The following is a 115343-nucleotide window of genomic DNA, read 5'->3' as shown; positions in this document are numbered from 1 at the left end:
TACATCATCAAGAGCATCCCTGATTCAGAAAAATATGAACTCATCGTCGGGGTAGGGGGCACGAAGGTTTCCACCCAGTCAGATGAAGGCGATCTGTCTGATCATGCGAAAATGATGATGAAGATGGCCACTTCCGTTAAGGGTTCCTGAGATCTGATCATTACGATCGGATCTTTTTTTGTGGGGATATTTATCTGGACAAATGATACATGTGTCTTTACACTAGTAAAAGACTAATGGTTGAAAGGGGAACCAGTATGAAGGAATGGCTTGCTCGGAAAGGGGTTAAGCCCTCAGCGAGGGTTTATTTTATAGATGCTTTGAGCTACATGGCTCTTGGATTATTCAGCTCCCTCATCATCGGCCTGATCATGAAGACGATCGGGGAGCAGGCAGGGTTTCTGCCTGAAGGATTGCAGCATTTTTTGATCGAGATGGGAGGGTTAGCCTCTTCCATGATGGGGCCCGCCATCGGTGCAGCCATCGCCTACGGGCTCGGGGCACCGCCACTCGTGCTCTTCTCGGCTGTCGTCACGGGGGCAGCCGGTGCGGCACTCGGTGGACCGGCCGGTGCGTATGTGGCGGCGGTCCTGTCTGTGGAAGTCGGTAAGTTGATCAGTAAAAGCACAAAGCTCGATATCATCGTCACTCCGTTCACCACCATTCTCACAGGGTTTGCGGCCGCTTCCTTCATCGGACCCGGTATTTCGACATTCATGACCATGTTCGGCGGATGGATAAGCTGGGCGACAGAGCAACGGCCGATCCTCATGGGGATCCTTGTGGCCATGCTCATGGGTCTCGCCTTGACGGCACCGATCTCAAGTGCGGCCATCGCCCTCATGCTCGATCTGAACGGAGTGGCTGCAGGTGCAGCAACAATCGGCTGTGCCGCCCAGATGGTCGGGTTCGCTGTCATAAGCTATAGGGAGAACCGCTTTGGAGGTCTGCTCGCTCAAGGGATCGGAACTTCGATGCTGCAGGTGCCGAATATCATACGCAATCCCCTCATCCTCCTGCCTCCGACACTGGCAGGCATGATTCTTGCCCCGATCGGGACGACGATCTGGGTGATGGAGAATAATGGGGCGGGAGCCGGTATGGGGACTAGCGGATTGGTCGGTCAGATCATGACGTTCCAGACCATGGGATTCAGCTCGGGTGTGCTGATCCAGGTCCTCGTATTGCATATCATTGGACCTGCCATCATCAGCCTGTTACTATCTGAATATATGCGTAAACTAGGGTGGATCAAACCCGATCAATTAACGCTGGATATTGGAGGTAAGTAACATGCGAAAACTGGCATCAGAAGAAGAATTTCATGAGTTGAAGGCGAACGGGAAGCATGTATTCATGTTCTCTGCAGATTGGTGTCCGGACTGCCGGATCATCGAGCCGATCCTGCCTGAAATCGAGAGCGAGTACGAAGAATTCACGTTCATTTATGTGGACCGCGACCAGTTCATCGATATCTGCATCGAACATGATATCTTTGGTATCCCGAGCTTCCTCGCTTTCGGTGACGGTAAGGAACTGGGACGTTTCGTCAGCAAGGACCGTAAAACCAAAGAAGAGATCGAGAATTTCATGAATCAGCTTGGCTAAGAGGATCGAAGAGGCTGAGACAAATATGTTTTAGTCATAGTAAAACCCGAATCATTTGCCTACGATATACCAAATGATTCGGGTTTTAAATTTGTTTAATGAACATTCAAATTTCATCGTTCCCAGCGGTTGATCGGAGTGCAAGACAAAGACTCCTGCGGGAAGAGTAGCTGATGTGAGACCCCGCAGGCGTGCCGAGGAGGCTCACGGGCTACCCGCGGAAAGCGAAGTCTTGCACGGAGATCATGATCGGTATTAAGATCCTATACTGATCGTGTTCGGCACTAAAGGGGGCCTTTTTTAGTTTTGTCCCATCCTCTTTTTTTCTGTCCGGTTACACTGAAAGAATCCGACAGTTCCTTGGCGTAAGGATGGATGGCTTAGGCATTTCGTGATTTTCTTTTGAAATTCGGCGCTTTTCATGTAAAATAGCAGAAGCGAGATCGCATGTGGAAGGAGGTTGAACCATGGATACAAAAAAATTGAAAAAACAACTTCAGGAACGTCTGCAGTCACCTGACCGCCTGATTACATATGACCGTGAAAAAGAAACACTCCGCATCGAGCGGAAAGACACAAAGAAGGGGATGACGGTTGCACTTCCCCCCATTGTTTCCAAGTGGAAGGAAAACAACAAGACGATCATCGATGAAGTGGTCTACTATGTAGAGGAAGCATTGAATGCCATGGGCGAAGAAAAGGCAAACAAACATGAACAAAACATCTTCCCTGTCATCCGGTCCACTTCTTTTGCAACGGAATCTCCTGATGACATCCCGCTCGTTACCGATGAACATACAGCCGAGACAAGGATCTATTACGCACTCGATTCTGGAAGTACCTATCGCTTGATCGACGAACGGATGATGAAATCGGAAGGGTGGACACGTGAACAGCTTAAGGAAATCGCCCTCTTCAATGTGAGACGTCTTCCGACTGCCATGAAAAAGGATGAAGTGGCCGGAAATACATTCTATTTCCTCAATCAAAATGATGGTTACGACGCGAGCCGGATCCTGAACGAATCCTTTTTGCGTGAAATGAAGGAAACAGTCTCAGGGGAGATGACGGTATCGGTTCCCCACCAGGATGTGTTGATCATCGGGGATATGCGCAATGAAACCGGCTATGACGTCCTTGCCCAAATGACCATGAGCTTCTTCACCAACGGGAATGTTCCCATCACGGCACTATCCTTCGTGTACGATGAAGGTGAGCTAGAGCCGATTTTCATCCTGGCTAAAAATCGTAAAAAAGAAAGGGAGTAGCATACATGAACGTATTTTATAATCTGGAGGGCATCGGTGATACCCTCATCATCACAATGGACCCGACATTCGAAGGAACCGTCGGTCATGAAAGAAAAGGCGATGCAGCACGTCTGTTCAATGAAGAAACGCATGAAACAGTCGGTTACAATCTGTTCAACGCTTCCACTTACTTAACCCTTGAGGCAAAAGGTCAAGTGGAGATGGATGACGAGAAGCTGAAGAGCATCAACGATGCCATCGCCAAAAACGGCTTTGAAGATGTTCTGAAAGGGGACTTCACCCCTAAGTTCGTCGTCGGGTATGTAGCAGAAAAAGAAAAGCATCCCAATGCAGACAAGCTCAATATCTGCAAGGTGGAAATCGGTGACGAAACGCTTCAAATCGTCTGCGGTGCACCGAATGTCGATCAAGGACAAAAAGTAGTGGTAGCCAAAGTCGGTGCCGTCATGCCGAGCGGAATGGTCATCAAAGACGCAGAGCTGCGCGGCGTGCCTTCATCAGGCATGATCTGCTCTGCCAAAGAACTCGACCTGCCGGATGCTCCACAAGAAAAAGGAATCCTCGTCCTCGACGATCAATACGAAGTAGGACAAGCGTTCAAAGGATAATGGAATGTTGACCCGGGCCTTTTATGGTCCGGGTTTTTGTTTGATTGATGAATCTTTTCCTCTGTCCAGCTCCGGCGGGTTGAGGCTCGAGGCTCGAGGCTCGAGGTCATAAGTCAAAGACTCCAAAAAGGCACAGAACGCCTTTCCGAGATCTTCGCCTTATGCTTGTCGCCTCAGGGCGAGCCCCCTCCGTTTTTCTATCTGTCTAGCTCCGGCGGGTTGCCCCTCGAGGTCATAAGTCAAGCCACCCAAAAAGGCCAAGAACGCCTTTCCGGGTGGCTCGCCTTACTTGTCGGGTCAGCCCAACCCGCCTTCGCTTTTCTTCATGTCCAGCTCCGGGGGCTTGAGGCTCGAGGTCATAAGTCAAAGGTCTCAAAAAGGCACAGAACGCCTTTCCGAGATCTTCGCCTTATGCTTGTCGCCTCAGGGCGAGCCCCCTCCGCTTTTCTTTCATGTCTAGCTCCGACGGGTTGCCCCTCGAGGTCATAAGTCAAGCCACCCAAAAAGGCCAAGAACGCCTTTCCGGGTGGCTCGCCTTATGCTTGTCGGGTCAGCCCAACCCGCCTCCGCTTTTCTTCATGTCCAGCTCCGGGGGCTTGAGGCTCGAGGTCATAAGTCAAAGGTCTCAAAAAGGCACAGAACGCCTTTCCGAGATCTTCGCCTTATGCTTGTCGCCTCAGGGCGAGCCCCCTCCGCTTTTCTTGTTACATTCTATTTACATGGATGTTGGTTTCGACACATTTTTCTAACAATGTTCATTTTGTGGTGAAATGTCTCGAATTTTTCCGTTGAACTGATAGAATAATAGTAAGTATGAAGGAAAGAGTGATTGACGTGAGTTGGATTAAGAAGATTATCGGGAAATTTTCTGATGTTGATGATAGTTATGAAGAATATGTGGAAGATGAAGTGCAGCGCCCTGTCGGAAAGCAGGCTGGAAGTCCGGCGGCCCCTTATCAGCGCGATGTCGAAGCACGGATGACCTATCAATATCCGAAGGGGAATTTCCGTTTTCCTTTGATCGGTGATGGGGAAGGTGGCAGCCGGGAAAGACGGACCCGGGATCGTGATAAGAAAGAAGTCACGGAAAAGCAGCCCGAACGCCCTAAGCGTGAGAAAGAACGGGTGGAACGTCCCCGCAAGGAGGTACAGCCCAAACCTGTACACCAATCAACGTCCGCACCGTCTAAAACGGTCACTTCAAAAGTACAGAAAGGGAAGGGGACCAGACCGTTCAAGCCGACGGAAATCCCTTCACCCATCTATGGATTCAGGGAGCGGCCGATCAAAAAGCAGGAAGTTGAGTACGAACTGGGCAATTTTTTACATAGTCATCCTCCGGCATCGGTCAATGTGCCGGATGTGAGGGAGGAGCCCCTGCCCGTCCCGCCTGTCCATCATGATGTACCGGAGGTCGAAGCCCGAAAGGAAGAAGCGGTGGACTTTGAATTACATGAATCCAAGAGCCCTTCAGATGAATATGATGTGGCGCCGATTACCGAAACTGTGACAGAAGAAAGGTCAGAAGAGCTGGCATCCCTAGTCGCTGACGAAGAGGTTTTCGATGCGGCAGGAACATTGGACATGACGGATGCCCCCGCACCTATCGGGGTTGTTGAGGAAAGGGAAGACGCCTGGTTTGAAGATCAAGCGGAATCAGCTCTTTCCGATGAGTATGTAGAACACGTCACCCCGGTTGTGAACACGGAAGAAAATAATGCCCCTTTGCATGCAGGATCCCGAGAGGATAGGTCTGAAGCTATTTCAGAACATGATGCAGAAGCAGAGAGCGCCATGCCTGTAGAGGAGTTCCAGGAAGAACGGAAGCAGAAGAAACGGACGCATCTGCCGTTCAATGTCCTCATGCTGAATCAGGATAAGCGGAGCATGTCCGAGCGCCGGCAACAGCCGGCTCCTTCTCCCAACGTGAGGGTTCAACGTCCACAGGTGGATGAACCTGTGGAGGAGCAACCTGAACGTCAACATGAAATGGAACAGACCGTCGTCCAAGGGGAGGAAGCCGTAAAAAGCTATAGTGAGCTCAGCTCTTCCACCAAGACGTTGAATGAGTACGAGTTTCCGAGTCTGGAATACCTGAATCCCCCCGTATCCAAAACCATGAGTGAAGAGTGGTTGGACACCCAAAGTGCACTCCTCGATGAGACCCTTCTGAATTTCAATGTAAGGGCGAGAGTCGTGAATGTGACTCAGGGGCCGTCGGTCACCCGCTTTGAAGTGCAGCCTGAACCAGGAGTGAAAGTGAATAAAATCACCAACCTTTCTGATGATATCAAGCTGAGCCTCGCTGCCAAGGATATCAGGATCGAAGCGCCCATCCCTGGTAAGCATACGATCGGCATCGAGGTGCCGAATCGGGACAGCCGTCCAGTATGCATCAGTGAAGTCATTGCGAGCCCTGCTTTCCAAGAAGCGGACTCTCCGCTTACAGCTGCACTCGGTCTTGATATTTCCGGTCAGCCCATCGTGACGGATCTCAGCAAGATGCCACACGGACTGATTGCCGGGGCCACCGGTTCAGGTAAGAGCGTGTGCATCAACTCGATCCTCGTCAGTCTTTTGTACAAATCATCGCCTGATGAGTTGAAGATGATGCTGATCGATCCCAAGATGGTGGAACTCGCTCCTTATAACCGGATTCCCCATCTTGTCAGCCCTGTCATCACCGATGTGAAGGCTGCAACCGCCGCCTTGAAGTGGGCCGTCGAAGAGATGGAGCGCCGCTACGAGCTCTTCGCCCATACCGGAGTAAGGGACATCAAGCGATTCAATGAGCTTGCCACAAAGAACAAGCAGTATAGTGATAAGCTTCCTTACCTTGTGATCGTCATCGACGAGCTTGCCGACCTGATGATGATGTCGCCTGCAGATGTGGAAGAGGCCATCTGTCGCATCGCCCAAAAAGCTAGGGCGTGCGGGATCCATCTCATCATTGCGACCCAGAGGCCTTCAGTCGATGTCATTACCGGTCTGATCAAAGCCAACGTACCGACCAGGGTCGCCTTCTCCGTCTCATCTGCCGTCGATTCACGAACCATCATTGATGGAAGCGGAGCAGAACGACTGCTGGGGCGCGGAGATATGCTGTTCTTGGAAAATGGGTCTTCCAAGCCCGTCCGGCTGCAAGGGACCTTCGTCTCCGATGACGAAATCGATGACATTATCTCCCACGTGAGGGACCAGCGTGCACCCCATTATCTTTTCGAACAGGATGAACTCCTGAAAAAGGCACAGGTCACGGAAGAAGAAGATGAATTATTCCTTGAAGCATGTGAATTTGTCGTCGATCAGGGGGGAGCCTCGGCATCCTCTCTTCAGAGGCGTTTCCGTATCGGCTATAACCGTGCAGCGAGATTGATGGAAATGATGGAGAATAATGGTATCATCTCTGAAGCAAGGGGAAGCAAGCCGAGGGATGTGCTGATCTCCGAGACAGAGCTGGAGACGCTCGTCTGAGTGGAAGCATAAGGTAATATGTGGTATCCTGTTGGTGACTTGATTGGAATGTGTCACTGACAGGATCCTCTTTATTTTCCTGGCAGTTTCAGATGATCCCCGCGGGGGTACTATACCAAAGGGTTTCACCAGACGGGGAGAACAACGAGTGGATAGGTGAGCAGAATGGACGCAGAGAGAGGTTTACTGGATTTGACGGAATACCGTCACCGTAAACAAATGATAGCAGAGGAACAGACCCGTGCGGTTTATGAGTCCGCCAAGGAGTTCTGTCGGCACGAACCAAATATCCGGGAAATCGTCAGGGCGAAGATGATCTTTACCAAGCGATTTGCCCCGGTGGAAACAGACAGCCTTACTGAAGACGTATTTTCAGAATGGCTTTTATTTGATTACAAGACGATCAAGGGGACCACACTGTTCTTTCAGTTTCTCCAGACCCAGGCCCTTTCGCCTTCACAGAAGACCTTGGGGGCTGTGATGATGACCCTGCCGTGGGAGCCTGTATCGGTTGAACATGAGAGCGATGACGCCCTCTGCATACCGTTATTGGGCGATCACCGTGAGTGTTCCCGATTGAGGGGTAAGACCAGTTTGAAGAAGGACAGGATCTATTTTGTGAGGAAAGTCCCTCTGGTCACCCATGAGTGGATACTAGGTCCCGTCTTTGAAGCGGGATCGCCTGATATTGTGGATACGATGAAGACGCGATACGGTCAAAGGTATCAAGAAAATGGTGGTTTATGGAGGGCATTCCTGAAAGAAGAAGCGCCGGAATTCATTCTAACTGACTGAAAATTTCCTTCTTCATGGTCACAGTTTTTAAAAGGTGGTATAATGTTTCAAGTTGACAGTGTTCACCATTGGTCCTTAATGGCAAAAAAATCATGATTTCATATAATGTTTTTAAGATAGACGATTGTTGGAGGTTCTATTATGACGATATATCATTTCGTAGGAATCAAAGGTTCGGGCATGAGCGCATTAGCCCAGATCCTTCATGATATGGATTATCAGGTCCAGGGTTCCGATGTAGAAAAATACTTTTTCACCCAAAAAGCGTTGGATGATGCAAACATCAAAATCCTTCCTTTCCAAAAGGAAAACATCGGCGGAGATATGCATGTGATCGCCGGAAATGCATTCCCCGACACACATGAGGAAATCGTGGCAGCCAAAGAACTTGGCCTGCCTGTGACGCGTTACCATAAATTCCTCGGTGACTTCATGCAGGAATTCACAAGCGTAGCCGTCACGGGAGCACACGGGAAGACATCCACGACAGGTCTCCTCGCACACGTGATCAGAGGGGCGAAGCCGACTTCCTACCTGATCGGTGATGGAACGGGTAAAGGGGAAGTGGATGCGAACTACTTCGTATTCGAAGCATGTGAATACCGACGTCATTTCCTTTCATACTACCCTGACTATGCCATCATGACGAATATCGACTTCGATCATCCTGATTACTTCGCCAATATCGATGATGTATTTTCTGCATTCCAGGAAATGGCCATGCAGGTTAAGAAAGGGATCATAGCATGTGGGGATGATGAACAGCTTCAAAAGATCCAGGCAAGGGTTCCCGTCGTATTTTACGGATTTGCCGAGGAGAATGACTTCCAGGCACGCAATGTAGCCCATGATGAGAACGGTACATCATTCGATGTGTTCGTACGCAATGAATTCTATGCGTCATTCAAGATCCCGACTTACGGAGATCATAACATCCTGAACGCCCTGTCTGTCATTGCCCTTTGTCATTACGAGGAGCTTGATACAGCGATCGTACAGGAAAGACTTCAAACATTCGAAGGCGTCAAACGCCGTTTCTCTGAGAAGAAGGTAGGCGGACAGATCCTTGTGGATGATTATGCCCACCATCCGACCGAAATCACAGCCACCCTTGATTCGGCCCGCCAAAAGTATCCGAACAAGGACATTGTCGCTGTCTTCCAGCCGCATACGTTCACAAGGACGCAGACATTCCTTTCAGAGTTCGCTGAAAGCCTTCAGCTTGCCGATAAAGTGTATCTGTGCGAAATCTTCGGCTCTGCCAGGGAAAATCACGGGAAGCTTTCCATCCATGATCTTGAAACCAAAATCGATGGATGTGAAATCATCGATGAGCGTGATACAACCGCTCTTCTTCATCATGAAGACAGCGTGTTGATCTTCATGGGCGCAGGGGACATCCAGAAATTCCAGCAGTCCTATGAATCCGTTCTGAACGAACAGGTGGCAGAATAATTCTGCATACATTAAAAAGCCATCCGCGAATAATCGCGGATGGCTTTTCCTATGCTCATTTCAGGTTTTCGGGATTCAATCCTTCAAGTTCGGGGATGACGAACCGTCCATCTTTCCTGATAAGGACATCATCGAAGTAGATCTCCCCGCCGCCATATTCAGGGCGCTGGATCATGACCATATCCCAATGGATATTGGAATGGTTGCCATTATAAGCATCTTCATAGCATTCACCAGGGGTGAAATGGAAGCTGCCGTCGATCTTCTCGTCAAACAGGATGTCCTGCATCGGATGCTGGATGAACGGATTGACACCGATGGCGAATTCACCTACATAGCGTGCTCCTTCATCCGTATCGAAGATCTTGTTGATCCGGTCCGAATCATTCGCTTCCGCTTCTACGATCTTCCCATCCTTGAACGTAAGCTTGACGTTTTCGAATGTAAAGCCGTTATAAGGCGACGGCGTGTTGTAGGAAATCACACCGTTGACCGAGTCCTTCACCGGAGCGCTATATACTTCCCCGTCAGGTATATTCAACCGGCCGGCGCATTTGACCGCTGGTATATCCTTGATGGAAAACGTCAGGTCCGTGCCTTCCCCTGTCAGGCGCACGCGATCCGTCCTGTTCATGAGATCGGCAAGGCTGTCCATGGCCTCATCCATCTTGCTGTAATCGAGGTTGCATACATCAAAGTAGAAGTCTTCGAATGCCTCGGTGCTCATTTTGGCTAGCTGTGCCATGGATGAAGTCGGATAGCGGAGCACAACCCATTTTTTCTTCGGTACTCGGATCTCCCTGTGGACCTTTTTGCCGATCGTGTTGCCATGGATCCTCATCTTATCGTCCGGCACATCGGATTGCTCGTTGATGTTATCTCCAGAGCGCAAACCGATGTAGGCGTCCATCTGGTCCATCTTCCGTGCTTCAAAGTCGGCCATCATCTCATATTGTTCTTCTTGTGCACCCATGAGGAGGGAGCGGTCGACAGCTGCGTCCTTGAGGGTGACGAACGGGTACCCGCCTGCTTCATATGCTTCCTTTACAAGGGCGGTGACGAGTTCGCGCTGCAGTCCGAAGTTCTCGATCAGCACTTTTTCGCCGGGTTGGAGTTGGACGGAGTAATTGATCAGGTTCTTTGCCAATTTTTGAATTCGTGGATCTTTCATTGTGTTTCCCCCTAGTTATGTATTCCATTCTATTTTACCCTAAATACTTCAACCATGCGTCATCTGCCGTTTTGAATATACAGATATTTTTTTGAAAGTAAAAAGAGGAATTATGAGAGAAAAGGAAGAAATACTAGTATAATGTTTAATGAATTCATATGAGGGTAAAGAATTTCTATACATGGAGGTGTAGCAGATGGAAATCATTCTTTATCTTAGTGTCGCAGTTATCGCGGTGGCATTCTTCGTCCTCGTGATCAGCCTCATGAAGACATTGAAGTCCCTCGGGACGACGCTCGACAGCGTTTCGACGACCCTGAACGGCCTGGAAGGGCAGCTGCAGGGAATCACGAAAGAGTCTACTGAATTGCTACATAAAACGAATCTTCTTGCAGAGGACATCCAAAAGAAATCCGAAGACTTGAATACGGTCGTTTATGCAGTGAGGGATGTCGGACATTCGATCCAGAACCTGAATACGTCTGTGAAGAAGGTCAGCACAAACATCTCGTCTGAACTCGAACGTAATCAAGGCAGGATTTCCCAGGTGGTTCAGTGGGGCAATACGCTGATGGAACTTCGGGGCAAGTGGAAAGAACGGAAGGCTGTTGAACAACCTCCCGTACCTGCAACCGATGACATCGGCGCAAGGGAAAAAATGATAAAAAGAGCCAGATCTTATAATTGAGAGGGGAATGAACATTATGACACAGCAGTACAATCAGCAAAATCCAAATCAAACCAATGACAGCAACATCAACTCAAAAGATTTCATCATCGGCACGTTGATCGGCGGTATCGTCGGGGCTGCAACCGCTCTTCTGCTCGCTCCAAAATCCGGTAAAGATCTTCGCAGCGATATCAACGAACAGGCAGGCAACTGGAAAGAAAAGACTAGCCAGTGGAAAGACACGGCCGTTGAAAAAAGCAATGAATTGGCTGCAGCTGCCAAAGAGAAATCTTCTTCTTTGACAAAGACGGTTCAAGAGCAGTCCAACCAAGTAGTCGGTAAAATCAAATCATACCGTTCCGGAAGTGCTGAAGGTGAGGAAGAAGTACCTGCAGAAACGGGCGATGTGAATCAAAAGCTTGAAGAAACGAAAAAAGCCTTTGATGAAACAGAAAAAACATACAACAACTGATTTCGCTAACGCGTGATCATTGATTGAAGGAACGGTGAAGTGATATGATGACTTCACCGTTTTTATTATGCTGAAAGGAAGTTGGATAATGAAAAAAATTGAAACCGTACAAGAATTCGAAAACCTCGCAGAGAGTCAGCCCCGCTTTTTCTTCATGAAGCATAGCCTGACATGTCCGATCAGCGGCAATGCGTTCAATGAGTACCAGTCGTTTTTAAACAAACACGGGGAAGAAGAGGGCTACTACCTCGCTGTTCAGGAATCAAAGGAACTATCCAATCATATCGCGGAGAAGTTCGGTATCAAGCATGAGTCTCCTCAGGCTTTCCTTTTCATCGACGGGAAACCGGGATGGAATGCTTCCCACTGGAACATTACAGAAACAGAACTTGATAAACTATAATCTGCATCCACAAAAAAGCCTGAGAGGGCTTTTTTGTTTTCCCCCTGACTGACGAGCTTGTGCCAGGGTTTACTTTCTTGTCGAAAGGGAAAGGGTTTATATAACGATAATTCAAGGAGGAACACAATCCAATGAATTCAACGAGAACCCGTTCGAGAAGTGGAAAGTTGATGAAAGGCATCATGCTCGGCGCTGCAGTAGGCGGAGCCATTGCCATGCTTGACTCTGGCACCCGACGGAGGGTGGCGACGAAGACGACGTCATGGAAGGATTCCACCATGGGCATGGTGGATCGTGTCCGGGAGGATCCTTCCGGGGTGATGAATGATTGGCAGGGACGTTTGAAATCGGCTTCTGCTGTCCTGAAGGATGCCATCAATGATGCACAATCCCTCTACGAAAGAGTCAGTGATGACATTATTGAACCAGTGAAGGAGCAGTCTTCGGAGCTCATCGCATCGACCAAGGACGCCGCTGAGGACCTCCAGGAAATCGGCATGAAGGTGAAGGAAGCAGGGGAAGAAATCAAGGAGGATGAAGGGGCTCCAACGGCCTCTTCTGATCAAGAATCGATTCATCCTGTTGATCGTCCAAGCCCCGTTCCTGGTAAAATCGGTTCATAACGGAATATACTACATGAAGATCAAAACGCCGCGAACCCCTGTAATGGGGTTCGCGGCGTTTTATTTGGCCGTATTTATTATCTGACTTTAATCTCAGGCCAGACGATCTCTAGAAGGTCGCCGTCCCGGATTTCGTCGAAGAAGGTTGTTTCCAGTTTGTTTCTCAAGAGGAGGAAGCTCCCCCTGGTGTTTGTCGGCATGTCGATTTCCACGAAATTAAACACGTCCTGGAAAATGAATGGTGATTCTTCCGACTCTTGGACCGTAAGCTCATCCCCTGAGAATACCAGGTCTTCCCCGGATAACTCAGCCCCGTTCCTTTTGACGGTGGTGAAGACTTTTTCAAGTGTTACATCTTCCCCGTTGAAGGAGATGGTAATCGACTTCGTAAGCAGCATCTTCTTTTTGTTCAGGAGGAGTCCGAGGGTCGGTTGTGCTGGAGCCTCGAAAGTGAGGCGATCCAGATGGTGGACCATGGCAGTCGGTTTCACTTCCTGTCCGTTACGTAACATCTTCCCGTTAAAAGCGGGGAAATACGTCTCTTTTCCGTTCAAGGAGAGATGGAAAGGCCTCAAGGAGGAAATCCAATCATGGTAGCCGAGCTGTGACAGGGCGTCAGCGATCGTTTCGATAAAGGTGATGTCGACGATGTCCCCATCTTTCAGCACGGTCTCTTTCCCGGAAGGAACTCCGTTTAGCATGATACCCGGTTCCAGGATGAGTTCCCGTTCCTGTAGATAGACCCGCTTCCCAGAACCCTCATCCATGAGTTCCCCTATGGTCACGACGGGTTCGTCGCCATCCCTTCCCTTTTCGACGAGGAGACGGTCCTGATTCCCGACCCCCTCGTCAAACGAACAGGCCTGATCGTTTTTGAACAGGGAAGGGGGTTCCCCGGGACTTCCAGGTAGGGATAGTGTCTGACCGTTGACCGTGACGGAAATGGCCTTGCCTGGCTTGCCGTGCAGTTCCTGGACTTTGACGCCGGCAGAGAGGATGCAGTCTCCCACCGTCAGATTCTTTACTTCGAACATCCGAACGGCATGCCCGTTCACATCCACCGTCACATATTGAACGGGAGTCTCTCTTGCGGCGATGGCAATACCGATCGGCGTGACCAGTTCTGGACCTTTCAACATATGACCTTGAAGCTTCACACGCTGGATCGCTTCCACTCCCCTGACCGCTGCACGGTTCTCAGGCAGGCCGAGGACAGAGGCAAGCTTGGTGGGAAGACCCGGTGTCAGACTGCCACCGCCGACGAGCATCACGGCCTGCGGTGCCTTCATGTTGTTCAAACGGAGGATTTCGTCCGAGATTTCTTTTGCCAGGCGCTCAATGGATGCTCCGATTCGACGGAGTACCTCATCGGAAGGAATGACGGTTTCAAACCCCAGGATATCCGTCACTTCGATGGAAGGAGAATCATGGAGCTGCCGCTTCGCTTTTTCCGCAAGGGGGAAGTCGAGGAGCAGTTCCCTGCTGAGTGCTTCCGTGATTTCATCCCCGGCTGTCGGCACCATCCCATACGCTGTGACCGTTCCGTGGTTCGTCAGGGCGACATCCGACGTACCGGCCCCCACATCGACGAGGGCGACATTCAACCTTCGCATGGACTGGGGGATCAAAACGTTGATGGCAGCGATCGGTTCAAGGGTGAGGGCTTCCAATTCAAGTCCGGACCGTTGAAGTGCAGCAAGCAGTGAATCCACGACGACCCGCGGAAGGAAGGTGGCAATGATCTCCACGCTCGCTTCATCGCCCTGTTGGTCGATGAGGCTCCCGATCTCTTCTCCGTCCAGGCGGTAGTAGAGCACGGAGTACCCCACGCAATAATAGTGATGACCTGCATCATCGCCGGCAGCTTTCGCCTGCGCCTCTTGGACAGCACCGAATTCAAGATGGAGCACATCGTCTTTCTTTAGGAGCGGCTTGCCTTTGATGGAAGAGGTGATGGAGGCCGTTTCGGTTCTCAGGGCCCTTCCGGCAGCCGCGACGCATACTTTCCTCAGAGGGCCGTGTGCATCTTCGAGACGGCTCTTGATCGATGTAATGACGGCAGCTACTGCAGGTACATCGTGGATCTGTCCGTCCAGCATGGCCCGTTCCCGGTGCTCCTCTATTAAAATATCACTCACCTGAAAATGGTCATCCATTTCTTCCATGATGATGCCCACCACTGAGCGTGTACCGATGTCCAATGCAAAGATTTTTTGATTTTTTTTCACCATTCATTCACCTGCTTTAGCCCAGTCTCATAGTATACTTAAATACTTTAACGCTTAAAAGCGTTTAATCAAAAAAGAATTTCTTCGTGACATTTGAGATATGTTCTATTATAATAAGTTTCAACATCAAAAATGTATCATACTTCCTTAAAACTATAACAGGTTTTACGTATGAACAGGAAAAAAGAAAGGGTGCTGTATTGTGAGTAATCAAGAGCTCGATCAATTAAGGAATCAAGTCGACGAACTGAATCTGAAACTACTGGACATCATCAATGAGCGGGCCAAGCTCGTTCAAGAAATCGGGCGTGTCAAGGAGACACAAGGAGTATACCGCTATGATCCTGTTCGTGAACGGGGAATGTTGAACCTAATCAAAGAAAACAATGACGGTCCGTTGAAAGACTCGACTGTTGAACATATTTTCAAGGAAATATTCAAAGCAGGATTAGAACTGCAGAAGGATGACCATTCGAAGGCCCTTCTTGTTTCCCGTAAAAAGAAACCGGAAGATACCATCGTGAATATCAACGGAGAAGCCATCGGGGATGGAAATCCTCACTTCGTATTCGGTCCATGTGCCGTGGAATCTTACGAGCAGGTGGCAGAGGTGGCGAAAGCCGTCAAAGCAAAAGGCCTGAAGCTTCTCCGCGGGGGAGCATTCAAACCGCGTACGTCCCCTTATGACTTCCAGGGACTTGGAATGGAAGGCTTGAAGATTTTGAAGAGGGTTGCCGATGAGTACGGCTTGGCGGTCATCAGTGAAATCGTCAATCCGGCTGATATCGAGCAGGCTGTCGAATACATCGACGTCATCCAGATCGGTGCCCGCAATATGCAGAACTTCGAACTTCTGAAAGCAGCCGGGGCTGTTAAGAAGCCGGTCCTATTGAAACGCGGTCTTTCGGCAACGATCGAAGAATTCATCAATGCGGCTGAGTACATCATTTCACAAGGAAATGGAGACATCATCCTATGTGAGCGTGGAATCAGGACGTACGAGAAAGCAACCCGTAACACCCTTGATATCTCCGCGGTGCCGATCCTGAAGCAGGAAACGCATCTTCCGGTATTCGTAGACGTGACCCACTCTACAGGACGCAGGGATCTCCTTCTCCCGACAGCAAAGGCGGCCCTTGCCATCGGTGCAGACGGTGTCATGGCAGAAGTGCATCCTGACCCGGCGGTCGCCCTGTCCGATTCTGCCCAGCAGATGGATCTCGATCAATTCGATACATTCTACAATGAGGTATTCAAAGGAAGAACAATCACAGTATAATCAAGGAAGAAATGGACGGATCCTCCTTTTGAGGGTCCGTTTCTTCCGTTTTCATGGAATTTTTTTCACGAATTGATGCAGAGTCATTGCAGGAATAAATATACTATCGTATGATTATGTACGTGATTGCAGATAAATATACTGTATACACTAATCGAACTTATGAGTGGATGCTAACTTGTGCATAATGTAACAAAGTCCTGTAATCGCTCTCCAGGTTTATTTGGTGTAAAATAAGGTAAATGGTTATGAGTAAAGGAGCGTGTTTGCAATGAACGTGACAATATATGACGTAGCAAGAGAAGCAAATGTATCAATGGCCACGGTTTCACGTGTGGTCAACGGAAATCCCAACGTAAAGCCTGCAACAAGGAAGAAGGTACTTGAGGTCATCGATCGACTCGGCTACCGTCCGAATGCGGTTGCACGTGGTCTTGCGAGCAAGAAGACGACGACTGTCGGAGTCATCATCCCTGATATCTCCAACATCTTCTACGCGGAGCTTGCCCGTGGGATCGAAGACATCGCCACCATGTACAAGTACAACATCATCTTGAGCAACTCTGATCAGAATGCAGAGAAGGAGCTTCATCTCCTCAATACGATGCTCGGGAAACAAGTGGACGGCATCCTGTTCCTCGGTGGACATATATCCGAAGAACATGTACAGGAATTCGAGCGTTCACCAGTGCCGATCGTCCTTGCTGGAGCGGTTGAAGAGACAAATAAAGTCCCTTCCGTCAACATCGACTACAAAGCGGCGACTTACGATGCCGTGAAGGATCTCCTCGATAAGGGACATGAACGCATCGGATTCGTAAGCGGTCCGTTCCATGACACGATCAATATGAAGTTCAAGCTTGAAGGATACCGTGAAGCCCTTGCGCAAGCAGGAATCGAATACAATGATGAATTGGTCATCGAAGGGGAATACACGTATGATTCAGGACTTGAAGCATGGCAGAAGTTCTCTGAGCTATCGGACAAGCCGACTGCCGTCTTCGTAGGGAATGATGAAACGGCCCTCGGTGTCGTACACGGCGCGCAGGATGCCGGTGTTTCCATTCCGGATGAAGTGGAAATCATCTCGTTCGATAATACACGACTTGCCCTCATGGTACGTCCGCAGCTCACGTCCGTCGTGCAGCCGCTTTATGATATCGGTGCCGTGGCCATGAGACTCTTGACGAAGTACATGAACAAGGAAACGGTCGATGAAGCAGCCGTTGTGCTTCCTCATCGCATCGAATACCGTAATTCAACCAAATAATGCTGTAAACTGGTTAGATAGGTCTGGAAGGCTGATCCTGCCTTCCGTCCTCTTTTGACCGGAAGGCAGGATTTTATTTTTTTTGCAGGGAGAGTCATGATGAAGAAGCTTGATATGCTTACACCTTTAGGCGTCGTCTTGGGGATTGTATTCGTCGGTGTCGCCATCCTTACCAATGCAGGTCCCGATAGTTTTGCATCCTTTATCAATATTCCATCCATCCTGGTGGTCATCGGCGGCTTGATCGGAGCCATGCTGGTCAGCTTTTCCTTCAGTGAATTGAAGCAGCTGGGAAGAGTGATGGGAGAGTCGTTCAAGGTACAGGAACATGATACACAAGACTTGATTTCCACATTTGTGTCCCTTTCAGACAAGGCGAGGAGGGAAGGGCTTCTTTCCTTGGAAACAGAGGTCGAGGAAATCAAGGATCCGTTCATCAGGAAGGGAGTTCTTCTTGCTGTGGATGGAATCGAATCGGATGTCATCACAGATATCCTGAATACTGAGATCATTGCCCTTGAAGAGCGTCATCGCAAGAATAAGAGACTGCTAGATAAAGCAGGGGAGTATGCTCCTGCATGGGGGATGATCGGAACTCTGATCGGACTTGTCCTTATGCTCCAGAACCTCAGCGACCCGTCATCCCTCGGACCCAATATGGCCGTTGCCCTGCTGACGACCCTGTATGGGACGCTGTTGGCCAACCTGGTCTTCATCCCCATGGCATCGAAGCTTGCCATGAAGACTGAAAAGGAAGTGTTCATGAAGCAGATCGTCATCGAGGCCGTGATGGGTCTCCAATCAGGGCAAAACCCGAGGGTCCTTGAAGAGAAGCTGACGGTCTTCCTATCAGGAGAAGAATTGACTACATATCGATTGAAGGAACGTGATTCCGTTGATGAGGCGTAGGAGTAAGGAAGAAGAATCCCCCCGGACTCCTGCCTGGATGGTCACATTTTCGGATATGGTCACCCTGATCCTCGTATTTTTCATCCTGCTTTTCTCCATGTCGCAGATCGATAAGGGAAAGTTCGAATCCATCGTCGATTCATTTCAGGGTGCGTCCATCATTCCGGATGGAAGTACAAGTGATCTAGATGTGGTCCTGAAAAATGTGAAGGCCTATCTGAAGGAACATGATATGGAAGATGCCATCAAGGCTGAACGGACGGACAGGGGTGTCGTCCTCGTTCTTCAAGAGCAGGCCCTTTTTGAAACAGGGGATGCCGAAGTCCTTGACTCTGCCTTTCCTTTCCTCGATATGGTCGCAGGGCTTCTTGAAGAACTGCCGAACAAGGTGGACGTGGAAGGACATACTGATAATCGCCCCATCTCCACCTATCGCTATCCATCGAACTGGGAACTTTCAACCGCCAGGGCCAGCAGTGTCATCCGGTACCTGGTGAACGAAAATGGACTGGATCCTGAGCGGTTCATCGCCATCGGCTACGGAGATACCATGCCTGTGGAACCGAATGATTCCGATGCCCATATGCAGAAGAACCGCAGGGTGGAGATCATCGTGACCGATCCTGCCTACAAAGAAAACTAAAAAAAGAGTGACGTCCATTTTCATGAACGTCACTCTTTTTTATATTGTCACCTAATCGATTATGTGATAAAGTTAGATAGATATGCGCTGTTAATTAATTTAGGTATTATTTATCCTTATTATAATTATACAGTGCAAACACGATTCGTGTCAACCCTTATCTAAACGATTCCGAGGAGTGAATGCTATGAATGCCGAGTACAGAAAAGAGCAACGCCGTGTCGATCATGTGCTGGAGGAGATAAACGGTGAAATTGAAAAATTGAAAGAAGAAACCTCCAGGCGTAAACAGGAAGTGATTCACACGCGCAAACATTTCTGGGATGAAGTCAAGGTGAATACGGACAGCTTCGATGACTACCTGGAGACGATCATCGGTCTTCGTCAGGAGGCTCAGGCCTTGTCCTCCAGTCAGAGCAGCCATAGGCACGCTTCCAAGCGACTAGCCACTCTTGAAAGAATGAAAAGAATTCCATACTTCGGACGGATCGATTTCACAGAGGACGGAAATGAATCAGAGGAAAAGGTCTATATCGGCGTCTCGTCCCTCACCGACGAAACCGGTGAGAATTTCCTGATCTATGATTGGAGGGCGCCGATCTCAAGCGTCTATTATGATGATCAGCCTGGGCCAGCCTCTTATGATACACCCGGTGGGGTCATCAAGGGAGAATTGAACGGGAAGTGGCAGTACCTCATCCGTGAGGGAGTACTTGAATCCCTTTTCGACACCAGTCTCACCATCGGGGATGAGATCCTTCAGCAGGTGTTGGGAAGAGGAAAAGATCAAAAGATGCACAGCATCGTAGCGACGATCCAACAGGATCAAAACCGGATCATCCGGCATGACCAGGGCAGGCTCCTCATCGTCCACGGGGCAGCCGGTAGCGGGAAGACGTCGGCCGCCCTTCAGCGGATCGCTTATCTTCTCTACAAGTACAGGGATCGCATCGATGCGGATCAGATCGTCCTCTTCTCCCCGAACTCCCTGTTCAGCCGGTACGTCTCCAATGTCCTGCCGGAGCTTGGGGAGGAAAACATGCATCAGGTCACCTTCCAGGAATACCTGGATCACCGGCTCGGTGATTCTTTTGCTGTGGAGGATGCGTATGATCAGCTTGAGTTCGTCCTTGGCGGTCAAGGTGAACCCTTTTATGCTGAGAGGCTTTCTGCCATCGGTCATAAGGCTTCTGAAGCCTTTATCCAGTCGGTCCTTGCATATCGGAGCACATTGGATACAGACGGTATGACGTTCAAGGATATCATCTTCAGGGGTGAACCGGTGGTGACGGCAGGGGAAATCCGCGACCGGTTTTATCAAACAGCCCTGGATCTCAAGTTTTCGAATCGACTGGAAGCCTTGCAGGACTGGATCATGAAGAAGCTGAAGGAGGTAACGCGCCGGGAGAGAAGGAAGCCATGGGTGCAGGATGCCATGGAGCTGCTGAGTGAACAGGCCTATCACAATGCGCGGACACATCTTGCACTGAGGAAGGGATATGAACGTGAAGCGGTGGGGGACTACGAAGTAGAGCCTGTTCAGCTGGCACGATTGATCGTTCAACAGAAAATGAAGCCGGTGCGCAACGTTGTCAGGGAATTTGGATTCATTGACTTTGTGGCCATTTACAAAGGTCTTTTTGACACCCTCGATCAGACCCATTGGAAAGGCATCCGCGCATTAACGGCAAAAGCCATCGATGACGGGCACCTGTACCATGAAGATGCCACCCCATTCCTCTTCTTGAAAGAATTGATCTTGGGCTTCCAGATCAATAGCTCCGTCAGGCATCTTGTCATTGATGAGGCCCAGGATTATTCACCGTTCCAATTCGAGTTCTTGAAGCGCATGTTCCCCGCTGCCAGGATGACGGTCCTCGGTGACTTCAATCAGGCCATCTTCTCCCACGCCAGCGGGCAAGCGGATTTCCGCATGCTGACAGGGTTGTATGGTGAAGGGGAGACAGATACCATAAGCCTCAAGAGGAGCTACCGGTCGACGAAGCCCATCATAGAATTTACCCGGACGCTCATTCCTGATGGTGATGATATCATCCCATTTGATAGAAGCGGAGAAACACCATCACTTGAATGGGTGTCAGACCGGGCAGGACTGCATCTCGCCGTCCGCTCAAAAGTCGAACATTACCGTGATGCGGGCCATGAGAGCATCGCCATCATCTGCAAAACGGCGAGAGAGAGCGCCGAGGCATTCAGTGCCCTTTCCGACTTTGGTGATGTCACCCTCCTCACGAAAGGGACGCTCGAACATGATCAAGGTATCGTGATCGTACCAGCGTACCTTTCCAAAGGCATCGAGTTCGACGCCGTCATCATCTATGATGCATCAGAGGACTGTTACGGGACAGAAGATGTGCGCAGGCTCTTTTACACTGCCTGTACACGCGCCATGCATGAACTGCAGGTCTACACACTAGGAGAACCGAGCCCCTTTATGAAAAAGGCCATGACAGAGGGGCTGATCAGGACCGGGGATAGTGTACGATAATGAAAAAAACCGATTCCTTTTTAGGGGGATCGGTTTTTTTGTTGTTCCTTCTGTCTTTTTTACAACATAAAGCTTCACGACATTGTGAAAGAAAAAACGCAAAGGTCAATCTGCTGCGTGCATGTCTTCAGCCAGTTTCATGACCCGCTCCTTTTCCGAGCTGCTGACGGATCGGGTAGAGGGCCTTATCCACATTCTGCTTATTCTTCTCTGTGATCTCTGCCTTCCTTGGAATGGGTGTGTAAATTCCCGGCGGATCCATCCAGTCCCTTGGCAGCGTGATACCGGATTTCGTTTTCCAGCGATCATACCAAGCGGAAGGAAGGGTGCCTCCGACGGTCCTGCCCGTCATTTCAAGCCAGATGAACGACCAGGCCCTAGGCACCACCCGCCATATGTCGTATCCCCCGCCGCCTACAGCAATCCATCTGCCCTCACAGTATGTGTGGGCCAGTTCGTGTGCAATACGGGGGATTTCACGGTACGTCTTCATGGTGGTGGAAAGATGGGTGAGGGGATCATAATAATGGGCATCCGCTCCATTCTGGGTCAGTATCACATCCGGTTTGAAGAACTCGGCCACCTCCCGGATCGAGGATTCATAGGCATCCAGGAATGACTCATCCTCGGTGAACGCATCCAGGGGGATGTTGAAGGAATATCCATAGCCCTTCCCGTGCCCCCGCTCATTCACATTACCGGTCCCCGGGAACAGGTAGCGTCCCGTTTCATGCAGGGAAAGGGTGCAGACATCGGGATCATCATAAAAGGACCACTGAACCCCGTCTCCATGGTGGGCATCTGTATCCACATAGAGGACCCTTGCTTTGTACTTTTCCTGAAGGTATCGTATGGCGACGGAGCTGTCATTGTAAATGCAGAAGCCTGAAGCCTTTCCCTTGAACCCGTGGTGAAGGCCTCCGCCAAGGTGGAGGGCGTGCTTGGCCTTGCCGCTCATCACCTGATCGACCGCTTCCAGGGCACCGCCCACCAGGAAGGAGCTGGCCTCGTGCATGCCCGGGAAGATCGGCGTATCCTCGGTGCCGATTCCGTAGCTCTCTGCCTGCTCTGGGGGAAGCTCCCCTTTTCCAGCTTTCTTGATGGCTTGAATATAAGCCGCATCATGGTTCAATTGGAGCTCTTCCTCTGTGGCTGCCCGTGGCTTGACGATTTCATCCTCTTCGATCGCGCCGGATTCCCTGAGTAGATCCAGGGTGAGGGTCAAGCGCATCTGGTTGAATGGATGGTTATCGGAGAAGCGGTAGCCGAGGAGGTCATCGGAGTAAATGAAGACGGAATCCTTCATGACGGCATTCCCGGCATGTTCGGCCATAACACGCTATATCCTTCCGATTTGATCTCCTCAATAACGCGGGTGGGATTCATCGTCTGGACGCGGAAGACAAGGACCTTCTGCTTTTCATCCTGTTTATCGGGATACACAAGGACACTCAGGATGTTCGCATTATGCTTGCGGATGATCCCGGCCACTTCGTAAAGGATGCCTGCCCTGTGGGGTACCTTTACTTCGATCTGGGATCCCGGCTGATTGGCACCGGTCAACTGAGTGAGGGTATACAGCAGATCGGTTTCCGTGATGATCCCCACCAGCTTATCGGCCTTCAGGATCGGCAGGCAGCTGATACGATGTTCATAAAAGAGCGCGGCCACTTCCTCGACGAAGTCCAAGGGATGCCCGGTGATGACCTGCTTCTGCATAATCTGCCTGACAGGGTTTTTCAACGTGGAATCAGCAGATTGTTCATTGAGGATCGACGGTGCCGCGTCTTTGACGTCCCTGTCGCTGATGATCCCCAGTATCTTCATTTCATCATCCACAATCGGGATATGCTTGATTTTCTTCTCCCTCATGAGTCTGATGGCGGTTTCGATTGAGTCATCCGGTCTGAGCGTTTCTACGTTTGATTTCATGATCTCTTCAATGATCATGGTCGCTTCCCCCTTTGGCTAGTACATAAAACGATTCATGAATCGGAGCTGATCGAACTGTTGGATGGAGTCGGGGTCCACGCGCTCCCCGATACGCGCCATGAGGCAGTTCGCAGGATGGGAGCTGATCTCCGGATCATCCGTCGCGAAGTATTCCAATCCTCCGGCGTTCATCATCTTCTCCATCACTTTCCGGTATTCCCACACATTGAGACCCGTCCCCTTCAGATCCCAATGCCAATAATATTCAGTTGTGATGATGATGAAATCCTCCATATGGTCATCCATCATGGATACGTTCAGAAGGGTTTTGCCGATCGAAGCCCCCCGGAACTTCGGGATCACTTCAATGGCACCAAGCTCGATGAGATTTTTCATTTTCCCCTGTGACCAGCGCTCGAGGGGGTCAGGGTAGAGATATGTAACATAGCCCACCACCTGATTCTCATCCCGTGCGATGATGATCCTTCCTTCCGGGAGCTGGGCGATTTCGATCAAGGCTTTATGCTGCTGGGGAGCAGGCCTGAATGCGGTCAGGTCTTCATGGAAATCGAGTTTGGCCAGCTCTTCGGACGAGATGGGTCCCTCGACGACGATCCTGCCTTTGGTTGTCTTAAGTTCTGTTGCATTATAGGTCATTTTAAATTCCATGTGGCCACCACCTATTGATTTTCCTCAGTATCAGTATACATGAAAGAGATAGCGCTTTCATGACTTTTCTATCATTCTATCTCCAATCGTTATTCTGGAATATTTTAAGAACCTTGCCAGATCAACGTTTGCTATCATCTCTCCTTCATTCTTCTCTATTCTCATTTTTTAAAAAATTGAGAATATATTATATTTATACTATAATGGAAATGTCATTTCATTCACAAGGGGGATATCTCGATGAAAGTGGAAGCGCTACCAGTAACGAAGGGGGATTATAATCTCGCAGATTATGATCAAGCATATGAATCATTTGATTGGAAAGAGGTAGAGAAAGAATTTTCATGGTCAGAAACCGGCCGGGTCAATTTGGCTCATGAAGCCATCGACCGTCATGCGGATACCCACCGTAAAAATAAGGTGGCCCTGTACTACCGGGATCCTGAGCGGAATGAAAAATATACGTTTGCCGATATGAAAAAGCTGTCCAACCAGGCAGCGAATGTACTGAAGAACTTCGGGGATGTAGAAAAAGGGGACCGGGTGTTCATCTTCATGCCACGGTCACCTGAACTATATTTCAGCATCCTGGGCGCCATCAAGCTCGGTGCCATTGTCGGTCCATTATTCGAAGCCTTCATGGAAGGGGCGGTCAGGGATCGTCTCGAGGACAGCGGAGCCAAGGTGCTCGTCACGACCCCGGAACTCCTCGAAAGGGTGCCGGTGGATGAACTTCCTGAACTGAAGCACGTATTCCTCATCGGGGATGGGGTCAAGGAAGATGATGTGCACATCGACTTCATGGCGAAGTTCAAGGAAGCCTCCAAGAAGCTCTCCGTCGAGTGGGTGGACAGGGAAGACGGATTGATCCTTCACTATACGTCGGGTTCAACGGGGAAACCGAAAGGTGTGCTTCATGTCCATAATGCCATGCTCCAGCACTATCAAACTTCGAAATGGGTCCTCGACCTTCAGGAGGAAGATGTGTACTGGTGCACGGCTGATCCAGGCTGGGTGACAGGGACATCGTACGGAATCTTCGGTCCGTGGCTTGCCGGTGCCTCGAATGTCATCGTCGGTGGCCGATTCAAACCCGAGCACTGGTACAAAACGATTGAAGACTACGGTGTCACCGTATGGTACAGCGCCCCAACTGCATTCCGCATGCTCATGGGGGCGGGGGATGAGATCGTGAAGCAATTCGATCTTGGTTCCCTCCGTCACATCCTGAGCGTCGGGGAACCCCTCAATCCGGAAGTGGTCCGATGGGGGATGAAGGTGTTCAACCTACGCATCCATGATACGTGGTGGATGACGGAAACGGGCGGTCAGCTCATCTGCAACTACCCGAGCATCGAAGTCAAGCCGGGTTCCATGGGCAAGCCGTTCCCTGGTGTGAAAGCTGCGATCGTCGATGATCAGGGGAACGAACTGCCTCCGAACCGGATGGGGAATCTTGCCATCAAAAAAGGCTGGCCGTCCATGATGCGTCAGATCTGGAATAACCCGCAGAAATATGATTCCTACTTCATGCCGGGTGACTGGTACGTATCGGGAGACTCCGCCTACATGGATGAAGAAGGATACTTCTGGTTCCAGGGCCGTGTCGATGATGTGATCATGACGTCGGGTGAGCGCGTCGGTCCGTTCGAAGTGGAGAGCAAACTCGTAGAGCATCCGGCAGTGGCGGAAGCCGGGGTGATCGGTAAGCCCGATCCGGTCCGCGGGGAAATCATCAAGGCGTTCATCGCCCTCCGCGACGGGTATGAGATCAGTGATGAGCTGAAGGAAGAAATCCGCACCTTCGTCAAAAAGGGACTCGCAGCCCACGCAGCACCCCGTGAAATCGAGTTCCGGGATAAGCTTCCGAAGACCAGGAGCGGTAAGATCATGAGGCGCGTCCTGAAAGCATGGGAGCTTGATCTCCCAACTGGTGACCTCAGTACGATGGAAGATTGATAGCGAAGAAAGGCCCCCTCATCTCGGATGAGGGGGCCTTTCTTTATTCGTCTGCCGGCTTATCGGGTTCGGCAGGGGGATCTGGTTTTTCTTCAGCCGGCGGATCAGTGGAGTCATCTGATTGACCATCATCCGTCTCTGACTCTTCCGGCTTTTTCGGTTCATCCGGTTTGTCCGGCTTTTTCTCTTCCGGTTTAGCGTTCGTCGGTTTTGCCTTCGGCTTCGAACTGCCGATTTGGACCGTGTTGGATGGCTTGGATTCTTTTCCTGCCACATCGACGGCCACGACATAGTAAGAACCATTCCCTACGCCTGCTGATTGACTGCCACCGGACTTGACGCTTGCCACCTTTTTACCTGAGGAACTGTAAACCCGGTAGCCGACCACATCACTGCTTCCGGACGATGTCCAGGAAACGGAGCTGCCGCCTGCGGAGGCTTTCACTCCTCCAGGGGCCTGTCCATCATCCGACAGTTTATTCTCGGCAACGAGGACGTTCTTGAAGCGGGCGTCTCCGTCCGGGATGAGCTTGCTGGCATCCCCCGGTACCTTGCCGAAGATCCTCTTGACGAAGTCCGGATTCAGGATGACCCCCTGATCGGCGAACTCGTCCGGCGTTTCCGGTAAGGCCATATACTTCTTGCCACCTGCAACGACGTACTTGCTCATGACGAGGCTATCATCGGTCTTGGTCGGCACGTATTTGGCATTGAACAGATCGGTCTTCACAAGGCCTGCTTTGCTACAGGCTTCTGAAGGAAGCATGCCCGAGATCGAACAGTACGAACGTTTTACGATCCCGTCCGGTTCCTTGAACGATTCGTCAGGATCGATCAGCTTCGGATCAAGGTCCCGAGTGTCATTCAGCAGATGGGCCCAGAGGCGGATCGTACGTTGTCCATAATGGCCATAGATGGCATCGGAATCAGGTGTCTTCAGTGGAGAAGGCTGATCATATCCAAACCAGGTGCCGAATGTGATGCTCGGATTGGATGCAACGAACCATGAATCATGGTAATCCTGACTTGTGCCCGATTTTCCTGCCCAGTCGGAGGAGAAATTCAGGAACTGCTTGGCATATCTTCCTGTCCCAAGGCTGTAATCCAATGTATCCCTCATCATATCCAAGGTCAGATAGGCGGTCTGAGGGCTGAAGACGTCGACCGGCTTCGATTTATGCTCATAAACCGTTTCACCATTGGAATCCTCGATTTTCTCGATCATATAAGCATCAACAAACTTTCCGCCGTTTGCGAAGGTGGTATAGGCATTCACGTTTTCTTCCACCGTCACTCCCTGGGAAGCTGCACCCAAGGTAAGGGCAAGGTTGTTATCCCGCTTGGTTAGGGAGTCGAAGCCCATTTTCATCAGGAATTGATTGAACGGATCTCGGTCATAAATATTGATGTAATTCCGTGCAGCCGAGATATTCAAGGATTCGGCAAGGGCGTAGCGTGCCGGGTACAGCCCCTTCTCATTGAAGGAGTAATTCTTCGGTGACCAGGCTGCTCCGCTCCCGCTTGCCGCGGAGAATTCCACATCAGGAATCGGTGTTCCTGGCGAAATCGTCCCATATTCAAGGGCCGGTGCGTAAGAGAGGAGAGGTTTCATCGTCGAACCGTTGGAACGAAGGGATTGGGTGGCATGGTTGGTCTGCTCAAGCTTGAAGTCCCTACCTCCCACGAAGCTGATGATCCGTCCGCTCTTATTCTCGATCATGATGGCACCGACCTGGACGGGTTCTTCCACGGTTTCTTCTTTTCCTGTCTCTTCATTGGTCACGGTTTTCGTTTTGGTGACCCCGTACATATTGTATTCGTCTTTCGTTTTTTGCATCTGATCGTATATCTTTTTGTTGATCGTCGAATGGATCTTGTATCCACCGGAGCGGATCTTACGGTCAGCCTGGATTTTGTATTCCTTCGTCAGCTTATCGCTATTTTCCAAGTCTTCTTTCGAATAGCCGTCCTGTTCGGCAAGGACCTCCGTCAGGATATCGATGGAGCGGCTTTCAAGTTCAGCCATGAGCCAAGGATACTTTTCCTGAGGCGTTTTCTTTTTCTTGATGAAATCTTTCTTTAGATCATAAGCGACCGCTTCATCATATTGTTTCTTCGTAATGTATCCTTCGCGATGCATCCGGAACAGAACGGTGTTTTTCCGCTTCAATCCAGCTTCCAGGTCTTCCTTCAGCTCACCCCGATTGGTATAGGGCGTGTAGGTGAAAGGTGCTTGTGGAAGCCCTGCGATGAAGGCGGCTTGCGGAAGGGAAAGATCTTTTGCTTTCACACCGAAGATCCCCTCGGCGGCAGTCTCGACGCCGGCAATATTCTGACCGGATGAATTCCGGCCAAGAGTGGCCATATTGAGGTAGGCCTCCAGGATCTCTTTTTTGTCAAAGAACCGCTCCAGTCTCATGGCAAGGAGGATTTCTTTTGCCTTCCGTTCGAAGGATACTTCATTCGTAAGGATCTGGTTTTTGATGAGCTGCTGGGTGAGTGTGCTTCCGCCTGATTGAGTGGAGGAATTGGTGAATTCCTGCATCACGGCCCGCACGATCGCTTTCGGTACTACTCCGTCATGCTCTTCAAAGTACTCATCCTCCGTTGCGATGACCGCATGCTGTAGATCCACCGATACATCCTTCAGCTTCACTTCTTCCCGCTCGAGGTCGGTACGGAGCTTTCCGAGATATACCTCATCGGCAAAGTAGAGCTGGGAGGTTTCTTCATAGTTATAGATATCATCTTTCATTTCTTCATAGGGGCGCAGAGGCTCGTCTTTGACTAGGGAGGCAAAGTAGCCGGCCCCGACTCCCCCGGCGAAGGCAAAGCCGAGGACGGCTGTGACCATGATGATCAGTAGCAGGTTCCACAGCACGCCATATGTAATCCGGGTCCGTTTTTGAAATCTCGGACTCCTGAATGGTCTCAGTACAGGATCTATTTTATCGAGAAATAATTTCCATTTTTCGTTCATTTATTCATCCCCTCCAGAACATTCCCATTATAGCATAATAGGGTGAATGCGGTCGGAAAAAGTGGAAAAAAGTCTGACGGCTGGAGGGGCAGTCGTTGACTATTCTCGCGGAATATGATAAAAACCATATAGAGTGATTGAAATGTGATACGCAATGATGGGAATAAGTAGTTTGTGTACTCCGTAACGTCCAGAGAGCCGATGGGTGGTGAAAATCGGCACGGCACGCAGACGAATTACCTCCCGGAGCTTTTGTTGTGAACCCAAGTAGCAGCAAACGGTAAGAGCCGTTATTTCAAAAGAGTGAAGGACAGCTTAGTCCTTAATTTGGGTGGTACCGCGCGAACAGCGTCCCTGCATATTTGTGCAGGGGCTTTTTTTATGCGCTAAACGATAAGGAGGAATGGAAAAATGGAATTATTGAAGGATTTGGACTGGAGGGGCATCACGTACCAGCAGACGGATGCCGAAGGACTGGAGAAACAATTGGAGAAGGAAAGCATTTCGATCTACTGCGGGATCGATCCGACGGCAGACAGCATGCATATCGGTCATCTTCTGCCGTTCCTGACGCTGCGCCGCTTCCAGAATGCTGGGCATCGCCCCCTTGTGCTTGTCGGTGGAGCCACGGGTCTCATCGGGGATCCGAGCGGAAAAAGCGAAGAACGCAAGCTGCAGACCGTTGAAGCAATTCAGGAAAATGTTGCATGCATCAAGGTGCAGCTTGAAAGCATCTTCGACTTCCAAGGTGAAAATGGAGCCGTGATGGTGAATAACTATGATTGGATCGGATCCATGGATGTGGTGACCTTCCTTCGAGACTTCGGAAAGAATGTCGGTGTCAACTACATGCTTGCCAAAGACACGATCTCATCCCGTCTTGAGTCCGGGATTTCATTCACGGAATTCACCTACACGATTCTTCAGGCGATGGACTTCAATCACCTGTATGATCACTACAACTGCAAGCTTCAAATCGGAGGAAGCGACCAGTGGGGGAATATCACAACCGGTCTTGAAATGATCCGCAAAACGCATGATGAGGATACGAAGGCATTCGGATTCACCATCCCCCTTGTTACAAAAGCGGACGGAACGAAATTCGGGAAAACCGAAAGCGGTGCGATCTGGCTCGATCCGAAAAAGACATCACCGTACGAGTTCTACCAGTTCTGGATCAACACGGCGGATGCCGATGTGGTGAAATACCTGAAGTACTTCACCTTCCTCTCTCATGAGGAGATTGATGCGCTTGCTCAATCCGTTGAAACAGAGCCTCATCTGCGTAAAGCTCAAAAAGCCCTCGGTGAAGAAATGACCAAGATGATTCACGGTGAAGAGGCCCTGGACCAGGCGATCCGGATCTCAGCGGCATTGTTCAGCGGCGACATCAAATCCCTATCTGCGGCTGAAATCCTTGAAGGCTTCAAGGACGTCCCGACGGTGGAAGCGTCAGCTTCTGAGGAGCTCGGTCTTGTCGACCTCCTCGTCGATGCGAAGATCTCCCCATCGAAACGCCAAGCGCGTGAAGATGTCGGCAATGGTGCGATCTACATCAACGGTGAACGCACGACGGATCTTCAGCACGTCATGGGGGCAGAGGATAAAATCGAAAACAAATTCACCATCATCCGGAGAGGGAAGAAGAAATACTTCCGTATCCAGTATGTGTGAATGAACGAAAGGTAATGTGAAAAAGGACTTCCCGGGATGGGAAGTCCTTTTTGCGTCAGCGGACATTACGACAGCCACGCCGCGACCGTATCGCTATATTCAACGATTGCCAGTGCAGCGGCCAATGAGACGGACGAGCCGATCATCCAGATGGCCGTGCGTTTCTTCTGGCGTGGATTGAGCTTTTTGTCGTTCATGACAGAGCACAACACCGTCGAAAGCAAAATCAACGCTACACAAATCCATAGAGTCATTGCATCACCTCCAATATGGACGAGTCATAACCATCAATAGAAAATGATGGTTTAAACTGGAATAACCTCATTTTATTCTAGCACACACGCCAATCGAGCGGAGGGGAAAAGGAGTGAACGCATCGATTGTTCTGTTGTGAATCCGAAGCATGGGACCGTATCGCTACACTTCGATGATCTGTTTCCTCCAGTTGAAAAGTTTCTTAGAAGGTACCCTTTCTTGCAGGCAGAACCTATATATAAGATAGGAGATCAGGTGGATGGGGGATGCAAGAATGCAGTCATGACGATCGGTGGAGACGCGCGGAAAAGATGTCAGAGGAGGATTTATTTTCTTCCTTGCAGATCTCCGCACTGTAGTTTGTTGGAACACCTTGTGAAATGGATGTGAAAGACTTATGAAATGGATGTGAAAGAGAGGTGGAATGAAGATGGAAACATAAAGAAGAATTTAAAGAACTTAAAGATTGTGAAGAAGGAAAAGATGATGATATGTGCGCGAGGCTCAGGGCTGCAGAGATGGTGGACATGGAGGCGTTGAAGAACCGTAAGTGGATCATGAGCTGTCAGCCATGGTGGAAGAAGAGGGATCCGGTAGTGGGGATGCATAGGGTAGCGGAAGCGTGCTGGAAGAGGTGATTATTTGCATAGCATTACACTGTGGATTCTCCTCCGATGACGTTTTCCGAACAGAAAAAAACCCCTGAAACGTTGAGAACAACATTCCAAGGGTTTTTGCTTGCTCATTAACGAGAGTAGAACTCAACGATAAGAGCTTCATTGATTTCAGCTGGTAGTTCAGAACGCTCAGGAACGCGTGTGAATGTACCTTCAAGCTTGTCAGCATCGAAAGTAAGGAATTCAGGAACAAAGCTGTTCACTTCCATCGCTTCTTTGATGATGTCAAGGTTGCGTGATTTTTCGCGAACTGAGATGACTTGTCCTGGTAGTACGCGGAAAGATGGGATATCTACGCGTGAACCATTCACTGTTACGTGACCGTGGTTGACAAGCTGACGAGCTTGACGACGAGTACGTGCAAGACCAAGACGGTATACAACGTTATCAAGACGGCACTCAAGTAGCGCCATGAAGTTTTCACCGTGCTTACCTTGTAGTTTGCCAGCTTGATCGAACAAGTTGCGGAATTGACGCTCAGTTACTCCGTACATGTGACGAAGTTTTTGTTTCTCTTGAAGTTGAAGACCATACTCAGAGATTTTTTTACGTTGGTTAGGACCATGTTGTCCTGGAGCGTAAGGACGCTTTTCTAGTTCTTTACCCGTTCCGCTTAGAGAGATTCCAAGACGACGGGAGAGTTTCCAGCTTGGGCCAGTATATCGAGCCATGAATGACTCCTCCTTTATTGTTTTTATTTTGTTGTAAAATAAAAACACCTGTGAACAGCCAATATGTGCATTTTGTTTTCATGTACCTTCGCCCTAGCAGCAGCGGGTTACGAGATACACCTCGTGGTAAGAGGAACAAAATACGGTCATAAGGGACTTCACTGAAGCTGCATTATTTTACACAAAGAATATTATATGATGTGGAGTGTCAGAAGTCAAGGAGGGATTTGGACCTATCCAAAAACCCATCATACCTGAAGATCAATCTAGTCCATAAGTCACTTACTATGCTATAATGACGTTTATAGAAAAGTCCGAACGTCGTCCACAAAGGGGGAGATGGTAAAGCATCTCCCGATCGGGCCCCTTCGTTTCGGAGGGGTCAACGGGTATTGTTTTCTGATTTTTTAGTTATCTGATATCGGGAAGTGAGTAAGGCGTTGGATTATCGGTCCATAATCCGCCATTTCCGCTCCCGGCTGTTGCTGTAGCGTTACAAGACAAACCTTTGGTGTGGGTGAGGGAAAAAATGACTGACAACGAAGTACTATTAACGTATAAATCGAATCTTTTTGACTTGATCTATGACGGGGAACCATCCACTTATATAGAAGGATGGCTAGGGATCATGAGAGAGTCATGGAACGCAGAGCGGGTACATCTGTATATCCATTCGGATGATTCCTATCTATTATATGGTTCCGGGGAGGCAGGGGACGTGCCCCTCTCCATCATGGGGGAGGAAATCCGGTATAGGAATCCTTTTTCGATCAGCTATGAAGGGCCCCATGATGGAATCCGCGATGGGCTCGCTTTCGCTGATCATCAGGGAGGCGTCTCCCTTTTGCTTTTTTGGAGTGGTGGAATAAAAGTGGACCATGCGCTTCTGAAGCAGATATGGGAGGTGAGCAATCGCTTCCTATTGCATACGAGTGCAATTCAGACGGTGCATGAAGATGAACGCAGGTACAGGGAGTTGTTCAACGTGACGGAGATTTTCCATTCCACCAGGGATGTGAGGAAGCTCCTTGCTGTGACGATGGATACCCTGAAGCGCGTTTTCCCCCAGGACGTGTTCATGCTGCTCCTGGCGAATGACCCCGTTGGGAATGAAGCCCATTCGATCCGACACTTTGATTTGGACAAAGCGAATGAAGCCTCCATGCATGTGTTTGTCAGCGGTGAGATGAAATGCTTGGGAGAGCATGTCCTCTATGCACCCCTCAAAGGGACACAAGGGATTTACGGGGTCCTGGAAGTGAAGCTCAATCCTACGTCGCCGCTGACCGATCATAAAATGGAATTTGTGAAGCTCTTGGCCTATACGGCGGGAAGTGCCCTTGAAAATGCAAAACTTTACGAACAATCAAGAAAAGTCATTTCAGATCTTCAGCTGATCAATGAAACCTCCCATCAGTTGAACTTGAACCTGAGAATGACGGACACCCTCCAGTTTTTAAGGAAGCAGGTGCAGAAATCATTCCAGACGGAAGATATCGGATTTGTCCTGTTTGAAGACGGAGCTGTTATGATCGCGGAGGAGAGCTCGGATCTGTTCGGTCTTCCATCTGGGAAGCGGTATGTGGATTTTGTCCACGAGAGAATGCAAGAGAACAGGGAAGCCATCTTCATCGGTGAGATGAGCGAACAAGTGGGTGATGGAGAAGCCTTTTCTTCCCTGATGGCCGTTCCCATGATGCATGATGGAAACCTCCTGGGGTTCTGCCTTGTCCTTCACCGTGATACGTATCGTTTCTCGTTCGACATGTATAGGCTGTTTCAATCCTTCATCCATCATTCCACCCTTGCCATCACGAATGCAAGGCTTCGGGAGAAATTGGAGGAGCTGGTCATCACTGATCAGATGACCAATTTATACGCAAGGGCCTATCTCGGAGAAAAGATGGATGCTTCCATGGAACAGGATGATCACGGCACCCTTCTTCTTGTCGATATCGATGATTTCAAATCGGTCAATGACCGGTTCGGTCACCAGGTCGGTGATGAAGTGCTCGTCCAGGTGGCGGATCTGATGAAGGAAGTGGTGGGTGAAAGTGGCTATGTTGCCCGGTGGGGCGGCGAAGAACTGGCCGTCTATCTCCCTTCTGTCGAGCAATCAATCGGCGCTTTGATCGGAAGGGCCCTCGTTGAAGGAATTTCGGAAAAGACTTCTCCCCGGGTAACCCTTTCGTGCGGAGTGGCCTCGTGGCACCGCAAACGCTCTGCGGTCACGGTGGAAAAGCTTGTGAAGCGGGCGGATGAAGCACTCTATATCGCCAAGAATAATGGGAAGAATCAAGTGGTCCTTGAAGATCGAACCACATATGCATGAAAGCCCGCCGGAATTCCGGCGGGCTTTTTCGTATGATGGGTGCATCTCCCTGACTGAGCGTACACGTGGAGGTGGTGGCTAACGATTGAGGGGAAAGAAGAGTACTATCTCTTACTTTAGCACATTAGTGTAAACGCTTTCTTTTCAACGCCATTTCGCATATTCTAGAAGTATAAGCAGAGGAGGGATAGGGAGAAATGAAAGAACGTAAACGATTTGAGACCAGGGTCATTCATGAGGGCTATTCTTCGGTGGAGCATTCGGACAGTCTTGCTCCACCGCTTTATCAGACATCCACCTATACATTTCAAACGGCAAAGCAAGGGGAAAGGCGCTTTGCAGGGGAAGAGGATGGATATATATATTCAAGACTCGGGAATCCGACGGTGTCGATCCTTGAAGAGCGGATGGCTTCTTTGGAGGGCGGTGAAGCGGCGCTTGCATTCGGCTCGGGAATGGCGGCGGTTTCAGCTGTGCTGTTTTCATTGACGAAGGCAGGCGACCATATCGTATGCTCGCAAGGGGTGTACGGATGCACGTTTGGACTGTTGGAGCTGATGGAAGAGAAATTTGGGATAAGCCATGATTTTTCTCCCATGGACACAGAGGAGGAAATCCGCTCGAAGCTTACGGACCGGACGACTTGTATCTATGTAGAGACGCCGATCAACCCGACGATGCAGCTGATCGATCTGGAGCTTGTTTCTTCGATTGCAAAGGAAAAAGGAATTCCTGTAGTAGTGGATAATACCTTTTGCTCGCCTTACCTTCAACGTCCACTTGAATTTGGCTGCGATCTGGTCATCCACAGTGCCACCAAGTATATCGGTGGGCATGGAGATGTGATAGCGGGGATCGTCGTAGGGGATCAGGAACGGATGTCAACAATCCGCATGACCACCCAAAAGGATATCGGCGGCATCATCTCGCCCTTTGATGCGTGGCTTTTGCTGCGGGGATTGAAGACCTTGGCCGTGAGGATGGACCGCCACTGTGAGAGTGCGTCAAAAGTGGCGGAGCAGCTTAAGCATCATCCATTGGTGGAGACGGTCATCTTCCCGGGGCAGGTGGAGCATCCACAGCATCACATCATGACCAAGCAGATGAAAAAGCCGGGTGGGATGATTTCGTTTACCATCAAGGGAGGCAAGGAAGACGCTCAGAGGCTCATGGATGAGCTGAAGATGATCAAGATTGCCGTCAGCCTCGGTGATGCCGAAACCCTCATCCAGCATCCGGCCACGATGACCCATGCGGTGGTACCGGAAGAGATGCGTGAGAAGATGGGGATCTCCGAAACGCTCCTCCGACTTTCAGTAGGGCTGGAAGCTTTTGAAGATATCTGGGAGGATCTTGAGAACGCACTGAATCAGATAGGATAAGAAAAAGGAGGGCAGCCGGATCGGCTCCCTCCTTTTTCTATCTTATTAAACGTGAAGCACGAGCTCTTCCACAAAGCGTTCAAGATGACGTTGATCTTCTTCGTCGAATCGGGCTTTTTCAGGGCTGTCGATATCGAGGACGCCGATCAGCTTGTCATCCTTTACGATCGGTACGACGATTTCTGATTGTGAAGCGGCATCGCAGGCGATATGTCCGGGAAAGGCATGGACATCTTCGACAAGCATCGTTTTCCGTTCCGATGCGGCGGTGCCACAAACGCCTTTGCCGAGCGGGATACGCACACATGCAGGCAGTCCCTGGAATGGGCCGAGGACGAGTTCATTGCTTTCTTCTTCGTAGAGATAGAAGCCTACCCAATTGGTGCGGTCGAGAAATTGATTCAAAAGCGCAGAAGCGTTGCTGAGGTTCGCAATGACATTCGGCTCTCCTTCAAGCAGAGCGCTCAGCTGTTTGGTGACGAGTGTGTACCCTTTATCTTTTGAATCCTCATATTTTTCTACTTTAAACAACACAAACTCCCCCTATTCTACACAAATTGATCCGTCCGCACCCCATTTCCCCTTCACTCGATGGATTATGTCGATAAGTAAAAGGAGGGAATCGGCCGCGATGGACGAATACATGTTGTAACGCTGAAGGTCCCTATACGGGATCCTCACGAACGTATTGAATCAGTTTTAGCATATTTCCAAGAAATCTTCAATCCATTCCGTTCTCTACCGGCCAATCAAACGAAACGAGGGATTCGAATGAAGAAGCTTATAAGTACAAAAGATGCGATTTTTGCTGCTGCTGTTTCATTATTCAATGACCATGGATTCGATGGGACGTCTGTCAGGGATATCGCCGGCAAGGCCGATGTCAACCCTGCGACGATCTCCTATTATTTTAAAGGGAAGCAGGGGCTTCTCGAAGCATGCTTCACGCATTTCTTTGAACCCTATCTCCGTTTTTTGGAGGAGGAGACCGCTGCCCTTCCATACATCGATGCAGAAGTGTGCCTGAAACGTGCCGTCTACAAGCTCCTCAAATTCCAAAGCGAGAACCATCAGCTCACCCGGTTCATTTGGAGGGAAGTGTCCATTGATTCCCAGGTGGTAAGGGAGATCATCGCTTCCTATCTGATGAAGGAGCGATTCTACTTGAAGTGCCTGTTTGAAAAGGGGATGATTGATCACTCATTCAAGAAGCAGCCGGTGAATTTCCTCATCATTCAGCTGAAGTCCATGCTGACCTTTCCGTTTCTGAACAGCCAGCAATTGAGGGAAGTATGGCAGCTTTTTCCGCAGGAATTCTATTTTGTTGACCATTACTATCAGCAGATCGATCAGTGGATCAGGCTCATGCTTGTTGAACAGAGGAATGAACCATTCGAAAAAGAGATGCTCGTCTGAGATTCATAGGAACGTCATCCGGGTCCTTCCTTGATCAAGGCCTCTGACCGTATGGGCATCGGAACCATATACGACGGGGATCCCCATCCCATGAGCCTTCCGGATGACCGGATCGGGTGGATAGGACTCGCCGCAGTGCGGTTTGATGACACCCGCTCCGTTATAATCGACTTCCAGACCGTTGGCGAGGATCGCGTCGAGGATGGTTGAAATATCCCTGGAAAAAGATCGGGTTGTCGGGTAGAGCTTCTGGAATTTGTTCGCTAGTGTCATATGACCGATCCTCTTCGGTTTATAGGGACCGAGGTCCGAACGGATGGAAGAAAGGACGGCTCTATAATAATCCTCATGGACCGCATCGACTCCGCCATAGGCTTCCGTCATCCTACCGAAGGTTTCATCACTATAGTCCAGGCAGTACCAAGCTCCGTCTTTCTTCAAGAAGTGAACCGAGAGGATGCTGTCGTCGAGGGATGGACCGTATTTTGTCAGCAACTCTTTTGTTCCTTCTTCATATCCCTCGATATAGTCCACCTCCAGGCCTGCTAAAATCACAATGCGGCCATCATATTTCCTTTTTAGACGGTCGATTTCTTTCAAATAGTCGTCCATTTGCCCGAACTGCATAGCGCTGTCCTTTTCCGGCACAGGATCGATGAAGCCCCTGGGAAGGGGAGCGTGTTCTGTGAACGTGATGTGGGTGTATCCGAGTGCGATGAGTCTTTCGACATATTCTTCCATGGCGTCCTTGCTTCCGTGCGGACAGAAGGGGGTATGGATATGACCGTCCCGTTTGATCATGGAGAAGCCTCCTATTCCTTAATCGGCTAAGATTTTGCCCGTCAGATGGCGAAAAATCGCCCATTGAACGGAAAAACTGCCGATTATGACTTTTTATCGAGTAAAATTCGAATTTAATAGTCAAAAAATGTCGTTAACATGGTATCATTATAGCAATGAGATAAATTTTACGAAACTTAACTTTAGATAAATGTTACTGAATAGTTGAACAGGGGGCTTATGATGCAGTACATCATCGGTGGAATACTACTAGTATTGATTGTCTTCCTGACTGGATTCTTTGTCAGGAAGAAATATTATGCAGAGGTCGATCGCTACGAATCCTGGAAGATCGATATCATGAATCGTCCTGTCTCGGATGAACTTTCTAAAGTCAAACAACTGAACATGACCGGGCAGACCGAGGAATTATTCGAACGCTGGAGACAGGGTTGGGATGAGATCGTAGCCGTGCAGCTCCCTGAAGTGGAAGAACTTCTATTCGATGCAGAGGAGCATACGGATAAGTTCCGGTTCAACAAAACAAAAGCCACCCTTTCCCGTATTCACGAGATCCTCACCGGTACCGAGACGAAGATCGAGACGATCCTGAAGGAACTCGATGAACTGATCGGCAGTGAGGAAAAGAACAGGGAAGAGATCCAGACGCTTCAGGAAGAATACCGCAAAAGCAAGAAGCAGCTTCTCGCTTATCGTCATACATATGGTTCCACGGCTAAACCGATCGAAACCATCCTTGATGAGATGGGGAAACAAATCGAACGATTCGAGGAATTGACCGAACAGGGGAACTATATCGAAGCACGTGAGATGGTCCTTGGACTGTCTGAGAAAATGAGGGAGACCGCCTATAAGATGGAGGCCATCCCGAAACTGCTCACAGAGTGTGAAAACGTCCTGCCGGTCCAGATTTCAGAGCTCGAGGCCGGATATGAGGGGATGAAGGAAGAAGGGTACATCCTGGATCATGTGGAGGTGGAAGAAAAGGCCGCCGCACTGAAGGCATCCCTTGCATCCCACGTCACCGACCTCGGGGAACTGAAGGTGGAAGGCGTGGAAGAAGGCCTGAAGGAAATGAAGGAAACGATTGAATCGTTCTACGACATCCTGGAAAAGGAAGTACACGCCAAGCATTTCATCGGGCAGTATAAAGATGCCACGACGGAGAGCCTCATCAAGGCCAAGGAAGAGAATGAAGACATCCAGGCGGAGCTCCGGATTGTCCAGCAGGCGTACCATCTCCGGGACGAAGCACTCACGATCCCCAAGGATCTGGAACATAAGATCATCCAGCTTTCCAAACGACATGAACTGATCATGAAGAAGGAAGAAGAACAGGGTGCCCCTTACTCCAATCTGAGTGAAGAACTGAAGGATATCCGGAGCAGTCTGGACGAATTGAACAGGGAGCAGGAAGAATTCAATCTTTATCTTCAAACGATGAGGAAAGATGAGCTTGCCACAAGGGAAAAAATCCATGAGCTGAAGAAAAAGGTGGCTGAAGCAAGCCGCATGATCTCCAAAAGCAACGCACCTGGCCTCCCGCAAGGATACAAAGATCTTCTTGACGAAGTCCATAATAAAATCGAGCAGGTGAATGTGAGTCTCACCGAGAAACCGCTGAATATGAAATTTGTTCAGGAAACATTGCTTGCAGCAGAAGACACCGTGGATCATTTCTATAAGAAGACCGATGAACTCATCGAAGACGTCGTCCTCTCGGAACGGGTAATCCAGTACGGGAATCGCTATAGAAGCCGCTATTCAACCGTCCATGACGGCCTCAGGAATGCCGAGGAAGCTTTCAGACAGTATGAATACCGGAGGGCGCTGGAAGAAGCGGCCACCACCTTGGAAAAGGTAGAGCCGGGCGCACTGAAGAAAATCGAGAAAATGCTTGAGAATAAATAAGATAAAGACAGTCCCCTTACCGTGAAAACGGGCTAAGGGGACTGTTTTTTTATGGGGTTCATATAAAAATCGTATCAATCATTGGTTCGTAACGCTCGGGTCGCGGGATCGACAATCATCCCCGGTGCATCCTCACTCCCAACAAAAAGTCCGCCTCTCTGAAGCCGAGGCGGACTTTGTCATGATCAAGCTTGTATCACTCTTTTGCTCGTTCCGAGTACCAATGAGATTACGAAGCCGATCAAGGCCCCGAAAATCGCTGGGACGATCCAGCCGATCCCTTCTGCATAGAGGGGAAGGAATGAAAGCCAATCCCTGACGGCAGTCAATTCGATACCGGCTTCCTTCAGTCCGTCGAATAGACTGATGAAAGCGGTTAGGGCAAGCGCCGTGATATACACGGGGCGGTACCCTCTGAACAGATTGTGGAAGAACGAAAGAATGATCAATACGATGGCCATTGGATAAATGAAGATCAGCACCGGCACCGAAATGGAAATCAGCTGTGTCAGTCCGATGTTGGAAATGATCATACTAAACAATGAAATGATGAACACCAAGGCTTTGTAAGGGATCGGAAGCAGCTTGGAAAAGTACTGAGCGCTCGCCGATACCAGTCCGATTGATGTCGTCAGGCAGGCAAACAGGATGGCCAGGCCAAGAACGATGATCCCGAACGACCCCAGCAGTTCTTCGGATGCTGCAGCAAGGAGTGCGCCGCCGTTTGCTTGTTCTCCGATAGCATCGGTACCGCTGGCTCCGATGTAGCTGAGGGACAGGTAGACGAGGGCAAGACCTATAGCCGCAATCACACCGGCTTTCATGGTGATGGCTGAAATACTTGCCTTCGAGGTGATCCCGTGATCCTTAATGGAATTGATGACCACGATTCCGAAGACAAGTGCTGCAATCGTGTCCATTGTCAGGTACCCTTCGATGAATCCTTTGAAAAGGGGCCCATTTTGATAGGCTTCCAATGGTGTACCAAGGCTGCCCATGGGCGTGACAATACTTTTTACGACAAGGACGGCAAGGATGATCAGTAGTGAAGGAGTCAAAATCTTCCCGATCCGGTCGACCAGCTTGGACGGATTCAGACTGAGCCATGCCGTCAAAGAGAAGAAGATGAGCGAGAAAATGATCATCGGCATCCGACTGTCGGTCAGCCCCTCCGGTAAAAAGGGAAGAACGCTGATTTCATATGTGACCGTCCCGGTACGAGGTATTCCGAAGAAGGGACCGATGGCTAGATAAAGGATGACGGTGAAGACGATGCCGAAAACGGGATGGACCCTGCTGGCAAGGGACTGCAGGTCTCCTCCTGACTTGGCAACCGCGATGACGCCCAAAAGGGGAAGTCCCACACCGGTTATCAAGAATCCAAGGATGGCCGTCCAGACGTGATCTCCAGCCTGCTGACCTAAAAATGGAGGGAATATCATATTCCCGGCTCCGAAAAAGAGTGCGAACAGCATCAAGCCTATTGCCATTACACCACTAAATGAAAGCGCTTTCTTATTCATATACTTTCCTCCGTTTCATTCATGCTAGTTGATTGTGTTGGTAAGAAGGGATAAGTGCGTCCAATAACGAAATAATCAAACAATTTAGTATATTCAAATAGTATGACCTGTCACTTACTTACATGATTCTCGCAAAAATTCAGTTATATTTCAATGAATAAATTTGGAAAGTATATTAAAATTTCATGAACATTAAAAAAGTGCGCTTCTTATTTGGGAATCCCTGCAGGTATGGTAAGATTAAAAATTGAAATGTGAGCCAAACCATAAGCGGGTGAGATGTATGATCTATTTAGATAATAGTGCCACAACGAAACCTTATAAAGAAGCACTCCATACGTTCATGAAGGTGAACGAAACACTGTATGCAAATCCATCTTCGATCCATTCGTTCGGTGGGAAGGCGGATGACCTTATCAAACGTTCACGGGAGCAGGTAGCGGACCTCCTTGGCGTTGAAGGACCGGAAGTCTTCTTCACATCGGGAGGGACCGAGTCGAATAATCTGGCCGTCAAGGGTACGGCCATGCAGTACAAGAACAGGGGAAGGCATATCATCACCTCCCGCATTGAGCATCCTTCAGTAAAAAAGGCTGTAGAAGATCTTGAACCGTTCGGGTTCAGCATCACCTATGTAGGCGTCGATGAGGAAGGGCGGGTGGATCCGCAGGAAATCGCGAACTCGCTCAGGGATGATACCATCCTCGTCAGCATCATGCACGTCAATAATGAGGTCGGAACCATCCAGCCAATCCGGGAAATCGGTGAACTGCTCAAGGAGCGCCCGAAAACCCTTTTCCATGTGGATGCCGTGCAGGCATGTGGGAAAATACCGCTTGATCTTCATGGGGCGGGAGTGGACCTGTGCAGTCTTTCCTCCCATAAGATTCACGGAATAAAAGGAACGGGGGCCCTCTATGTCCGGAGCGGGGTGCGCCTTTCCCCCTTGTTATCCGGTGGCGACCAAGAAGGCAGCCTCAGGAGCGGGACCGAAAACACAGGGGGGATCGCGGCTTTTGCCAAGGCCCTTCGCATGCATTTGAAGGAAAGGGAAGAATCCCTTCCAGTAATGCAGGAAATCCAAGGCTTCATAAGGGACGGATTATCCAAGCTCCCCTATGTGACGGTCCATACACCTGAAACTAGCGCAGCTCCCCATATCCTGAACTTTTCCATTGAGGGGTTCAAAGGGGAAGTGATGGTCCATTCACTCGATCAGCATGGAATTTATCTTTCCACCACGAGTGCCTGTTCATCCAGACAGCATAAACCAAGCGAAACGCTTCTTGCCATGGGCGTGTCGGACATGCGGGCGAACAGCTCCCTCAGGGTGAGCCTGTCTTACCATACGACGATGCAGGAAGCACGGATGTTCCTGGAAACATTGGAGAGGGAAATCCGATCATTAACGAAAACGATGAGGAGATCACGATGAAATATAATCGAATTCTAGTCAGATACGGTGAAATTTCCACAAAAGGAAGAAACCGCAAGAAATTCACGTCCCAACTGAGAGAAAACATCCTTGAGGCCCTGAAGGACCTTCCTTCCATATCCGTCAATGCAAGCAGGGATCGCCTTCACATCCTGCTAGGGGAAGCGGACGGGGATGAAGTGATCACAAGGTTATCTTCGATCTTCGGCATCCAGTCATTCAGCCCGGTTGTCATGACGGGCAGGGATGTGGATGAAATGATGGAAGCGGGCCTTGCCCTTGTGCAAAAAAGCTTTGAACCCGGAAAAACGTTCAAGGTATCGGCAAGACGGGGAGATAAGACCTTCCACCTTGATACGAACGAATTGAACTACCAGATCGGGTCATACATCCTGAAAAATATGGAGGATTTGACCGTCGATGTCCGCAATCCCGATATCAAACTGAATGTAGAAGTAAGGAAGGAAGGGGTTTACCTTTCATCTGAAATCTACCCGGGTGCAACAGGCATGCCGGTGGGAGCGAGCGGAAAGGCTATGCTCATGCTATCTGGGGGGATCGATAGCCCCGTTGCCGGTTACCTGACGATGAAACGGGGAGTGGAGATCGATGCCGTCCATTTCCACAGCCCTCCTTTCACCAGTGAAAGGGCAAAGCAGAAGGTCATCGATCTTTCGAAAAAGCTGTCGGCGTTCAGCGGCAAGGTGAATCTTCATATTGTCCCGTTCACTGCAATCCAGCAGCTGATTCATGATCAAGTACCTGAAAATTACACCATGACTTCAACGCGGAGAATGATGCTCAGGATCACAGACATGATCCGGGAAAAACACGAAGGGCTTGCCATTGTGACGGGTGAAAGTCTCGGGCAGGTGGCGAGCCAGACACTGGAGAGCATGCAGGCCATCAATGATGTTACAAATACCCCTGTCCTTCGACCGTTGATCGCCATGGATAAGCTTGAAATCATCGAGATTGCCCAAAAGATCGATACGCATGATATCTCGATTCTTCCATACGAAGACTGCTGCACGATCTTTACGCCGCCTGCTCCGAAAACCAGGCCGAAGCGTGAAAAGGTCCAGTACTATGAAAGCTTTGTAAACTTTGATGAGCTCATCCGCGAAGCGGTTGAAAAAACGGAAATCATGCAGATCGACGGTTCTTCCCATAAAGAAGAAAGCTTCGACGAGCTACTCTGATTTAGGAACATTTACCAAGAACATCCCTTGCATGAAGCCATGTGTTTTCGCACATTCTATACTCAACAAGCAACGAGGAGGTGAAAACACATGGCAAACAACAGAAGTTCTAACCAACTAGTAGCTCCTGGAGCTCAACAAGCTATCGACCAAATGAAATACGAAATCGCTTCTGAATTCGGAGTTCAACTTGGTGGAGATGCAACTGCCCGCGCTAACGGTTCTGTAGGTGGTGAAATCACTAAGCGTTTGGTTCAAATGGCTGAACAACAAATCGGCGGTTACCAAAAATAATTGAATACAATGGCTACAAAGGAGCGGGCATTGCCCCGCTCCTTTCTTTTTCGCGCCTAGTAAAAAGAATATTTAAAAAAGTAAAAACATTTTGTATAATAGAGTGGGCTATGTAAAAAAAAGGAGGAACCACGATGAAAAGGGAAGAGCTTATAGCACCGGAAACATACAATCTGGTGGAGGAAGTCGAACGCTTTGCTGCAAAAGATGGAGCGAAAGCCCTCCTGTGGATGGACGAACAAGGAAATGAGAAGCAGATCAGCTATGATGATCTGATTAAAGTGGCGAATAAATATGGAAACGTTTTCATTGGAGGGGGATTTGAAAAAGGCGATGTGCTCCTGGTGATGATGCCAAGGTTGATTGAGGCATACGCTGTTTATCTTGCTGCCTTGAAAGCCGGTCTTGTGGTGATCCCGAGTTCGGAAATGTTAAGGGCCAAGGATCTCGGATACCGCATTGATCATGGGGATGTTAAGGGGATTGTCGCTTATTCTCCGTTTATCGGTCAGTTTGAAGGTGTTCCGGGTATAGAAAATGTAAAGAGATTTGTGGTCGGCGGTGGGCAGGAAGGGTGGATCGATCTCGAAGGTGAAGCGACAAACGCTTCGGACGAGCTTGGTTTCGCTGATACACACCGTGATGACATGGCGTTCCTCTCCTATACGTCCGGGACGACGGGTAATCCCAAAGGGGTTGTACATACGCACGGCTGGGCCTACGCCCACCTGAAGACAGCAGCAAAGGAATGGCTGGGCATCGAGGAAGGGGACGTCGTGTGGGCCACGGCAGGTCCAGGCTGGCAGAAATGGATCTGGAGCCCGTTCCTATCCGTCCTTGGTTCAGGAGCGACAGGTCTCGTTTACCAAGGGAAATTCGAGCCACATGCCTATTTGAAGATCCTTCAAGATCATCGGGTGAATGTCCTGTGCTGTACACCGACTGAGTACAGGTTGATGGCGAAAGTGGATGATCTCGGTTCCTATCACCTTGATTCCCTTCACAGCGCAGTTTCAGCCGGAGAGCCATTGAATCGCGAAGTCATCGACGCGTTCCAAAAGCATTTTGATGTCCTTGTGAGAGATGGATACGGTCAGACTGAAAATACCCTTCTTGTCGGGGTAACCAAAGGAATGGAACTGCGTCCAGGGTCAATGGGAAAACCGACTCCTGGGAATAGGGTTGAAATTATCGATGAACTTGGGAAACCGTGTGAAACGGGTGAGGTGGGGGACATTGCAGTACACCTTGAGACACCGGCCCTTTTCAAAAACTACTATAAAGATCCCGAAAGGACGGCCATGCAATTCCGCGGAGAATACTATATCACCGGGGATAAAGCCAAACGGGATGAAGATGGATACTTCTGGTTCGAGGGGAGGAGCGATGACATCATCATTTCTTCAGGATATACGATCGGCCCATTTGAAGTAGAAGATGCCCTGGTCAAACATCCTTCCGTGAAGGAATGTGCCGTGGTCGGAAGCCCTGACGAGATCAGGGGGCTGGTCGTCAAGGCGTTCATCGTCCTGAAAGACGATGTAGACCAGGCCGATCCGGCTCTCATCCCTTCCCTTCAGGAACATGTCAAGGAACTGACGGCCCCTTACAAGTATCCACGGAAGATTCAGTTCGTTGACGAATTGCCGAAGACGACTTCAGGCAAGATCAGAAGGATCGAACTTCGACAAAAAGAACTGGCAGCACAGAACTGATAGCCAAAAAAGGGAGTCCGCAGGGGCTTCCTTTTTTTCGTCATCGCATGCGAAATTCAGTTCTTTCTGATTTTTGCACTTTTATGGTACAGTAGATACAGAATTTTTTGGAAAGAAGGGAACAAGCACGATGGGAACATTATGGACGAACGGAACAATCTACACGATGCAGGCAGAAGGTCATACTGTAGAAGCAGTTTTGACGGAAAATGGCAAAGTAAAAGCACTTGGCAGCGAAGCGGCCCTTATAGAGCAATTTGCATTCGACCGGAAAATGGACCTTGAAGGCAAGATCATGTTCCCGGGGTTTGTGGACAGTCACATGCACCTCATTGGACATGGAGAGACCTTGATGAGGCTGGATCTTTCCGAGATGACCAGCAAGGAGCAGGTGCTGCTGGCGGTCAGGGAGAAGGCAGACCGTACCCCTGAAGGAGACTGGATCATCGGGGAAGGGTGGAATGAAAATCTTTGGGAAGATCCTGAAGTCATCACCAAAGATGAAATCGACCACGTAGCGGTGGGACACCCTGTCCTCCTGAAACGGATATGCCGCCATGCCATCGTCGTCAATACATTGGCCCTTGAAAAAGCTGGCATCACCGACGCATCGGAAGATCCCGAAGGGGGACTGATCGACCGATACGATGACGGACGTGTCAACGGGGTGCTGAAGGATACGGCACAGGATATCGTGACGGGGATCCTGCCTTCCATTTCGTTGGAATACCTCGAAGAAGCCCTCGCAAAAGGGGTTCAAAGCTGCTGGGAAAACGGCCTTACAGGCGGTCACACAGAAGATTTGAGCTATTACGGGAACTTTAACAAAACGTATCAGGCGTTCAGGAATACCCTCGGAAAAGACGGTAAGAAATTCAGGGCACACCTCCTTGTCCATCATGCCGTCGTTGAAGACTGGCGCGATGAAGGGCATCAATTCCTCGAGGGGAGCCCCTATGTGGAATTCGGCGCCATGAAAATCTTTGCCGACGGTGCCCTTGGTGGGAGGACGGCCCTCCTCAGCCATCCATACGCCGATGATGAAAGCACCAACGGGGTGAGTATCCATACGGAGGAAAACTTGCAGGCTCTCGTAGCGAAGGCAAGATCCTATGATTTACCCATCGCCGTCCATACCATCGGAGACCTGGCGTTTGAACAGGTGGTGGATGCCATCACGAAAGAGCCTACGGTGAAGGGGCGGCGCGATCGATTGATCCATGCCCAGATCCTCCGTCATGAATTGATCGAGAGAATCAAGGGACTGGATTTGATCCTTGATATCCAACCCCGTTTTGTGGCATCAGATTTCCCATGGGTGATCGACCGGATCGGGGAAGATAGGATGAAATATAACTATGCCTGGAAGACCCTCCTTGAAGAAGGGATCCACTGCGCAGGCGGTTCGGATGTCCCGATCGAGCCGGTCAATCCCCTGCTTGGTATCCATGCGGCCGTAACCCGGACCAACCCGACCGATCACGATCATACGGTTTATGGACCCGATCAGGTATTGAGCATGTATGAAGGCATCTCCCTGTTTACAAAAGGCAGTGCCTTCGCGTGTCACCACGAAGCCGACCGCGGTCTCATCAAGGAAGGGTATGATGCAGACTTCACAATCCTCAATGAAGATCCCTTCACAGGAGGCCCTGATGTGCTCCTGAAACAAGTGGTGGCGATGACCGTAGTCGATGAGGACATCGTATATGACAGAGATAGGAAAAAATAATGATTGCTCCTGGTCACCCCCATGGCTATAATGAAGTTATTTCGGTCATTGAAATAGTTTGGGGGTAACAAAATGAAGACAAGTCAGACGGGAATTGTGTATACCGCGTTTTCGTATCTATTATGGGGGATCCTCCCGATTTATTGGAAGTTTCTCGGAGATGTCCCAGCCGATGAAATCCTGGCAAACCGCATCTTCTGGTCCTTCTGGTTCATGCTGCTGTTCCTCTTTGTCACAAGAAGGTTCAGAGGATTCACGTCCTATCTGAAAACGTCACTGACGAAGAAAAAGCAGGTCCTTGCGCTCTTGGTCGCATCTTTATTGATCAGCGCAAACTGGTTCATCTACATATGGGCCGTCAATACAGATCAGATGGTGGAAGCAAGTCTCGGATACTATATCAATCCCCTGGTGAGCATCCTGTTAGGGGTCTTCATCCTCAAGGAGAAACTCTCCAAAGCCCAGATCCTGTCATTCGGTTTGGCCGCGGCAGGCGTCCTCGTCCTCACGTTGTCCTATGGGGATTTCCCGTGGATCGCGTTCGGTCTGGCGTTTTCGTTCGGTTTATACGGGCTGGCCAAAAAGATGATCCAGGTTGAATCGTCCATCGGACTGACCTTGGAAACCATGACGATAGCGCCCGTTTCAATCGTGTACCTCCTGTTCTTGTATCAGGATGATTCACTGGCACTCTTCCATACGGGAACTGGGACGGATCTGCTTCTGATCGGAGCAGGTGCAGCGACGGCGATCCCACTCTTGTTCTTCTCGCGCGGGGCCCAGCAGATCCCCCTTTATATGGTGGGATTCCTGCAGTATATCGCTCCGACCATCACGTTGATCCTCGGCGTGTGGATGTATCATGAGCCGTTTTCTACCGTCCATGCCATCGCCTTTTGCTTCATCTGGCTCGCGTTGGCCGTTTTGCCGGCATCTCGGCTTCAGCTCGCCAGGAAAAGGCGTAAAGATGCCCGGCTGAGCGCATAGAAAAAACCCGGAATGCCTAGAAGGGAGTGGCCCTCCCTTTCGGCATATCCGGGTTTTCTTTTTTCTTCTTACAGGAATGAACGCTTCACCTTTTCCCAGAAAGAATTATCCTTCAGCTTGACGGTCTTGATGATGTTCCCGCTCAGCTTCGCCTCGATGGTTTCGACGTGCTGGATGCCGAGGGCTTCATTGTCCATGCCCATGGCCGGATAATCATTCCCGTCCTGGACGATCTTCAGGACAAGTCGGCGTTCCTGACTGAGGATGAAGGAAGAGCCCAATGTCCGGTACCGATTATTGTTCAGGGAAGCCATCTCACTCACCTGAAGGCAGGGGATCATCGGATCGACGACTGCTCCGTTGACGGATTTATTGTAGGCCGTACTGCCCGTCGGTGTAGCGATGACCATACCATCGCCCCTGAACGTTTCAAAATGGTTATCGTCGATGAAGACATCCATCACGAATGTCTTGATGATGCCGGAGCGGATGCTGAACTCATTCAGACACAGGAATGAGGTTTGATGATCCACGGTCACTTCGATTGTCGGGTATTTCCTGACTTCGATCTGTTCCTTGGTCATCGCCTCGATCATTTTAGACGTATCATCGATATGGAAGTCACAGTACATGCTCAGTGTACCGCCGGTGGAAATGCCCGCATAGAGGCAGTCCTGCCGGAAGCCGGTCTTTCTGACGGCCTGAAGGAAGGTACCGTCGCCCCCTACGCTCACGATGATACTCGCATCTTCGTGACGATTAACGATGGTGAAATCATAGCGGCGCGCGAGTTCATAGAGTGAATCCACCTTCACTCCGAGTGCAGCATCTTTCAGGTGATAAAAATAAATATTGCGACGATTCATGTGAAATGCCCCCTGTCGATGTAGGTTAAGTTTTCCCATTTGATTAAAAATTTGCTAGAATCTTACTTAGTGAATATTCTACCATGTTTTATATGTAGAATGATAAAGATATCCTTACATAAGATTAGGATGAGAAAGGGAGGATTATACAACATGAATGCAAAAAGATGGATTGCACTTGGGATCGCAGCCGGACTGTTCTTTGTCTCGGTCATCGTCAACTTCGCCACATCGGCATTGAAGGGTGATTTCACAAGTGCCTGGGAAGAGGTGTTGAGCATGGACTCGACCCTGAATGAAGAAGTATTGGATACAGGGTCGTCCGGGGACCGGATCGCCGTACTCGAAGTGAACGGAGTCATACAGGATACAGGAGGTGCGAGCTCGCTGTTCGAGAGTGCGGGCTATAACCATCAGTCATTCCTGGAGCAGCTCGACGCTGTTGAAAAGGACGACACGGTCAAAGGGGTCATTCTTAAGGTGAACTCACCTGGTGGAGGAGTGGTGGAAAGCGCCCAAATCCACAAAAAACTTGAAGAAATCAAAAAAGATACAAAGAAACCGATCTATGTATCCATGGGAGGCACGGCCGCTTCAGGTGGTTACTACATATCCGCCCCTGCCACCAAGATCTTCGCCAGCAAAGAAACCCTCACAGGTTCCCTTGGGGTGATCATGCAGGGTATCAATTATTCAGAGCTTGCTGAAAAATACGGAGTCGACTTCGTAACGATCAAAAGTGGTCCATACAAAGATATCATGAGCCCGACAAGGGAGATGACCGATGAAGAGCGGGATATCCTGCAGTCCATGATCGATAATTCCTATGAAGGATTCGTGGACGTCATCGCGAGCGGCCGTGACATGTCGGAAGAACAAGTGAAGAAAATTGCCGACGGCCGGATCTATGACGGACAGCAGGCGAAGGAAGTCAATCTTATCGATGAATTCGGTTATTATGAAGACACCGTTGAGGCCATGAAGAAGGATTACAAGCTGAAAGATGTAGAAGTATTCCGTTATTCCTCAGGTGACTCTTTCGCAGGGCTCTTCAATATGGGCGCGAAGAAAATGATCGGTGGAGACATGGAAGCAACGGCCCTTGCCAAGATCCTATCCCAACCAAACGCACCACGTTTGATGTATCTATATTCTGAGTAAGGAGGGCTTGACCGATGAGTGACGTATATGAACAAGACGGCGTGCCCTTTCCTGAAAGGGAGCAGCCGAAAGAAGAAAGAATAGAATCAGGCATCCCTGCCAAAGGGTTTTTCCTGGCAGGATTTTGGATCAGATTCTGGGCCTACATCATCGACCTGATGGTGATCGGAAGTGTGACACGCCTCCTCGTAACACCGGTATTCAAGCTGCTGGATATCCCGATGGGGAGCTCCATGTTCGCTCCATACACCATCCTGACTACCATTGTCTTCTATGCTTACTTCGTTCTCATGACGAAGTTTTTCCACCAGACACTCGGGAAGATGGTATTCGGCGTCAAAGTGGTCGGCATCAAAGGACAGAAGCTCGACTGGGGGACCGTCCTATTCAGGGAGCTGATCGGACGCTTCATCTCCGGCACTTTCTTCATCCTCTATGTGGTTGTCGCCTTCACCACGAAAAAGCAGGGGATCCATGATCTCTTCGCCGATACAACGGTCGTACAGGAGAAAAGAAAGCTGGAGTTCACACCGGTACAAACATGAATCAAAAAAGATTGGGACAAAACAAAAAAGGTCATGACTAACAATATCAGCATGGCTTCTTTATACCGCTCATGATTTCCGTGTAAGACTTCGCTTTCCGCGGGTAGCCCGTGAGCCTCCTCGGCAAGCCTGCGGGGTCTCACATCAGCTACTCTTCCCGCTGGAGTCTACGTCTTGCACTCCAATCAACCGCTAGAAACAAGTAAATAGTAATGTTCATGAAACAAATCAAAAACCCGAACTATCTCAAGCAAGATAGTTCGGGTTTTACTATGACTAAAACACTCTTGTCCCAGCCTCTTTCTTTGTATTTGAGATTGGAATCCCCTCCATGCTTGATCGTAGAGGGGGGGGGCCAAAAGGAAAAGAAAGGTTTAAATCATGATCGTCGAGGCGATAATGGGAAGTTGAAGGGGTGTGATGGATATGAGCTGGTGGGTATGGACCCTCCTGATCCTCGCTGCGTTGCTGCTGCTATTATTAGTAATCATTTTTATAACCAAACTGACCATTACCGTATCCCTCTATCACGGAAATGATAATGATCATTTCAAGGTGATGCTCAGGGCCTGGTATGGAATCCTTAAATATACGATCGACATCCCCATGGTGAAAGTCGATGATGATGGTCCCAATGTCGTCCTGGAAGAAAAGAAGAAGGCAGGGGATGCCGGCTCTTCCAGTAAGGAAAAAGAGGAAAAGAAAAAGGTGACCCCTTCTGAATTCATGAATAGCCTCAAAGATACGAAAACACTCCTCGCCCATGTACGGTCCCTGCACCGGATCATCCGGCATTTCATGAAGAAAGTAAAGATGGATGATGTCATCTGGCATACGAAGATCGGCACGGGTGATGCCGCTGCCACAGGATCCTTCACAGGGGCGATATGGGGGCTGAAAGGAAGCATCATCAGTCTCATGAGCGGGTACATAAAACTTCAGTCCATGCCGGATCTGCAGGTGGTGCCCGACTTTCAACAAGCGATCATCCAAACCAGATTTTCATGTATCATCCAATTTAGAATTGGGAATGCTATCCTCGTAGGTTTCAAGATACTTCGTTTTTGGAGGGGCGGCAGGGCAGCGTTCAAAACCAGGCCCTTGTCCACCATCTCAGGTGAAAAACATTCAGTATAATAAGGAGGAACTGGCATGAGTGAACATCCTATTGAAGGATTAATGACCACCGCCATGGAAAATCTGAAACAAATGATCGATGTGAATACGATCATCGGCGACCCAGTCGAAACACCGGACGGAAGCGTGATATTGACGGTATCGAAAGTCGGGTTCGGATTTGCTGCAGGCGGCAGTGAATTCATCATCGACGGCAAGGGTAAAGGAGGAGATAATGGAGACAAGCCGCAGTCCGGACCAAAGCAACAACCTTTCGGTGGAGGAAGCGGTGGAGGTGTATCCATCACCCCGATCGCATTTCTGATCGTCAGTTCAAGGGGCATCAAAATGCTTCATCTTGATGAAAATACCCATCTCCTTGACCGACTTCTCGATCTTGCACCAGGTGCCATCGAAAAGATTCAGAGCATGCTGAAGAAAGACCATGATGGACACGGACCGGATCACCATAAACAAAATGTAGACTTCTAAGCCTTGAGGCGTGCAGATTCCTGCATGCCTCATTTTCTTTCCAGAAAGGGTAAGCCATAACAGTTGCGCACCCTCACCTCTTTTCTGTACTATGAAGAAGTACAACCTATTTTAAAGGAGGAATACATAATGGCATCTATCACATTCAAAAACAATCCTGTCACACTCGTAGGCAGCGAAGTCAAAGCAGGGGACCAAGCACCTGACTTTACCGTACTGGCTAACGATCTGTCAGAAGTGACACTTCAGGATTCAAAAGGCAAGGTGCGTTTGATCTCTGTCGTTCCTTCTATCGACACAGGCGTCTGTGACGCCCAAACACGAAAGTTCAATGAAGAAGCAGTCAAGTTCGGAAATGTGGAAGTCTTGACTATTTCCGCTGATCTGCCTTTCGCACAAAAACGCTGGTGCGGGTCAAACGGCATCGAGAATGTCCAAACCCTATCTGATCACCGTGATATGAGCTTCGGTGAAGCATACGGCGTCTACATGAAAGAACTCCGTCTGTTGGCACGTTCCGTATTCGTCGTGAACAGCAACGACGAAGTAACGTATGCAGAGTATGTGAGCGAAGGAACCGATCATCCGAACTATGAAGCAGCAATCGAAGCGGTTAAAAACGCAAAATAATGACACCAGATGCTGGCCCCGGCCAGCATCCTTTTTTGCCGCAAAAAGGGTCTGGTTTTTACAAAAGGCGATGCCCACGTTACAATAAAAGCACCAAACCGTGAAAAGGAATGAACGTACATGATGAATTCACCAGTCGAAACACTCTTCGGCATACTCGATGAAACCTCAACCCTTCTTCAGGAGGAGCTCAACTGTACCTATCTGGAGGCAGTCGCTGAAACAGGAGAGAATCTCTTTCAGGAGGAGATCCTCCAAGATGAACTCAGCGAGCTTACGAAGAAGCGATTATCCAAAAAATACGCGGAACTGAACCTTGACGAGACGGCAGATGAAGATATCCGGAAAGCTTTCCAATTTGCCATCTTGAAAGGGATGAAAGAAAATGTCCAGCCGAATCACCAGATGACGCCGGATTCCCTAGGCATGTTCATCAGCTATCTGGTGAACCGTTTTACCGAAGGAATGGAGACGCTCAAGGTCCTGGACCCGGCGATCGGAACAGGTAATCTCCTGACGACGGTGCTGAACCACCTGACAGGGAAAGAGACCGAGTCCGTCGGCGTGGAGATCGATGACGTGCTGATCAAGCTTGCCTATGTAGGAGCCAACCTGCAAAAGCATCCCCTTCAGCTCTTCAACCAGGATTCCCTTGAACCGCTCATGATCGATCCTGTGGATCTTGTCCTGAGTGACCTTCCAATCGGATACTATCCGAATGATACGAGGGCGAAGGACTATGAGCTGCAGGCGGATGAGGGTCATTCGTATGCCCATCATCTCTTTATCGAGCAGAGCCTGAAGCACACAAAAGAAGGAGGCTATCTGTTCTTTATCGTCCCGAACAATTTGTTTGAGTCTCCTTTTGCACCTCAGCTTCAAAACTTCTTGAATGAAACGGCGAATATCCAGGGCTTTCTACAGCTGCCCCTGTCCCTATTCAAGAATAAGCAGTCCGCCAAGAGCATCTTGATCCTTCAGAAGAAGGGTGAAGGGGTGGAGGCGCCGAAAGAAATCCTGTTGGCACAGCTTCCGAGCCTGTCCAACCAGAGAGCGCTGCAGGACATCCTTGGTAAGATCGATGGATGGCTGACTGAAAATAAACGATGATCGAATGAAAGGCTGCTTGTGAGCAGCCTTTTTTTGTTTCTCTTTTTGAGAATGGTGTTTGATGATGAGGGGTCCGTGCCTCTCCGCTGTGGACAGCCGCTTTCCACGGGGTGTGCGGTGAGCCTCCTCATGCTTGCGGGGTCTCACCCTGCCCACTTTTCCCGTAGGAGTCGGCTGTCCTTCGCTGCGAGGCACTCTTTTGGGAAGAGGAGGTCTCGATTTTGGCGATTCTTACTTTGTGAGGAGAAGGGTGTTGATAGAACCTGTTTGTAAGTTGAAGTGGTCCTACTTTTTTTAAGATGTTTCTTTTGAAAATGAAAGGGGCTCGATTCTCATTCTGATGTCTGCCTCATCGGGACTGCTATATGCTACATGGGTGTTCTACCAGCAAATGCCGTTCCAAGGTCCAAACTTACTGCAAAGGTGGAGAGATTGGAACTCACCCCTGAATAAAAATCACTGGGACTCTCTTATATAGCAAAGAGTGGATTGGAGCGGAGGGCGCTTGACTCCAGCGGAAAAGGAGGAGTAGCGAGACCCCGCAGGCACGAGGAGGCTCGACGCCCTCCCCGCAGGAAAGCAAGCGCCCGCAGCGAAAAGGAACGGTCCCCACATCCATTTCCCCTCCAAGGAGAACAAAATCCCCATCCACCCGGTCCTTGTTCCAGGATGAATTAGCTGAATTAATTGAAAAAAAGACCTCTGCACCCGTTATTTAAATTTTGGGAAAATAATTAATTTAACATGTAACCGATGTCATTTCAAGCTTTTTCTTGAAATGGGGGTGGGCTAGTGATTAAATGAGGAATTGAGAGATAAAAATTCGTTCATGGAACAAAATAAATGAAGAGATTCAAACATAAAGGGAGCGATATACCGTGGCAAAAAAAGTCATTGCAATTAACGCTGGAAGTTCTTCCTTGAAATTTCAGCTTTTTGATATGCCGGCAGAAACCGTCATCACAAAAGGACTCGTTGAGCGTATCGGACTGAAGGATTCCGTCTTCACCATTTCTGTAAACGGCGAGAAAAACGAAGAAATCACCGATATCCCGAATCACGAAGTGGCTGTTAAAATGCTTTTGGACAAGCTCACTGGTTTCGGCATCATTTCTTCTCTTGATGAAATCGAAGGAATCGGTCACCGCGTTGTACACGGTGGGGAAGTATTCAATGAATCCGTCCTCATCACTGATGAAGTATTGGAGAAAATCGACGAGCTCTCAGAGCTTGCACCCCTTCACAACCCGGCGAACCTGACTGGAATCCAAGCGTTCAGGAACATCCTGCCTAACGTGCCGGCTGTTGCTGTGTTTGATACAGCTTTCCATCAGACGATGCCTGAAAGTTCATTCCTGTACAGCCTGCCATATGAGTACTACGAAAAATACGGAATCCGCAAGTACGGCTTCCACGGTACATCCCATAAATATATCTCTGAGCGTGCAGCTGAGATGCTCGGTCGCCCGAAAGAGCAGCTTCGCCTGATCTCTTGTCACTTGGGTAACGGAGCAAGCATCGCCGCGATCGAAGGCGGCAAATCCATCGATACATCTATGGGCTTCACTCCACTTGCGGGTGTGGCAATGGGTACACGTTCAGGTAATATCGACCCTGCGTTGATTCCCTTCATTATGGAAAAAACCGATTCAACAGCTGATGAAGTGTTGAACGTCTTGAATAAAAAATCAGGGATCCTCGGTGTTTCCGGATTCTCAAGCGATCTTCGCGACATCCAGGATGGGGTGGAAGCAGGGAACGAGCGTGCTGAGCTTGCTCTTGACGTATTCGCTAACCGCATCCACAAATACATCGGTTCATATGCTTCACGCATGAACGGGGTCGATGCCATTGTCTTCACTGCAGGAATCGGTGAAAACAGCTTGATCGTTCGTGAAAGGGTCCTTAAAGGCCTTGAGTTCATGGGTGTTTATTGGGATCCTGCACGCAACACGACGCGCGGGGAAGAGACATTCCTGAGCTACCCTCACTCACCGGTTAAAGTCATGGTCATCCCGACCAACGAAGAAGTCATGATCGCCCGTGACGTTCTTGAAAAAGGCGATATCTGATCGCTGCCAGAGCCTTCACCCAGACCGGGTGAAGGCTTTTTCTTATTCCGCGTAACATTGACTGATTTAAGAAAAGAAGTAGAAGACGGGAAGGTGGAATGTCGGATCAACAGAGAGAGTGCGGTGAAATGATATGAAATGGGTCAAAAATGGAGTCGCCACTTGATTTTCCACCGGCATTTTCAGGCTGATTTCCAAAATGAGTGTGATATACTTAAAGCAAATCTAGTTTGTGCGAGGAGTGGATGGAGTGAGCTGGTCTGAGAGAGATCAACAGGTATGGGATTCTATCAAGGCTTGGAAACGTGATTTGTACGATTATGAAGCAAATGACCTCGAGTTTACATATGTGAAATGGTTGGACACGGCCTTTGGAGCGGTGCCTGAAGAGGTGCAGGAATCATTTTTTCAGCGCTTGGACGGCTGGTTGTTTCAACTGCACTCCCTGATCCAAGGGTCGCAGATGCAAAACGATGCCAAAGAACGGATTTTGTCCACTGCCCGGACCTTTAACCCCGATATCCAGGTGGTGGATGATCTTGCTGTCCTGTCCATTGATCAGCTGCATTATATCGCTGAACAGCATGCGGGACGTCACCGCTTCTACTCCCTTGTCCAAGGGGGGATCACCGGCACAGGCGGCTTGGTGGCTCTCGGCTCTGATCTTCCTGCGATGGCCGTCATCAATCTTCGTTCCATCCAGCTGATCGCCGCGTCCTATGGCTGCGACGTCCAGGCGCCGTTTGAAACGATGACTTCCCTGAAGGTGTTCCACGCGGCCACCCTGCCTGCCAGGCTGCAGGCCGAGACATGGGACGATCTTCTTCAGGACCTGGAGAGCAAGGGGGCAACGTATTTCTTTGACGGATCCGAACAGCTGACGGATTATACCTGGCTTGAGGGGACGCTGAAGCAATCGATGAAGGCACTGGCGATTTCCATGTTCAAGGGCAAGAAATGGTCGGGGCTGCCCCTGATCTCCATGGCAATCGGGGCGGGCTCCAATTATCAGCTGTCCAGGAGGATCACTGCATTTGCAGAGAAGTATTATCAGTACAGGTATTTAAGAGAAAAGAAAAGCTGAAACGCAAACGGCGGAGAGAGAATTCTCCGTCGTTTTTTTATGCATGGATTTCCGGATTGGTCCGATACCAGATCCATAGATCGTTGATGGCTGAAGCCCGGTCGCTGATGCGTTCATTGATCAGGCACGAGCGTTCGAAATCGTCTTCCTCTGACAAGTCGGTCAGCAGCGTATCAATTTCCCATTCGAGTTCCTTGATGCGATCGGGGATGGTGCCACGGATCTTTTCCCACTCAATCAGAATCCTTTGTTGCTGATGGGGAGGGTATTCGTGCCAGTCCCGGGTCAGGTCGGGCAGCCGGATCTTCAAGCGCTCATCTGTTTTAAAGTTGATCATGGTGATCCCTCATTTCGTAGACTCATTTCCATCCTACACGATTTCACGGAAGGATTCGAAGAATTTATACAAATTCGTGAATAAGTGTTGAATAAATACACAATAGATGCTAATATTAATTCAACTTAAAGAATATTTATTCAATCGAGAAGATTTATTGGAGGGAATTATGTTGAATCAAAAAGTGGTTTTAGCCTACTCAGGTGGTTTAGATACGTCAGTTGCAGTTCAGTGGTTGAAAGAAAAAGGATACGAAGTCATTGCATGTTGCCTGGATGTCGGGGAAGGAAAGGATCTTGATTTCGTTCAATCGAAAGCATTGAAGGTCGGTGCATCCAAAAGCTATGTGATCGATGCGAAACAAGAATTCGCGGATGAATTTGCCCTGCTGGCCCTGCAAAGCCATGCTCTCTATGAAGGGAAATATCCGTTGGTGTCGGCCCTGTCCAGACCCCTTATCGCCAAAAAACTTGTGGAGATCGCGGAGCAGGAGAATGCAATGGCAGTCGCTCACGGCTGTACGGGAAAAGGGAACGACCAGGTTCGTTTTGAAGTCTCCATTGCAGCGTTGAATCCTTCACTTGAGGTACTTGCACCGGTCCGTGACTGGAAATGGTCAAGGGAAGAAGAGATTGAATATGCAAAAGAGAAAGGGATTCCGGTTCCGATCAACCTTGACTCCCCGTATTCCATCGACCAGAACCTATGGGGAAGAAGCAATGAGTGCGGCGTCCTAGAAGATCCTTGGGCAGCACCGCCTGAAGACGCGTATGATCTGACCGTGAGCATCGAGGAAGCGCCTGACACAGCCGACACGGTGGAAATCACCTTCGATAAAGGGGTGCCGGTCGCACTGGACTCTGTTCCTTATCCGCTTCATGAACTCATTGCCAAGCTGAATATCCTTGGAGGCAAGCACGGTGTCGGCCGTATAGACCATGTGGAAAATCGCCTGATCGGCATCAAGTCCCGCGAGGTCTATGAATGCCCGGCTGCCATCACGTTGCTGAAAGCACATAAAGAGCTGGAAGATCTGACCCTTGTGAAGGAACTTGCCCATTATAAGCCGGTCATCGAGAAGAAAATGACCGAATTGATCTATGAAGGACTATGGTTCTCACCGTTGAACAAAGCCTTGAAGGCGTTCCTCGATGAATCCCAACAGTTCGTGAACGGGACCGTCCGTGTGAAATTGTTCAAAGGCCATGCCATCGTGGAAGGAAGAATGTCTCCGAATTCGCTTTATGACGAAAACCTTGCGACGTATACGAAAGCCGATCAATTCGACCATGATGCCGCTGTCGGATTCATCAAGCTTTGGGGTCTTCCGACGAAAGTATCATCCATGGTGAATAAACCGGCAAAGGAAAAGGTTTCTCTATGATGAAGTTATGGGGAGGACGTTTTACGAAAAAACCTGAAGAGTGGGTGGATGAATTCAATGCGTCCATTTCATTCGACCAGGAACTGGTCATGGAAGACATCGAGGGAAGCAAGGCCCATGTCACCATGTTGAAAAAATGCGGGATCCTGTCGGCTGAAGAAGCCGACCAGATCCTTGGTGGATTGAATGAACTGGAGGAGAAGGCTGCAGCAGGCAGCCTTGAGTTCTCCACCCAGTATGAGGATATCCATCTGAATCTTGAGAAGCTTCTCATCGATACGGTCGGCGAGGTGGGAGGGAAGCTTCATACAGGCAGAAGCCGGAACGACCAGATCGCTACCGATATGCATCTCTTCCTGAAGAAAAGGGTGGAAGAGGTCATCGGGCTGATCGGAGAATTCCAGGAGGCCATATTGAAGCAGGCCGAGGATAATATCGAGACGATGATTCCAGGGTATACGCATCTGCAGCGTGCCCAGCCGATTTCATTTGCCCACCATCTGATGACGTACTACTGGATGCTTGATCGTGATAAGGAGCGCCTGAATGATTCCATGAAGCGCATTGATCTGTCCCCCCTTGGAGCAGGGGCGCTTGCCGGGACCACCTTCCCGATCGATCGGGCGTATTCGGCCGAACTCCTTGGATTCAGCGGGGTATACGAAAACAGCCTGGATGCTGTGAGCGACAGGGATTTCATCTTGGAGTTTCTAAGCAACAGTGCGATCCTCATGACGCATCTTTCGCGCCTCGCAGAAGAGTTTATCCTGTGGTCAACGGAGGAGTTCCACTTAATCGAGCTTGATGACAGTTTCACGACAGGAAGCAGCATCATGCCTCAGAAGAAAAACCCCGATATGGCAGAGCTTGTCCGCGGGAAGACAGGAAGGGTGAACGGAAACCTTCTATCGCTCCTTACCGTGTTGAAAGGGTTGCCTCTTGCCTACAACAAAGACATGCAGGAGGACAAGGAGGGGATGTTCGATACGGTGAAGACCGTAATCGGCTCCTTAAAGATCTTTACGGGCATGATGGATACGATGACGGTGAATAAAGACGTAATGGAAGAAGCGGTAGGGACCGATTTCTCCAACGCGACGGAGCTTGCCGATTATCTTGCTGCCAAGGGCATGCCGTTCCGTAAGGCCCATGAGGTCGTAGGGAAGCTTGTGCTACATTGTATCGAGCAGGGCTACTTCCTGAAGGATGTGACTCTCGCTACGTATCAACAGCATTCAGAACTGATCGAAAGCGACATTTATGACATCATCGCCCCTTCTGCAGCCGTGAAGCGTAGGAATTCCTATGGCGGTACCGGCTTTGAACAAGTGAAGATTCAAATTGAAAAAGCCAAAGGTGCTTTGGTGACTAAATAAAGACATCCCCCTGAATGGATTCAGGGGGATGTTGTATGTGTTACTCTTCTTCATCGGGCTCTTCGGTCCGGACCACAAGGACGTCGCATTTGGCGGCCCTCGTGATGTGCTCCGAAACGCTGCCGATCAGGAAACGTTCCACAGCGTTAAGACCGGTCGCCCCGCAAATGATAAGATCTTTTCCTTTTTCGGAGGCTTTCTTCGGTATGACCACTTTGGGTGATCCGTACTCTACATAGGTGTGGATCTTGGTGAGGCCGCATCGTTCCGCATTGGTTTTATATTCACCAAGCAGCTCTTCTGCATATTTGATGGCCCGTTCCCCGATGGTATGATCATAGGAGTCGATGGCGGCATAAGACCGAGTGTCGATGACGTGGAGCAGTGAAAGGACAGCATCATTCCTCTTGGCAATGGCAATTCCTTTTTTGAAGGCCCATTCCGCTTCTTTTGATCCATCTACAGCCACTAGAATATCACGATATTTCAAACCCATCTTCAACCCCTCCTTTTCTTTATCATACTATATTTTCCCACGTATTTCTGTAGCGAATTTTCAAACAATAAGGTGGAATTTCCTACGAATGGAGGAGGGACCATCTTGAAAAAGGATGAAAACAAGCAGCTCACATATGATGAAGGAGCAAGCGAGCAGGTAAGTCAGCAGATTATGGATTCATACACGAGCGGCGTTGTCGGTACTGAGGACGGACGCTATGATGCCGAGGAAAAGAAAGAGAATTAACAGGAGCCTCGATCACCCTGCCTGATGGGTGATCGAGGCTTTTTCTTTTTGGAGCCGATTCGCGAAAAAGTAGAGAGCCCCAGTAAATAAGAAAGACAGGAAGCCCGGTGACAGGAAATCGGGAAGGAGCGCATACAGGGCGATGCCTGCCACCATCACGTAGATGGCTGTCTTGTTCGTAACCGTCGTTCCTGCAGCGAGGGCGGCGAGGTCACGTTCGTGAAGACCTCCCTTCCTGAGAAGAAGGAAGTCGCTGACAATGATGGCCGATAAGGGTACCAACAGCATGCCAAGGAGGGAAATGAACCCTTCTGCCCCATAGACGAGCTGTGGGAACAGACTGAGAATGATCCCGGCGATGGAGAAGAGGAGTGCGCTCTGGATCCTGCTCAGGTGTGGAAGGGCATTGAGCAGACTGTAGCCTCCTGTATATGCATTGCTAAGGTTGATGGAAATCATGGAGACCAGGGCCGAGATGGTGATGATCGACAGCAGCAACACGGATGAGGTGAGTTCACCGGCTGTCACGAAGGGATTCAATCCCCCGTAAAGGCTGGCGCATATCCCGCCAAGAAGGGCTGTCATCATGAACCCGGTCATGTTTCCTCCAAGGACGCCCCAGAACCCCTGACGTGGACTTACGCTATATCGGGTCATATCGGATGCCGCACTCACACCGGAAATATACTGGACGAAGGCAAGGCTTCCGTAAAAGAAGAATGCTCCTGTCGAGAAGTTGCCCTGATGAACTGTTCCGCCTTGGTCTCCTGTAAGGAATAGGGCCAACAGGATGAACTGGCCGGCAATCAAGATGGGAATGAACCACTTGGTGGCACGTTTGACTGCTTCGAAGCCGACAAGGGCCAGAGCGGTCATCAAGAGGGCGAGGCCGAGTGCCACAGGGATGAACGGGATGGAGGCACCGGTCAATTTCTTGATGATGGAGGTGACGACCAGCGTCCCGCCGATGGTCTGCACGCTGAACCAATAGAGGGATGTAAGGGTGCGGACCGGTGAAGCGACCCTCATGGAAAGCTTTTTACCAAGGACGGACCGGAGGACATACTGAGCTGGCAGCCCGTATCGGGAACCGGGAAGGGACAGCATGGATACGCAGAAGAAGGCCAGGAAGGCACCTAATACCGTCGAGAGGAATGCTGCATAAAAGGGCAGGCCGCCTTGGACCACGGCAAGTGCCGGTACAAGGAAGTTCCCTGAATTGACGGAGAACGCGAGCTGGATGATGAAGTACTCTTTCCAAGAGGTAGTCTTTTTATCTTGAGGGACGGATTCAAGGCCGAATCGTTCGATCATGGACGTTTTCATTTTCACATAAACTCCTTTATCTTTGGCGACACTGAACATATCTTATTGTAATGATTTCTGAGAGGAAACAGAAGGGTTTTCGTTGAATACCTTGAAGTATGGATCGACGCTTTCGTGTTCATCAGGAAAGAAGGAGGAAGGACTATGCAGATCGGCATACCGAAAGAGATCAAAAATAATGAAAACAGGGTGGCCATGACTCCTGCTGGTGTCGTGAACCTGGTGGTGAATGGTCATGAGGTGTTCATCGAGTCGGGCGCAGGCAATGGGTCGGGCTTCACCGATGAAGATTATGTGAACGCCGGAGGGAAAATCGTCGACGGTGCAGAAGAAGCGTGGGCCAAAGAGATGGTCATGAAAGTGAAGGAACCGCTACCAGAGGAATACGGGTACTTCCGCGAGGGGCTAATCCTGTTTACATACCTCCATCTTGCACCTGAGCCTGCACTGACGAAGGCCCTGATCAAGAACAAGGTGGTGGGGATCGCCTATGAGACCGTCGAGGTGAACCGTTCCCTCCCGCTTCTCACTCCTATGAGTGAAGTGGCAGGAAGGATGGCGACCCAGATCGGGGCGCAGTTCCTTGAGAAGATCCACGGCGGGAAAGGGGTCCTTCTTTCCGGGGTTCCGGGAGTGAGTCGAAGCAAGGTGACGATCATCGGGGGTGGAGTCGCCGGGACGAATGCGGCCAAGATGGCTGTCGGTCTTGGTGCCGACGTCACGATACTCGATCTCAGCCCCGAGCGGTTGCGGCAGCTTGATGATATTTTTGGCCGTGATGTGACCACGCTCATGAGCAACCCCTTGAATATTGAGCATGCCGTGAAGGAATCGGATCTTGTGATCGGAGCGGTGCTCATACCGGGGGCAAAAGCTCCGAAGCTCGTGACCGAAGAGATGATCCGGTCCATGAACCCCGGCTCGGTCGTTGTGGATATTGCCATCGATCAGGGAGGGATTTTCGAGACGACGGACAGGATCACGACCCATGATCATCCCACCTATGTGAAGCACGGAGTTGTCCATTATGCGGTGGCCAATATGCCGGGTGCAGTGCCTCGTACGTCCACAATCGCCCTGACCAATGTGACCGTACCCTATGCCCTGCTCATTGCCAATAAGGGCTATAAGAAAGCCTGCATGGATCATGAGCCGCTGATGAAAGGAATCAATACATTGAACGGCTATGTGACCTACAAAGCGGTTGCGGAGGCCCACGATCTCGATTATTCCGATACCCTCACCCAATTGAAGCAGGTGTAAGGGTAAGGTAAAGGGCCTATTCCGGATCAGATGAAAAACTCTGATCCGGAGTTCTCCTACCCTCTGAGATTAGTCATAACACTAAATGGATGGTGCCGGACCTGGCATCATCCTTTTTTATATCATAAGACTTCTTCATCCTGGGACAACTTTCCCGAGATCCGTGCATATAGATGGGGTAAGCAGGAAGGAGTGGGATGAATGAAAAAGCAGCGATACGTCCTTTGTCTATTAATGACGGGGGTTTTACTCTATTATGCAGTACCGAGGCTGTCGATCTTTGCAGAGGGGATGGAAGGGTGGTTCTCCCTTTCATGGCTGATCCTTGCCATGTTCGTCCTTGCGGGGAACTTCGCAGCCGTGCTTTATTCACCGAAGAAAGGAAAGAAGGGCACGAAGCAGCCGGAGAGGAAGCGCGTACTCGGTCGATGACGGAAGGGGGAGTCGGGTATTCGATTCCCCCTGAGATTGAAACGGAGGGGGTCTTCACCTTATAATATGAATAGGACGATATAAAGAAGGGTGAACGAGTTGGCTACTAAACATGAACAGATACTAGAGTATATCGATACCCTCCCGGTCGGGGAAAAGATTTCCGTCCGTCAGATCGCCAAAGCCCTCAATGTCAGTGAAGGAACGGCATACCGCGCCATCAAGGATGCGGAAACAAAAGGCTATGTGAGTACGATTGAACGTGTAGGGACCATCAGGATCGAACAGAAGAAAAAAGAGAACATCGAGAAGCTGACCTATGCAGAGGTGGTCAATATCATTGACGGCCAAGTGCTGGGCGGGAAGACCGGCTTACATAAAATGCTGAACAAATTCGTCATCGGGGCCATGAAACTGGAAGCCATGATGCGCTATACCGAAGCCGGGAACCTCTTGATCATCGGGAACCGTTCCCAGGCGCAGGAGCATGCGCTTAGGGCAGGGGCGGCCGTGTTGATCACGGGAGGATTCGACGCAGAAGATCATGTGAAGCGATTGGCTGATGAGTTGGAACTTCCGATCATTTCGACGTCCTATGATACTTTCACCGTCGCCACGATGATCAACCGGGCTATCTTTGATCAGCTCATCAAGAAGGAAATCATCTTTGTGGAGGATATCCTGACCCCCATAGAGGACACGGTCCATCTCCATATCGATGATACGCTGGAAGAATGGTATGAAAAGAACCAGTACACCTTCCACAGCCGATTCCCCGTCGTCGATGGGAACAGGAAGGTTATCGGGATGGTTACCTCAAAGGATGTCATGGGGCAGGAAAAGCATATGGGGATCGACAAGATCATGACCCGCCATCCCATCACAGTCAACGGCAATACGAGCGTGGCCTCAGCCGCCCATATCATGATCTGGGAAGGGATCGAAGTGCTGCCTGTCGTGAATGAACACCATAAGCTGATGGGGATCGTCAGTCGTCAGGATGTGCTGAAGGCCCTTCAAATGATCCAGCGTCAGCCTCAGGTCGGGGAGACGATCGAAGACATCATCACCAACGGGGTACAAGCTGCCTCAGAGCGCAAAGGCGATAAGGAAACCTATCAGTTCGCCGTCACGCCCCAGATGACGACGGGGATCGGGACGATTTCGTACGGTGTCTTCACCACCCTGATGACAGAGGCGGCCAATCGTGCCCTCAAGCCGTATAAAAAAGGGGATATCGTCATTGAAAATATGACGATCTACTTCATCAAGCCCGTTCAGATGGAAAGCATGCTGGATATCCATCCGAAGGTACTTGATGTGGGAAGGAAATTCGGGAAAGTGGATGTGGAAGTCTATCACGATGGGGTGCTTGTCGGGAAATCCCTGATGATCTGTCAGCTCATCGATCGCCACTGATGCAACGAAAAGGACCTGCCGGGTGCCGGCAGGCCAAAGGAATCACTGATTCAATTCTTCCGCTTCCCGCTGAGCATAGGGAAGGACATGTTTATAATAGCGGAACCCCATCCATAAACTCCCGGCTCCGATGAGGATGAAAAAGATCCCCACTACATACGTGACGGTGCCGGAGAACAGGATGAGCTGATTGATGCCAAAAAGGGCCACGAACAAGCCTAGTGCCATACTGGACTTGGCGGACAGCCATTTTTTCTCCATGGGCCGTTTTGTCCTTACCTGCTTCACCTTATAGAAGAGGTAGAAGGAAAACGCTAACACTACGAAAAATGCGAAGAAATACAAGATGGACAACCCCCGTTCAAGTTTCTCGCTCTTATTTTACAGATAATTCCCGCCATTGCCAATATAAATCACAAAGGAGATTTCCATGAAAGATCAAATCCTGAATCTTATCAAGCAATATGAAACCATCATCGTCCACCGCCATGTGAGACCAGACCCGGATGCCTACGGTTCGCAGGGAGGCCTTGTGGAAATCCTCAAAGCTTCTTTTCCGGATAAAAGAATCTTTGCCGTCGGGGAAGAAGAGCCGACGCTCCATTATCTGAACCGTCTCGATGTAATCGAAGATCATGTGTTTGAGGGAGCCCTTGTTATCGTCTGTGACACGGCCAACGCCGAACGGATCTGCGATCTCCGTTACAGTCTCGGCGATCAGCTCGTCAAAATCGATCATCACCCGAACGAGGACCCATACGGAGATGTCCTTTGGGTGGACACGAGTGCGAGTTCGGTGAGTGAGATGATCTATGATTTCTATGAGTTCGGGAAGGACAAAGGACTGACCCTCCCGGACAGTGCAGCCCGTCTCTTATTTGCAGGGATCGTCGGAGATACGGGACGCTTCCTCTATCCGAGTACGACCCAAAAGACATTTGATATCGCAGGTGAACTCATACGCAAGGATTTCGACCGGAATGACCTGTTCAATAAAATGTACGAAGTCGATGCCAACGTGGTGAAACTGCATGGATACGTGCTCCAGAACTTCGAAATGGATGAGCTCGGATGCGGGAATATGACCATGACGAAGGAAATCCTTGAGGAATTCGATGTCGTGCCATCCGAGGCATCACTCCTTGTCAGCGTCCTCGGGAACATTAAAGGAATGAAGGCGTGGGTCTTCTTCATAGAAGAAGATGACCAGATCAGGGTCAGGCTCCGCTCCAAGGGCCCGGTCATCAATACGGTGGCGAAGAAATACAACGGAGGCGGCCACCCGCTGGCAGCAGGGGCGTCCATTCATTCGTGGGAACAAAAGGCCCATGTGATGGAGGATCTTCGGGACGTATGCAGGGAATCATGATGACAAAAGGTTGGGACAAAACAAAAAAGGTCATGACGAACAATATCAGTATGGCTTCTTAATACCGCTTATGATTTCCGTGCAAGACTGCGCGCGGGTAGCCTGTGAGCCTCCTCGGCAAGCCTGCGGGGTCTCACATCAGCTACTCTTCCCGCAGGAGTCTTCGTTTTGCACGCCAATCACCCGCTAGGTACAAGTAAACTACCATCTCATTAAAAACCCGAACGATCTCAGGTAAGATCGTTCGGGTTTTACTATGACGAAAACACTCTTGTCCCAGCCTATTCTTCGTATTTGAGGGCCAGGGTAAGGTCGGTGGTGGTGTAAAAGTAGATTTCCTTCACTTCAAGTCTGAAAGGCTTATCGTTCAGCTTGATGGTTTTGTTCTCGATGATCTTTTTGATGAGTTCTTTATTATCATGGGCTGTCTCCAGATTTTGATTTAGAAGACTCCTTAAATCCTGGCTCAAGGTTTCCTCTGCCCGGTGGAGGCTTAATAATTCCACCTTGGTTTTGGTCGGATTGAGGATCTTCACCCTCACTTCCTGGATCGTCAACTCGTCCTCATTCTCTTCATTTAATTCTTTATTTTCTTCCTGAAGATAAGATAAGGTGCTCGTCAGTTTATCGATCTGTGTTTGCTGATCTAGTATTTTTTGAGTCTGCTTTTCATGCATGGAGCCGTACATGAAGATGAAGATCATCCAACTGACGATGCCGCCTATGACGGCACCGGCAAAGAATCGCTGAAAGGAAGGGAGCCTGTAAAAAGGGGGGATCCTCATGAGGAGACGTGCTCCTGCGTGAGCCAGCTGATGATCATGGCTCCCGTGTTGGCCCCGCCGAGTGCTGCAAGAATCAGAAGGAATTGCTTGAAGAGTTCTTTTGTCTCTCCGTTCAGGAATCCTTTTTCAAAACTGTACACCGTGTCAAAGGTGCCTCCGATGGCCGCGATGATGGCCCAGATGCGGAGGAAGTTGGACAGCCTCCACATTTCGATGAAAAGGGGCTGTCCCATGGCGAATGAAGCGAGTCCGCCAAGGAGCGATCCCCCGAGAAGGACCCCCATGGCGATAAAGAAGCTTTTGAACAGTTCTGGGAAGAAAGCTTCTGTCATAACATCATCTCCCGTGCTTGTCTTTATGATATCTATATGGGATGAGGGGACAGGATATGAGGGAGAACATATTTTCTTTTTTATGTGAACATCCCTATAATGGAATTACTAAGGAATAAAGGGTGTGCAATCATGTCGTTCGTTCATTTACAGGTAGCAAGCTCCTTCAGCTTGCTTTCAAGCACGATTTCCATAAATGGACTCGTACATAAAGCGAAGGAACTCGGGTTCAAGGCCCTGGCCCTTACCGATCAAAATATGATGTATGGCGTCGTGCCATTTTATAAACAATGCCTGAAAGAAGGCATCAAGCCGATCATCGGCCTGACGGCGGATGTGGCCGTGAGCGATACGGAATCCTATCCGATGGTTCTCCTCTGTGAAAACATGCAAGGCTATCAGAACCTCATGAAAATCTCCAGCAGCATCGGAGCGAAGACCCCCGAAGGAATCCCGTTGAAATGGCTCCACTCCTATCACGAAGGGCTCATTGCCATCTCACCTGGCTTGAAGGGGGAAGTAGAGAGCCTGCTTCTGGCCGATGACAAAGAGCAGGCCGTGGAGAAGATCCGTCTCTATCAAGATCTTTTCGGATCGTCATCCTTCTATCTCGGTCTCCAGAATCATGGACTGCCCGAAGAAGAGCAACTGCTCTCCATGATCCTAGCCGTTGCCAAAGAGACGGGAACGGAAGTGGTGGCCCTGAATGACGTGCGCTGTCTGGAGGAGGGCGAGCATTTCGCCCTGGAATGCTTGAATGCCATCCGTGACGGAGTGAAATTGGACGATGAGGAACGGGTTGTTCTGAAGAGCAGCGATTACTATTTGAAGCCGAGGGAAGCCATGGTCGACCTATTTAGTGATGCTCCGGATGCCCTTGAAAACACATTGAAAATCGCGGAAAGATGCAGGGTGGACATTCCCTTCCATCAGCAGCTCCTCCCGAAATATCCCCTCCCAGAAGGTGTCGATGCCCTCTCGGAACTGACGAAACAGTGTGAAAGCGGACTGCATCGAAAGGTCGATGATGTAACGGATCTTTATCTGAACCGCCTGGATTATGAACTCAACGTCATCGGGGACATGGGCTTCAGCGATTATTTCCTCATCGTGTGGGATTTCATGAAATTTTCCCGGGAAAACGGGATCTTGACTGGACCGGGAAGGGGTTCTGCTGCAGGATCACTCGTTTCCTATGCCCTTGATATCACCGACGTCGATCCCCTCCGTCATGATCTTCTGTTCGAGCGGTTCCTGAACCCCGAACGTGTGACGATGCCGGATATCGACATCGACTTTCCCGATCACCGCCGCGATGAAGTGATTGACTATGTGGAAGGAAAGTACGGTAGCATGCACGTTGCCCAGATCATCACATTCGGTACATTCGCCGCAAAGGCAGCCCTCCGTGATACGGGAAGGGTGTTCGGATTGAATATGAAGGAGCAGGAGCAGCTGTCGAAATTGCTTCCATCCAAACCGGGTTTGACCCTTGAGGGAGCGTATCAGGATTCAACGGCCCTTCGTGACCTTATCGGAGGCTCCGACCTCCACCGCAGGATCTTCACGGTGGCCAAGCAGATCGAGGGGCTGCCGAGGCATACATCCACCCACGCGGCAGGGGTTGTGATCAGCGACGAGCCCCTTGTGAAGTGGGTCCCCATCCAGGGCAGTCCGACGGGCATCCACCTTACCCAGTTCCCTATGGATACGTTGGAAGAAATCGGGCTTCTCAAGATGGATTTCCTCGGCCTTAGGAATTTAAGCATCCTGGAGCGGATCGTCAAGAGCATTCAGCGGGGGAGCAAGAGGACATTCAAGCTATCTACCATCTCCGACCAGGATGAGAAGACCTTTGAATTACTCTCTGCTGGAAGGACGAGCGGGGTATTCCAGCTCGAATCTGACGGGATGAGAAGCGTGCTGACAAGACTGAAGCCGAGCTCGTTCGAAGATATCGTGGCGGTCAACGCCCTCTTCCGGCCGGGCCCGATGGAGAATATCCCGATGTTCATCAGGCGGAAGCACGGGGAAGAGGTCCCGCATTATCCGATTCCCGAGATCAAGCCGATCTTGGAAGCCACCTATGGGGTCATTGTCTACCAGGAGCAGATCATGCAGATCGCTTCGAAGATGGCAGGTTTTTCACTCGGGGAAGCGGACCTTTTGAGAAGGGCCGTATCGAAGAAGAAGAAGGAAGTGTTGGACCGGGAGAGGGAGCATTTCGTTTCAGGGGCATTGAAGAAGGGATACGGAGAGGCCGCTGCCAATGATGTGTACGACCTTATCGTCCGGTTTGCAGACTATGGATTCAACCGGTCCCATGCTGTCGCTTACAGTAAGATTGCCTATCAGCTTGCCTATCTTAAAGCGCATTATCCCGCCTACTTCCTTTCCTCCCTGTTGACTGCTTCCGTTGGGAATGATGGGAAGATCGCCCACTATATCCGCGAGGCACGGCAGACGGGAATCGAAATCCTTCCGCCGTCGATCAATTCGGGTCACTTCATGTTCCAAGTGGAAGGGGAAAACAGGATCCGATACAGTCTCGGGGCCATCAAGGGGGTCGGAGCCGCTGCCCTGAAAGAAATCACAAGGGCGAGGCAGGACCGCCCATACGCGGATCTGTTCGATTTTGTCATCAGGGTATCCCTGAAAGTGATGAATCGCGGCATCCTTGAGAATTTGATCCTCGCGGGTGCCTTCGATGAATTCGGTGAAGACCGTGCAGTTCTTCTTGCAAGTCTCGATGTGGCCATCGAACATGCAGAACTCATCGGACCCGATGACGATCTATTCGCAGACGAAGAAGATTTCTTCCCCAAGCCGAAGACGGTCGAAGTGGAGGCGATGTCCCTGGACACCAAGCTGCAGTTCGAGAAGCAGGTTCTGGGACTCTACTTATCCGATCATCCCGTGTCATCCCACCGTGAACGATTCGAAAGGCATGGACTCCTCCCCATTGCCGATGCGAAGAAAGGCGCCAGGGTGAAGATCGGTGCGTATCTGACGGCTGTGAAGACCATACGGACGAAAAAGGGAGAAGTCATGGCCTTTATTGAAATGGGGGATGAAACGGGGGATCTCGAAGGTGTGATCTTCCCCAATATATATAAGAGGAATATGAACCTCCTTAAGGACGGGAAGGTCCTGATCCTCGAAGGGAATATGGAGGAGAGGAACGACCGCCTGCAGCTCATTGTGAATACGATCGGTGATGCATCAGAACTGAACGGGCCGGACGGAAAGCGTCTTTTCCTTAAAATCGGCAAAGGGGAAGATCAGGAGAGCATGCTGACACACATCAAAGGGATCGTGGCGGAACATGTCGGTGATACAGAAGTCCTGATTTACTTCGAGGAAGAGAAAAAGACGGTCAAGCTACCCCAAGGCTTCAATCGCCGTTCTGCGGATGAAGCAATAGGTTCCCTGAGAAAATTATTAGGGAATCGAAACGTCGTGTTGCAATAACGTCTTTACTTACATCTATATTTATATTATTGTTTAATAGAAAAAGGTGGTCTGACCACTAGGGTCAAGACCACTTTCTGTCCAGCACTTATTCTTTATCATTCAAACGTTATTCAATTTCTGAAGGAGATGAAGCGATTTGTCATTAAGAGAAGAAGCCCTTCATATGCATCGTGTCAACAAGGGGAAATTGGAATCAAAGTCTAAAGTGGAAGTCCGGAATGCGGAGGACCTTAGCCTTGCGTATTCTCCAGGAGTAGCAGAGCCTTGCAAAGATATCTATGATAAACCGGAAACGGTCTATGATTATACAATGAAAGGCAATATGGTGGCCGTTGTCTCTGATGGGACCGCCGTACTCGGACTCGGAAATATCGGACCCGAAGCAGCCCTGCCTGTCATGGAAGGGAAAGCCGTCCTATTCAAAAGTTTTGCAGGTGTTGATGCTTTCCCGATCTGTTTGAACACGACGGATGTCGAGAAGATCATCGAAACAGTCAAACTGCTCGAGCCGACATTCGGGGGGGTCAATCTTGAGGATATCGCTGCACCGAACTGTTTTGAAATCGAAGAGCGTTTGAAGAAAGAAACGAATATCCCGATTTTCCATGACGATCAACATGGTACTGCCATCGTCACCGTAGCAGGTCTTGTGAATGCCCTTAAGATTGTCGGCAAGAAAATGAGTGAGATCAAGGTTGTCGCCAACGGGGCGGGAGCTGCAGGGATCGCCATCATCAAACTTCTTTATCGCTATGGGGTAAGGGATATCATCATGTGTGATTCAAAAGGTGCCATTTACGAAGGTCGCCCTGAAGGAATGAACAGCATCAAGGACGAAGTAGCGAAATTCACGAATCGTGACCGGATCGAAGGCGGCTTGAAAGAAGTCCTTCAGGATGCCGATGTCTTCATCGGTGTGTCCGTTGCAGGTGCATTGACAGAGGAAATGGTGTCATCCATGAAGCAGGATCCAATCATCTTTGCCATGGCGAATCCGATTCCTGAGATCATGCCGGATCTTGCGAAAGCAGCAGGTGCCAAAGTCATCGGGACAGGCCGTTCCGATTTCCCGAATCAGGTGAATAATGTCCTTGCTTTCCCTGGAATCTTCCGAGGGGCACTTGACGTCCGTGCGACCCATATCAACGAGAAAATGAAGCAGGCGGCCGTCGAGGCCATCGCTGAACTCATCAGTGAAGATGAGCTCAATGCCGATTATGTCATCCCGGCTCCATTCGATAAACGCGTCGCTCCAGCCGTGGCTGCAGCAGTAGCGAAAGCCGCCATGGAAACAGGCGTCGCGCGCTTGAAGGTAGACCCTGAAGAGATCCGTAAAAAAACGGAAGAGTTAGCGGTCATCGGGAAGGGAGAATGAAGTCCGACGTGAACCCCCTGAAGACCCATCCGAAAGTCTACATCGGGATCGTTCACCAGCTGAAGGAAATCATCTCGAATGACGGGCTCACCCCGGGCGATAAGCTTCCCTCTGAAAGGGAACTTTCCGAACGCTTGAATGTAGGGCGCTCCTCTGTAAGGGAAGCGCTCCGGGCACTCGAACTGTTGGGACTCATTGAGACCAGGAGAGGGGAAGGGACCTTCCTACGGGATTTCCGCGAACATCATTTGATCGATCTCCTCGGGATGTTCATCCTCGAAGATCATAAAACTCAAAATGATATTCTGCACATGAAGATTATGATTGAAAAAGAGGCCTTACGGGCCCTTTTCATTGAGAAGGAATCCTTGAAGGGGATGGCAGAGGAAGTCCAGGGCGCGGAAGATCTCTCCCTGGGTGATGTACTCAGTGAAATCGTGCGTCATGCCCCGAATCATCTGGCTCATCGGATATGGAATATATTGAATGATTACGAAACACTCATATGCGGGAAAACCCCTCTTTGTAGCGATTTGAAAAAAGACATCTTGAGCATGCTAGAGGGTATCGGGAATCAGGACAAAGAGGCTGTGCAGGAAGCTTATAAAAAAGTGCGGAATAATGTCGACGAAGAGCTGACAGTTTCCAACATCTTTTTCTGATTCAATCCAGTAAACTGATAGACAAGCAGTTTTTTCGAATGCACGAATAGAGAGATAAGGCAGTCATCTCCTGCCCGTCACGTAGTGGTGGCCAGGGGATGTCTGTAATTGGTTAAGGAGGTTTTAGCCTTGCTGAAGGAACTATTTAATAAACCGAAAAAACGGAAATACGCAACAATCCCTTCCGAAGGTGCAAAACATGATGTACCGGAAGGAATCATGACAAAGTGCCCGGAATGCAAGAAGATCATGTACACGAAAGAGCTCCAAAAAAACCTTAAGGTCTGCCTGCATTGTGGGTATCACCATGGCATGAGCTCCCATGAACGGGTGGACAGCTTCATCGATGAAGGAACATTCACCGAACTCGATCGTGAGCTTGCATCCGTCAATCCACTCGGGTTCCCAGATTATCTGGAGAAACTTGATAAAGACCGTCAAAAGACAGATATGAACGAAGCCGTGCTGACAGGAAGCGGGAAGGTGAACGGCAATGAGATCGTCCTTGCCATCATGGATTCGCGCTTCCGTATGGGAAGCATGGGGTCTGTCGTCGGTGAAAAAATCACGAGGGCAGTCGAAGAAGCAGACAAGAGAAAGGTCCCATTCATCATTTTCACGGCTTCAGGTGGGGCTAGGATGCAGGAAGGGGTCCTTTCCCTCATGCAGATGGCCAAAACAAGTGTCGCCCTGAAGCGGTTCAGTGATAATGGAGGGCTCTTCATCTCCATCATGACCCACCCTACCACCGGTGGGGTGTCGGCAAGCTTCGCATCCGTCGGAGACTATAACTTTGCAGAGCCGGGTGCACTCATCGGATTCGCCGGTCGCCGGATCATCGAGCAGACGATCCGCGAAGATCTTCCTGAAGACTTCCAGACGGCTGAATTCCTTTTGAAGCACGGTCAGCTTGATGACGTGTTGAACAGGCTGGACCTGAAAGATAAAATCGGTACGTTAGTTGATCTACATCAGTGGGACGGTGACCTCTCATGGTAAATGAAATGGAATTTGAAAAGCCCGTATTCGAGCTGAAGAAGAAGATTTCCGAGCTGAAGGAGTTCACGAAAGACTCAGACGTGGATCTTTCCAACGAAATCGAAAAACTTGAAAACAGGCTTCAGAAGCTTGAACAGGATATTTATGAGAATATGAAACCGTGGGAAAGGGTTCAAGTCGCCCGCCACCCGAATCGTCCCACCACCCTCGATTATATCGAGAATCTTTTCTCTGACTTCATGGAGATGCACGGTGACCGGACATATGGGGATGATGAAGCCATCGTTTCCGGCGTCGGTCGTTTCCACGGGGTGCCCGTGACCATCATCGGCCACCAGCGGGGGAAAGATACGAAGGAAAACATCAGGCGCAACTTCGGGATGCCTCATCCTGAAGGGTACCGCAAAGCGCTTCGCCTCATGAAGCAGGCCGATAAGTTCAATCGTCCGATCATCTGTTTCATTGATACAAAGGGCGCATACCCCGGGAAAGCAGCAGAGGAGAGGGGTCAAAGCGAAGCCATCGCCAGGAATCTGGTTGAAATGGCCGGCCTGACCGTCCCTGTCATCTGCATCGTCATCGGTGAAGGGGGAAGCGGTGGTGCCCTTGCACTCGGAGTCGGGAATCATATCCACATGCTGGAGAATTCCACGTACTCTGTCATCTCCCCGGAAGGCGCGGCAGCCATCCTTTGGAAGGATGCCACCCAAGCCAAAAAAGCAGCAGAATCAATGAAGATCACGGCACCGGATCTGAAAGAACTGGGCATCGTCGATGAAATCATCGAAGAAGTCAAGGGCGGGGCGCATAAAGATGTCAAAACCCAATCCGAGAAGATCGAGGCCGTATTGAAACAATCCCTTAAAGAGCTGATCTCTATGTCTAAAGAGGAGCTCGTCCAGCATCGTTATGATAAATTTAAGGCAATTGGCGAGTATACTGTTTTAAATGATCGTATCGGGGTAAAATCATAAAGAATGCGGACTGACAAAGTGGATAAAGACTTTTGTCGGTCCTTTTCTCTTTCTGGATGGTATATGTAATAAAAAGGAATTTTAATCGGTTTCATTTAAGTGAACATTTCGTCTTTTGCATCGAGAGGGCGGAACTAGTTGAGAACCGTTATTCTTCATGGTATTTTAGAAATAAACCTTGTATCATTGGACCATAATAAGTAGGGAGATTGGCATATTTACCATTTTCCTGAATTATGTGAAAGCATTAACAAATGCGTATGTTCTTTTTACATAGATATGCATATAACTCAAGAGGTGATTGAAGTGAAAAAGATTGGTGTACTAACGAGTGGCGGAGATTCGCCTGGGATGAACGCGGCAGTGCGTGCCGTCGTCCGTAAAGCAATTTTCATGGATGTTGAAGTATACGGCATTTATCAAGGATATAACGGATTGATCAACGGGAATATCCAAAAGCTTGAGCTTGGTTCCGTCGGTGATATCATCCACCGCGGGGGAACGATGCTCTACACAGCCCGCTGTGAGGAGTTCAAGACGAAGGAAGGCCAGAAAAAAGGGATCGAACAGCTTGAGAAGTTCGGGATTGAAGGGCTTGTCGTCATCGGTGGAGATGGATCCTATCAAGGAGCCAAGGCCCTGACTGAGTGGGGTTATCCATGCGTGGGCGTTCCGGGTACAATCGACAACGATATCCCGGGTACGGAATATACAATCGGTTTTGATACGGCGCTGAATACGGTCATCGATGCCATTGATAAGATCCGTGATACCGCGACGTCACATGAGCGTACATTCATCATTGAAGTCATGGGCCGCAATGCAGGCGATATCGCCCTTTGGTCTGGTCTTGCAGGTGGTGCGGAAACCGTCCTCATCCCTGAAGAGAAATTCGATATGGATGACGTGATCACGCGTCTGAATAAAGGCCAGGAGCGCGGAAAGAAACACAGCATCATCGTCGTGGCCGAAGGCGTCATGTCAGGTAACGACTTTGCCGACCGTTTCAAGGAAGCAACCGGTATGGATACACGCGTTTCTGTCCTCGGCCATATCCAGCGCGGTGGAACCCCGACTGCATCTGACCGTGTGCTTGCAAGCAGGCTCGGTTCCAAAGCAGTGGAACTGCTCGTGAGTGGTAATGGCGGGCGTGCTGTAGGGATCGAAAAGAACCAGCTTGTTGATTATGATATCATTGAAGCATTGGCCAAACCACATCATATCGACCTTGAGATGTATAATCTTTCCAAAGAACTTTCTATCTAATAAAGAAGTACAAACCCAGGAGGTAACAAAATGAGAAAAACAAAAATTGTATGTACGATCGGACCTGCCAGTGAAAGCGTAGAGAAACTGTCACAGCTTATCGATGCTGGAATGAATGTAACACGCCTGAATTTCTCTCACGGTGACTTTGAGGAGCATGGACAACGGATCATCAACATCCGTGAAGCCGCTGCAAAAGCCGGCAAGAATATCGGGATCCTCCTTGATACAAAAGGACCTGAAATCCGTACGCACACAATGGAAAACGGTGGCCTCGAGCTTGAAAAAGGCAAGAACATCATCGTTTCCATGAAAGAAGTCGTCGGTACATTGGACAAGTTCTCCGTTTCGTATGAAGGCTTGATCGATGATGTACATGAAGGCTCTAAAATCCTTCTTGACGATGGTTTGATCGGACTTGAAGTCACTAAGATCGATAAAGCAAACGGTGAAATCCACACGGTCATCAACAACAGCGGTGCCCTTAAAAACAAAAAAGGTGTCAACGTACCGGGCGTTTCAGTGAATCTTCCTGGAATCACTGAAAAAGATGCCAATGACATCGTCTTCGGTATCGAACAAGGGATTGATTTCATCGCGGCTTCATTCGTTCGCCGTGCGTCTGACGTCCTTGAGATCCGTCAGCTCCTTGAAGAGCATAACGCAAGCCATATCCACATCATTCCTAAAATCGAAAACCAAGAGGGTGTCGATAATATCGATGAAATCCTTGAAGTATCCGACGGTTTGATGGTTGCACGTGGAGATCTTGGTGTTGAGATCCCTGCTGAAGAAGTACCACTTGTACAGAAAATGCTGATCAAGAAGTGTAACGCACAAGGTAAACCAGTCATCACTGCTACCCAAATGCTTGATTCCATGCAGCGTAACCCACGTCCGACACGTGCAGAAGCAAGTGACGTCGCCAACGCGATCTTCGATGGCACGGATGCTATCATGCTTTCAGGGGAAACGGCAGCAGGAAGCTATCCAGTCGAAGCTGTTCAGACGATGCATAACATCGCTTCAAGAGCGGAGCAGGCCCTTGATTCAAGCGCGATTCTGTCTGCACGCATCAAAGATTGTGAGCACAACATGACCGATGCCATCGGACAATCCGTTGCTCATACAGCCATCAACCTTGACGTAAATGCGATCGTTGCTCCGACGGAAAGCGGACATACAGCACGTATGATCTCGAAATACCGTCCGAAGGCGCCGATTGTTGCTGTTACAAGCGATGATTCCGTTACAAGAAGATTGGCACTTGTATGGGGTGTATTCCCTACCATGGGTCAAAAGGCTTCCACAACGGATGAAATGCTTCAAATGGCAGTCGATGAGAGCATGAATTCCGGTATGACTAAACATGGTGACCTGATTGTGATCACGGCTGGTGTTCCAATCGGAGAATCCGGAACAACAAACCTTATGAAGATTCACGTTGTCGGTGACATCGTAGCAAAAGGCCAAGGAATCGGACGCAAATCTGCATTCGGTAAAGCGGTCGTTGCTTCATCTGCTGAAGAAGCGGTAAGCAAGACAAAAGAAGGATCCGTCCTGGTGACAATCGGAACGGATAAAGAAATGATGCCTGCCCTCGAGAAATGCTCAGCATTGATCGTGGAAGAAGGCGGATTGACTAGCCATGCAGCCGTCGTGGGAATCAACCTCGGCATCCCTGTGATCGTTGGAGTGGAAAATGCTACTTCATTGTTCCAGGATGGACAGGAAATCACGGTTGATGCGACTCGCGGCGTCGTTTACAACGGTCAGGCAAGCATCCTTTAATCAACAGAAGGGCCGGAACCAATTGTTGGTTCCGGCCTTTTTGTATGGGTTCCGGCCAAACCTGTGCTATACTGGGTGAAACGATAAATCGTCTGGAGGAATCCATTCATGAAATACATTCTCGCTTCTCTCATCATCTTTCCGTTTGTTGAAATCAGCCTGTTGATCTGGTCGGGTCATCTGATCGGAGCTTTCCCTACCATCTCCCTTATGATCCTGACGGGAGTCCTGGGGGCGTTCCTTGCTAAAAAGCAGGGTCTTGATGCAATCCGGAAAGTCCAGCAGGATATCCAAAGCGGCCAAATGCCAGGTGGACACGTAACGGATGGCCTCTGCATTGCAGCGGGCGGCCTCCTCCTCATCCTGCCGGGATTCGTTTCGGACTTACTCGGTATCATCCTGTTGCTGCCGCCGACGCGCAGCATGGTCAAGCCTGTCCTCTTCAAGCTGTTCAGGAGATGGGGAAGGAACCGGAATGTCATCATCTACCGCTAATCGTGTAAAAGAAGCTGGGACAAACGTGTTTTAGCCATAGTAAAACCCGAATCCAATTGCTTATCATGGGCAAATGAATTCGGGTTTTTACTTTGTTTTATGACCATCATCGTTTCTAGCGGCAAGACGAGGCCTAGCAAATGTGAGACCTAGCAGGCTTTCCGGGGTGGCTCATGGGGCTACATCGGAAAGCGGATCATGGCGAGTTAAGGAACCGATACTGATCGTGTCCGTCAGTATCGGTTCCTTTTTAGGATTGTCCCAATCCCTTTTATCATTTTTCTCCGATGATGAATCGCCATGTGTCCTTGAACACACCTGCACGGTGCAGCGTCTGGCCGATGACCAGGACGATGGGACCGACAATGAGTCCGAGGAAACCGATGAGCTTGAAGCCCACAAACAGGGCCACAAGTGTCGCAAGGGGGTCGAGTCCGATGCTTGAAGAAAGGATTTTCGGCTCCATGATCTGCCTTTGGACAATCACGACCACATAGAGGACGGATAACCCGATTCCAAGCCCCATATTCCCCGTGATGAATTCATAGGCGATCCATGGGACGAATACGACTCCTGTACCAAGGTAGGGCATCAGATCCACAAGCCCCGTTACCAGTGCGATGGTGATGGCGTAATCCACTTTCAGGATCAGGAGACCGATGAGCACCATGATGGCCGTGATGGAGATCAGGGTGAACTGCGCCCTGATAAATCCAAACAATGCCTTCTTCAAGTCGACAATGACCTTCCTGCCGCTCGTCATGGCTTTCCCGGGAATAAACCGTTCCGCCTTTGAGGATAATGTATACCAGTCCTTACTGATGAAGAAGGTGGCAAGTGCAGAGAAAATCAGGACAGTGGCAGCGTTCGGGATCCACGAAACGAGCTGTGGGAGCTTCGTGAAGAAGTTTTGCAGAAAGTCTCCTGCAGAGGTGGCAATCTTCGTTCCTGCCGCCTGAATATTTTCCAAGACCGTATCCTGTTGTCCGGCATCGAGGTTTTTGAACAAACCGGACACGTGCTCATAGAACGGCATGACCTTCCCGGCTATGACATCCTCTCCGTAATCCACGAGGGTTTCGACATGTTTAGGCAAAACTTCTGCCAAATAATTGGCTCCTGAGACAATTTCCGCAATCAGCAGGGTGATTAATCCAGCAAAAGCTGATACAATCATGAGCAGGGAAAGAGTCACGGCCCAAATGCGAGGAAGTCTCGCTTTTTTTTCAAGAACATTGACCAGGGGATTCATCAGAAATGCAATCGCAATGGCAATCACAAAGGGGTAAGCGAGTTTCCATATGTAGAACAGGGCTACGAACGCAAAGCTCACAATTGCTACGACAATAAGAAAACGAATAAAACGATATAAATACTCCAGGTTCAACGTCATCCCTCCTAAAGCTATTCTATTCTATTTTAATCCAGGTAAGAACGGAAAGATAGTTTTCAACTAGGTTTGTTAACAGCTGTTGGTATGGTAGGATAACGTTTGGATGGAAACAGAGAGGGGAGTGGATGGCTTGTTCCAGCCTTTATTATTTTTACTTCTATTATTAGGGATCGGGTTCGTTGCCAAGAACCAATCCATCATCATTGCATCGGCCGTATTGATCATCCTCAGGGTCGTGGGAGCGGACGAGAAGATTTTCAGCACCATATCGGGAAAAGGGATCAATTGGGGTGTGACGATCATCACGATCGCCGTACTTGCCCCCATCGCCACCGGTGAGATCGGCTTCAAGGATCTCATTTCATCCATGAAATCCCCGTATGCCTGGATTGCGTTGATATCCGGGATGGCTGTGGCCATCATTGCCAAGAATGGCTTGACCCTCCTCGAAAACGATCCCCACATCACGACAGCGCTTGTGCTTGGTACCGTCATCGCCGTTGCCGTATTCAAGGGAGTTGCTGTAGGCCCCCTTATCGGAGCGGGGATTGCCTACCTTGCCATGAAGCTGTATGAAATGATTGTATAGAGAAGGTGTGAAAGCCCCATCCCATCAGGGACGGGGCTTTTTCCTATGGTGATGAGGCGTGCCGGCACGTGGGAAAATCGAAGTGGTTTATTTTACTAGAAAAATATTTTGCACAAATTAATGCGTTTTCATTCACAAAAGTCTGAGTATTGTTTATAATAGGAAATGTAAGCGTATCCCAAGCGCACGGATCGTCATAATATGACAAAGATGTGGCGGGGAATCATTTTTTGCTGGCTGGGTGAGCCATCGCTCATTTCACGGTCAATCGTTCTTTTAAAGATCCTGAAGCCTTTCGCACGGCGATGGCTAGGGTTTTAAGCTCATAGGGAAATGGGTAGAAGTAATTAAACAAAGGAGAGATTATTATGACAGCGACTCGCGGATTAGAAGGAATTGTAGCTACTACGTCATCCATCAGTTCCATCATTGATGACACTCTTACATATGTAGGCTACAATATCGACGATCTAGCAAATAATGCTAGTTTCGAAGAGGTTATCTACTTATTGTGGCATCTTAAGCTTCCTACTGCAGGAGAGTTGGAAGAGCTATCCAACCAGCTTGCAGAGAATGCAGCTCTTCCACCTGAGGTGATCGAGCACTTCAAGATGTACAACACCAAGGAAGTCCACCCGATGGCAGCACTCAGGACGGCAGTATCCATGCTTGGCCTGTATGATGATAAGGCAGATGTCATGGATCCACAGGAAAACTACATGAAAGCCGTTCGCCTGCAGGCGAAGATCCCGACAATCGTCACGTCATTCGCCCGCATCCGTAACGGACAGGAACCGATTGCCCCTCGCAAAGACTTGAACTTTGCGGCGAACTTCCTGTATATGCTGAACGGCAAAACGCCTGAGCCGGTTGAAATTGAAGCGTTCAACAAAGCCCTCGTCCTTCATGCCGACCACGAATTGAATGCGTCTACCTTCACGGCCCGTGTATGCGTTGCCACTCTATCAGATGTTTATTCTGGTGTGACGGCGGCCATTGGCGCGTTGAAAGGCCCACTTCACGGTGGTGCGAATGAACAGGTCATGAAGATGCTCACTGAAATCGGAAGCGTTGACAAGGCTGAAGAGTATGTCCTTGATAAGCTGGAGAAGAAAGAGAAAATCATGGGCTTCGGACACCGTGTCTACCGTCAGGGGGACCCTCGTGCCAAGCATCTTAAAGAAATGTCGAAGCGCCTTACCGAGCTGACAGGTCAAGGGAAATATTACGAAATCTCCGAAAAAGTGGATGCAACGTTCACATCGAAGAAGGATCTTCCACCGAACGTCGATTTCTATTCTGCTTCCGTTTATCACAGCCTTGGAATCGACCACGATCTGTTCACGCCGATCTTTGCGGTCAGCAGGGTATCGGGCTGGCTTGCACACATCCTTGAGCAATATTCCGACAATCGTCTGATCCGTCCTCGTGCCGATTATATCGGGCCTGGAAAGCAAGAATACGTACCGGTAAGCGAAAGAGGTTAATCACCGATATTTACAAACACTCAAAATATTGGTGTAATAGTAATAGATAAAGGGAATGACATGCTCACTGCGATGGGCGTTGTTCCCTTTGATAATGAGTAAATGGAGGGTACATACATGACACAAGCTGAAAAAATCACGAATGAGAATGGCCAACTGAACGTCCCGAACCATCCGATCGTACCATTTATCGAAGGAGACGGAACAGGTCCCGACATCTGGGCTTCCTCCCAGCGCGTCCTTGATGCAGCCGTTGAAAAAGCGTATAACGGTGAGCGCAAGATTGAATGGAAAGAAGTATATGCAGGTGAAAAAGCATTCAACAAAACGGGTGAATGGTTGCCTGCAGAGACGCTTGAAGCGATTCGTGAATACTTCATCGCCATCAAAGGACCACTGACCACTCCTGTAGGAGGCGGGATCCGTTCATTGAACGTAGCTCTCCGTCAAGAGCTTGACCTCTTCACATGTCTTCGCCCTGTACGCTACTTCGAAGGTGTACCTTCACCGGTGAAGCGTCCTGAAGATACGGATATGGTCATCTTCCGTGAAAACACAGAAGATATCTATGCCGGTATCGAGTATGCAAAGGGTTCTGATGAAGTGAAAAAATTGATCAGCTTCCTTCAAGATGAAATGGGCGTCAACAAGATCCGCTTCCCTGAAACATCCGGTATCGGGATCAAACCTGTATCAGAAGAAGGGACAAGCCGTCTTGTGCGCGCTGCCATCAACTATGCAATCACAGAAGGCCGCAAATCTGTAACCCTTGTCCACAAAGGGAACATCATGAAGTTCACTGAAGGAGCCTTCAAAAACTGGGGCTACGAGCTTGCTGAGAAAGAATTCGGCGATAAAGTATTCACTTGGGCTCAATACGATAAGATCAAGGATGCTGACGGTCTTGATGCAGCAAACAAAGCACAATCCGATGCTGAAGCTGCAGGCAAAATCATCGTAAAAGATTCCATCGCGGATATCTTCCTTCAACAAATCCTTACGCGTCCTGCTGAATTCGATGTTGTAGCGACCATGAACCTGAACGGTGACTACATCTCGGATGCCCTAGCTGCACAAGTCGGCGGAATCGGAATTGCTCCTGGAGCAAACATCAACTATGAATCCGGCCATGCCATCTTTGAAGCAACACACGGAACTGCACCTAAATATGCAGGCCTTGATAAAGTGAATCCATCTTCTGTCATCCTATCCGGCGTTCTTCTTCTTGAACACCTCGGTTGGAATGAAGCAGCAGATCTGATCACGAAATCAATGGAAAAAACAATCGCTTCCAAAGTCGTAACCTATGACTTTGCTCGTCTCATGGATGGAGCAACAGAAGTGAAATGTTCAGAGTTCGGTACAGCCTTGATCGACAATATGTAATACATTGACTGACAGGGGCAGGTTCTGCTCCTGTCTTACATAAGAACAGGGGGAAGCAATGATGACAATCAAACGTAGAAAAGTTTCAGTAATCGGTGGAGGATTCACTGGTGCCACGACAGCATTGATGCTTGCACAAAAAGAACTTTCTGATGTGGTGCTTGTTGATATCCCGCAAAATGAAGATCCGACCAAAGGAAAGGCTTTGGATATGCTCGAAGCAAGTCCGGTACAAGGATTCGATTCGAACATCATCGGTACGTCGAACTATGAAGATACGAAGGACTCTGACATCGTCGTCATCACAGCCGGTATCGCGCGTAAGCCTGGAATGAGCCGTGATGATCTTGTTCAGACGAATCAAAAAGTCATGAAGTCCGTGACACAGGAAATCGTGAAGTACTCACCAAACTGTTACATCATCGTATTGACGAACCCTGTGGATGCCATGACCTATACGGTGTTCAAAGAGTCCGGATTCCCTAAAGAGCGCGTCATCGGTCAATCGGGTGTCCTTGATACTGCCCGCTTCCGTACATTCGTTGCCCAAGAACTGAATCTATCAGTGAAAGACGTTACTGGTTTCGTTCTTGGTGGACATGGAGACGACATGGTACCGCTCATCCGCTATTCCTATGCAGGCGGAATCCCGCTTGAAACATTGATTCCGAAAGATCGCCTCGATGCCATCGTTGAGCGCACGCGTAAAGGTGGTGGGGAAATCGTCGGTCTTCTTGGAAACGGAAGTGCCTACTATGCCCCTGCAGCTTCACTCGTTCAGATGGTGGAAGCGATCCTCAAAGATCAACGCCGCGTCATCCCTGCCATCGCTTATCTTGAAGGCGAATATGGATATGACGGAATTTACCTTGGTGTACCAACGATCCTTGGTGGAAACGGTCTTGAGAAAATCATCGAGCTTGAACTGACGGAAGAAGAGAAAACAGCACTCGGCCAATCGGCAAGTGCCGTCAAAAACGTCATGGAAGCATTGGTTTAAACCAATACCTGAGGCTGGAACATGTCTTAGTCACAGGAAAACCCGAATTCATTTGTCTGAAATAAGGCAAAAGAATTCGGGTTTTTCATTTATTTCACAACATTTTTCTATCGTTTCCAGCTGTTGATTGGAGTGCAAGACGAAGACCCCTGCTGGAAGAGTGGCTCCCCGCAGGCGTGCCGAGGAGGCTCACGGGCTGCGAAGTCTTGCACGGAAATCATGAGCGGTATAATGGCATCTTTTTCGTTTTGTCTCAACCTTTTTTTCATGCACTGAATCCCTTTTGAAATCCTACTAAAAAGTCCTTTGTTTGGGCACAATAGAAATGATACTATATTAATAGAAAGACTATTCAAAAATGTAAGTGTTTACATTCAGGAGGTGCGTTCATGTTACTGGGTAAAAAAAGAAAACCGGGAAGAAAAATCGAAGATATGACCATTGGTGAGAAGCTGACGCTTACAGAGAAGATCGAGGACAATCAACTCCTTCTCTATCTTGGTTTGACGAATGATGCCAATCCTTTATATATTCAGCACGACTATGCATCGCAAACGCCTTTCAAGAAGCCGATCGTCCCATCCATCATGCTGACGGGAATCATCACATCAGCTGTCTCGAAATACCTGCCAGGACCCGGCTCCCATATCACCGAACAATCGATCCAATTCCATAAGCCGGTCTATCATTACGCTACCGTCCGTTTCCTGTTCGAAGTGAAGGAAATCGATCTGAAGGCCCATTCCGTTATCATCGAAGTCACTGCAGACAACGAAGACGATGAAAGGGTCGTGACGGGAAGAATCAGCGTGTGCCCGCCACATCGGTTGGAAAAGATGAATAGTCACGCGTTGGAAAATTTTTGAGCCGCTCCCTTTAGAGGGAGTTTTTTTATTCTGAGTCGCTTACCCTCCCGACACTCAAAATGGGTGCGGTGCCATTCCTACGCATCCTTTCTGAAATGTCGGATGGAAGAGGGGACATTTAGCCCGACTATTCTCTAAACGCCGAATAGTAGTGGTAACACGACAAAATTATATTATAATAAAAGTACAATTACATAATGCTAATGGATGAAGGGGTAAATTCATTCTCTTGGAGGCCTATAATCAATGAGCAAAAACATTCTGGTAGTGGATGATGAACAATCGATCGCAACATTGTTAAAATACAACCTGGAACAATCGGGTTATGCTGTCATGACGGCATATGACGGAGAGGAAGGCTTGAATAAGGCCGTCTCTGAATCACCCGATTTGATCATCCTTGATCTGATGCTTCCATCCATGGATGGGATCGAAGTATGCAAAGAACTGCGCCAGCGCAAGATCAGTACGCCGATCCTCATGCTGACGGCAAAGGACGATGAGTTAGATAAGGTTCTGGGACTAGAACTCGGTGCCGATGATTATATGACGAAGCCTTTCAGTCCACGTGAAGTGGTGGCAAGGGTGAAAGCGATCCTGAGGAGAAGCCAGGCAGCCGCAGCCGTGAAAGAACAATCCGAAAGCAATGAAGTGGACTACAAGGAAGTCGGAGAACTGAAAGTATACCCTGAACAATATGAAGCGTATTTCCAAGGTGAGCTCCTTGAACTGACCCCGAAGGAGTTTGAACTTCTTCTCTACCTGACAGACAACCGGGGAAGGGTGTTGACGAGAGACCAGCTCTTGAGCGCCGTGTGGAATTATGATTTTGCAGGCGACACAAGGATCGTGGATGTGCATATCAGCCATCTCCGTGAGAAAATCGAGACCAATACGAAGAAACCGATTTACATCAAGACCATCAGGGGTCTTGGCTATAAATTAGAGGGTCCCAAATCCTCATGACCAAGTATAGGACGAAGCTTCTTCTGGCGCTTATCACCCTCATCATCGGCGTGTTGATTGGGCTGGGCCTTCTACTTGGACAAATTTTCAAGAATTTTTATCTTGAGACGCTGAACTCCAGAATCCAGAAAGAAGCAAGGCTTCTTGCCAATTCAATAGAAGAAAACGGACCGCTCCAGGGAACGAATCCTTCCATCATCAATGAGCTCAGCGATATTCTCGATGTTCGAATCACCCTGCTGGATGAGGACGGGAAGGTCATTGACGATACGAAAAGACCGAATTCCCTTGGGAATCAGAAGCAGAAGGAGATCATCGCATCCATCAAGGATGAATGGGATGTGAAGGATCGTCACAAGAAGGTGGTCGATGAAGGCAGGGAGTTCCGTTACTATTGGTATCCCCTCAATCAGAAAGGGAATCAATCCGACGGACTCCTCATCATGAGTACCGAGGTGGATGAATTCGAAGAAGGGAATCAGCAGATTTGGCTGGTCCTGACGATTTCCCTCGTACTCGCCCTTGTTCTGATCATCATCCTGGGATCAAGGATCACCGTACGGTATACAAAACCGATTGAATCGGCCACCAATGTAGCCATGGAGCTTGCGAAAGGGAATTATCGTGCCAGGACCTTCGAGGATCGACTCGATGAGACCAGCATGCTGAGTTCATCGATCAATATCCTGGCCCGTAACCTCCAGGAAATGGTCAATGCCCAGGAAATGCAGCAGGACAGACTCACCACCCTGATCGAAAATATGGGAAGTGCCCTTCTCCTCATCGATCATCGCGGGTTCATCGTACTGACCAACCGCACCTTCCGGGAATTTTTCGATTTGGAGGAAAAGGACCTGCGGAAGGTCCGCTATCATGAAGTGATCCATTTCCAAGAGGTGAATCGATTGGTGGAGGAGATCTTCATGACAGAGAAGCGGGTCCGGAAGCAGATCCTTCTTCCTTACCAGATCGAGCGGAGGCACTACGAGGTATACGGGGCTCCGATCATCGGGCATAACAATGTGTGGAAAGGGATCGTCGTGGTCTTCCATGATATCACGGAACTAAAAAAGCTCGAGCAGATGAGAAAAGATTTTGTCGCCAATGTGTCGCATGAATTGAAGACGCCGATCACATCGATCAAAGGCTTCTCTGAAACTCTCCTCGATGGGGCGATGAAGGATGAAGACACCTTGAGGAATTTCCTCGACATCATCCTGAAGGAAAGCGACCGTCTTCAATCACTGATCCAGGATCTCCTTGAGCTATCAAAAGTGGAAAAGAGCGGGTTCGAGCTCTCCCTTCAAAAGGAGTCCATATCCGGTCTCATTGAAGAGATCCTGCCGATACTGAACGAGCGTGCCAGGGAAAAGGGTATCACCCTGGATGTGCACAATGAATCCCCGGTCCTCGCAGAGGTGGACAGCTACCGGTTGAAGCAGGTGTTCATCAACCTGATCAGCAATGCGATATCCTACACTCCCCAAGGCGGGATCGTGGAAGTAGGAGTGGAGGATGCAGGCAAGCAAGTGCTTGTCTCCATAAAGGATAACGGGATCGGAATCGCCCAAGAGGAGATTCCGCGTATATTCGAACGCTTCTATCGGGTTGATAAAGCAAGGAGCCGGAACTCCGGAGGAACCGGTCTGGGCCTTGCCATCGTCAAGCACATCCTGGAGGCCCATGAGGCGAAGATCGAAGTCGAAAGTGAACTGAATCAGGGGACGACATTCAAGGTCCTATTGAACAAACAATTTCATGAGGGCATACATGAAGGGGAATGATGGTTTTTTTACAAACCATTTACAAAGTGTTAAATTCCGGTTAACATACCGGTGATACGATACTAAGTGAAACCCCTTCATCCAAGGTGTTGATGAAAAGACGAGAACCGACCCCGTTCTCGTCTTTTTGCATGGAATTTTTCCCACCATTGTAATATTCCTGAAACTTTTCAGGGGAAGGACCGTATAGATTAGTAGAATGGGTCAGACAAAATGGGGGGATTTCATGAGCTTGAAGCAAACGTATAAGGTGACGGGGATGGTGTTGGGAGCACTGATCCTCATCGCGGTACTGGTGACGTCGTGGTACACGGTGGATGAGTCGGAACAGGCGCTTGTCCTTACATTCGGGAAGGCAGGGGATCCCGTAGTGGAACCGGGCCTGCACTTTAAGATGCCTTGGCCGATCCAACAGGTAGAAACGCTATCAAAAGAAACGTTCACACTTCAATTCGGGTATGAAGAAAGCGAAGGGGAAATCAAAAATTTCCCGAAAGAAACCAAAATGATCACGGGTGATGAATACATCGTCCTGGCCGATTTAGTTGTGCAGTGGAAAATCACCGATCCCGAAGGCTATCTCTTCAATGCCGAAAACCCGAAGGAAATTCTCTATGATGCCACATCCTCATCCATCAGGAGCATCATCGGCAGTTCGCTGATCGATGATGCATTGACCTCGGGAAAGGCCAAGATCGAAGGCGATGTCAGAGACCTTCTGACCAATCTGATAGAAGACTATGATATAGGGATTTCCATCATCGGTGTAAAGCTGCAGGACGTGGAACTGCCGAATGAAGATGTGCGCTCCTCCTTCACGGCCGTCACCGATGCGCGTGAAATGAAAAATACAAAAACCAATGAAGCCAAAAAGTATCAGAATCAGCGCATGAATGAAGCACAGGGAGAGAAGAAGGCGATTATGTCCAAGGCAAAGGGCGACAAGATTGCAAGGATCGAACAGGCACGAGGGGATGTGGCCGTTTTCGATAAACTCTATGATCAATACAAAACCAACCCGGATATCACACGGAAACGTCTGGTTCTTGAAAGCCTTGAAACCGTCCTGCCAAATGCCGAGATCTACATTATGAAAGATGACGGGGAAACCCTGAAGCACTTCCCGATCCGACCGATGGAAGGGAAAGCGAAGGCGGAGGCGGAAGAAAAGGAGGCGAAGGCCGATGAGTAATCCTAACGTCTATCAATTCGAGAAGAAAGAGCGGCCTCCGACAGACTGGAAGCCTTACGTCAGGACAGGGATATTCCTGGTGGTACTCCTTGCACTTCTCCTGGTTGCCTTCACCTCCGTATATATTGTGAAAGAAGGAGAATACAAGGTTGTCCGCCAGTTCGGTGAAGTGGTGCGGATCGACGAAGAGCCGGGCCTGAAGGTGAAGGTTCCCTTCATACAATCAGTGACGACGTTGACGAAGCGGCAGATGACGTCCGATGTGACAGAAGCTGAGATCAATACAAAGGATAAAAAGCGGATGCTCATCGATAACTATGCCGTATGGCAGATCACCGATCCTTTGAAGATGATCTCCAATGCACGGAATGTCATCAACGCAGAAGCGAAGATGGAGGATTTCATCTATTCCGTGGTCAGGGCAGAGCTTGGTAAACTGGAATATGAAGAGGTCATCAATGATGAGAAGTCATCGAGAGGGAGCCTGAACGACCAGATCACCGATAAGGTCAATGAACTCCTCGAAAACCAGCAGTACGGGGTGGTGGTCAAAGATGTACGGATCAAACGCACCGACCTGCCTGAGGCAAATGAGAAGTCCGTCTATACCAGGATGATTTCGGAGCGGGAATCCAAGGCGCAGGAGTACCTTTCCCAGGGGGATGCGGAGAAACAGAGCATCACGGCCGAAACGGACCGTGAAGTGAAGGAGCTCATCGCAAAAGCAGAAACGGAGGCCAATGTGATCAGGGCTGAGGGGGAATCCGAAGCGGCGGTGATTTATAATAAATCATTCTCTAAAGACCCTGAGTTTTATGATCTGTACCGTACGCTTGAAACCTACAAAAAGACGATTGACGATGAAACTGTGATCGTCCTTCCATCCGATTCACCTTATGCCCGCCTGCTGATGGGCTATACTGAATGATCGCAAAGCCTCCTGTCCGGAGGCTTTTGTTGTGCGACGGGAGACTCCAGCCGTTAGCCAGTATGGAAGGGAGGGTCCTCACCCGTTTTCAGCACGACGGGCAGGGCCAGACACCGTGTCCCTCATGGCGGTCAGGGGTGGGGATTTTTCCTTTCAATCCCGGTCATGGTAGAATGGGTATAGAGAAGGTTCATCCTTATGTGATGAACGTACAGGAGGTACCGCCATGTCAAAAAAACTAGTCTTGATCGATGGAAACAGTATCGCATATCGCGCATTTTTTGCCCTGCCGCTGTTGAACAACGATAAAGGTGTACATACGAATGCCGTCTATGGCTTCACTACGATGCTTCAAAGGATCCTCGAGGATGAGAAACCCTCGCATATCCTGGTTGCATTCGATGCCGGAAAGACCACTTTCAGGCATGAAACATTCAAGGAATATAAAGGGGGCAGACAAAAGACCCCGCCCGAGCTATCGGAACAGTTCCCCTACATCCGGGAGCTTCTGGATGCATATGGGATCAAACGATACGAGAAGGAGAACTACGAGGCCGATGACATCATCGGGACCCTGTCACTGAGGGCCGAAGCGGAAGGCTTTGACGTGAAAGTGTTTTCGGGAGACAAGGATCTGACGCAGCTCAGCTCGGATAAAACGACAGTGTGCATCACGCGTAAAGGGATCACGGATCTTGAAATCTATACGCCGGAACACGTGAAGGAAAAGTGGGAAATCACGCCCGACCGCGTCATCGATATGAAGGGTCTCATGGGAGACAGCTCGGATAACATCCCTGGCGTACCGGGTGTCGGTGAGAAGACGGCGATCAAACTGTTGAAGCAGTTCGGAACGCTTGAAGAGCTTCTGTCTTCCATCGATCAGGTGAGCGGGAAGAAGCTGAAGGAGAAGCTTGAAGAGAATAAGGAACAGGCCATCATGAGTAAAGAACTGGCAACGATCCTCCGTGAAGCGCCGGTGGATGTGGGTCTCGACGACCTTCACTATGAAGGGGAGGAGACCCAGGAACTGAAAGCCGTCTTCAAGGATCTCGGCTTCAATTCCCTTCTCGAGAAAATGGGTGAAACCGTCGAGGAAGAACCGGTGGAACAAGAGGAGATTTCATTCGCGGTACTGGACGAAATCAAAGAGGATCATCTTGCAAAGGAAAGCTCCCTCTATATTGAAATGCTCGAGGATAATTATCATACAGGCAAGGTCATCGGGATCGGTCTCCACAACGAAAAGGGAACCTATTTCTTTTCCATGGAAACGGCAGCAGCGTCCCCAGCGTTCAAAGCGTGGGCCGAGGACGGGGAATCCGTCAAGCATGTCTACAACGCTAAAGAAACGATCGTATCCTTCCTGAGGGAAGGCATCGAAATCGAAGGGATCGACTTCGATCTCTTGCTCGCGTCTTATATCATCAATCCTTCTGAATCGAGTGAGGATTTCGCCACGATTGCCAAAGGACACGGACAGGCCGGCATGAAATCCGATGAAGCGGTCTTCGGCAAAGGGGCGAAACAGAAGGTACCGGATCTTGAGGTGCTGTCTGAACACATCGCAAGGAAGGCGTTCGTTCTCTGGACCTTGAAAGGGACATGCATGGACGAGCTCGAGGAGAACAATCAACAAGAATTGTTTACCGATCTTGAGCTTCCTCTCGCCCTGATCCTGGCCGAGATGGAACACACCGGTGTGAAGGTGGACTGTGATCGTCTGAATGAAATGAAGGATGAACTCGCCGAACGTCTTGTTGAACTGGAGAAGAAAATCCACGAGCTCGCAGGGGAAAGCTTCAATATCAATTCTCCCAAGCAGCTCGGCGTAGTCCTGTTCGATAAGCTCGGTCTTCCTATCATCAAGAAGACGAAGACCGGCTACTCAACGTCTGCCGATGTATTGGAGAAGCTGCAGTCGAAGCATGAGATCATCGACTACATCCTCCATTATCGACAGCTTGGTAAGCTGCAGTCCACATACCTTGAAGGGTTGTTGAAGGTGGTCCATGAGGAAACCGGGAAGATCCATACGCGTTTCAATCAGGCCCTCACTCAGACCGGGCGCCTCAGCTCGACGGATCCGAACCTTCAGAACATCCCGATCAGGCTGGAAGAAGGCCGTAAAATCAGACAGGCATTCATTCCATCAGAAGAGGGCTGGGTGATGTTCGCGGCCGACTACTCACAGATCGAGCTTCGCGTCCTTGCCCATATCGCTAAAGATGAAAAGCTGATCGAAGCCTTCCGGAACGATATGGATATCCATACAAAGACGGCGATGGACGTCTTCGGGGTGGCAAAAGAAGATGTTACATCGAATATGCGGCGTCATGCGAAAGCCGTCAACTTCGGGATCGTCTACGGGATCAGCGACTACGGTCTGTCACAGAGCCTGGATATCTCACGGAAAGAAGCCGGTGAGTTCATCAACAAATACCTTGAAAGCTTCCCTGGGGTAAAGGATTATATGGAAGACATCGTGCAGGATGCCAAACAGAAAGGCTATGTCACGACCCTGCTCAAACGCAGGAGATACCTTCCTGAAATCACGAGCCGGAACTTCAACCTGCGGAGCTTCGCGGAGCGTACAGCGATGAACACACCGATTCAAGGAAGTGCAGCCGATATCATCAAAAAAGCGATGATCGATATGGCAGCCCGCCTTGAAAAAGAAAATCTGAAATCCCGCCTTCTCCTTCAGGTGCATGATGAACTGATCTTCGAAGCGCCGAAGGATGAAATCGAGATCCTGGAAAAAATCGTACCTGAAGTCATGGAACAGACAATGGAGCTTGAAGTGCCCCTCAAGGTGGACTATTCCTATGGCGACACATGGTACGATGCCAAATAGAGAGGAGTAGGACCGGTGCCTGAACTTCCAGAAGTAGAAACAGTCAGAAGGACATTGGAGGTCCTTGTAGTAGGAAAGACGATCAAAGAGGTGGCCGTGAGCTGGCCGAAGATGATCAAGCAACCATCCGAGACGGCTCAATTCACGGACTCCCTTAAAGGTCAGGAAATCCTTGCGATGGGACGACGGGGGAAGTTTTTGATCTTTTACCTGAATGATGTCTCCCTTGTCTCCCATTTGAGGATGGAGGGGAAGTATGCCCTTCATCAAAAGGATGAGCCCGTGGAGAAGCATACCCATGTGGTATTCACGTTCACGGATGGGACGGAATTGAGATACCGCGATGTACGGAAATTCGGGACGATGCACTTGTTCAAAAAAGGGGAAGAACTTCTTCATCTGCCCCTCCTGCAGCTTGGACCCGAACCGTTTGAAGAAGCGTTCACGCCTGACTACCTTCACGGCAGGTTTGCCGGAACCTCAAGGATCGTCAAGGCCGTTCTCCTCGACCAAACCGTCATGGTGGGACTCGGGAATATTTACGTCGACGAAGCGCTATTCCGTTCGGGTATCCATCCCGACCGGAAAGCATCATCCCTGACAGTTGATGAAGTCGGGAATCTGCATCAAAGCATCATCGCCACCCTCAGGGAAGCGGTGGATATGGGGGGGAGCACGATCCGCTCCTACGTGAACTCCCAGGGACAAATGGGGATGTTCCAGCAGAACCTGTATGTGTACAGCAGGAATGGCGAAGCTTGCAGACAATGCGGTACGCCGATCGAGAAGAAAGTATCCGCAGGAAGAGGGACGCATTATTGCCCCCACTGCCAGCGCCTTTAACATTTAACATCTGATAAGCCCATACCATATAGTATTGTATTGATGATTGGGAGGGCTATCAGAATGAACACACTTTTCTCCTTACTACTACTGGCATTTGCTGTAAGCCTTGATAATTTCAGTACGGGACTGACATATGGATTACGAAAAGTCAAAATACCTATAAAATCAATCACCATCATTTCCTTATGCTCTGCATTATGCTTATTGATCGCCATGTTCATGGGTCAAGCGATCTCTGTCATCCTTTCACCCGAATGGGCAGGAAGGGTCGGAGGGTTGATCCTGGTGGCCATCGGACTCGCGGTGCTTTATCAGTTTTTCAGACCGGAGAAGGACACACCCGTGGAAGAGAAAGAAAAGACCTTGATCAATGTGGAAATCAAATCGATCGGCCTCGTGATCCAGATCATGAGGCGTCCGTTGACGGCCGATTTCGACCGCTCCGGAACCATTACCGGCGTCGAAGCATTCATGCTCGGCATCGCCCTTTCCCTTGATTCGTTCGGTGCAGGGCTGGGGGCCGCGCTTTTGAATTATTCTCCTTTTCCACTTGCCATCGCCATCTTCTCCATGAGTTTCATCTTCCTCACCTGCGGATTGCAGTTGGGCGTCTACTTCTCTCATATCAGATGGATCCAGCGGGTCGCCTTTCTGCCTGGCGTCCTATTGATTTGTCTGGGGATCATGCGGTTCTAGGGAATGGTGCTGAACGAAAGGATCGATGAAAGTGGCAAACATCATTGGACTGACGGGCGGCATTGCAAGCGGTAAAAGTACAGTATCGGCATTACTACAAGAAAAGGGGTATACCATCATCGATGCAGATCTTGCAGCACGCATGGTGGTGGAAGTCGGGCAGCCCGCGTACCTCGCCATCGTCGAAGCATTCGGCAAGGGCATCCTACAGGAAAACGGCCAGATCGACCGTGCAGTTCTCGGGGCCATCATCTTCAATGACCAGACGAAACGGAATCTTCTCAATGGAATCGTGCATCCGGCTGTAAGGAGCATGATGCTCTCCCATAAAGACGAGGCCGTTGAAAACGGGAAACAGACCATCATCATGGATATTCCCCTTCTATTTGAAAGTGATCTGACATGGATGGTGGATCGGACGATCGTCGTCACCGTGGAAAAAGACGTTCAGCTCAGCCGATTGATGAAGCGGAACAAAATGACCGAAGAAGAGGCAGCGTCCCGCATTTCCTCTCAGCTCCCCTTGAGGGAAAAAGTAGAGAAGGCAGACGCAGTCATTGATAATAATGGTTCGGTGGAAGATACCTTGAAGCAGGTGGAAGAACTCCTGACTGCATGGGGATTGAAGCCGTGAATGGAAAGTCGCCGGAATTTGTCCGGCGGCTTTTCTATTTTTCCGGGGAGCTTAGTGGACTTTAACCAAGCTGTAAGAAATATGAATAAAAGAAAGCGTTATCAGAATGTTACAACATTTCGACTATATGCAAAACTTGGTGGTCAATTCCGTTAAATATGTTATACTATTTTTAGAAAACAAACATATGAGTATAACATTAATATAGAGGGGAGCAGGATATATGATGGCGAGAGTGGCAATCAATGGATTTGGTCGAATTGGGAGAATGGTATTTCGGAAGGCGATTATGGAGGATGACTTGGAAGTCGTGGCCATCAATGCCAGCTATCCGGCAGAAACACTGGCGCATCTGATCAAGTATGATACCAACCACGGTACATTTCAGGCAGATGTGGCAATCGGGGAGGATTCACTGATTGTCAATGGGAAGACGGTAAAGCTACTGAGCAACCGCGATCCGGCTGCCCTTCCATGGAATGAATTGAATGTGGATATCGTCATCGAAGCCACAGGCAAGTTCAATTCTAGGGAGAAAGCTGCCCTGCATCTGGATGCTGGTGCAAGAAAAGTGATCTTGACGGCCCCGGGTAAAAATGAAGACGTTACCATCGTGATGGGGGTCAACGAAGACGCTCTCAAAATCGACGAACATCATGTGATTTCCAATGCATCATGCACCACAAATTGCTTGGCACCTGTGGCAAAAGTGCTTCATGAGCAGTTCGGGATTGAAAACGGTCTGATGACCACGGTGCATGCCTATACGAATGATCAAAAGAATATCGATAACCCCCATAAAGACCTTCGGAGGGCGAGAGCGTGCGGCCAATCCATCATTCCGACGACGACTGGAGCAGCAAAGGCGTTGGCTCTCGTCATGCCGGAATTGAAAGGTAAGCTTCACGGGATGGCACTTCGTGTCCCGACTCCGAATGTATCTCTTGTGGACCTTGTGGTCGATGTAAAAAGGGATGTAACGGTCGATGAAATCAATGATGCCTTCACGGCTGCCTCAATGGGCTCCATGCACGGAATCGTTGAATTCACGACGGAGCCACTCGTGTCAATCGATTTCAACACCAATCCCCACTCTGCCATCATAGATGGTCTTTCCACCATGGTGATGGATGATCGCAAAGTCAAGGTGCTTGCATGGTACGATAATGAATGGGGTTACTCCTGCCGGGTCGTCGACCTAGTGAGGTTCACGGCATCCAAGATGGAAGCGGCAGCCGGGGTGAATGTTTGAAAGAACCAATATAAAAAGAACGAACGAACATAGGAACGCATCGAGGATGCGTTCTTTTTTCGTGCTTAAATGGCCTGCCAGGAACCGGAAACCTGCCGGGGGCCACCAGCCTGCTGACCACATCAAAACCCATAGGCACCGTCTGGGCCCTCCAGACAAGAAGTACTAGTCCGTATGCAGGCTTTCACGTCGGGAAAATCCATATCCCTGCACACTGGATGCGAGATCGGACCCATGAAAAAACTTTTGAAAATTTATTGCAAATGGGGTTTAAACCAAGTATACTATTTTTCGTGAACTTCTTAACAGCAAATGATTACTGAGTTAACTACTTAAAGGGTTAGGACCTCTTCGGACTAACTTTCCCCCGTGGTGGTTAAGATTTTGCCAAGGGACTTGTTCATTTTGACGAAAAAAATTATGTCAAAGGGGGAAACGATCAAATGGAAACAATGGGTCGTCATGTAATCTCTGAACTATGGGGTTGCGATTTTGAAAAGTTGAATGATGTAGTAGGAATTGAAAAAACGTTTGTGGACGCAGCTCTTAAATCAGGTGCTGAAATCCGTGAAGTGGCCTTTCACAAATTTGCTCCACAAGGCGTGAGCGGAGTGGTGATCATCTCTGAATCCCACCTGACCATCCACAGCTTTCCTGAACATGGATATGCCAGCATCGATGTGTATACATGCGGAGATCTAGATCCGAACATCGCTGCAGAATATATAGCTGAAGCATTGGGTGCTGATACCCGTGAAACAATCGAACTTCCGCGCGGCATGGGACCTGTACAGGTTAAGAAATCACAGGCTCAGGCGCTCTAATAGTTGAATCTTCAAGAGGTGCATGACTCATGCATCTCTTTTTTTATTGGAGTTGTTCCCGCTTTCAATGTCTCCATTTTCAATCCTCAGTTTTTCGTGTAAAATGGGGATATACAAAGGGAGGAAAATGATCATGAGCGGAATCAAGACCTTGCTGAAACGTTTTCAATCGGAATGTGAAACATCGGATAAGCAGGAAGAAGAAGTCCTGCAGACCCATTATTATAAATCCATGCAAAGTGGGACATTCAATGCCGTCCTCGAATTGTTCTCCTCTCCCCAGTACGATATCCTGTCCGAATCAAAGGACAGGGGAGAGATCACGATCCGGAAGAACGGGACCCCGCAGCTGTTCATCGTTGCCACGGTCATCGGGGTAAGGCCCCTCGAGACGGCGGTCGATTTCAAACTGAGTACGGATAAGGGGAAGATCCTCGGTACGTATTCCGTCCTGAAGGCGCAGATCAAGAATTATTATGATGTCCTGGACGGGAAATTAACGAGGGTAAGATAGCGAGAACTTGTGGTGAGCACCACTTTTCTATATCATAAGTGTAAATGAGTTTAGCATAACGGAGCTGATAGTATGAAATGTCCGTCCTGCCAGAATAACGGCACCCGGGTGGTGGATTCGCGTCCGGCTGATGAAGGGCGTTCCATCAGGAGAAGAAGAGAATGTGAAGTGTGCGGGTTCCGGTACACCACGTTCGAAAAGGTGGAAGAACTGCCTTTGATTGTGGTGAAGAAGGAAGGCCTGCGAGAAGAGTTCAGCAGAGAAAAGATCCTCCGCGGTCTTATTAAGGCATGCGAGAAACGTCCTGTCCCATTGGAGACGCTCGAGAAGCTTTCCCTGAATATCGAAAAGGACCTCCGCAATCAGGGGGTGTCCGAGGTCGAGTCCGTGAAAGTGGGAGAGATGGTCATGGATCGCCTGGCGCAGGTCGACGAAGTCGCTTACGTCCGGTTTGCTTCGGTATACAGACAATTCAAGGATATCAATGTGTTCATAGATGAATTAAAAGAACTGATCAAAAAAGAGTGAAAGACCGAGCTGAAGAGTCCATCTTTGGCTCTTTTTCTCTTATGTGTCGAAAGGTAGAGGTCAATGATGAAGAATCACTGGAATGAAATTCAGCCTGTGGATCATTATACGGTCTGCACCAACGGGCTCCTGCAGGAATTTGAGAGGAAGATCATCACATTCTTATATCAGCCCCTGATCGGTCCCGTTTCCTACAGCCTGTATATGAGCCTGTGGGGAGAGGTGGAAGAAAGCAGGCTATGGTCGGCACCTTCCAACCATTATCATCTCATGAATATCCTGTCCATGAATCTCCAGGAAATCCACGAAGCGCGCATGAAGCTTGAGGGGATCGGCCTGCTTAAGACGTACGCGAAGAAAGGGGAGGGCGAGCGGAGCTTCATTTATGAACTTCAGCCCCCGCTGCTGCCCAATGATTTTTTCACAGATGGAATGCTGAATGTATATCTGTTCAGGAAGATTGGACGGTCCCACTACCTGCGCCTGAAAGAATCGTTCACTGATCGCGGGATGGAAGCGGATAGCTTTACAGATGTCACCCGATCGTTTCAGGATGTATTCTCCTCGGAGAACAGCATCGACTTCCTTCGCCATGAGGCCAATGACGGCTCATTGACGAACGAAGCGAAGGCGTATATCGGCTATGGGAAGAACGATGGCCCTCCCATGGATGATATCGACTTTGATTTCAGCCTGTTGCTCAACGGACTTTCAGAATCCATGGTGCCGAGAAGGGCTTTCACCCCTCTCGTGAAAGAGACGATCCTGAAGCTCAGCTATCTATACGGGATCGGTCCCCTTCAGATGAAAAACATCCTATTGGGTTCCCTCGATTCAGATGAAGCGATTGATGTAGAGCAATTGCGGAAATCCGCCCGTGATTGGTATCAGCTGCAAACCGGCGATGAACTGCCCGATCTGACGCCGAAAGCGAAACCAGTGAACAAAGAAGCCTCCAAACCGTTGACGAGGGAGGAGGAGCTTCTGGAGTATCTTGAAAGCACATCGCCAAAGGATGTCCTCGCTGATATCTCCAATGGAAGTGCCGCATCGAAGTCGGATCTTCAGGTTGTTGAAGAGATTGTCATGACGCAGAAACTGCCCCTTCCCGTCATCAATGTCCTCATTCAGTATGTGCTGCTGAAGACGGATATGAAGCTGACGAAAGGGTATATGGAGAAGATTGCTTCCCATTGGGCCAGGAAGAAAGTGACCACTGCCGGAGAAGCGATGGAGCTTGCCAAGAATGAACATAAGCAATACATGGAGTGGGCATCCGGTAAAAATGAAAAGCGGACCACCCGTAGGAAGCCGATCAGGACGGAGAAACTGCCTGATTGGTTCCAGGAAGATGAGAAAGTCGAGGCGAAAAGTCAGAACGGGGAAACCTATGACCTGGAAGCCGAAAAAAGAAAACTAGAAGAAGAATTGAAGAATTTTCGGAAGTAGGTGAAGGAGATGGAAAGAATCAACCATACACTCAAGAGGCTTGCTGCATCCGGTTCTTTTCAAGAGCGGTATGACGCCATGAGAAAAGAGATCCTGGCGAACCCCGATGTGAAGGATTTCGTCAGGAAGGAGGATGTACCTGGGGATGTGATCGATGCGAATCTGATGAAATTATATGAATACATCTCCCAGAGTAAGGAATGCAGCGGATGTCCTTCCCTGGCTGAATGCAAGAATATGATGGAAGGGTATGAGCCCCATCTTGTTGTGAGGGGACGTGTCATCGATATCGAGTATCATCGTTGTCCGAGGAAAGTCGTGCACGACGAACGGACAAGCTCCCAGCGTTTGATCAAAAGTTTATACGTGCCGAAAGATATCCTTCATGCCTCCTTCGATGAACTTGAGCCCGACTCCAAGGGGAGGGTGGAAGCAATCCGTCAGGCCATGGCCTTCGTACGCGATTACGAAGAAGGCAAGAAGATGAAGGGCCTTTATTTCTACGGAAAGTTCGGTGTCGGGAAGTCGTATCTCCTCGGTGCGATTGCCAACGAGCTCGCCGAGAAGAAGATCTCGTCCATGATTGTCTATGTTCCGGAGTTCTTCCGCGAGATCAAGCAGTCCCTCGGTGATCATACAACCAATGAAAAACTGGATGCCGTCAAAACGGCGCCCATCCTCATGCTCGATGATATCGGGGCGGAAACGATGTCGAGTTGGGGGCGGGATGAAATCCTCGGTACGATCCTGCAGTACAGGATGCTTGAAAACCTGCCGACCTTCTTCACCTCCAACTTCAATCATAGCGAGTTGACCCATCACCTTACCTATTCACAGCGCGGGGAAGAGGAAAAACTAAAAGCCGCGAGGATCATGGAAAGGATCAAATACCTGGCCGCACCCGTTCTGATCGATGGACGTAACAGACGGGAATAGGATACATGAGTGGCTAGGGAAAACGTGTAGCGAAACCCGAATCCAATTGCCTGTGATAAGGCAATTGGATTCGGGTTTTTCATTTGTCCAATGATTCCATAGGTACCTGCGTTTGATCGGAAGACTCCTGAGGAAAGAGCAGCATGCAGGCCGAGTACGATCACGGATAACCCATCTCGCAAGGGAACGATGAGAAGCAGTAAGAACCTACATGGATTGCCTTCGTCATGAAATAATCCCTTTTCGTGTTGTCCAGACCTCCTTTGCAGGGTCCCGAAAACGTGCCCGACCCGGACGCGTCCTGTAAATTTATTCGCCCCCCACTTCTAAATTGGCCAGGCCCTCCATATACATAAAGCAGGGAAATGGCTTTAAGGAGGCGGGATCGATTGGTAGAATTGATTTTCAGACGAAAGGCTGATGCACTGCGATGTCAGAAGCATCTGTGCGCACCATCCTGGATAAAGGAAACGCAGATTCAAAGATGCAGCCACTATGCAATTTCGATAGAAGTGAAGACCGACCGTGATAGAATCAGTCTTGGAACAAGCCTGACGACCTTCATCATCAACGAGATGTGGAAGGGGTGGACGGAAGAGACCCTTAAAGCGGATTATTATTACAATGATCCGGAGGAAGTGGACCAGATCTGCGCCATCATTTCAGAAATGAGGAGCGGGGAACGACCGGAACTGACGGAATTCTTGACCGACTGGGATGAGAGTGGGCTCGTGTTGGGAGAAGTTCAGAACCTCCTCTGCCATCCGGCACCTGTCACGTTCGATTCCTTTGCGACATTCAGGTTGAAGAACCTCCATGATAAATGGAGGGAGATGCTCGGACTTGCCATTGATGAGTACAAGATGGAGCAGGAATATCAAGTGTTCATCCAGATGCTGAGGGAGTATCTCGCCATCAGGGGAGAGAGGACCGATACCATCCACTTGTATCCTTCGAGGACAGGCTTCCGTTTTTTCGATGGCCACTATACGGAAGTGACGAAGGAAGAGCTGATGAACGCCATCGATAAACGATTGTTCTTTCAGCACCCCCTGTATGTAGATTCCTCCACCATCGCTCCGTTGCTGTCGCTTGCACCGAAAAGCATTTTTGTATATGGAACGGAAGAGGAGAAAATCGTCACCACCCTGAGAAATATATTTGAAGACAGACTGGATATCCTTCCGGTCAGCTACTTCCCCGATCCGTGCATCCCCCTGGATCTTGCCAACGAATAAGATAGGATGGCGCCCTCTTGCTTTTCCGGACATAACCGATTATAATACCTACATACTAAGTGCATACAAACAGGTTATGATGAGGACAACAATCTTCCGGACGGGATTACAGAGAGGGAAGCCGAATGGCTGCAAGCTTCCTATCAGCAAGGATGAATTGACCACCTCTGAACTTCGATTGCGAACGGGGATATCCCCAGTAGTCATCGACGGCGAAACGTCGTTATCAAGACAATGAAGTCATTCCCGTGATGGGGATGAAAAGTTGGGTGGAACCGCGAGTGCAACCTCGTCCCTTCGTATATTTACGGAGAGACGGGGTTTTTTGTTTTTTATTCGGCCGATTCTTGGCCAATGATGAATCATAAAAGGAGTGATATGCTATGTCAGAAGTAGTGAAAATGCAGTTCCCTGATGGGAATGTGAAGGAGTTCCCAAAAGGGACAACAACAGAGGAAATCGCAGCCTCGATCTCACCAGGTCTGAAGAAAAAGGCATTGGCAGGGAAAGTGAATGGGAATCTGATTGATCTCCGGACAGGAATTGAAAGCGATGGAAGCATCGAAATCATCACTCCACCAGGTGAAGACGCCCTGGAAATCCTGCGCCACAGTACAGCCCACTTGATGGCTCAGGCGATCAAACGCCTGTATCCCGAAACGAAACTCGGCATCGGACCGGTCATCGAAGGTGGATTCTACTATGATGTCGATTCCGAGCATACCTTCACACCTGAAGATCTTCCTTTGATCGAAAAGGAAATGAAAAAGATCACCGGTGAAAACCTCGAGGTCATCCGTAAAGAGGTAAGCCGTGATGAAGCCCAGCGCATTTATGAGGAAGTCGGCGATGAATATAAGCTCGAGCTTCTTGAAGCCATCCCTGAAGGGGAGCAGGTATCCATCTACGAACAAGGCGAATTCTTCGACCTTTGCCGCGGGATCCACATCCCGTCGACCAACAAGATCAAGGAGTTCAAACTCCTCAGCATCGCAGGTGCCTACTGGCGCGGAAACAGCGACAACAAAATGCTGCAGCGGATCTATGGTACAGCTTTCTTCAAGAAAGAAGACCTGGAAGAGCATCTCCGCCTGCTTGAAGAAGCGAAGGAACGCGATCACCGTAAAATCGGGAAGGAACTGGATCTGTTCATGACGTCCCAAAAGGTCGGTCAGGGTCTGCCGATGTGGCTTCCGAAAGGGGCAACCGTCCGCCGCATCGTCGAACGTTATATCGTGGATAAAGAGGAGCGCCTGGGCTACAACCACGTGTATACTCCGGCACTCGCAAGCGTCGAGCTTTACAAAACAAGCGGTCACTGGGATCACTACCAGGAAGATATGTTCCCGATCATGGAGATGGACAACGAAGATCTTGTTCTCCGTCCGATGAACTGCCCACATCATATGATGATTTATAAAAATAGCATCCACAGCTACCGGGAGTTGCCGATCCGTATCGCGGAATTGGGTCTCATGCACCGCTATGAAATGTCCGGTGCCCTCTCTGGCCTCCAGCGTGTACGTGGCATGACGTTGAATGATGCCCATATCTTCGTCCGCCCGGATCAGATAAAGGATGAATTCAAGCGTGTGGTCCATCTTGTACAGGAAGTATATAAAGACTTCGATATCAACGAGTATTCCTTCCGCCTGTCTTACCGCGATCCGGAAGACAAAGAGAAATACTTCGATGACGACGAGATGTGGAACAAGGCTCAAGGCATGCTGAAAGAAGCCATGGATGAGCTGGAAATCGACTATTTCGAAGCAGAAGGGGAAGCGGCTTTCTACGGACCGAAGCTTGACGTTCAAGTGAAGACTGCCCTCGGCAAAGAAGAGACCCTTTCCACTGTCCAGTTGGACTTCCTTCTTCCGGAACGTTTCGATCTCACTTATGTGGGGGAAGACGGGAAGCAACATCGTCCGGTCGTTATCCACCGCGGTGTCGTCTCGACAATGGAACGCTTTGTGGCCTTCCTCATCGAAGAGTACAAAGGGGCATTCCCGACATGGCTCGCACCGACTCAGGTACAGGTCATCCCGGTATCGCCGGATGTGCATTTCGACTATGCCAAAGAAGTACAGGAAAAATTGCAGGCTGAAGGCCTCCGTGTCGATATTGATGACCGGAATGAAAAAATCGGCTACAAGATCCGTGAAGCCCAGATGAGCAAGGTGCCATACATGCTTGTTGTCGGGGATAACGAAATCAAAGAAAAAGCCGTCAATGTCCGCAAGTATGGTGAACAGAAGTCAGAGACGCTTTCCTTCGATGCCTTTGCCGATATGGTGAAATCCGAAGCGAAACGCGGATAACGTCTTTCTTTTTGCCGGTGAGCATGCATCTTTCGGGAAAACCTCAAAAAAAGGTTGCACTCTACCGAGATGAATGCTATCATGAAATACGTTGTGACAAACCGGTTTGACTTTGGTATTGTCTTATGGTATAGTATCTAAGGTGAATTGAATACAGTTTGGTACAAGTAGAGGCATCCCGCTTCTCACCTGAATGACGCGTTTTGCAGTTACCAGGTAACTTTCATGATAATTAAGCGATGTGCTTTATAATCAGATGCGGGTGTTTCGACACTCGCATCTTTTTTGTTTCTGAAATGAAGGTCGGGTGCTGCAAACCGATACCGCGTATTCTTTTAAATTACCTTGGAGGTGGCTAGTTATTAGCAAAGACATGATCTTAAACGAAACGATTCGTGCCCGTGAAGTGCGTCTGATCGATCAGAATGGTGAACAGCTTGGAATCAAAACCAAGAACGAAGCCCTTGAAATCGCAGAACGCGTCAATCTTGATCTTGTTCTCGTTGCTCCAACTGCAAAACCACCCGTTGCCCGTATCATGGACTACGGAAAGTTTAAGTTCGAACAACAGAAGAAAGAAAAAGAAGCCCGTAAAAATCAAAAGATCATCAATCTGAAAGAGGTTCGCCTGAGCCCGACGATCGATGACCATGATTTCAATACGAAACTTCGCAATGCTCGTAAGTTCCTTGAAAAAGGAGACAAAGTTAAAGCGTCTATCCGATTTAAAGGCCGTGCGATCACGCACAAAGAGATCGGCCAACGTGTACTCGATCGTTTCTCCGATGAGTGCAAAGACGTTGCAACCGTTGAATCAAAGCCTAAAATGGATGGTCGCAGCATGTTCTTGGTGCTCGCACCAGTCAACGAAAAATAATCGACCCGAGGAGGAAAAGCACATGCCAAAAATGAAAACTCACCGCGGCTCAGCTAAGCGTTTCAAGAAAACAGGTTCTGGTAAACTTAAACGTTCTCACGCTTACACAAGCCATTTATTCGCTAATAAATCTACTAAAGCAAAACGTAAGCTACGTAAAGCTGCTGTTGTCTCTAAAGGAGATTTCAAACGCATTCGTCATATGCTTGACAACCTTAAATAAAAAGCAAGTAAGAAATAGGAGGGAATTATTATGCCACGCGTAAAAGGCGGAACAGTAACTCGCAGACGTCGTAAAAAAGTTCTTAAATTAGCCAAAGGTTATTTCGGTTCAAAACATACTCTTTATAAAGTAGCAAACCAACAAGTCATGAAATCATACATGTATGCTTATCGTGACCGTCGCCAGAAAAAACGTGACTTCCGTAAGCTTTGGATCACTCGTATCAATGCAGCTGCACGTATGAACGGTCTTTCTTACAGCCGTTTGATGCACGGACTTAAGCTTGCTGGTATCGAAGTGAACCGTAAAATGCTTGCTGAGCTAGCGGTTTCTGATATCAATGCGTTCAACCAATTGGCTGACGCAGCAAAAGCACAATTGAACAAGTAATCTTGTTGAGGGATCGGCCCACGGTGGCCGGTCCTTTTTGCATAGAGAGAAAGGGAGATTGCATGGAAACATGGGTCATCGCATTGAATCTGTATCTCATCGTGATCAATATCGCCGGTTTCGTCCTGATGGGTCGCGACAAAGAAAAGGCAAGGCGGGGGGAGTACCGGATCAGCGAACGGACGCTGTGGCAGGTGGCGATCCTAGGGGGGAGCGTCGGCAGTTACTTCGGCATGCGCATCCATCGCCATAAGACGAAGCATGTTGCGTTCAGGCTAGGCTTCCCATTGCTGGTCATCCTGCATGGGGGACTTTATATCTGGTTTGTCTTGTGAGTTCTGACAGGAGGGGGCGTCTCATAGGATAGAATAGCACGTGAACATCATCAGAGGCATAGTAGGGGGTTTTGCATCATGGATGATCGTTTAGTCGCTGCATTTGCCGTCATGGAAGCGAGTGGTTTTATCGCCCCTTTCCTGTTCATTCTGTTCCACATCTTAAGGCAGTTCCTCTTCATCCCTGTCGCACTGGTCTGCATGGCGGGAGGTCTATTGTTCGGAAGTGTGTTCGGGACGATTTATTCCCTGATCGGTTTGACGCTCTTATCCGTTCTTTTCTTCTTTGTCATCAAAGGGGTTCCGACGTTCGCCGAAAGGCTCCTGAAGCTGAAGGAAAAGTGGTTCGGCCGGAATGCCGTATTGACGACCGGTCAGATCGCGGTGTTGAAGCTGATCCCGTTCGTCCACTATCAGCTCCTCAATCTGTGTCTCCTTGAGCGTCATAGGGAATTCAAACCGTTCCTCAGGGCGGCTTTCCTCTCGAATATTCCCCTGGCATTCTTTTATACGGTATTCGGTCAATACATCACCACGTTCTCCCCGCCGATCATCGTCATGATCATCCTGTCCCTGGCTGTCCTGTTTTATCTTCTCAGGGAAAAGGTGCGGGTCATTTCATGGAATGAATTCTTTCCGAGCAAATAAGAAAGGGGGCCGTCCTGGTGGACGCCCCCTTTGCTGTGCTACCGTTCTTTTTTCTTCAGGAGTTCATGTATGGGACTCTTCCAGTCGATCTTGGCGGCAGGATACCGCTCCTTGATTTCATTCTGGACGTAGTGGAAGTCTTCCGTGTTCAGCCCTTTCAGGGTCGCGATGTTCTCCGCCCATACGAAGATCGAGACCACATCGAAGGAATGGTCGGTAGACCCCATATACTTTTCCCCTTCGAACAGGACCCCTTTGTAGGTGACATGAAAGTTCTTGTGCACATTTTCCTGATCATCCAGGAAATAAAACCTGCGCTGTTCCTTTGCCAGTTCAAGCTTTCTTTTCGGATTGAGGATATATTTCACACAGCGGTACAGAAGATAGATAATGAGGAATAAAAGGACCAGTCGGATCAGTAAAAACATGAAGATTACCTCCGTAGGCATATGGATTCTTCATGTACATACGGATGGATAAAAAAAAGGTTTCGTTTTATTTAAAATTCCTCTGAAAATTTGTCATACTAGATAGTGTAGAAAGGAAAGGTGAGCATAATGGATTGGAATCAACTATTGAATATGCAGAATGAACTGGATCGGCACATTGAAAGCGAGCACGGACTTCAAGACGCCGACCTGGTCGATAAAAAAATCCTGGCCCTCCTCGTCGAACTCGGGGAATTGGCGAATGAAACGAGGTGCTTCAAGTTTTGGAGCAAGAAGGCCCCTTCCGAGCAAGAGGTCATCTTGGAAGAGTATGTAGACGGAATCCACTTCATCCTCTCCCTTGGAATCGACATCGGCATCCGTTCCATCGATGAGCCCGAGGTACTGGAAGAGGGGGATCCGACAGAGGAATTCCTCAAGGTGTACAGTGAAGTGAACCGATTCTCGGAGGAGCGCTCCATTGAGAACCTTCTCGCACTCTTCCAACAGTTTCTTCAGCTTGGACGGGTTCTCGGGTTCAAGTCGGAAGACATCTTTAAATCCTACCTGAAGAAGAATGAAGTGAATTATCAGCGTCAGCAAGAAGGGTATTAATGAATATTTTGATGAATCTGAAGCTTTCAAGTATAATAAAGGTGACTATTATTTAGGGGGGCGAAACAATGACGAAACTTGACGAAACGTTGACGATGCTCAAGGATTTGACCGATGCCAAGGGAGTACCGGGAAATGAACGCGAAGTGCGGAACGTGATGAAAACATACATAGAGCCATTTGCCGATGAAATCACTACGGATAACCTGGGAAGCCTGATTGCGAAGAAGACCGGTTTGGAGAACGGTCCGAAGATCATGGTGGCCGGTCATCTGGACGAAGTAGGCTTCATGGTGACCCAGATCGACGGCAGGGGCTTCCTGCGTTTTCAAACCGTCGGAGGCTGGTGGTCCCAGGTAATGCTTGCCCAGCGGGTGACCATCGTGACCGATAGCGGGGAAATCACGGGTGTGATCGGTTCAAAGCCACCTCATATCCTTCCTCCTGAAGCGCGTAAGAAGCCGGTTGACATCAAGGATATGTTCATCGATATCGGTGCTTCCAGCCGCGAAGAAGCAGCGGAATGGGGAGTCAAACCGGGAGATATGGTGGTTCCATACTTCGAGTTCACGGTGATGAACAATGAAAAGATGCTCCTTGCAAAAGCATGGGATAACCGCATCGGCTGTGCGATTGCCATCGATGTACTGAAAAACCTTAAGGATGCCGATCATCCGAATATCGTGTACGGTGTCGGAACGGTCCAAGAGGAAGTCGGACTCCGCGGTGCCCGCACATCTGCTGCGAAAATCCAGCCGGACATCGCCTTTGGTGTGGATGTCGGGATCGCCGGTGATACACCGGGAATCTCCGATAAGGAAGCATCAAGTAAAATGGGAGATGGCCCACAGATCATCCTATATGATGCGTCCATGGTTTCCCATAAAGGCCTGCGTGATGCCGTCACCAGAACGGCAGACGAACTGGGCATCCCGTATCAATACGATAGCATCGCCGGGGGAGGGACCGATTCAGGTTCGATCCATCTGACGGCGAACGGGGTACCGGCCCTGTCCATCACCATCGCCACCCGCTACATCCACAGTCATGCTGCCATGCTTCATCGTGATGACTACGAAAATGCGGTGAAACTCATCACGGAGGTCATCAAGAAGCTCGACCGTGAAACCGTCGATAAAATTACGTATGATTGATCAAAAAGAGGCGCCAGCGGGCGCCTCTTTTTGCATGCTAATGATCAGTGATTGAAATCGACCTTGTGGGAGTCGGTCAGATCTGCCCCGATCGTCTTGGTGATGATCCGGAAGGCATTATCATTATCTTCAGTCGTCTCTGAAGCGACACAGTCGGTCGGGATGGAAAGCTCATATTCTCTCATATATGCATCATTCGCCGTATACAGGACGCAGATATCCCCCGCGATCCCCGTCAGGATCAAGTGCTGGATATCCAGCTGGTGAAGGAGGATTTCAAGCTGTGTCCCGAAGAAACAGGAATGCTTCGGCTTGATGATGAAGTAATCATCTGTGTCGGGGTGAAGCCGCTCGATGACTTCTCTACCCTTCCCTTTTTTGCAGTGCTCGATGATATCGTTCATATTGTCCTGCCATAGACCATAATTATCGTTGACATAGATGATGGGGATACCCGCATCTTTCGCCTTTTTCTTCAGATCCCGGATCGGATCGACGACGTCAAGGGTATGGTCAAGCAGGTTTTCCCCTCCGTCGAAGTCGAACGTATTGATCATATCGATCACGAGGAGTGCTCTGTTATCTTTACCCATTTGGTTCCTTCCCCTTTCGAAGCTTTTAGCCTTTCTTTACCACTCACGATTTCACTCAAACGTCCACGGGATGGGGCTTTTGGAGTGAAATGAAAAACGCGCCTTCTGCATGAAGGCGCGCCATTCGTTTTAATGAGGCTGTTGAAGGGAATTCTCAAGCTTTTCAAGGACCATCTTCTGTTCGTTCGGATCAGCGTTCTGCCAGAAAACCTCGAGGAGTACACCCAGTCCCGGGAGCGTCTTCTCTTCGCCTCCCTGAATGGCGTCTACGATGGTATCTCTCAGTTCATCCTGTGAATTGCCCTGCACATTGTGTATGATCGCTTTGCGTAAGTTCAAGCTCATTATGCCCAGCTCCTTTATGGTTGATGAGGAATTCATTGTTATCGTCTCTCAAATCCCGTATATTATGTATGGAAGTTGAGGTATAATGGATATTTGAATAGAACGTTGAAGGAGCGGATACGATTGAAGTATATTCAATCCTCAAAAAACCCCATCGTGAAACAATGGAAGAAGCTGTTGACCAAAAAAGAACGGGATCTCACCCGTACCTATATCATCGAAGGATTCCATCTTGTAGAGGAAGCGTTGAAGCAGGATGGTGTCGTGCAGGAACTGATCGTCGTGGAAGGAGTGGAGGTGCCTAGGACCTTTGAGGCCGAATCCATCACCACCGTATCAGCTGAGGTCGGAAGCCTTCTCGCCGATACGGAGACCACCCAAGGGATCTTTGCCATCTGTCGGCAGCAGGAACGGGAGGAAGATATAGTCGAAGCGAGTACCTTCCTTCTCCTGGACGGGCTCCAGGATCCCGGTAATATTGGGACCATCATCCGGACGGCTGATGCGGCAGGGATCGACATGGTCGTCCTCGGGAAGGGGACGGTGGATCCTTATAACCAAAAAGTCCTTCGCTCTGCCCAGGGCAGTCATTTCCACCTGCCGATCGTGCGGATGGATCTTGAAGAGCTGATCCCGGAGCTGCAGGAGCGTGGGATCCCGGTTTATGGCACGGCCCTTGAGAACGGGGTGGAATACACAGGCGTCGAGCCTGCTGCATCCTACGCCCTTATCATGGGGAACGAAGGAAACGGAATGTCCTCCCATACACTGAAGATGACGGATCAAAATCTCTACATCCCGATTTACGGGCAGAGTGAATCATTGAATGTGGCCATTGCTGCAGGCATCCTCATGTATCATTTTAATCAGAAGACACCGAAAAGGGTTTGAATTCTCCCCGATAATTCACTATAATAGTTCTCATATACGAAAAACGTTGAAAGAGGAAAGTAGCATCTGGAATTCCTCCAGGGAGAGAGTGCCTCGACTGAAAGCACTCTTATGAAGGACAGCTGTGAAATTTCACCTCTCGAGTTGGCATCGGGACCATTGCCCAGGCAATGTAATGATGTACCGGCATATGCCGTTATCCGAATGAAGTGAGTGGGCGAACGCTGCCTGCTTATAAGGGTGGTACCGCGATCAAACCTCGTCCCTTTCCGGGATGGGGTTTTTTTATTTGGTCAAAAAAGGACCGGTCCACTGAGACCGCAAGATAAAAAGGAGGATGTTCCATGGAGGAAACATTACGATCCCTTCAACAGGAAGCAATCGAAAAAGTAAATGAAGCACAGGATTTAAAAGCGCTGAATGATGTGCGCGTTGCCTATCTCGGCAAAAAAGGCCCCGTGACAGAAGCGCTGAAAGGCATGGGGAAACTCTCTGCAGAAGAGCGTCCGAAAATGGGTGCCCTCGCCAATGAGGTCCGCGGAGCCATCACCGAGACCATCGAAGCGAAGCAGGCCATCCTTGAGAAGGAAGCAGTGGAGAAGAAGCTCCAATCGGAAACAATCGACGTGACCCTCCCAGGACGCCCTGTGAAAAGCGGGAATCACCATCCCCTTACCATGATCGTCGAGGAAATCGAAGATCTGTTCATCGGTATGGGCTATACGATTGCCGAAGGTCCCGAAGTGGAGAAGGACTACTACAACTTCGAAGCGCTTAACCTGCCGAAAGGACACCCGGCCCGGGATATGCAGGATTCATTCTATATCTCGGAAGAAACGCTCCTCCGCACCCATACGTCCCCTGTACAGGCAAGGACGATGGAGATGGCAGATGGAAAAGGACCGATCAAGATCATCTGCCCTGGGAAAGTGTATCGCCGCGACACCGATGATGCGACCCATTCCCATCAGTTCACACAGATCGAAGGGCTTGTCGTCGATGAACACATCCGCATGAGTGACCTTAAAGGAACGTTGAATGTATTTGCCAAGAAGATGTTCGGGGAAGACCGGGAAATCCGACTCCGTCCAAGCTTCTTCCCATTCACGGAGCCTTCCGTCGAAATGGATATCAGCTGTAAGATCTGCGGCGGTGAAGGATGTCGCGTATGTAAAGGGACCGGCTGGATCGAGATCCTCGGTGCCGGAATGGTCCATCCGAACGTACTGGAAATGGCCGGATTCGATTCAAGCAAGTACTCAGGGTTCGCCTTCGGGATGGGACCTGAACGGATTGCCATGCTGAAGTACGGAATCGATGATATCCGTCACTATTACACGAACGATACGCGTTTCCTCAAACAGTTCAGCGAGAAGGAATAAACGGGGGCGTATGACGCACCGGACAAATCGATAGGAGGTACAAGAATGTACGTTTCATATAAATGGCTGGAAAACTACGTGGACCTGTCAGGTGTCACACCAGAAGAACTTGCCGAAAAGATCACCCGCAGCGGGATCGAGGTAGAAGGAGTGGAGCGGATCGGGGACGGCATCAAGGGTGTCGTCGTCGGCCATGTCCTTACATGCGAACAGCATCCCGATGCGGATAAACTGAATATCTGCACCGTGGATGTCGGAGAAGAAGAACCCGTTCAGATCATTTGCGGGGCACCGAATGTCGCCAAAGGACAGAAAGTGGCCGTAGCCAAGGTAGGGGCAGTCCTTCCCGGCAATTTCAAGATCAAGAAAGCGAAGCTCCGCGGAGAGGTTTCCCAAGGGATGATCTGTTCCCTTCAAGAGCTCGGCGTCGAAAGCAAGCTTGTGCCGAAAGAGCATGCTGACGGGATCTATGTATTCCCTGAAAACGAAGAAGTCGGAGCCGATGCAGTGGAGCGCTTGAGCTTGGATGATTCCATCCTTGAACTCGGACTCACCCCGAACCGCTCGGATTGCTTGAGCATGCTGGGTGTTGCCTACGAAGTGGCGGCGATCCTCGACCGGGATGTGTTGCTTCCGGAACCATCCGTGAGCGAATCCGGCGAGAAAGCGTCAGACTACGTGTCTGTCCGCGTGGAAGCGAAAGATGACAATCCACTGTACGGAGCAATGATCATCAAGAACGTGAAGATCGGCCCATCACCAGCATGGATGCAGCACGCCCTCATGGCAGCGGGCATCCGACCGCATAATAATGTCGTCGACATCACGAACTACGTACTCCTTGAGTACGGTCAGCCACTTCATGCCTTCGACTATGACCGATTCGGATCAAAAGAAGTCGTCGTCCGCCGTGCGCATAATGGCGAGAAGATCGTGACACTCGATGATACGGAGCGCACACTGTCTGATGATCAACTTGTCATCACGAATGGCAAGGCACCAGTCGCCCTCGCCGGCGTCATGGGCGGAGCAGACTCTGAAGTCCAGCAGGACACCACCACCGTCCTATTGGAAGCAGCGTATTTCACAGGCGCCATTGTGAGGGGGGCTTCCAAGCATCACGGGCTCCGCAGTGAAGCGAGCACACGTTATGAAAAAGGCGTCGATCCCGAGCGCGTCCTGAAAGCGGGAGAACGTGCCGCCGAGCTCATGGCTGAGTATGCCGGAGGAGAAGTCCTCGAAGGCACGGTCCTCTTTGATGAAATGACCGTCCAACCGGCCCGCGTATCCATCACCCTTGAGAAGATCAACGCTTCACTCGGAACAGCCATCACCGCTGAGGAAGTGGAAAGCATCTTCCGACGTCTCGGATTCCCTGTTAAAGTAAGCGGTGATACCTTCCACGTGACGGCTCCGACAAGAAGAGGCGACATCACGATTCAGGAAGATCTATTGGAAGAAGTGGCACGCCTCTACGGCTATGACCACATCCCGATGACCCTTCCTCAAGGGGCATCCACAGCAGGAGGTTTAAGCCCATATCAGGCGAAACGTCGCGCTGTCCGCCGCTACCTGGAAGGAGCAGGTCTCCTTCAGGCGATCACTTACTCCCTGACGAACGACAAGAAAGCGACTCAATACGCACTTGATGTGAAAGAGCCGGTCCGCCTCCTCATGCCGATGAGTGAAGAACGGAGCAACCTGCGCCTGAGCATCGTCCCGCAGCTTCTTGAAGTCATTTCGTACAATAAGGCCCGTCAAAACGACAGCCTCGCGTTCTATGAAGTCGGAGCCGTGTTCCTGAACGAAGGGGAAGAACTTCCACGGGAAGAGGAGCACATTGCAGGGGCCCTTGCCGGTCTGTGGCATTCGCATCTTTGGCAGGGTGAGAAGAAGCCTGTTGACTTCTACGTGGCAAAAGGGATCCTCGAAGGAATGTTCGAGAACCTTGGCGTATCTGATGC

At 49.5% G+C, this 115343-nt stretch carries 106 protein-coding genes and 4 other annotated features (2 of these 110 cut by a window edge); of the genes, 84 read left to right on the top strand and 22 right to left on the bottom strand.

The genetic code is table 11. The features are described 5' to 3' along the window. From ABJ225_RS11250 to murC, 8 genes are all read left to right on the top strand, one after another. Nucleotides 1-150 carry the final stretch of a hypothetical protein gene (locus ABJ225_RS11250; RefSeq protein ID WP_347320207.1) on the top strand. 351 nt of this gene lie to the left of the window's left edge, so the window shows 150 of its 501 coding nt (coding positions 352-501); the start codon falls outside the window, past its left edge; the stop codon is at nucleotides 148-150. A gap of 107 nt (nucleotides 151-257) precedes the next feature. Further along, on the top strand, nucleotides 258-1292 hold the full coding sequence (locus tag ABJ225_RS11245) for a PTS sugar transporter subunit IIC (RefSeq protein WP_347320205.1): 1035 nt from the start codon (nucleotides 258-260) through the stop codon (nucleotides 1290-1292). 1 nt (nucleotide 1293) lies between these two features. Beyond that, nucleotides 1294-1608 carry a thioredoxin family protein gene (locus ABJ225_RS11240; RefSeq protein ID WP_056534843.1) on the top strand — a complete coding sequence of 105 codons (315 nt, stop codon included), beginning with the start codon at nucleotides 1294-1296 and terminating at the stop codon, nucleotides 1606-1608. 467 nt (nucleotides 1609-2075) lie between these two features. Further along, nucleotides 2076-2876, top strand: a complete 801-nt coding sequence (locus ABJ225_RS11235; protein WP_238281768.1) for a DUF1444 domain-containing protein — start codon at nucleotides 2076-2078, stop codon at nucleotides 2874-2876. Nucleotides 2877-2881: 5 nt separating this feature from the next. Beyond that, nucleotides 2882-3487, top strand: a complete 606-nt coding sequence (gene ytpR, locus ABJ225_RS11230; protein WP_056534847.1) for a YtpR family tRNA-binding protein — start codon at nucleotides 2882-2884, stop codon at nucleotides 3485-3487. 834 nt (nucleotides 3488-4321) lie between these two features. Further along, nucleotides 4322-6961, top strand: coding sequence for a DNA translocase FtsK (locus tag ABJ225_RS11225; protein ID WP_347320202.1), 2640 nt, complete (start codon nucleotides 4322-4324; stop codon nucleotides 6959-6961). Nucleotides 6962-7126: 165 nt separating this feature from the next. Next, the gene (locus ABJ225_RS11220) at nucleotides 7127-7756 is read left to right on the top strand and encodes a hypothetical protein (protein ID WP_056534851.1); all 630 of its coding nucleotides are present in this window, start codon (nucleotides 7127-7129) and stop codon (nucleotides 7754-7756) included. Nucleotides 7757-7897: 141 nt separating this feature from the next. Beyond that, on the top strand, nucleotides 7898-9211 hold the full coding sequence (gene murC / locus ABJ225_RS11215) for a UDP-N-acetylmuramate--L-alanine ligase (protein ID WP_053426306.1): 1314 nt from the start codon (nucleotides 7898-7900) through the stop codon (nucleotides 9209-9211). A gap of 55 nt (nucleotides 9212-9266) precedes the next feature. Here the strand turns inward: murC and ABJ225_RS11210 are convergent, their stop codons facing one another. Next, a complete protein-coding gene (locus ABJ225_RS11210) occupies nucleotides 9267-10382 on the bottom strand; it encodes an aminopeptidase (RefSeq protein ID WP_347320199.1) in 1116 nt (371 codons plus the stop codon). 196 nt (nucleotides 10383-10578) lie between these two features. Between ABJ225_RS11210 and ABJ225_RS11205 the strand changes: the two genes are divergently transcribed. From ABJ225_RS11205 to ABJ225_RS11190, 4 genes are all read left to right on the top strand, one after another. Beyond that, a complete protein-coding gene (locus tag ABJ225_RS11205; protein WP_056534855.1) occupies nucleotides 10579-11070 on the top strand; it encodes a DUF948 domain-containing protein in 492 nt (163 codons plus the stop codon). Between the two features lie 16 nt (nucleotides 11071-11086). Beyond that, nucleotides 11087-11524 (top strand): YtxH domain-containing protein, encoded by a 438-nt coding sequence (locus ABJ225_RS11200; RefSeq protein WP_056534857.1) that lies wholly within the window; start codon nucleotides 11087-11089, stop codon nucleotides 11522-11524. Nucleotides 11525-11612: 88 nt separating this feature from the next. Beyond that, the gene (ytxJ, locus tag ABJ225_RS11195) at nucleotides 11613-11927 is read left to right on the top strand and encodes a bacillithiol system redox-active protein YtxJ (RefSeq protein WP_056534859.1); all 315 of its coding nucleotides are present in this window, start codon (nucleotides 11613-11615) and stop codon (nucleotides 11925-11927) included. Between the two features lie 131 nt (nucleotides 11928-12058). Beyond that, nucleotides 12059-12550, top strand: coding sequence for a YtxH domain-containing protein (locus tag ABJ225_RS11190; RefSeq protein ID WP_053426311.1), 492 nt, complete (start codon nucleotides 12059-12061; stop codon nucleotides 12548-12550). 77 nt (nucleotides 12551-12627) lie between these two features. Here the strand turns inward: ABJ225_RS11190 and ABJ225_RS11185 are convergent, their stop codons facing one another. Next, nucleotides 12628-14778 carry a cell division protein FtsA gene (locus tag ABJ225_RS11185; protein WP_056538346.1) on the bottom strand — a complete coding sequence of 717 codons (2151 nt, stop codon included), beginning with the start codon at nucleotides 14776-14778 and terminating at the stop codon, nucleotides 12628-12630. Nucleotides 14779-14980: 202 nt separating this feature from the next. Between ABJ225_RS11185 and ABJ225_RS11180 the strand changes: the two genes are divergently transcribed. The 5 genes from ABJ225_RS11180 (at nucleotide 14981) to helD (ending at nucleotide 21388) form a co-directional block, all read left to right on the top strand. Further along, nucleotides 14981-16057 (top strand): bifunctional 3-deoxy-7-phosphoheptulonate synthase/chorismate mutase, encoded by a 1077-nt coding sequence (locus ABJ225_RS11180; protein ID WP_048007433.1) that lies wholly within the window; start codon nucleotides 14981-14983, stop codon nucleotides 16055-16057. A gap of 271 nt (nucleotides 16058-16328) precedes the next feature. Beyond that, nucleotides 16329-17327: a catabolite control protein A gene (gene ccpA / locus ABJ225_RS11175; protein WP_048007434.1), complete on the top strand. Its 999-nt coding sequence runs from the start codon at nucleotides 16329-16331 to the stop codon at nucleotides 17325-17327. A gap of 99 nt (nucleotides 17328-17426) precedes the next feature. Continuing rightward, nucleotides 17427-18236, top strand: a complete 810-nt coding sequence (gene motP, locus ABJ225_RS11170; RefSeq protein WP_056534863.1) for a flagellar motor protein MotP — start codon at nucleotides 17427-17429, stop codon at nucleotides 18234-18236. A gap of 37 nt (nucleotides 18237-18273) precedes the next feature. Then, nucleotides 18274-18879, top strand: coding sequence for an OmpA family protein (locus tag ABJ225_RS11165; protein ID WP_056534865.1), 606 nt, complete (start codon nucleotides 18274-18276; stop codon nucleotides 18877-18879). A 187-nt stretch (nucleotides 18880-19066) separates the two neighbouring features. After that, nucleotides 19067-21388: an RNA polymerase recycling motor HelD gene (gene helD, locus ABJ225_RS11160; RefSeq protein WP_347320195.1), complete on the top strand. Its 2322-nt coding sequence runs from the start codon at nucleotides 19067-19069 to the stop codon at nucleotides 21386-21388. A 127-nt stretch (nucleotides 21389-21515) separates the two neighbouring features. Here helD and ABJ225_RS11155 read toward each other — a convergent pair whose 3' ends face one another. Genes ABJ225_RS11155 through ABJ225_RS11145 form a run of 3 tightly spaced genes read right to left on the bottom strand, consistent with a single transcriptional unit; the run spans nucleotide 21516 to nucleotide 23989 of the window. Then, nucleotides 21516-22721, bottom strand: coding sequence for an acetoin utilization protein AcuC (locus ABJ225_RS11155; RefSeq protein ID WP_347320193.1), 1206 nt, complete (start codon nucleotides 22719-22721; stop codon nucleotides 21516-21518). After that, nucleotides 22691-23338 carry an acetoin utilization AcuB family protein gene (locus ABJ225_RS11150; protein ID WP_347320191.1) on the bottom strand — a complete coding sequence of 216 codons (648 nt, stop codon included), beginning with the start codon at nucleotides 23336-23338 and terminating at the stop codon, nucleotides 22691-22693. Before ABJ225_RS11150 ends, ABJ225_RS11155 begins: the two co-directional genes overlap by 31 nt. An 18-nt stretch (nucleotides 23339-23356) precedes the next feature. After that, on the bottom strand, nucleotides 23357-23989 hold the full coding sequence (locus ABJ225_RS11145; protein ID WP_347320189.1) for a GNAT family N-acetyltransferase: 633 nt from the start codon (nucleotides 23987-23989) through the stop codon (nucleotides 23357-23359). A gap of 240 nt (nucleotides 23990-24229) precedes the next feature. Between ABJ225_RS11145 and acsA the strand changes: the two genes are divergently transcribed. After that, nucleotides 24230-25948: an acetate--CoA ligase gene (gene acsA, locus ABJ225_RS11140; RefSeq protein ID WP_347320187.1), complete on the top strand. Its 1719-nt coding sequence runs from the start codon at nucleotides 24230-24232 to the stop codon at nucleotides 25946-25948. A gap of 43 nt (nucleotides 25949-25991) precedes the next feature. Here the strand turns inward: acsA and ABJ225_RS11135 are convergent, their stop codons facing one another. Beyond that, on the bottom strand, nucleotides 25992-28928 hold the full coding sequence (locus ABJ225_RS11135; RefSeq protein ID WP_347320185.1) for a transglycosylase domain-containing protein: 2937 nt from the start codon (nucleotides 28926-28928) through the stop codon (nucleotides 25992-25994). 145 nt (nucleotides 28929-29073) lie between these two features. Continuing rightward, nucleotides 29074-29287: a binding site (T-box leader), on the top strand. A 52-nt stretch (nucleotides 29288-29339) separates the two neighbouring features. Here ABJ225_RS11135 and tyrS point away from each other — a divergent pair. Beyond that, nucleotides 29340-30602, top strand: coding sequence for a tyrosine--tRNA ligase (gene tyrS / locus ABJ225_RS11130; RefSeq protein ID WP_347320183.1), 1263 nt, complete (start codon nucleotides 29340-29342; stop codon nucleotides 30600-30602). Nucleotides 30603-30667: 65 nt separating this feature from the next. Here tyrS and ABJ225_RS11125 read toward each other — a convergent pair whose 3' ends face one another. Further along, entirely contained in the window at nucleotides 30668-30814 is a 147-nt protein-coding gene (locus ABJ225_RS11125; RefSeq protein ID WP_347320181.1) for a hypothetical protein, read from the bottom strand. 534 nt (nucleotides 30815-31348) lie between these two features. Between ABJ225_RS11125 and ABJ225_RS11120 the strand changes: the two genes are divergently transcribed. Continuing rightward, nucleotides 31349-31495 carry a hypothetical protein gene (locus tag ABJ225_RS11120; protein ID WP_347320179.1) on the top strand — a complete coding sequence of 49 codons (147 nt, stop codon included), beginning with the start codon at nucleotides 31349-31351 and terminating at the stop codon, nucleotides 31493-31495. 107 nt (nucleotides 31496-31602) lie between these two features. Here ABJ225_RS11120 and rpsD read toward each other — a convergent pair whose 3' ends face one another. Further along, on the bottom strand, nucleotides 31603-32205 hold the full coding sequence (gene rpsD, locus ABJ225_RS11115) for a 30S ribosomal protein S4 (protein ID WP_048007445.1): 603 nt from the start codon (nucleotides 32203-32205) through the stop codon (nucleotides 31603-31605). A gap of 529 nt (nucleotides 32206-32734) precedes the next feature. Here rpsD and ABJ225_RS11110 point away from each other — a divergent pair. Further along, entirely contained in the window at nucleotides 32735-34537 is a 1803-nt protein-coding gene (locus ABJ225_RS11110; RefSeq protein ID WP_347320176.1) for a diguanylate cyclase domain-containing protein, read from the top strand. A 197-nt stretch (nucleotides 34538-34734) separates the two neighbouring features. Next, nucleotides 34735-35919 carry a methionine gamma-lyase gene (gene megL / locus ABJ225_RS11105; protein ID WP_347320174.1) on the top strand — a complete coding sequence of 395 codons (1185 nt, stop codon included), beginning with the start codon at nucleotides 34735-34737 and terminating at the stop codon, nucleotides 35917-35919. 45 nt (nucleotides 35920-35964) lie between these two features. Here the strand turns inward: megL and ABJ225_RS11100 are convergent, their stop codons facing one another. Next, entirely contained in the window at nucleotides 35965-36450 is a 486-nt protein-coding gene (locus ABJ225_RS11100) for a GAF domain-containing protein (protein WP_347320172.1), read from the bottom strand. 240 nt (nucleotides 36451-36690) lie between these two features. Here ABJ225_RS11100 and refZ point away from each other — a divergent pair, with 240 nt between their 5' ends. Further along, nucleotides 36691-37335: a forespore capture DNA-binding protein RefZ gene (gene refZ, locus ABJ225_RS11095; RefSeq protein WP_347320170.1), complete on the top strand. Its 645-nt coding sequence runs from the start codon at nucleotides 36691-36693 to the stop codon at nucleotides 37333-37335. Between the two features lie 3 nt (nucleotides 37336-37338). Here the strand turns inward: refZ and hisJ are convergent, their stop codons facing one another. Next, entirely contained in the window at nucleotides 37339-38136 is a 798-nt protein-coding gene (gene hisJ / locus ABJ225_RS11090) for a histidinol-phosphatase HisJ (protein ID WP_347320168.1), read from the bottom strand. 222 nt (nucleotides 38137-38358) lie between these two features. On the opposite strand from hisJ, the gene ezrA reads away from it, so the two are divergent. Next, on the top strand, nucleotides 38359-40047 hold the full coding sequence (ezrA, locus tag ABJ225_RS11085) for a septation ring formation regulator EzrA (RefSeq protein WP_218247293.1): 1689 nt from the start codon (nucleotides 38359-38361) through the stop codon (nucleotides 40045-40047). 185 nt (nucleotides 40048-40232) lie between these two features. Here ezrA and brnQ read toward each other — a convergent pair whose 3' ends face one another. Then, a complete protein-coding gene (brnQ, locus tag ABJ225_RS11080) occupies nucleotides 40233-41570 on the bottom strand; it encodes a branched-chain amino acid transport system II carrier protein (RefSeq protein ID WP_218247294.1) in 1338 nt (445 codons plus the stop codon). Nucleotides 41571-41853: 283 nt separating this feature from the next. Between brnQ and ABJ225_RS11075 the strand changes: the two genes are divergently transcribed. The 6 genes from ABJ225_RS11075 to rarD all read left to right on the top strand — a co-directional run bounded on the left by ABJ225_RS11075 (nucleotide 41854) and on the right by rarD (nucleotide 48935). Beyond that, entirely contained in the window at nucleotides 41854-43005 is a 1152-nt protein-coding gene (locus ABJ225_RS11075) for a cysteine desulfurase family protein (protein ID WP_347320164.1), read from the top strand. Beyond that, entirely contained in the window at nucleotides 43002-44207 is a 1206-nt protein-coding gene (gene thiI / locus ABJ225_RS11070) for a tRNA uracil 4-sulfurtransferase ThiI (protein WP_056534892.1), read from the top strand. The genes ABJ225_RS11075 and thiI overlap by 4 nt, the downstream gene beginning before the upstream one ends. A 90-nt stretch (nucleotides 44208-44297) precedes the next feature. Continuing rightward, nucleotides 44298-44501 carry an alpha/beta-type small acid-soluble spore protein gene (locus ABJ225_RS11065; protein ID WP_048007455.1) on the top strand — a complete coding sequence of 68 codons (204 nt, stop codon included), beginning with the start codon at nucleotides 44298-44300 and terminating at the stop codon, nucleotides 44499-44501. 134 nt (nucleotides 44502-44635) lie between these two features. Further along, a complete protein-coding gene (gene mbcS / locus ABJ225_RS11060) occupies nucleotides 44636-46216 on the top strand; it encodes an acyl-CoA synthetase MbcS (RefSeq protein WP_056534894.1) in 1581 nt (526 codons plus the stop codon). 130 nt (nucleotides 46217-46346) lie between these two features. After that, nucleotides 46347-47948: an amidohydrolase gene (locus tag ABJ225_RS11055; RefSeq protein WP_347320160.1), complete on the top strand. Its 1602-nt coding sequence runs from the start codon at nucleotides 46347-46349 to the stop codon at nucleotides 47946-47948. A gap of 72 nt (nucleotides 47949-48020) precedes the next feature. Beyond that, nucleotides 48021-48935, top strand: coding sequence for an EamA family transporter RarD (gene rarD, locus ABJ225_RS11050; RefSeq protein ID WP_347320158.1), 915 nt, complete (start codon nucleotides 48021-48023; stop codon nucleotides 48933-48935). Between the two features lie 68 nt (nucleotides 48936-49003). On the opposite strand, the gene ABJ225_RS11045 is transcribed toward rarD, so the two are convergent. Further along, nucleotides 49004-49801 carry an NAD kinase gene (locus ABJ225_RS11045; RefSeq protein WP_347320155.1) on the bottom strand — a complete coding sequence of 266 codons (798 nt, stop codon included), beginning with the start codon at nucleotides 49799-49801 and terminating at the stop codon, nucleotides 49004-49006. A gap of 153 nt (nucleotides 49802-49954) precedes the next feature. Between ABJ225_RS11045 and sppA the strand changes: the two genes are divergently transcribed. From sppA to ABJ225_RS11005, 8 genes are all read left to right on the top strand, one after another. Next, nucleotides 49955-50962, top strand: coding sequence for a signal peptide peptidase SppA (gene sppA, locus ABJ225_RS11040; RefSeq protein ID WP_347320153.1), 1008 nt, complete (start codon nucleotides 49955-49957; stop codon nucleotides 50960-50962). A gap of 14 nt (nucleotides 50963-50976) precedes the next feature. Beyond that, nucleotides 50977-51507 carry an RDD family protein gene (locus ABJ225_RS11035; protein WP_347320151.1) on the top strand — a complete coding sequence of 177 codons (531 nt, stop codon included), beginning with the start codon at nucleotides 50977-50979 and terminating at the stop codon, nucleotides 51505-51507. A gap of 426 nt (nucleotides 51508-51933) precedes the next feature. Continuing rightward, nucleotides 51934-52644 carry a DUF2953 domain-containing protein gene (locus ABJ225_RS11030; protein WP_218247303.1) on the top strand — a complete coding sequence of 237 codons (711 nt, stop codon included), beginning with the start codon at nucleotides 51934-51936 and terminating at the stop codon, nucleotides 52642-52644. 15 nt (nucleotides 52645-52659) lie between these two features. Beyond that, nucleotides 52660-53115, top strand: a complete 456-nt coding sequence (gene ytfJ / locus ABJ225_RS11025; protein ID WP_048007462.1) for a GerW family sporulation protein — start codon at nucleotides 52660-52662, stop codon at nucleotides 53113-53115. Nucleotides 53116-53244: 129 nt separating this feature from the next. Next, nucleotides 53245-53745, top strand: a complete 501-nt coding sequence (gene tpx, locus ABJ225_RS11020) for a thiol peroxidase (protein WP_053426339.1) — start codon at nucleotides 53245-53247, stop codon at nucleotides 53743-53745. 123 nt (nucleotides 53746-53868) lie between these two features. Then, on the top strand, nucleotides 53869-54855 hold the full coding sequence (locus ABJ225_RS11015; RefSeq protein ID WP_347320310.1) for a class I SAM-dependent methyltransferase: 987 nt from the start codon (nucleotides 53869-53871) through the stop codon (nucleotides 54853-54855). Nucleotides 54856-55733: 878 nt separating this feature from the next. Further along, the gene (locus tag ABJ225_RS11010) at nucleotides 55734-56927 is read left to right on the top strand and encodes an acetate kinase (protein ID WP_218247305.1); all 1194 of its coding nucleotides are present in this window, start codon (nucleotides 55734-55736) and stop codon (nucleotides 56925-56927) included. 250 nt (nucleotides 56928-57177) lie between these two features. Beyond that, a complete protein-coding gene (locus ABJ225_RS11005) occupies nucleotides 57178-58011 on the top strand; it encodes an EcsC family protein (protein WP_347320147.1) in 834 nt (277 codons plus the stop codon). Nucleotides 58012-58048: 37 nt separating this feature from the next. On the opposite strand, the gene ABJ225_RS11000 is transcribed toward ABJ225_RS11005, so the two are convergent. After that, nucleotides 58049-58348, bottom strand: a complete 300-nt coding sequence (locus tag ABJ225_RS11000) for a hypothetical protein (RefSeq protein WP_218247307.1) — start codon at nucleotides 58346-58348, stop codon at nucleotides 58049-58051. Between the two features lie 169 nt (nucleotides 58349-58517). Between ABJ225_RS11000 and ABJ225_RS10995 the strand changes: the two genes are divergently transcribed. Both ABJ225_RS10995 and argH read left to right on the top strand, forming a co-directional pair. Continuing rightward, complete coding sequence (locus tag ABJ225_RS10995) at nucleotides 58518-59732, top strand: argininosuccinate synthase (protein WP_286188407.1); 1215 nt, start codon at nucleotides 58518-58520, stop codon at nucleotides 59730-59732. Next, on the top strand, nucleotides 59729-61108 hold the full coding sequence (argH, locus tag ABJ225_RS10990) for an argininosuccinate lyase (RefSeq protein WP_347320145.1): 1380 nt from the start codon (nucleotides 59729-59731) through the stop codon (nucleotides 61106-61108). Before ABJ225_RS10995 ends, argH begins: the two co-directional genes overlap by 4 nt. A 40-nt stretch (nucleotides 61109-61148) precedes the next feature. On the opposite strand, the gene ABJ225_RS10985 is transcribed toward argH, so the two are convergent. Next, a complete protein-coding gene (locus tag ABJ225_RS10985; protein WP_079516617.1) occupies nucleotides 61149-61604 on the bottom strand; it encodes a universal stress protein in 456 nt (151 codons plus the stop codon). 105 nt (nucleotides 61605-61709) lie between these two features. Here ABJ225_RS10985 and ABJ225_RS10980 point away from each other — a divergent pair, with 105 nt between their 5' ends. Further along, the gene (locus tag ABJ225_RS10980; RefSeq protein WP_159640757.1) at nucleotides 61710-61853 is read left to right on the top strand and encodes a hypothetical protein; all 144 of its coding nucleotides are present in this window, start codon (nucleotides 61710-61712) and stop codon (nucleotides 61851-61853) included. A gap of 12 nt (nucleotides 61854-61865) precedes the next feature. Here the strand turns inward: ABJ225_RS10980 and ABJ225_RS10975 are convergent, their stop codons facing one another. Next, nucleotides 61866-63179 carry a purine-cytosine permease family protein gene (locus ABJ225_RS10975; RefSeq protein WP_347320142.1) on the bottom strand — a complete coding sequence of 438 codons (1314 nt, stop codon included), beginning with the start codon at nucleotides 63177-63179 and terminating at the stop codon, nucleotides 61866-61868. 144 nt (nucleotides 63180-63323) lie between these two features. Here ABJ225_RS10975 and ald point away from each other — a divergent pair, with 144 nt between their 5' ends. The 3 genes from ald to ABJ225_RS10960 all read left to right on the top strand — a co-directional run bounded on the left by ald (nucleotide 63324) and on the right by ABJ225_RS10960 (nucleotide 66293). Further along, on the top strand, nucleotides 63324-64442 hold the full coding sequence (gene ald / locus ABJ225_RS10970; protein WP_347320140.1) for an alanine dehydrogenase: 1119 nt from the start codon (nucleotides 63324-63326) through the stop codon (nucleotides 64440-64442). Between the two features lie 201 nt (nucleotides 64443-64643). Continuing rightward, nucleotides 64644-64874, top strand: coding sequence for a hypothetical protein (locus ABJ225_RS10965; protein WP_056534923.1), 231 nt, complete (start codon nucleotides 64644-64646; stop codon nucleotides 64872-64874). Between the two features lie 99 nt (nucleotides 64875-64973). After that, nucleotides 64974-66293 carry a DRTGG domain-containing protein gene (locus ABJ225_RS10960; RefSeq protein WP_056534925.1) on the top strand — a complete coding sequence of 440 codons (1320 nt, stop codon included), beginning with the start codon at nucleotides 64974-64976 and terminating at the stop codon, nucleotides 66291-66293. Nucleotides 66294-66335: 42 nt separating this feature from the next. On the opposite strand, the gene ABJ225_RS10955 is transcribed toward ABJ225_RS10960, so the two are convergent. Beyond that, entirely contained in the window at nucleotides 66336-66638 is a 303-nt protein-coding gene (locus ABJ225_RS10955; protein ID WP_056534927.1) for a YtpI family protein, read from the bottom strand. 85 nt (nucleotides 66639-66723) lie between these two features. Between ABJ225_RS10955 and ABJ225_RS10950 the strand changes: the two genes are divergently transcribed. Then, complete coding sequence (locus tag ABJ225_RS10950; protein ID WP_218247313.1) at nucleotides 66724-67662, top strand: DHH family phosphoesterase; 939 nt, start codon at nucleotides 66724-66726, stop codon at nucleotides 67660-67662. A gap of 281 nt (nucleotides 67663-67943) precedes the next feature. Here the strand turns inward: ABJ225_RS10950 and ytrI are convergent, their stop codons facing one another. Further along, nucleotides 67944-68447, bottom strand: a complete 504-nt coding sequence (ytrI, locus tag ABJ225_RS10945) for a sporulation membrane protein YtrI (RefSeq protein ID WP_347320136.1) — start codon at nucleotides 68445-68447, stop codon at nucleotides 67944-67946. Then, complete coding sequence (gene ytrH / locus ABJ225_RS10940; RefSeq protein WP_048006342.1) at nucleotides 68444-68779, bottom strand: sporulation membrane protein YtrH; 336 nt, start codon at nucleotides 68777-68779, stop codon at nucleotides 68444-68446. The genes ytrI and ytrH overlap by 4 nt, the downstream gene beginning before the upstream one ends. 132 nt (nucleotides 68780-68911) lie before the next feature. Here ytrH and dnaE point away from each other — a divergent pair, with 132 nt between their 5' ends. From dnaE to ABJ225_RS10900, 8 genes are all read left to right on the top strand, one after another. After that, entirely contained in the window at nucleotides 68912-72250 is a 3339-nt protein-coding gene (dnaE, locus tag ABJ225_RS10935; RefSeq protein WP_347320134.1) for a DNA polymerase III subunit alpha, read from the top strand. A gap of 139 nt (nucleotides 72251-72389) precedes the next feature. Then, the gene (ystJ, locus tag ABJ225_RS10930; RefSeq protein ID WP_053426354.1) at nucleotides 72390-73628 is read left to right on the top strand and encodes an NADP-dependent malic enzyme; all 1239 of its coding nucleotides are present in this window, start codon (nucleotides 72390-72392) and stop codon (nucleotides 73626-73628) included. Beyond that, nucleotides 73625-74290 carry a FadR/GntR family transcriptional regulator gene (locus tag ABJ225_RS10925; RefSeq protein WP_056534934.1) on the top strand — a complete coding sequence of 222 codons (666 nt, stop codon included), beginning with the start codon at nucleotides 73625-73627 and terminating at the stop codon, nucleotides 74288-74290. The genes ystJ and ABJ225_RS10925 overlap by 4 nt, the downstream gene beginning before the upstream one ends. A 129-nt stretch (nucleotides 74291-74419) precedes the next feature. Next, nucleotides 74420-75289, top strand: coding sequence for an acetyl-CoA carboxylase, carboxyltransferase subunit beta (gene accD, locus ABJ225_RS10920; RefSeq protein WP_347320133.1), 870 nt, complete (start codon nucleotides 74420-74422; stop codon nucleotides 75287-75289). Further along, nucleotides 75283-76263, top strand: coding sequence for an acetyl-CoA carboxylase carboxyl transferase subunit alpha (gene accA / locus ABJ225_RS10915; protein ID WP_053426357.1), 981 nt, complete (start codon nucleotides 75283-75285; stop codon nucleotides 76261-76263). Before accD ends, accA begins: the two co-directional genes overlap by 7 nt. Nucleotides 76264-76569: 306 nt before the next feature. Further along, nucleotides 76570-77529 (top strand): 6-phosphofructokinase, encoded by a 960-nt coding sequence (pfkA, locus tag ABJ225_RS10910; protein ID WP_347320132.1) that lies wholly within the window; start codon nucleotides 76570-76572, stop codon nucleotides 77527-77529. Nucleotides 77530-77559: 30 nt separating this feature from the next. Then, nucleotides 77560-79320 (top strand): pyruvate kinase, encoded by a 1761-nt coding sequence (gene pyk / locus ABJ225_RS10905; protein ID WP_159640723.1) that lies wholly within the window; start codon nucleotides 77560-77562, stop codon nucleotides 79318-79320. A 108-nt stretch (nucleotides 79321-79428) separates the two neighbouring features. Continuing rightward, on the top strand, nucleotides 79429-79815 hold the full coding sequence (locus ABJ225_RS10900) for an FxsA family protein (protein ID WP_053426360.1): 387 nt from the start codon (nucleotides 79429-79431) through the stop codon (nucleotides 79813-79815). Between the two features lie 274 nt (nucleotides 79816-80089). Here the strand turns inward: ABJ225_RS10900 and ytvI are convergent, their stop codons facing one another. Further along, nucleotides 80090-81202, bottom strand: a complete 1113-nt coding sequence (ytvI, locus tag ABJ225_RS10895; RefSeq protein WP_347320129.1) for a sporulation integral membrane protein YtvI — start codon at nucleotides 81200-81202, stop codon at nucleotides 80090-80092. Nucleotides 81203-81311: 109 nt separating this feature from the next. On the opposite strand from ytvI, the gene ABJ225_RS10890 reads away from it, so the two are divergent. The 26 genes from ABJ225_RS10890 (at nucleotide 81312) to ABJ225_RS10765 (ending at nucleotide 107971) form a co-directional block, all read left to right on the top strand. Then, entirely contained in the window at nucleotides 81312-81797 is a 486-nt protein-coding gene (locus ABJ225_RS10890) for a DUF441 domain-containing protein (protein ID WP_481900620.1), read from the top strand. 368 nt (nucleotides 81798-82165) lie between these two features. Further along, a complete protein-coding gene (citZ, locus tag ABJ225_RS10885; protein WP_159640717.1) occupies nucleotides 82166-83284 on the top strand; it encodes a citrate synthase in 1119 nt (372 codons plus the stop codon). A 117-nt stretch (nucleotides 83285-83401) separates the two neighbouring features. Further along, nucleotides 83402-84670, top strand: a complete 1269-nt coding sequence (gene icd / locus ABJ225_RS10880) for an NADP-dependent isocitrate dehydrogenase (protein WP_053426363.1) — start codon at nucleotides 83402-83404, stop codon at nucleotides 84668-84670. 61 nt (nucleotides 84671-84731) lie between these two features. Next, entirely contained in the window at nucleotides 84732-85670 is a 939-nt protein-coding gene (mdh, locus tag ABJ225_RS10875) for a malate dehydrogenase (protein ID WP_048006330.1), read from the top strand. A 389-nt stretch (nucleotides 85671-86059) separates the two neighbouring features. Next, a complete protein-coding gene (locus ABJ225_RS10870; RefSeq protein WP_347320126.1) occupies nucleotides 86060-86536 on the top strand; it encodes a MaoC family dehydratase in 477 nt (158 codons plus the stop codon). 246 nt (nucleotides 86537-86782) lie between these two features. Beyond that, nucleotides 86783-87502 (top strand): response regulator, encoded by a 720-nt coding sequence (locus tag ABJ225_RS10865; RefSeq protein WP_347320124.1) that lies wholly within the window; start codon nucleotides 86783-86785, stop codon nucleotides 87500-87502. Beyond that, nucleotides 87499-89286 carry a two-component system histidine kinase PnpS gene (pnpS, locus tag ABJ225_RS10860; protein WP_347320122.1) on the top strand — a complete coding sequence of 596 codons (1788 nt, stop codon included), beginning with the start codon at nucleotides 87499-87501 and terminating at the stop codon, nucleotides 89284-89286. The genes ABJ225_RS10865 and pnpS overlap by 4 nt, the downstream gene beginning before the upstream one ends. Nucleotides 89287-89512: 226 nt before the next feature. Further along, nucleotides 89513-90478: an FtsH protease activity modulator HflK gene (hflK, locus tag ABJ225_RS10855; RefSeq protein ID WP_079516787.1), complete on the top strand. Its 966-nt coding sequence runs from the start codon at nucleotides 89513-89515 to the stop codon at nucleotides 90476-90478. Then, a complete protein-coding gene (gene hflC / locus ABJ225_RS10850; protein WP_053426366.1) occupies nucleotides 90471-91406 on the top strand; it encodes a protease modulator HflC in 936 nt (311 codons plus the stop codon). Before hflK ends, hflC begins: the two co-directional genes overlap by 8 nt. 226 nt (nucleotides 91407-91632) lie before the next feature. Beyond that, nucleotides 91633-94263 carry a DNA polymerase I gene (gene polA, locus ABJ225_RS10845; protein WP_079516606.1) on the top strand — a complete coding sequence of 877 codons (2631 nt, stop codon included), beginning with the start codon at nucleotides 91633-91635 and terminating at the stop codon, nucleotides 94261-94263. Between the two features lie 15 nt (nucleotides 94264-94278). Further along, complete coding sequence (gene mutM, locus ABJ225_RS10840; protein ID WP_079516605.1) at nucleotides 94279-95106, top strand: DNA-formamidopyrimidine glycosylase; 828 nt, start codon at nucleotides 94279-94281, stop codon at nucleotides 95104-95106. A 63-nt stretch (nucleotides 95107-95169) separates the two neighbouring features. Then, entirely contained in the window at nucleotides 95170-95805 is a 636-nt protein-coding gene (gene ytaF / locus ABJ225_RS10835) for a sporulation membrane protein YtaF (RefSeq protein WP_056534960.1), read from the top strand. Between the two features lie 31 nt (nucleotides 95806-95836). Further along, nucleotides 95837-96439, top strand: a complete 603-nt coding sequence (gene coaE, locus ABJ225_RS10830) for a dephospho-CoA kinase (protein ID WP_347320119.1) — start codon at nucleotides 95837-95839, stop codon at nucleotides 96437-96439. A 223-nt stretch (nucleotides 96440-96662) separates the two neighbouring features. After that, the gene (locus ABJ225_RS10825; RefSeq protein ID WP_056534962.1) at nucleotides 96663-97691 is read left to right on the top strand and encodes a glyceraldehyde-3-phosphate dehydrogenase; all 1029 of its coding nucleotides are present in this window, start codon (nucleotides 96663-96665) and stop codon (nucleotides 97689-97691) included. A gap of 443 nt (nucleotides 97692-98134) precedes the next feature. Next, the gene (gene speD / locus ABJ225_RS10820) at nucleotides 98135-98515 is read left to right on the top strand and encodes an adenosylmethionine decarboxylase (RefSeq protein ID WP_048006319.1); all 381 of its coding nucleotides are present in this window, start codon (nucleotides 98135-98137) and stop codon (nucleotides 98513-98515) included. A 133-nt stretch (nucleotides 98516-98648) separates the two neighbouring features. Next, nucleotides 98649-99029, top strand: coding sequence for a hypothetical protein (locus ABJ225_RS10815; protein ID WP_056534964.1), 381 nt, complete (start codon nucleotides 98649-98651; stop codon nucleotides 99027-99029). A gap of 72 nt (nucleotides 99030-99101) precedes the next feature. Beyond that, nucleotides 99102-99557 carry a transcriptional regulator NrdR gene (gene nrdR / locus ABJ225_RS10810; RefSeq protein ID WP_347320116.1) on the top strand — a complete coding sequence of 152 codons (456 nt, stop codon included), beginning with the start codon at nucleotides 99102-99104 and terminating at the stop codon, nucleotides 99555-99557. 66 nt (nucleotides 99558-99623) lie between these two features. Continuing rightward, a complete protein-coding gene (locus ABJ225_RS10805) occupies nucleotides 99624-101006 on the top strand; it encodes a replication initiation and membrane attachment family protein (protein ID WP_056538355.1) in 1383 nt (460 codons plus the stop codon). A gap of 9 nt (nucleotides 101007-101015) precedes the next feature. Next, nucleotides 101016-101942 carry a primosomal protein DnaI gene (gene dnaI, locus ABJ225_RS10800; protein ID WP_056534968.1) on the top strand — a complete coding sequence of 309 codons (927 nt, stop codon included), beginning with the start codon at nucleotides 101016-101018 and terminating at the stop codon, nucleotides 101940-101942. Nucleotides 101943-102331: 389 nt separating this feature from the next. Beyond that, nucleotides 102332-103180, top strand: a complete 849-nt coding sequence (gene ytxC, locus ABJ225_RS10795; protein WP_056534970.1) for a sporulation protein YtxC — start codon at nucleotides 102332-102334, stop codon at nucleotides 103178-103180. A gap of 67 nt (nucleotides 103181-103247) precedes the next feature. Further along, nucleotides 103248-103480: a binding site (T-box leader), on the top strand. An 83-nt stretch (nucleotides 103481-103563) separates the two neighbouring features. Further along, nucleotides 103564-105498 (top strand): threonine--tRNA ligase, encoded by a 1935-nt coding sequence (gene thrS, locus ABJ225_RS10790; protein ID WP_056534972.1) that lies wholly within the window; start codon nucleotides 103564-103566, stop codon nucleotides 105496-105498. A 159-nt stretch (nucleotides 105499-105657) separates the two neighbouring features. Further along, nucleotides 105658-105790, top strand: a sequence feature (ribosomal protein L20 leader region). 81 nt (nucleotides 105791-105871) lie between these two features. Continuing rightward, nucleotides 105872-106375, top strand: coding sequence for a translation initiation factor IF-3 (gene infC / locus ABJ225_RS10785; RefSeq protein WP_053426373.1), 504 nt, complete (start codon nucleotides 105872-105874; stop codon nucleotides 106373-106375). Nucleotides 106376-106397: 22 nt separating this feature from the next. After that, entirely contained in the window at nucleotides 106398-106598 is a 201-nt protein-coding gene (gene rpmI / locus ABJ225_RS10780) for a 50S ribosomal protein L35 (protein ID WP_032087387.1), read from the top strand. A 30-nt stretch (nucleotides 106599-106628) separates the two neighbouring features. Next, a complete protein-coding gene (rplT, locus tag ABJ225_RS10775; RefSeq protein WP_048006313.1) occupies nucleotides 106629-106988 on the top strand; it encodes a 50S ribosomal protein L20 in 360 nt (119 codons plus the stop codon). Between the two features lie 62 nt (nucleotides 106989-107050). Continuing rightward, nucleotides 107051-107323 carry a DUF1294 domain-containing protein gene (locus ABJ225_RS10770; protein ID WP_056534974.1) on the top strand — a complete coding sequence of 91 codons (273 nt, stop codon included), beginning with the start codon at nucleotides 107051-107053 and terminating at the stop codon, nucleotides 107321-107323. A gap of 78 nt (nucleotides 107324-107401) precedes the next feature. Next, a complete protein-coding gene (locus tag ABJ225_RS10765) occupies nucleotides 107402-107971 on the top strand; it encodes a TVP38/TMEM64 family protein (protein WP_079516599.1) in 570 nt (189 codons plus the stop codon). 38 nt (nucleotides 107972-108009) lie between these two features. Here the strand turns inward: ABJ225_RS10765 and ABJ225_RS10760 are convergent, their stop codons facing one another. Next, on the bottom strand, nucleotides 108010-108399 hold the full coding sequence (locus ABJ225_RS10760; RefSeq protein ID WP_347320111.1) for a sigma-w pathway protein ysdB: 390 nt from the start codon (nucleotides 108397-108399) through the stop codon (nucleotides 108010-108012). A 129-nt stretch (nucleotides 108400-108528) separates the two neighbouring features. Between ABJ225_RS10760 and ABJ225_RS10755 the strand changes: the two genes are divergently transcribed. Continuing rightward, the gene (locus tag ABJ225_RS10755) at nucleotides 108529-109014 is read left to right on the top strand and encodes a dUTP diphosphatase (protein WP_056534980.1); all 486 of its coding nucleotides are present in this window, start codon (nucleotides 108529-108531) and stop codon (nucleotides 109012-109014) included. A 68-nt stretch (nucleotides 109015-109082) separates the two neighbouring features. Next, on the top strand, nucleotides 109083-110168 hold the full coding sequence (locus ABJ225_RS10750; RefSeq protein WP_056534982.1) for a M42 family metallopeptidase: 1086 nt from the start codon (nucleotides 109083-109085) through the stop codon (nucleotides 110166-110168). A 44-nt stretch (nucleotides 110169-110212) separates the two neighbouring features. On the opposite strand, the gene ABJ225_RS10745 is transcribed toward ABJ225_RS10750, so the two are convergent. Together ABJ225_RS10745 and sspI are read right to left on the bottom strand one after the other, a co-directional pair. Beyond that, complete coding sequence (locus tag ABJ225_RS10745) at nucleotides 110213-110761, bottom strand: cysteine hydrolase family protein (RefSeq protein ID WP_056534984.1); 549 nt, start codon at nucleotides 110759-110761, stop codon at nucleotides 110213-110215. Between the two features lie 129 nt (nucleotides 110762-110890). Further along, nucleotides 110891-111106, bottom strand: coding sequence for a small acid-soluble spore protein SspI (gene sspI / locus ABJ225_RS10740; protein ID WP_053426380.1), 216 nt, complete (start codon nucleotides 111104-111106; stop codon nucleotides 110891-110893). A 123-nt stretch (nucleotides 111107-111229) separates the two neighbouring features. Here sspI and ABJ225_RS10735 point away from each other — a divergent pair, with 123 nt between their 5' ends. The 3 genes from ABJ225_RS10735 to pheT all read left to right on the top strand — a co-directional run. Continuing rightward, on the top strand, nucleotides 111230-111997 hold the full coding sequence (locus ABJ225_RS10735; RefSeq protein WP_347320108.1) for a TrmH family RNA methyltransferase: 768 nt from the start codon (nucleotides 111230-111232) through the stop codon (nucleotides 111995-111997). 37 nt (nucleotides 111998-112034) lie between these two features. Then, nucleotides 112035-112267, top strand: a binding site (T-box leader). Between the two features lie 74 nt (nucleotides 112268-112341). Then, nucleotides 112342-113379 (top strand): phenylalanine--tRNA ligase subunit alpha, encoded by a 1038-nt coding sequence (gene pheS / locus ABJ225_RS10730; protein WP_048006304.1) that lies wholly within the window; start codon nucleotides 112342-112344, stop codon nucleotides 113377-113379. 45 nt (nucleotides 113380-113424) lie between these two features. After that, nucleotides 113425-115343, top strand: the 5' portion of a protein-coding gene (gene pheT / locus ABJ225_RS10725; protein ID WP_347320106.1) for a phenylalanine--tRNA ligase subunit beta. The gene runs 493 nt beyond the window's last position; the window shows 1919 of its 2412 coding nt (coding positions 1-1919); the start codon lies at nucleotides 113425-113427; the stop codon falls past the right edge of the window.

The organism is Rossellomorea sp. RS05 (assembly GCF_039822645.1).
GTDB lineage: Bacteria > Bacillota > Bacilli > Bacillales > Bacillaceae_B > Rossellomorea > Rossellomorea marisflavi_B.
This window is presented reverse-complemented; position numbering and strand designations above follow the sequence as displayed.

What these genes read in the sequence shown, in the direction of transcription:
- ABJ225_RS11245 (WP_347320205.1), top strand. Translation starts at nt 258, where the DNA reads ATGAAGGAATGGCTTGCTCGGAAAGGGGTTAAGCCCTCAGCGAGGGTT.
- ABJ225_RS11240 (WP_056534843.1), top strand. Translation starts at nt 1,294, where the DNA reads ATGCGAAAACTGGCATCAGAAGAAGAATTTCATGAGTTGAAGGCGAAC.
- ABJ225_RS11235 (WP_238281768.1), top strand. Translation starts at nt 2,076, where the DNA reads ATGGATACAAAAAAATTGAAAAAACAACTTCAGGAACGTCTGCAGTCA.
- ytpR (WP_056534847.1), top strand. Translation starts at nt 2,882, where the DNA reads ATGAACGTATTTTATAATCTGGAGGGCATCGGTGATACCCTCATCATC.
- ABJ225_RS11220 (WP_056534851.1), top strand. Translation starts at nt 7,127, where the DNA reads ATGGACGCAGAGAGAGGTTTACTGGATTTGACGGAATACCGTCACCGT.
- murC (WP_053426306.1), top strand. Translation starts at nt 7,898, where the DNA reads ATGACGATATATCATTTCGTAGGAATCAAAGGTTCGGGCATGAGCGCA.
- ABJ225_RS11210 (WP_347320199.1), bottom strand. Translation starts at nt 10,382, where the DNA reads ATGAAAGATCCACGAATTCAAAAATTGGCAAAGAACCTGATCAATTAC.
- ABJ225_RS11205 (WP_056534855.1), top strand. Translation starts at nt 10,579, where the DNA reads ATGGAAATCATTCTTTATCTTAGTGTCGCAGTTATCGCGGTGGCATTC.
- ABJ225_RS11200 (WP_056534857.1), top strand. Translation starts at nt 11,087, where the DNA reads ATGACACAGCAGTACAATCAGCAAAATCCAAATCAAACCAATGACAGC.
- ytxJ (WP_056534859.1), top strand. Translation starts at nt 11,613, where the DNA reads ATGAAAAAAATTGAAACCGTACAAGAATTCGAAAACCTCGCAGAGAGT.
- ABJ225_RS11190 (WP_053426311.1), top strand. Translation starts at nt 12,059, where the DNA reads ATGAATTCAACGAGAACCCGTTCGAGAAGTGGAAAGTTGATGAAAGGC.
- ccpA (WP_048007434.1), top strand. Translation starts at nt 16,329, where the DNA reads ATGAACGTGACAATATATGACGTAGCAAGAGAAGCAAATGTATCAATG.
- motP (WP_056534863.1), top strand. Translation starts at nt 17,427, where the DNA reads ATGAAGAAGCTTGATATGCTTACACCTTTAGGCGTCGTCTTGGGGATT.
- ABJ225_RS11165 (WP_056534865.1), top strand. Translation starts at nt 18,274, where the DNA reads ATGGTCACATTTTCGGATATGGTCACCCTGATCCTCGTATTTTTCATC.
- helD (WP_347320195.1), top strand. Translation starts at nt 19,067, where the DNA reads ATGAATGCCGAGTACAGAAAAGAGCAACGCCGTGTCGATCATGTGCTG.
- ABJ225_RS11155 (WP_347320193.1), bottom strand. Translation starts at nt 22,721, where the DNA reads ATGGCCGAACATGCCGGGAATGCCGTCATGAAGGATTCCGTCTTCATT.
- ABJ225_RS11150 (WP_347320191.1), bottom strand. Translation starts at nt 23,338, where the DNA reads ATGATCATTGAAGAGATCATGAAATCAAACGTAGAAACGCTCAGACCG.
- ABJ225_RS11145 (WP_347320189.1), bottom strand. Translation starts at nt 23,989, where the DNA reads ATGGAATTTAAAATGACCTATAATGCAACAGAACTTAAGACAACCAAA.
- acsA (WP_347320187.1), top strand. Translation starts at nt 24,230, where the DNA reads ATGAAAGTGGAAGCGCTACCAGTAACGAAGGGGGATTATAATCTCGCA.
- ABJ225_RS11135 (WP_347320185.1), bottom strand. Translation starts at nt 28,928, where the DNA reads ATGAACGAAAAATGGAAATTATTTCTCGATAAAATAGATCCTGTACTG.
- tyrS (WP_347320183.1), top strand. Translation starts at nt 29,340, where the DNA reads ATGGAATTATTGAAGGATTTGGACTGGAGGGGCATCACGTACCAGCAG.
- ABJ225_RS11120 (WP_347320179.1), top strand. Translation starts at nt 31,349, where the DNA reads ATGTGCGCGAGGCTCAGGGCTGCAGAGATGGTGGACATGGAGGCGTTG.
- rpsD (WP_048007445.1), bottom strand. Translation starts at nt 32,205, where the DNA reads ATGGCTCGATATACTGGCCCAAGCTGGAAACTCTCCCGTCGTCTTGGA.
- ABJ225_RS11110 (WP_347320176.1), top strand. Translation starts at nt 32,735, where the DNA reads ATGACTGACAACGAAGTACTATTAACGTATAAATCGAATCTTTTTGAC.
- megL (WP_347320174.1), top strand. Translation starts at nt 34,735, where the DNA reads ATGAAAGAACGTAAACGATTTGAGACCAGGGTCATTCATGAGGGCTAT.
- refZ (WP_347320170.1), top strand. Translation starts at nt 36,691, where the DNA reads ATGAAGAAGCTTATAAGTACAAAAGATGCGATTTTTGCTGCTGCTGTT.
- hisJ (WP_347320168.1), bottom strand. Translation starts at nt 38,136, where the DNA reads ATGATCAAACGGGACGGTCATATCCATACCCCCTTCTGTCCGCACGGA.
- ezrA (WP_218247293.1), top strand. Translation starts at nt 38,359, where the DNA reads ATGCAGTACATCATCGGTGGAATACTACTAGTATTGATTGTCTTCCTG.
- brnQ (WP_218247294.1), bottom strand. Translation starts at nt 41,570, where the DNA reads ATGAATAAGAAAGCGCTTTCATTTAGTGGTGTAATGGCAATAGGCTTG.
- ABJ225_RS11075 (WP_347320164.1), top strand. Translation starts at nt 41,854, where the DNA reads ATGATCTATTTAGATAATAGTGCCACAACGAAACCTTATAAAGAAGCA.
- thiI (WP_056534892.1), top strand. Translation starts at nt 43,002, where the DNA reads ATGAAATATAATCGAATTCTAGTCAGATACGGTGAAATTTCCACAAAA.
- ABJ225_RS11065 (WP_048007455.1), top strand. Translation starts at nt 44,298, where the DNA reads ATGGCAAACAACAGAAGTTCTAACCAACTAGTAGCTCCTGGAGCTCAA.
- mbcS (WP_056534894.1), top strand. Translation starts at nt 44,636, where the DNA reads ATGAAAAGGGAAGAGCTTATAGCACCGGAAACATACAATCTGGTGGAG.
- ABJ225_RS11055 (WP_347320160.1), top strand. Translation starts at nt 46,347, where the DNA reads ATGGGAACATTATGGACGAACGGAACAATCTACACGATGCAGGCAGAA.
- rarD (WP_347320158.1), top strand. Translation starts at nt 48,021, where the DNA reads ATGAAGACAAGTCAGACGGGAATTGTGTATACCGCGTTTTCGTATCTA.
- ABJ225_RS11045 (WP_347320155.1), bottom strand. Translation starts at nt 49,801, where the DNA reads ATGAATCGTCGCAATATTTATTTTTATCACCTGAAAGATGCTGCACTC.
- sppA (WP_347320153.1), top strand. Translation starts at nt 49,955, where the DNA reads ATGAATGCAAAAAGATGGATTGCACTTGGGATCGCAGCCGGACTGTTC.
- ABJ225_RS11035 (WP_347320151.1), top strand. Translation starts at nt 50,977, where the DNA reads ATGAGTGACGTATATGAACAAGACGGCGTGCCCTTTCCTGAAAGGGAG.
- ABJ225_RS11030 (WP_218247303.1), top strand. Translation starts at nt 51,934, where the DNA reads ATGAGCTGGTGGGTATGGACCCTCCTGATCCTCGCTGCGTTGCTGCTG.
- ytfJ (WP_048007462.1), top strand. Translation starts at nt 52,660, where the DNA reads ATGAGTGAACATCCTATTGAAGGATTAATGACCACCGCCATGGAAAAT.
- tpx (WP_053426339.1), top strand. Translation starts at nt 53,245, where the DNA reads ATGGCATCTATCACATTCAAAAACAATCCTGTCACACTCGTAGGCAGC.
- ABJ225_RS11015 (WP_347320310.1), top strand. Translation starts at nt 53,869, where the DNA reads ATGAATTCACCAGTCGAAACACTCTTCGGCATACTCGATGAAACCTCA.
- ABJ225_RS11000 (WP_218247307.1), bottom strand. Translation starts at nt 58,348, where the DNA reads ATGATCAACTTTAAAACAGATGAGCGCTTGAAGATCCGGCTGCCCGAC.
- ABJ225_RS10995 (WP_286188407.1), top strand. Translation starts at nt 58,518, where the DNA reads ATGTTGAATCAAAAAGTGGTTTTAGCCTACTCAGGTGGTTTAGATACG.
- argH (WP_347320145.1), top strand. Translation starts at nt 59,729, where the DNA reads ATGATGAAGTTATGGGGAGGACGTTTTACGAAAAAACCTGAAGAGTGG.
- ABJ225_RS10985 (WP_079516617.1), bottom strand. Translation starts at nt 61,604, where the DNA reads ATGGGTTTGAAATATCGTGATATTCTAGTGGCTGTAGATGGATCAAAA.
- ABJ225_RS10975 (WP_347320142.1), bottom strand. Translation starts at nt 63,179, where the DNA reads ATGAAAACGTCCATGATCGAACGATTCGGCCTTGAATCCGTCCCTCAA.
- ald (WP_347320140.1), top strand. Translation starts at nt 63,324, where the DNA reads ATGCAGATCGGCATACCGAAAGAGATCAAAAATAATGAAAACAGGGTG.
- ABJ225_RS10965 (WP_056534923.1), top strand. Translation starts at nt 64,644, where the DNA reads ATGAAAAAGCAGCGATACGTCCTTTGTCTATTAATGACGGGGGTTTTA.
- ABJ225_RS10950 (WP_218247313.1), top strand. Translation starts at nt 66,724, where the DNA reads ATGAAAGATCAAATCCTGAATCTTATCAAGCAATATGAAACCATCATC.
- ytrI (WP_347320136.1), bottom strand. Translation starts at nt 68,447, where the DNA reads ATGAGGATCCCCCCTTTTTACAGGCTCCCTTCCTTTCAGCGATTCTTT.
- ytrH (WP_048006342.1), bottom strand. Translation starts at nt 68,779, where the DNA reads ATGACAGAAGCTTTCTTCCCAGAACTGTTCAAAAGCTTCTTTATCGCC.
- dnaE (WP_347320134.1), top strand. Translation starts at nt 68,912, where the DNA reads ATGTCGTTCGTTCATTTACAGGTAGCAAGCTCCTTCAGCTTGCTTTCA.
- ABJ225_RS10925 (WP_056534934.1), top strand. Translation starts at nt 73,625, where the DNA reads ATGAAGTCCGACGTGAACCCCCTGAAGACCCATCCGAAAGTCTACATC.
- accA (WP_053426357.1), top strand. Translation starts at nt 75,283, where the DNA reads ATGGTAAATGAAATGGAATTTGAAAAGCCCGTATTCGAGCTGAAGAAG.
- pyk (WP_159640723.1), top strand. Translation starts at nt 77,560, where the DNA reads ATGAGAAAAACAAAAATTGTATGTACGATCGGACCTGCCAGTGAAAGC.
- ABJ225_RS10900 (WP_053426360.1), top strand. Translation starts at nt 79,429, where the DNA reads ATGAAATACATTCTCGCTTCTCTCATCATCTTTCCGTTTGTTGAAATC.
- ABJ225_RS10890 (WP_481900620.1), top strand. Translation starts at nt 81,312, where the DNA reads ATGGAAACAGAGAGGGGAGTGGATGGCTTGTTCCAGCCTTTATTATTT.
- citZ (WP_159640717.1), top strand. Translation starts at nt 82,166, where the DNA reads ATGACAGCGACTCGCGGATTAGAAGGAATTGTAGCTACTACGTCATCC.
- icd (WP_053426363.1), top strand. Translation starts at nt 83,402, where the DNA reads ATGACACAAGCTGAAAAAATCACGAATGAGAATGGCCAACTGAACGTC.
- mdh (WP_048006330.1), top strand. Translation starts at nt 84,732, where the DNA reads ATGACAATCAAACGTAGAAAAGTTTCAGTAATCGGTGGAGGATTCACT.
- ABJ225_RS10870 (WP_347320126.1), top strand. Translation starts at nt 86,060, where the DNA reads ATGTTACTGGGTAAAAAAAGAAAACCGGGAAGAAAAATCGAAGATATG.
- ABJ225_RS10865 (WP_347320124.1), top strand. Translation starts at nt 86,783, where the DNA reads ATGAGCAAAAACATTCTGGTAGTGGATGATGAACAATCGATCGCAACA.
- pnpS (WP_347320122.1), top strand. Translation starts at nt 87,499, where the DNA reads ATGACCAAGTATAGGACGAAGCTTCTTCTGGCGCTTATCACCCTCATC.
- hflK (WP_079516787.1), top strand. Translation starts at nt 89,513, where the DNA reads ATGAGCTTGAAGCAAACGTATAAGGTGACGGGGATGGTGTTGGGAGCA.
- hflC (WP_053426366.1), top strand. Translation starts at nt 90,471, where the DNA reads ATGAGTAATCCTAACGTCTATCAATTCGAGAAGAAAGAGCGGCCTCCG.
- polA (WP_079516606.1), top strand. Translation starts at nt 91,633, where the DNA reads ATGTCAAAAAAACTAGTCTTGATCGATGGAAACAGTATCGCATATCGC.
- ytaF (WP_056534960.1), top strand. Translation starts at nt 95,170, where the DNA reads ATGAACACACTTTTCTCCTTACTACTACTGGCATTTGCTGTAAGCCTT.
- ABJ225_RS10825 (WP_056534962.1), top strand. Translation starts at nt 96,663, where the DNA reads ATGATGGCGAGAGTGGCAATCAATGGATTTGGTCGAATTGGGAGAATG.
- speD (WP_048006319.1), top strand. Translation starts at nt 98,135, where the DNA reads ATGGAAACAATGGGTCGTCATGTAATCTCTGAACTATGGGGTTGCGAT.
- ABJ225_RS10815 (WP_056534964.1), top strand. Translation starts at nt 98,649, where the DNA reads ATGAGCGGAATCAAGACCTTGCTGAAACGTTTTCAATCGGAATGTGAA.
- nrdR (WP_347320116.1), top strand. Translation starts at nt 99,102, where the DNA reads ATGAAATGTCCGTCCTGCCAGAATAACGGCACCCGGGTGGTGGATTCG.
- ABJ225_RS10805 (WP_056538355.1), top strand. Translation starts at nt 99,624, where the DNA reads ATGAAGAATCACTGGAATGAAATTCAGCCTGTGGATCATTATACGGTC.
- dnaI (WP_056534968.1), top strand. Translation starts at nt 101,016, where the DNA reads ATGGAAAGAATCAACCATACACTCAAGAGGCTTGCTGCATCCGGTTCT.
- thrS (WP_056534972.1), top strand. Translation starts at nt 103,564, where the DNA reads ATGTCAGAAGTAGTGAAAATGCAGTTCCCTGATGGGAATGTGAAGGAG.
- infC (WP_053426373.1), top strand. Translation starts at nt 105,872, where the DNA reads ATGATCTTAAACGAAACGATTCGTGCCCGTGAAGTGCGTCTGATCGAT.
- rpmI (WP_032087387.1), top strand. Translation starts at nt 106,398, where the DNA reads ATGCCAAAAATGAAAACTCACCGCGGCTCAGCTAAGCGTTTCAAGAAA.
- rplT (WP_048006313.1), top strand. Translation starts at nt 106,629, where the DNA reads ATGCCACGCGTAAAAGGCGGAACAGTAACTCGCAGACGTCGTAAAAAA.
- ABJ225_RS10770 (WP_056534974.1), top strand. Translation starts at nt 107,051, where the DNA reads ATGGAAACATGGGTCATCGCATTGAATCTGTATCTCATCGTGATCAAT.
- ABJ225_RS10765 (WP_079516599.1), top strand. Translation starts at nt 107,402, where the DNA reads ATGGATGATCGTTTAGTCGCTGCATTTGCCGTCATGGAAGCGAGTGGT.
- ABJ225_RS10760 (WP_347320111.1), bottom strand. Translation starts at nt 108,399, where the DNA reads ATGTTTTTACTGATCCGACTGGTCCTTTTATTCCTCATTATCTATCTT.
- ABJ225_RS10755 (WP_056534980.1), top strand. Translation starts at nt 108,529, where the DNA reads ATGGATTGGAATCAACTATTGAATATGCAGAATGAACTGGATCGGCAC.
- ABJ225_RS10750 (WP_056534982.1), top strand. Translation starts at nt 109,083, where the DNA reads ATGACGAAACTTGACGAAACGTTGACGATGCTCAAGGATTTGACCGAT.
- ABJ225_RS10745 (WP_056534984.1), bottom strand. Translation starts at nt 110,761, where the DNA reads ATGGGTAAAGATAACAGAGCACTCCTCGTGATCGATATGATCAATACG.
- sspI (WP_053426380.1), bottom strand. Translation starts at nt 111,106, where the DNA reads ATGAGCTTGAACTTACGCAAAGCGATCATACACAATGTGCAGGGCAAT.
- pheS (WP_048006304.1), top strand. Translation starts at nt 112,342, where the DNA reads ATGGAGGAAACATTACGATCCCTTCAACAGGAAGCAATCGAAAAAGTA.